This is a genomic window from Paracoccus lutimaris (assembly GCF_003337565.1).
Taxonomy (GTDB): Bacteria; Pseudomonadota; Alphaproteobacteria; order Rhodobacterales; family Rhodobacteraceae; genus Paracoccus; species Paracoccus lutimaris.
Window position 1 is genome coordinate 111,444 of sequence record NZ_QPJL01000002.1, and the last position, 111,910, is coordinate 223,353.

Here is a 111,910-nt window from a genome sequence, read left to right on the forward strand (position 1 = left end):
CAATCTCGGGTTTGCCGCTGGCGATGCGGCGCCTGATCAGGATCCTGACCTGATCCAGCAACGAGGATTGCGCCTCGATCTCGCCAAGGGATGCGGTCAGCGACGGGTCGAGGATGGCCAGCAGGTCGGGATTGTGCCCGGCAAAGGGCAGGTCCAGATCGGCAAGCCGCAGCACCAGCGCATTCCGGGTCGAGCCCGTGCGGATCGGCGCGTCGAAATAGCTGCGATGGGCCTCGGTCACCGGACCGGGCCGGGTCATTTCGACCCGCAGGGGCGTGATATGCTTTCCCGTCCCCCGCCGGCCCAGTTCAAGGATGGCGGCAAAACTCACATCCGCCGCCGCGTCCGGCTCGGGCGCGTCGGTGTAAAGCCAGCGCAGGGCAATGCGGCATTCGCTGCCGCTTTCGGTCAGGGTCAGTTCCTCGGGCGTGCAAAGACGCTTGAACCGGGCCAGCCTGTGCAGCCCGTCGCGATAGTCGCGGGCGAAAAAAGCCGACATGGTGGCCGGCGGATGGACCGAGGTATCGGTCTGGATCGTCATCCTCAGGCCGATGGCCGGGTCCTGTGACAGGCTTTCGACCGCCCGCCAAAGCGCGAAATACTGCGCCGTGGTCAGCCATGCATCCGGCGTGACATGCAGCGCCGCCGAAAGCCGCGCCTGCCGCAGCAGCGCCGGCGCGGGCAAGCCCATGGCCTCAGTTGCCTGCCAGAAGGCCTGGGGCAGCCTGCATCTGTCATTCACCCTGCTCATCGCAGCCTCTCTCATCCCGTCACATCTGGCTTTTGATAAGCCGGTCAAAGACCCGGTCGCCCAGCCATTTGCGCACCCAGATCATCATTTTGGCATATTTCCCGGCCGCATAGCGCGTCTTTGGGCGCGGGGATTTCACCGCATCGCCCACCACCTCGGCGATCACCCTGGGGTCGGTGCCCCGGCGGTGACCATAGCTGCGCTCCATCGAGGCGGCGACGCTTTGCGCCACCTTTGCATAGGGCCCGTCGCCCGAGCGTTCCTGAATACCCTGTGAGGCCGCCGCACCAAAGCCGGTCTCGATCAGCCCCGGCTCGATCACCACGACACGGATGCCAAAGGGCTCAAGTTCCAGCCGCAGGCTGTCCGACCAGCCCTCCAAAGCGTGTTTGGTGGCGTGATACCACGCGCCCAGCACGGTATAGATCTTGCCGCCCATCGAGGTGATGTTGACGATGGTGCCCCGGCCCTTGGCCCGCATCGCGGGAAGCAGCAGTTGCGTCAGGCGGGCAGCGCCGAAGACATTGACCTCGAACTGATAGCGGGCCTCGTCCAGCCCGATCTCCTCGACCGGGCCATAAAGCCCGTAGCCGGCATTGTTCACCAGCACGTCGACGCCGCCCGATCTCTCAGTGATGGCGGCGACCGCCGCGACGATCTCGGCATCCTTCGAGATATCCATCCTCAGCGCCACCGCGCCAAGCTGGACAAGATCCGCCATCTTGTCGGTGCTGCGGGCGGCCACATAGACCAGATAGCCGTCGCTGATAAGACGTCTGGCGATGGCCTTGCCCATGCCGGACGAGGCTCCGGTCACAAGGGCGGTGGGCTGGTTCTGGCTGTTCATGTTGCACCTTTGCTTTTGCATTGAACGCAACTTAGTCAGCAGGTCCCGCCATATCACTTGCACAAGGCGCCATTGATGTGGCGAAAGACGCCAAGGATGCCGAGCGAGAATGGCCGGCGGCCGGGATCAGACCCAGCCAGCCAGATTTTCCCCGATCACCGCGGTCAGCACATCGATATGATCCGGCTCGGCATTCAGGCAGGGGATATAGGTGAATTCCTTGCCCCCGGCATGGACAAAGGCCTCGCGGATCTCGCCCTGAATTTCCTCAAGCGTCTCGATGCAATCGGCCGAAAAGGCGGGCGAGATCACGGCGATCTCGGTGATGCCCTGTTTCGCCAGTTCGGCGACATGCTGGACCGTATAGGGGCGCAGCCATTCCTCGGTCCCGAAGACCGACTGGAAGGTGGTGTCGATCACCCCCTCATCCCAACCCAGCGCGTCGCGCAACAGGCGAGAGGTCTTCTGGCACTGGCAATGATAGGGGTCGCCCTCCAGCAGGTAGCGTTTGGGCATGCCGTGATAGCTGGCGACCAGTTTCCTGGGCTGGCTGTTGCCCAGAGCGCGGCGAACCGATCCGGCCAGCGCGGCGATATAGTCCGGGCGGTCGAAATAGGCCGGCACCGTGCGCGCGGCGGGCTGCCATTTCTGCGTCATCAGCGCGCGGAAGAACTGGTCATTCGCGGTCGCCGTCGTCGCCCCGGCATATTGCGGATAAAGCGGGAAAAACAGGATCTTGTCGCAGCCGGCCTTGACCATGCGATCAACCACGTCCGGGGTCGAGGGATTGCCATAGCGCATGCAGAAATCGACCATGACGCGGTCGCCCCACAGCGCCTGCGCGCGGTCCTGCAGCGCCGCCACCTGTTCCTTGGTGATGGTCATCAGCGGCGATTCATCGGCCTCGTTGTTCCAGATCAGGCGGTAATTCGCGCCCGAGGTGAAAGGCCGCTTGGTCAGGATGATGGTCTGCAGCAGCGGTTGCCATTTCCATGCCGGATAGTCGATCACCCGCTTGTCCGACAGAAACTCGTTCAGATAGCGCCGCATCGACCAGTAATCGGTCGCATCCGGCGTGCCCAGATTGGCGATCAGCACGCCGATGCGACGGGCGGGCAGAGCGGGGTGGCTGGCGGGCACGGCTTGGGTCATTCGGGTTTCCTCGTGCTGGCAAGGGCGTCGGCCAAAGGCATCCGGGCCGAGCCCGGGCGCAGCGGCTTTTGCTGGCTGTCATCCGGCGCCCAGCCGGTCAGAAAGATCAGATCGAAGGTGGCCCGGATGCGCGCCGGGTCCTGCGGATCGGGGTGGTTTTCGGCATAAAGCTGGCCTGCGCGCAACAGGACATCGCGTCGCGTCGGGCGGCGCAGACGGCCCGACAGCGCGTTCCCCTCGCCCATGGCGCGCAGGTCATTGGCCAGATGCGGCAGGCTGCGATAGCTGACATTCTGCGTCATCTGGTCGGCAACCGGCAGCGCAAGTCCGGCGCGCGGCAAAAGCGCGCCCAGATCGCGGATCTCGGCCATGGGCAAAACGCGGGGCGAGAGGCCGCCGGTGACCTCGGCCTCGGCGCGGGTCAGAACGTCGCGCAGCTCATGCAGGCTGCGCCCACCCGGACAGGCGGCGATGAACAGCCCGTCGGGGCGCAAGGCGCGCGCACATTGCACGATCTGGCCCACCGGATCCTCGGCCCAGTGCAGGGCATTGGCGTGGACGACCAGGTCATGCGCGCCGGGTTGCAGATCCAGCTCGGGCGTGTCGGCGACGACTTTCGCGCCGGGCATGGCCTCGCGCCAGTAATCGGGCATGCCGGTCACGACGGCGGGATCGGTAAACCGTCTGTTAACCTCTGCCAGCCTATCCTGAACCTCATCGGCGACGATTCGATGCAGGAAATCGACCGGGCCAAGGCGGGCGGCGCGGTTGCGGTTCCGCGTCAATGCGTTGCGGTCGGTCAGGCTTGGTACGGGGGTGGGACGGTCAGGCATCATGGGGGGTCAACATAGGGGGCTTCGGGCCCTGATGAAAGGCGCATTGCGGCTGGTTTACCCCCCGCAATGCATCTGCTGCGGCGAACCCGTGGCCGAGGAAGGCGGGCTGTGCCCGACCTGCTGGCGGGAGGCCGAGTTCATCCAGCACAGCTGCTGTTCGCGCTGCGGGGTGCCCTTGCCCGGCGACGGGCTGGACGAGGATCAGGACGAAACGTCCGGGCTGATGGTCTGCGACGAATGCCTGCATGTGCAGCGGCCATGGCTGCGCGGGCGGGCGGCGCTGACCTATCGCGGCACCGGACGCAAGCTGGCCCTGATGCTGAAACATGGCGACCGGCTGGACATCGCCCCGGCGCTTGGCGACTGGGTGGCGCGGGCGGCAACGCCGCTGGTCAGGCCCGACATGATCGTGGCCCCGGTTCCCGCCCATCTGCGACGGCGGATGTCGCGCAAGTATAATCAGGCCGAGATTCTGGCGCAGCGCGTCGCCCGCGTTCACGATCTGGTGCATGCGCCGCTGTTGCTGCGCCGGCTGCGGCACACGCCGATGCAGGATCACGGCTCGGTCGAGGATCGCTTTGCCAATCTCGAGGATGCGATCGACGTGCCGCAACGCATGGCATCGCGCGTGCAGGGCAGTGCGGTGCTGCTGGTCGATGACGTGATGGCCTCGGGGGCGACACTGGCGGCGGCGGCGCGGGCCCTGCGGGCGGCGGGCGCGGGGCCAATTTCGGTGGTGGTGCTGGCGCGCGCGGTCAAGGATACCTAAATTGGTACAAACACGCAGTTTCAGGACCGGAAAATGGCCAAAGTCGAGATCTACACCACCCCCACCTGCCCCTATTGCAAGGCCGCCAAATCGCTGCTGACCCGCAAGGGCGTCAGCTATCAGGAAACCGATGTCAGCCGCGATCCGCAGATCCGCGTGGCCATGACCCAGCGCGCGGGCGGGCGGCGGACGGTGCCGCAGATCTTCATCGATGGCCAGCATGTCGGCGGCAGCGACGATCTGCACGCGCTGGAGAATGAGGGCAAGCTGGACGGGCTTCTGGCCCGCACGGCATGACCGGCGACGGGCAGACAGATGCGGCATGGGGCGGCGGCGATCGCCCCGGCCGGATCCGCGCCGGACTGGTGCAGCTGAACGTCTCGGACGATCCGGCGCTGAACCTGCCCGTCACCCGTGACCTGATCCGAAAGGCCGCAGCCGGCGGCGCGGATTGGGTCCTGACACCCGAGGCCACAAACCTGCTGGGCGCCAGCCGCGAGATGCAGGACCGCATCCTGCATGTCGAGGCCGAGGACCCGACCCTTGCCGCGCTGCGGATCGAGGCCCGCGCGCTGGGGATCTGGCTGCTGATCGGCTCGCTGTCACTGAAAACCGGCGAGCCGGGCGAGGATCGCTTTGCCAATCGCAGCTTTCTGATCGGTCCCGATGGCGGCATCCGCGCCCGCTATGACAAGCTGCACATGTTCGACGTCACGGTGTCCGCGCGCGAATCCTATCGCGAATCCGCCGCCTTTCGTCCGGGCAGCCGCGCCGTGCTGGCCCAGGGGCCGATGCCGGTGGGGATGAGCGTCTGTTATGATCTGCGCTTTCCCTATCTTTTCCGGGCCTTGGCGCAGGCCGGGGCCGAGGTTCTGACGGTGCCCGCCGCCTTCAACGACACCACCGGCGCCGCCCATTGGGAGGTTTTGCTGCGCGCCCGCGCCATCGAGACCGGCTGCTATGTGCTGGCCCCGGCGCAATGCGGGCTGCATGCCGCGCATCTTGAGCCGGACCGCCCGCCCCGGCGCAGCCATGGCCATTCGCTGGCCGTCGATCCCTGGGGCCGGGTTCTGGCCGATGGCGGTACGGAACCGGGGGTAACTTTTGTCGAACTTGACCCCGAGGCGGTTGTCGGGGCACGGTCGCGCATTCCTTCGCTCACGCATGACCGGAACTTCGCGGGCCCATGAACGACAAAACTCGCGACAGCCTGCAGGGACATGCCGAGGCCTCGGCCGATGCGCTGGCGGCAAGCCTGTTTTCCGAGGTGTTCATCTCGGACCAGTTGGCGCGCGACTTGATCGGCAAGGCGCTGCCGAAGGGGATGCAGATTTCGCATTTCTCGGTGCTGAACCTGCTGGCGCATCTGAACGTGGAACGCAGCCCGGCTGAGTTGGCCGAGGCATTCCACGTCACCCGCGGTGCCATGACCAACACGCTGTCGCGGCTGGAGTGGTCAGGCTATATCCATATCCGCCCGGACTGGGACGATGCCCGGCGCAAATTCGTCGCGATCAGCCCGGCGGGGCGCGCGGCACGGGATGCGGCGCTGGCGGCCTTCATGCCGCGAATCGCCGACGTGGTGCGCGATATCGGCGCCGAGCGGGTGCGCGCGGCGCTGCCGGTTCTGCGCCTGCTGCGCAAGCAGCTTGAGGAATCGCTGCGTCCGGATGCGGCTGGCTCGGGCGGTAGATAGCATCCGCGCTGCCCGCTTGTGGCGCGGGCAGCATGGATATTTTCATGAAGAAGAAAGGGGCTATGCCGCGCGCAGGGCGGTCAGGGCATAGTTCACCGACAGGTCGCGATGCGAGAGTGACCAGCTCCAGCCGAGCGGGTTGAAGACCATGCCGCAGCGGTCGACGACGGTCAGTCCGCTGGCTTCGGCCATCTGCGTCAGCTCGTCGGGGGTAATGAAGCGCTGCCAGTCATGCGTGCCCTTGGGCAGCCAGCGCATCACCCATTCCGCGCCGATGATGGCGGCGGCAAAGCTTTTCGCGGTGCGGTTCAGGGTCGAGGCGATCAGCATGCCACCCGGCGCCACCAGATCGCGGCAGGTGGTGATGAATTCGGCGGGGTCGGCCACATGCTCGACGATTTCCAGCGCCATGACCACGTCAAAGCGGCGGCCCTCGGCGGCCAGCGCCTCGGCGGTGGTGGCGCGGTAGTCGATGGCGAGCCCCTGCTCGGCGGCATGCAGCGCGGCGATGGCGATATTGCCCGTCGCCGCGTCGGCGCCGGTGACGCTGGCGCCCAGCCGGGCCATGGGCTCTGACATCAGGCCGCCGCCGCAGCCGATATCGAGGATCGACAGCCCCGCGAAGGGTTGCGCCGCCGTCCGGTCGCGGTTGAATTGCGCCGCGATCTGCGACACCACATAGTCCAGCCGCGTCGGGTTCAGCATGTGCAGCGGCTTGAACTTGCCCTGCGGATCCCACCATTCCGCCGCCATGGCCTGAAACTTGGCAACCTCGGCCGGATCGATGCTGTTGGGGGCGGCTTTCTGCCGTTCTGTCGTTTCGGTCATCTGGCCGTCCTTCATGTGGCGGGCGCGCGCGAGGCGTTATATAATGGTCGCATGGACAGATTGGCAGGGCAAATCGGCGGCACGACGTCGCATGGCAGGTTGCATCCGATGGTCGAACCCTTCGACCGGCGGGTGATCGAGGTCGGCGACGGCCACCAGATCCATATCGAGCAAAGCGGCAATCCGGATGGCGTTCCGGTCATCGTGCTGCATGGCGGGCCGGGCGGCGGTTGCAGCCCCTATATGCGGCGCTTCTTTGATCCCGCGCATTACCGCGCCATCCTGTTCGACCAGCGTGGCTGCGGCCGTTCGCGCCCGCATGCCGAGGTGCAGGCCAATACCACGGCGCATCTGATCGCCGATATCGAATTGATTCGGCAGCATTTCGGCATCGGGAGGGCGATCCTGTTCGGCGGCAGCTGGGGGGCGACGCTGGCGCTGGCCTATGCCCAGACCTGTCCCGATGCGGTCGAATCGCTGATTCTGCGCGGCGTGTTCCTGGGCCGGCGATCCGAGCTGGACTGGTTCTATGGCGGCGGCGCGGCGCGGTTCTTTCCCGACCGCTGGGCCGAATTCCTTGCCCCGATCCCCGAGGCCGAGCGCGGCGACATGATCGCCGCCTATCACCGACGGCTGTTCAGCGGCGACGTGGCGCAGGAAACCCGCTTTGCCCTGCCCTGGCTGATGTGGGAAAACGCGCTGGCCGGGCTTGAGACCAGCACCACCGGCCACGCCCCGCCCGATTACGCCCGCACCTTTGCCCGGCTGGAAAACCATTATTTCGCAAATGACTGTTTCCTTGAGGACAATCAGCTTTTGCGCAACCGCCACAGGATCGAGCATATCCCCGCCGTGATCGTGCAGGGCCGCTATGACATGGTCTGCCCGCCCGACGCGGCATGGGATCTGGCACAGGGCTGGGACAAGGCCGAGCTGCGGATGGTCGCCGCCTCGGGCCATGCGCTGAGCGAGCCGCGAATCACCGCCGAACTGGTGCGGGTCATGGACGGGTTGCGCCAGCGGATCCCGGCGTGATGGCCCGGCACCGCGCCCGACCCGCGATTTGCTGGCCAGCTTTTTCTTGCATTCGGGCAAAAGCCCCCCTATATGCCCATCAACAACAGCGGCGCAGGCCTCCACAACCTGCCCACCGGTAATACGCACGGGCCGCGACGGCCCGTTTTTTGCATTTGGGATAGCGATATGACCGACCTCATCGCCAAGACCGCCATTGACCGGCGTCTGGCCGAGATCATCGGACCAGTGATCGAGGATCTGGGCTTTGAACTGGTGCGCATCCGCCTGCAAGGCGGCAAGACCGCGACCCTGCAGATCATGGCCGACCGCCCCGATGGCGGCATCAATGTCGATGACTGCGCCGATATCTCGACCGCGGTCAGCGCGGTTCTGGACGTCGAGGACCCGATCGAGGACAATTACCACCTTGAGGTCTCAAGCCCCGGCATCGACCGGCCGCTGACCCGGATGAAGGACTTCGCGACCTTTGAAGGTTACGAGGTGCGGCTGGAAACCAACCAGCCCATCGACGGCCGCAAGCGCTTCAAGGGCGTGCTGGCCGGGACCGAGGGCGACGAGGTCCTGCTGAACATCGAGGAAGCCGGTGAGACCCACACCATCGGCCTGAATTTTGACTGGCTGTCGGACGCCAAGCTGGTGCTGACCGACGAGCTGATCGCCGAAATGCTGCGGCAAAAGAAGGATGCGGGCGTGCAGATCGACCATCTGGACGAATCCGCCTTTGACGAGATCGAAACAGAATCCGGCGAACCCAACGCCGACGCGAAGGAGTGAGGAATGGCCATTACCTCTGCCAACCAGCTTGAGCTTCTGCAGACCGCCGAGGCGGTCGCGCGCGAGAAGATGATCGACCCCGATCTGGTGATCGAGGCGATGGAGGACAGTCTGGCCCGCGCCGCCAAGTCCCGCTATGGCAGCGAAATGGACATCCGCGTCCGCATCGACCGCAAGACCGGCAACGCGACCTTTACCCGTGTGCGCACCGTGGTCGAGGATGACGCCGTCGAGAATTATCAGGCGCAGCTGACCGTCCAGCAGGCACGCCCCTATCTGGATGCACCGCAGGTCGGCGACGAGATCATCGACGAGGTGCCTCCGGTCGAACTGGGCCGCATCGCCGCGCAATCGGCCAAGCAGGTCATCCTGCAACGCGTCCGCGAAGCCGAGCGTGACCGCCAGTACGAAGAATTCAAGGACCGCGCCGGCACCATCATCAACGGTGTCGTCAAGCGCGAGGAATACGGCAACATCATCGTCGATGTCGGCCGTGGCGAGGCGATCCTGCGCCGCAACGAAAAGATCGGCCGCGAAAGCTATCGCCCGAACGACCGCATCCGCGCCTATGTGAAGGACGTCCGCCGCGAGACCCGCGGCCCGCAGATCTTCCTGTCGCGCACCGACCCGCAGTTCATGGCCGAGCTGTTCAAGATGGAAGTGCCGGAAATCTATGACGGCGTCATCGAAATCAAGGCCGTGGCCCGCGATCCCGGCTCGCGCGCCAAGATCGCCGTAATTTCCTATGACAACTCGATCGACCCGGTTGGTGCCTGCGTCGGTATGCGCGGCAGCCGCGTGCAGGCCGTTGTGGGCGAATTGCAGGGCGAAAAGATCGACATCATTCCGTGGTCCGAGGATCAGGCGACGTTCCTGGTGAACGCCCTGCAACCGGCCGAGGTCGCCAAGGTCGTCTTTGACGAGGACGCGACCCGGATCGAGGTCGTGGTCCCGGATGAACAGCTGTCGCTGGCCATCGGCCGTCGCGGCCAGAACGTGCGTCTGGCCAGCCAGCTGACCGGCCTTGATATCGACATCCTGACCGAGGAAGAAGAATCCAAGCGCCGTCAGGCCGAATTCAACGCCCGCACCCAGCTGTTCATGAACGCGCTGGATCTGGACGAATTCTTCGCCCAGCTGCTGGTCGCCGAAGGCTTTACCAATCTGGAAGAGGTCGCCTATGTCGAGGTGGACGAACTTCTGTCCATCGACGGCGTGGACGAAGGCACCGCCGAGGAACTTCAGACCCGCGCCCGCGAGCATCTCGAGGCCGCCAACAAGGCCGCGCTGGAAAATGCCCGTGCCCTTGGCGCCGAGGACAGCCTGATCGAGTTTGAGGGGATCACGCCGCAGATGGCCGAAGCCCTGGCCAAGGATGACGTCAAGACGCTTGAGGATTTCGCGACGCTGGCCGATTGGGAAATCGCCGGCGGCTGGACCACCGCGAATGGCCAGCGCGTCAAGGATGACGGCATTCTGGAACCCTTCGGCATCTCGCTGGAGGATGCGCAGACCATGGTCATGACCGCCCGCGTGATGCTGGGCTGGGTCGACCCGACCGAGCTGGAAGCGGCCGAAGACGCCGACGAAGCCTCTGACGAGGAGGCCGGGGTGTAACGCCCCGGGAGATCCATGACACGCGGGGGCCGGGAAAAGGACCGCGAGACGCCCGAACGGCGCTGCATCGTGACGGGCGAAACCCAGCCGAAGGCCGGGCTAATCCGCTTTGTCGCGGGCCCCGATGCCGAGGTCGTCCCGGATCTGGCGGAGAAACTGCCCGGCCGCGGCTTCTGGGTCGTGGCCGAGCGGGCGGCACTGGACAAGGCGGCAGCCAAGGGGCTGTTTTCGCGCGGTGCAAAGGCGCAGGTCTCGGCTCCGCCCGAGCTGCTGGCGATGATTGAGACCGGGCTGGCGCGGCGTGTCACTGACACGCTGTCCCTGGCCCGCAAGGCGGGACTGGCGGTGGCTGGTTTCGAAAAGGTCAAGGACTGGCTGGCGGCCGGCAGGGCAAAGGTGCTCTTGCAGGCCAGCGACGGGTCCGACCGCGGCAAAGGCAAGCTCTGGACCCCGCCCGGCGGGCGCTGGTTCGGTTGCCTGACCGCATCAGAATTGGGTTTGTCCTTTGGGCGCGATCATGTCATACACAGCGCGCTTGCGCCGGGGGGCCTGACCGACAAATTGATCAGGGACGCGAGCAGACTGACGGGTCTGCGCGGGCATGACGGCGGTGTATCCGCCGGGAAGGAATGAAGATCGGATGAGCGATAACGACGGAAAGAAACCCCTGGGTCTTGGCGGCGGCTCTGGCCGTTCGGGCCAGGTGAAGCAAAGCTTCAGCCACGGCCGGACCCATAACGTGGTCGTCGAGACCAAGCGCAAGCGCGTCGTCGTGCCCGGCAAGGCCGGTGCAGCGGCGGGTGGCGCACGCGCCGGCTCGTCCTCGGTTGTGTCGGGCGACCCGTCCAAGCGCCCCGCCGGCATCTCGGATGCCGAGATGGAGCGGCGTCTGGCCGCGCTGAAGGCCGCCAAGGCCCGCGAGGTCGAGGAAGCCGCAGCGCGCGAGGCCGAGGAAAAGGCCCGCGAGGAAGAACGCGAACGCCGCCGCCTTGAGATCGAGGCGAAGGAGCGCGAGGAACGCGAACGCGAGGAAGCCCTGCGCCTGAAGGCCGAGGAAGACGAGCGCCGCGCCCGCGAGGCCGAGCTGCGTGAAAAGAAAAAGGCCGAGGTCCGCGCCAAGCCCGCGCCCGAGGCACGCCCCGCCTCGCCTGCCGACCGTGCCGCCGCCGAGGCCGCCGCCGCGCGCGCCGAGACCAAGGGCGTCAGCGCCGCGCCGCGCAAAACCGACCGCGACCGCGACACCCGCGGCCCCTCGACCGACGACCGCGACAGCCGCAACAAGAACCGCGACGACAACCGCCGCACCGGCAAGCTGTCCCTGTCGCAGGCACTTGACGGCGAAGGCGGACGCCAGCGCAGCCTTGCCGCGATGAAGCGCAAGCAGGAAAAGGCCCGGCAGAAAGCCATGGGCGGCGCCCAGCGTCCCGAAAAGCAGGTCCGCGAAGTGCAGCTTCCCGAAACCATCATGGTCTCGGAACTGGCGAACCGCATGGCCGAGCGCACCCCCGACGTCATCAAGTCGCTGATGCGCATGGGCATGATGGTGACCGCGAATCAGGGCATCGACGCCGACACCGCCGAACTGGTGATCGACGAATTCGGCCATCGCGCCGTCCGCGTCTCGGATTCCGATGTGGAACAGGTCATCGACCAGGTCGAGGACAAGCCCGAGGATCTGCAGCCGCGTCCGCCGGTCGTGACCATCATGGGCCATGTCGACCACGGCAAGACCTCGCTTCTGGACGCGATCCGCAAGGCGAATGTCGTTGCGGGCGAGGCCGGGGGCATCACCCAGCATATCGGCGCCTATCAGGTGCAGACCGAATCCGGTGCGCTGCTGACCTTCCTCGACACGCCCGGCCACGCCGCGTTCACGTCGATGCGGGCCCGTGGGGCGCAGGTCACCGATATCGTGGTGCTGGTCGTCGCCGCCGATGACGCGGTCATGCCGCAGACCATCGAGGCGATCAACCACGCCAAGGCCGCCAAGGTGCCGATGATCGTGGCGATCAACAAGATCGACAAGCCGGCGGCCAATCCGCAAAAGGTCCGCACGGATCTGTTGCAGCACGAGGTCGTCGTCGAGGCGATGTCGGGCGAGGTGCAGGATGTCGAGATCTCGGCCAAGACCGGCCAGGGTCTGGATCAGCTTCTGGAAGCCATCGCGCTGCAGGCGGAAATCCTTGAACTGAAAGCCAATCCCGACCGTCCCGCCCAGGGCGCGGTGATCGAGGCCCAGCTGGATGTGGGCCGTGGTCCCGTCGCCACCGTTCTGGTCCAGAACGGCACGCTCAAGCGCGGCGACATCTTTGTCGTCGGCGAGCAGTGGGGCAAGGTCCGGGCGCTGATCAACGACCAGGGTGAGCGCGTCGAAGAGGCCGGTCCCTCGGTCCCGGTCGAGGTGTTGGGTCTGAACGGCACGCCCGAGGCCGGTGACGTCCTGAACGTCGTCGAGACCGAGGCGCAGGCCCGCGAGATCGCCGATTACCGCATTCAGGCCGCCAAGGACAAACGCGCCGCCGCCGGCGCCGCGATCACGCTGGACCAGATGCTGGCCAAGGCGAAAGCCGACGAAAGCGTGGTCGAGCTGCCGGTTCTGGTCAAAGCCGACGTGCAGGGCTCGGCCGAGGCCATCGTTCAGGCGCTGGAAAAGATCGGCAACGACGAGGTGCGCGTCCGCGTGCTGCATTACGGCGTCGGCGCCATCACCGAATCGGATATCGGTCTGGCCGAGGCCTCGGGCGCGCCGGTCATCGGCTTCAACGTCCGGGCCAATGCCCCGGCGCGGAACGCCGCCAACCAGAAGGGTGTCGAGATCCGCTATTACTCGATCATCTACGATCTGGTGGATGACATCAAAGCGGCGGCCTCGGGCCTGCTCTCGGCCGAAGTGCGCGAAAACTTCATCGGCTATGCCGAGATCAAGGAAGTCTTCCGTGTCTCGGGCATCGGCAATGTCGCCGGCTGTCTGGTCACCGAGGGCGTGGCCCGTCGCTCCGCCGGCGTCCGCCTGCTGCGCGACAACGTGGTGATCCACGAAGGCACGCTGAAGACCCTCAAGCGCTTCAAGGACGAGGTCAAGGAAGTGCAGTCCGGTCAGGAATGCGGCATGGCCTTTGAAAACTACGACGACATCCGCAAGGGCGACGTCATCGAGATCTTTGAACGCGAGGAAGTGCAGCGCCAGCTGTAAGCCGCGTCAGGATCGGGACAGGGGGCGGGCCGCAAGGTCCGCCCTTTTTCGTTGCGGGGTCCATGGCCAAAATTTACGGAGTAAACGCCCGAAAAACGGCGATGCCCGGGCGCAAATCCGGGTAAAAGACGGTTATGTTGTTCGATCTTCCTGACCATGCCGCGCTTTACGCCGCCTTGCTTGCCCGCGACGCCCGCTATGACGGGCAAGCCTATGTCTGCGTGGCATCGACCGGCATCTTCTGTCGGCTGACCTGTCCCGCCCGCAAGCCAAAGCTGGAAAACTGCGCCTTCTATGCCACCATCGGCGAATGTATCGAGGCGGGATTCCGGGCCTGCAAGCGCTGCCACCCGCTTCGGGCGGCGGCACTGGCGGATCCCGCGATTGCCACATTCCTGAATGCTCTGAACGAACGCCCCGATCTGCGCTGGTCCGAGCAGCATATCGAACAGATGGGCTATGACCCCTCGACCGTCCGGCGCAGTTTCAAGCGCCAGTTCGGCATGACATTTCTGGAAATGGCGCGGCAGCGCCGCATCCGCGAAGGTTTCGCGACGCTGGCCTCGGGCGGAAAGGTCATCACCGCCCAGTATGAGGCAAGTTTCGATTCCGCCAGCGCCTTTCGCGCCGCCTTCGCGCGCCTTCTGGGTTGCGCGCCGGCGGCGCTTGTCGCGGACAGGCCGCTGCGGGCGACGTGGATACCGACACCCTTGGGCGACATGATCGCGATCAGCAGCCGCAGCCACCTGCATTTGCTGGAATTCGTCGATCGCAAGGGCCTGCCCGCCGAGCTGAAGCGGTTGCAGGCCGGATCGCGGGAGGGGCTGGGGATCGGCGCGATGCCCCCCTCGGAACAGGCTGCCTCCGAGCTTGGCGATTATTTCGCCGCCCGCTCGGCCAGGTTCACGACGCCGCTGGCGCTGACCGGCGACGCATTCACACGGCAGGTCTGGCAGGCGCTGCGTGAAATCCCTGTCGGCGAGACCCGCAGCTATGACGACATCGCACGCCGGATCGGCCGCCCCTCGGCCACGCGCGCGGTGGCGCGGGCGAATGGGGCCAACCAGATCGCGCTGATCATCCCGTGCCATCGTGTCATCGGCACGGACGGGTCCTTGATGGATTATGACGGCGGGCTGTGGCGCAAGCAGCGGCTGATCGAGATCGAAAGACAGCTTAGAACGAGTAACCGAGGAGAGACCGCATGACCTTACAGACCAAGGCCCAGACCTTCCAAAGCCTGCATGTGCCGGGCGATCCGCTTGTCCTCTACAATATCTGGGATGCCGGCAGCGCGGTCGCCGTCGCGCGGGCCGGAGCAAAGGCCATCGCGACCGGCAGTTGGTCCGTTGCCGCCGCCCAAGGCTATGCGGATGGCGAGGAAATGCCGCTGGATGACGCGCTGGCCGTCGTTGCGCGCATCCTGGCCCGCACCGACCTGCCGGTCACCATGGATTTCGAGGGGGGATATGCCTCTGGACCGACGGCGGTATCGGTGAATATACGCCGCCTTCTGGCGCTTGGCGTCGTCGGGCTGAACTTCGAGGACCAGGTGGTGAGCGGCCCCGGCCTTTACAGCATCGAGGATCAGGTGGCGCGGCTGCGCGCGGTGCGACTGACTGCCGATGAGCTGGAGCGTCAGGTCTTTATCAATGCCCGGACGGACCTGTTCCTGAAGGCAGGCCCCGAGGTCGATCACGCGTCCCTTGTCGAAGAGGCCATTGCGCGCGCGGCGGCCTATGCGGCGGCGGGGGCGGATGGGTTCTTTGTGCCGGAGCTGAAGGACAGGGCACTGATCCGGCAGATCTGCGACGCGGTCACGCTGCCCGTCAATGTGATGGTGTCGGGCGATCCGGCGCAGGTTCGGGAACTGGCCCAGCTTGGTGTCGCGCGCATCAGCCTTGGCCCTGCCCCATATATTGCCCTCAGCACCACGCTTGAGCAGAACGCGCGCGCCTTTCTCTGAGGATCAAGGCCGCCTCAGTGCCGCAAGGCAGCCGATCCCCCCGAACGTAAACGGGGCCCCCCGAGGGGCCCCGTTGAAACCGTGACAGCCCTGATTTCGTCAGGCAACCGCGACGGGCTTGCCCTCATAGGTCTTGCCGCCCACGCGGACAACGATGTTCCCGTTGGCCTGCTGACGCTCGAACACGCCTTGGACCGAAATGCAGCTGCCGATGGTAATCGTGCGAATCATGTCCAGATCTCCCCTCTTTTCACAATCTCAGATTTGCCGCAAAAATATGAAAAGTTAACTAACTTTGCTCAAAAATCAGCCTAAATGTATAGACGGCCTGACCTGTTGCGCGGTTGACACTATAGCCAGTCGCGCAGGACGGGAATCAGCGGGATATCCGCTGGCGGCATCGGATAGTCGCCAAGATCCGCCGCCCGCACCCATGCCAGCTTCTGCCCTTCATGCGGATGCGGGATGCCCTGCCAGCGGCGACAGGCGAAAAGCGGCATCAGCAGGTGGAAATCATCATAGGCGTGGCTGGCGAATGTCAGGGGCGCGAGGCACGAGGACCAGGTTTCGATCCCCAGCTCTTCGTGCAATTCGCGGATCAGCGCGGTTTCGGGCGATTCGCCCGGCTCGACCTTGCCGCCCGGAAATTCCCACAGGCCCGCGAGGGATTTCCCCTCGGGGCGCTGCGCCAGAAGGACACGGCCGTCCTTGTCGATCAGGGCGACGGCCGCGACAAGCACGATCTTCATGAGCGGTAATCGGCGTTGATGTCGATATAGCGATGGGTCAGATCGCAGGTCCAGACCGTGCGCTTGCCCTTGCCCAGCCCCAGATCGACGCCGATCACCAGCTCGGCGCGTTTCATGTAGGCGCTGGCCTTTTCCTCGTCGTAGCTGGGCGCGCGCCAGCCGTTTTCGGCCAGGACCATGTCGCCGAAACGGATGGTCAGTTTGTCGCGGTCGGCGGCGGCGCCGGATTTGCCGACGGCGGCGACGACGCGGCCCCAATTGGCGTCCTCGCCGGCGATGGCGGTCTTGACCAGCGGCGAATTGGCGATGGCCATGGCGACCTTGTGCGCGTCAGCGGTGTCGGCTGCACCCGTCACCTGCACCTCGACGAACTTGGTCGCACCCTCGCCGTCACGGACCACCTGCTGGGCCAGATCGCGCATGACCTGCGTCAGCGCCTTGCCAAAGGCCCGCGCCGGGACCGAGCGCAGATCGGTGATCGGCGCGGCCTTGGACTTGCCCGTCGCCGCAAGGATCAGCGCATCCGAGGTCGAGGTGTCGCTGTCCACGGTGATGGCGTTGAAGGTCTCATCGACCCGCGCCGACAGCATGCGCTGCAGCATGGCGGGCGCGATCTGCGCGTCGGTGAAGATATAGACCAGCATCGTCGCCATATCCGGCGCGATCATGCCCGAGCCCTTGGCGATGCCGACGATATTGATGGTGCCGCCTTCGCCCTGAAAACTGGCGGCAGAACCCTTGGCAAAGGTATCGGTGGTCATGATCGCCCGCGCCGCGCCCGGCGCACCGGCCGGGTCCAGCTTGGCCGCCAGATCGCCGATGATCGCGGTGATCCGCTGCGCGGGCAGCGGCTCTCCGATCACGCCGGTCGAGGACGAAAACACCCGCTCGCGCGGCAGACCAAGCGCCTTGGCGACGCCGCCGGTGACGCTGTCCACCGCCTCTTGCCCGCCCTTGCCGGTAAAGGCATTGGCATTGCCGGAATTCACGATGATCGCCGCACCCGCCGCCGCATCGGGCTTGCCGGCCAGCTTGGCCTGACAGTCCAGCACGCAGGCCGCCCGCGTGGACGAACGCGTGAAGGCCCCCGCGATCGCGGTCCCGGGCGCCAGCCGCACCAGCATCACGTCGGTGCGGCCCTGATACTTGATCCCCGCCGCGCCCGAGGCGAATTCGGCGCCTTCGATTACCGGCAGGTCGGGAAAGCGCGCCGGCGCCAGCGGCGAGACCAGCTTGTTCGGCTTGGCCGCCCTGATCGCGGCAACCGCGGACTCGGCCGCAGATCCGGCGCGGGTCTCAAGCCCGGCGGCCGCCTGCTTGACCGTGGCTTTCAGCTTTTTCAGCTTTTTCTTCAGCACCTTCAGCTTTTCAGCATCGGAAGGCTTGGCTTTCTTGTCGTCGGACTTTGCCATCTTGCTTACTCTCCCAGCAGCTCGGTCTTATTCAGCAGATCGGGGCTAAGCCCTTCGGTCTTTTCGACCTTCGAGGCGGCCACGCGCTTCTCGATCTCGGCCTGGACCTTGTCGCGGCGGACCTGCACGGCCAGCTCGGCCTTGATCTCGTCGAAATTCGGCGGCGTCATCTCGCGCGAGTCGATCAGCTTGATGACATGCCAGCCGAACTGCGTCTCGACCGGGGCGGAAACCTTGCCCTTTTCCAAAGCCTTCACCGCATCGGCAAAGGGGGCGACCATCTGCTCGGCCTGGAACCAGCCAAGATCGCCCTTGTTCGGGCCGGAATTGTCGGTGGATTTCTCGGCCGCAAGCTGGCCGAAATCGGCGCCCTCGGCCAGTTGCTTGGCGATGGCGTCGGCTTCGTCCTTGGTTTTCACCAGAATATGCGCGGCATTATATTCAATGACCGGAGTTGCGCTGCCAAAGGCCTGATCATAGGCGGCGCGCAGATCGGCCTCGCTCGGTTCGGTCGCGGCGACCTTTTCCAGCACCGATCCCGCCAGATACGAACGGCGCTCGATCTCCAGCGCGGCGGCGTCGCGCTGGCTCAGCTCTTTGCCGGCGCCCTGGGCCACGGCGGTCTGGCGGATCATCTGGTCCAGCATCAGGTCCCACAGCGCGGTGTCGGGCAGGTTCTGGGTCGCATCCGCCCCCAAGCCTTGGCGCATGACGATCATCTGGCCCAGCGTGATCGTCTCGCCATTGACGGTGGCCACGACCGTGTCCGCGTCCTGCGCCATGGCCGGAAGCGCGACAAGATGACCGGCAAACAGGGCCGAGGCGGCAAGAAGCGGTTTCAGCATGGTTTTCCCTTTCATGGGACGGTGCGTCCACGCAGAGGTGAACGCCCGCAAGCGTTGACAGTACGGCATGCGGGGCATACATCCGGCGCAACCGATAATGCGCGCCCGTCGCCGTTTTTCCGGCCCAACTGATAGGGCATGGCGAATGGTGGCGGCAAGTGGGCGGAACGTCCCGCGCACCCCCAGATACGCGATTTTGAAGGCAGATATGCTCGGCATCGGAACTTTGGCACGAAAGGTCTTTGGAACTCCCAACGACCGCAAGGTAAAATCGGTCCGCCCGCTGGTGGCCCAGGTCAATGCGCTGGAGGAGAAATTCCGCGCCCTGTCCGACGCGGATCTGATCGGCAAGACCCGCGAATTGCAGGGCCGCGCCCAGTCGGGCGAGGATCTGGACACGCTTCTGCCCGAAGCCTTCGCCAACTGCCGCGAAGGTGCCCGCCGCGCCCTTGGCCTGCGCGCCTTTGACACGCAGCTGATGGGCGGCATCTTCCTGCATCAGGGCAATATCGCCGAGATGAAGACCGGCGAGGGCAAGACGCTGGTCGCGACCTTCCCGGCCTATCTGAATGCGCTGGCCGGCAAGGGCGTCCATATCGTCACCGTGAACGACTATCTGGCCAAGCGCGACGCGCATTGGATGGGCAAGGTCTTTGCGCAACTGGGCATGACCACGGGCGTCGTCTATCCGTTCCAGGAGGACGCGGAAAAGCGCGCCGCCTATCAGGCCGACGTGACCTATGCGACAAACAACGAGCTGGGCTTCGACTATCTGCGCGACAACATGAAGGGCTCGATCGAGCAGATGACCCAGCGCGGTCATTTCTTCGCCATCGTCGACGAGGTGGACAGCATCCTGATCGACGAGGCGCGCACGCCGCTGATCATCTCGGGGCCAAGCCAGGACCGCAGCGAGCTTTACCGCACGCTGGACGGCTTCATGCCCGAACTGACGCCCGCGCATTACAAGCTGGACGAAAAGGCCCGCAACGCCACCTTTACCGAGGAAGGCAACGAATATCTTGAAAAGCGCCTGCAGGCGGCGGGCGTCCTGCCCGAGGGCCAGACGCTTTACGACCCCGAATCCACCACCATCGTCCATCACGCCAATCAGGCGATGCGCGCCCACAAGCTGTTCAACCGCGATCAGCAATATATCGTGCGCGACGGCGAGGTGGTGCTGATCGACGAATTCACCGGCCGGATGATGAAGGGCCGCCGCCTCTCCGACGGGTTGCATCAGGCCATCGAGGCGAAAGAGGGCGTCGATATCCAGCCCGAGAACGTGACGCTGGCCTCGGTTACCTTCCAGAATTATTTCCGCCTTTACGGCAAGCTGTCGGGCATGACCGGCACCGCCGCCACCGAGGCCGACGAATTCGCCGAGATCTACAAGCTCGGCGTGGTCGAGGTGCCGACGAACCGTCCCGTCCAGCGCATCGACGAGCATGACCGCGTCTATCGCACCGCGGCCGAGAAATACACCGCCGTGGTCGAGGCGATCCGCGAGGCCAATGCCAAGGGCCAGCCGATGCTGGTCGGCACCACCTCGATCGAGAAATCCGAGATGCTGTCGCAGATGCTGACCCAGGCCGGCATACCCCATAACGTCCTGAACGCCCGACAGCACGAGGCCGAGGCCCAGATCGTGGCCGATGCCGGCAAGCTGGGCGCGGTGACCATCGCCACCAACATGGCCGGTCGCGGCACCGACATCCAGCTGGGCGGCAATGTCGAGATGAAGGTGATGGAGGCACTTGCCGCCGATCCCGACGCCCATCCCGACGAGCTGCGCGCCCGGATCGAGGCCAGCCATACCGACGAAAAGCAGGCGGTTCTGGATGCGGGCGGTCTGTTCGTTCTGGCCACCGAACGCCACGAATCGCGGCGCATCGACAACCAGCTGCGCGGCCGCTCGGGCCGTCAGGGCGACCCCGGGCGCTCGCTCTTCTTCCTGTCGCTGGAAGACGACCTGATGCGCATCTTCGGATCGGAGCGTCTGGACAAGGTGCTGTCGACGCTGGGCATGAAGGATGGCGAGGCCATCGTTCACCCCTGGGTCAACAAGTCCTTGGAACGTGCCCAGGCCAAGGTCGAGGGGCGCAACTTCGACATCCGCAAGCAATTGCTGAAATTCGACGATGTGATGAACGACCAGCGCAAGGCGATCTTCAGCCAGCGTCTGGAAATCATGCATACCGAAGAGGTCGAGGAAATCGCCGCCGATATGCGCGAGCAGGTCATCGACGATCTGGTCGACACTCATATGCCGCCCCGCGCCTATGCCGAGCAGTGGAACACCAAGGGCCTGCATGACGCGGTGATCGAGCGGCTGAACATGGACCTGCCCATCGCCGAATGGGCGGCCGAGGACGGCGTCGATCAGGACGTGGTGCGCGAGCGCATCCAGCAGGCGACCGAGGCCTATATGGCGCAAAAGACCGAGCAGTTCGGTCCCGAGAACATGCGCCAGATCGAAAAGCAGGTCCTGCTGCAGCAGATCGACAGCAAATGGCGCGAACATCTGGTGACGCTCGAGCATCTGCGTTCGGTCGTGGGCTTTCGCGGCTATGCGCAGCGCGACCCGCTGTCGGAATACAAGACCGAAGCCTTCCAGCTCTTCGAGACCATGCTGGACGGGCTGCGTTTCGACGTGACCCAGCAACTGGGGCGCATCCGTCCGCTGACCGATGCCGAGCGCGAACAGATGCTGCGCGAATACCAGCAGCAGCAGGCCGCGACCGAGGCGCAGATGCATCCCGAACACGAAGAGGCCGAGGGCGGCGAGGTCTCGGGCCGCGTCGCGGGCTTTGACGAGACCGACCCCACCACCTGGGGCAATCCCTCGCGCAACGACCCCTGCCCCTGCGGCTCGGGCAAGAAGTTCAAGCATTGCCACGGCGCATTGACCTGAGATGACATGAGGGGGCCTTCGGGCCCCTTTCTCATGCCTTGGGATTGCGGCAGCGCCGCCATGGATATTTGAGTGAAGAAGAAAGAACAGGGGCCTTCTTCTTCATTCAAATATCCATTCGCCAAGCGGGCGGCTGGGTGGAATGCGGCAGATTTCGCGGATCAGTCGGGGACGAGCATATAGCCGGTGCCACGCACGGTCTGCAGATAGCGCGGCTCTTTCGGATCGCGCTCGATCTTGCGGCGCAGCCGGGTGATCTGCACGTCGATGGCGCGTTCCGAGTTCTCGCCGATCTCGTCGCCGGGGTTGCGGCCCAGATCCTCGATCAACTCGATGCGGCTGACCGGCTGGCGCGGCGTGTCGGCCAGACGCTTGAGCAGAGCCTGTTCGGTCCCGGTCAGGCGCAGGGGAATCTCGCCCTGCCACAGCTCACCTTTGTCGGCGTCATAACGCAGATGGCCCAGCGACAGGAATTTCGGCCCCCTGGCCTCGGCTGCCGGGACGCGGCGCAGGATCGCGGCGATGCGCAAAAGCAGCTCGCGCGGCTCGAAGGGTTTGGGCAGGTAGTCATCGGCGCCGCTTTCCAGACCCTCGATCCGGTCGCCGGTTTCGCCCTTGGCGGTCAAGAGCAGGATCGGTGTCACCATGCGCTTGCGCAGATCGCGGGTCAGGGAAAAACCGTCCTCACCCGGCATCATCACGTCCAGAACGATCAGGTCGAAATCCAGCCCCCCCAGCAGCCGCCGGGCATGGGCGGCGTCACGCGCGGCGGTGACCAGAAAACCGTTGCGCATCAGGAACCGGCGCAAGAGCGTCCGGATGCGCTCGTCATCGTCGACGACCAGAATATGGGCCGCGGGTTGCGGGTCGGGCTGGGTCATGGCGTTTCGGTCAGGTCCTTCAGCGCGCGGTACTGGCGCAATGTGTCGCGATCCATCATCGCCTCAAGCACCTGGCGGAACCCCGCCACCGCCTGCGGCCCGGCGGCACGATAGGCGGCGCGCATGCGGGCGCGCTGGGTCTCTGACAGCCGGCGCTCCAGCGCCGCGCCCTTGTCGGTCAGGTAAAGCTGACGCTCGCGCCGGTCGCGGCGGCCGATGCGGCTTTCGATCAGCCCGTCCTCGATCAGCGTGCGCAGCACCCGGTTCAGCGACTGCTTGGTCACCCCCAGCACATCCAGAAGCGCCGTCACCGTCAGTCCCGGCTCGCGATGGACGAAATGGATCGCCCGGTGATGGGCGCGGCCATAGTCCATATCGGCCAGAATCAGGTCCGGATCGGCCGTGAAAGCGCGATAGGCAAAAAACATCGCCTCGATCCCGCGGCGAAGCTGATCATCGGTCAAAAACAGCAGGTTCTCGCCCCCTGCCGCGACAACGCCTACCTTTTGTTGCATGCCATCCCCTTGTTGCATGGCTATTATTACGTCAGGCTTGTTGACTTTCCAACCATGAATGGATAGCCGTGACCCCAAGTTGCGCAACTTTCTTTGCCAGACATGGCCAGACAGCGCAACATTCCGAAACACTACCGGCCGGAGGGAAAGATGGCAGGCGCATATGACGATCGTGACGGCAAGATCTGGATGGATGGCAAGCTTGTGGACTGGCGCGAGGCGAATGTTCACATCCTGACCCACGCCCTGCATTACGCAAGTTCGGTCTTCGAGGGCGAGCGCTGCTATAGCGGCAAGATCTTCAAGGGCCATGAACATTCGCTGCGTCTGATCGAATCGGCGCGGCTGCTGGACATGACCTCGCCCTATACCGCCGAGGAAATCGACCGCGCCAAGGAAGAGGTGCTGAACGCCAATGGCTTCAAGGACGCCTATGTCCGCGCGGTGATGTGGCGCGGCTCGGGCGACGACATGGGCGTCTCGGCGCGCCGGAACCCGGTGCGCATGGCGGTCGCCGCCTGGGAATGGGGCAGCTATTACGGCGACGCCAAATGGCAGGGCGCGAAACTGGACATCGCCAAGTGGAAGCGCCCCAGCCCGGAAACCATCCCCACCGCCGCCAAGGCCGCCGGTCTTTACATGATCTGCACCATGTCCAAGCACGCCGCCGAGGCCAAGGGCTGTTCGGACGCGCTGTTCATGGACTGGGAGGGCTACGTCGCCGAGGCCACGGGCGCCAACATCTTCTTCGTCAAGGATGGCGAGGTGCATACGCCGCTGGCCGACCGTTTCCTGAACGGCATCACCCGCCAGACCGTCATCCAGATGCTGAAGGACAATGGCGTCGCCGTACACGAACGCCGCATCAAGCCCGAAGAGCTGGACGATTTCCAGGAATGCTGGCTGACCGGCACCGCCGCCGAGGTTACCCCGGTCGGGCAGATCGGTGACTGGCATTTCCAGGTCGGTCCGGTGACCCGCAAGGTGGCCGAGGATTACGAGCAGCTGGTCCGCGCCTAGTGAGCCATCGCCTTGCCCATATCGCGCTGGTCGTGCGCGATTACAACGAGGCGATCCGCTTTTACGTCGATATTATGGGCTTCCGGCTGCTGGAGGATATCCATCAGCCGGAACAGGACAAACGCTGGGTTCTGGTTCAGCCTTCGGGCGGCGGCGCCTCGATCCTGCTGGCCCGGGCATCGAATGACATTCAGCGCGCGGCCATCGGTAACCAGACCGGAGGCCGCGTTTTTCTGTTTCTGGAAACGGATGATCTTGATGCTGACCTGACGCGGCTGCGCAGTCATGACGTCAGGATCATACGCGAACCCGTCAGTGCCGATTACGGCACTGTCGCGGTTTTCAAGGATATTTACGGCAACCTGTGGGATCTGATTCAGCGTCCCGAACCGAACATAAGCTGAATAGCCGAAGCCACAGGTCGGGTGTCAGGCCCGCTGGCCGCGATCGATCCGCAGATATTCTGCGGTCTTGCGGTTGTCGCCGTCGCGGTTTTGCGGACGGCTGCGCAGCGCCTCGATGGCCGGATGCGTGCCGGATTCGCGTTCCTGCCGGGTGAATTCGCGCAGACGCAGATGGGCCTGGCTGCGGGGCTGGTCGCTGATGTGTTTGCTCATCCTTGGCCCTCCTTTGGTGGGTGAGGGACCAATATAGGGCCGAATCGGTCCGATTCAAAACCCTCAGGCCGAAACCCGTTAAGCGGCCTTGATGCCCGGCGCGGCGGCCAGCATCGCATGCAGCGCCACCGGATCCTCATTGGCGCGCAGTTTGGCGCGCAGATCCTGATCGCGCAGCGTGCGCGAGACCAGCGCCAGCGCCTTGAGGTGATCGACGCCCGAATTCTTGGGCGCCAGCAGCCCAAAGATCAGGTCCACCGGCTGGCGGTCCACGGCGTCGAAATCCAGGGGCTTTTCCAGCCGCAGGAACAGCCCCACCACTCGGTCCAGCCCGTGCAGCCGCGCATGCGGCAGCGCCACGCCATGTCCGACGCCGGTCGGGCCCAGCGTCTCACGCTCTTGCAAGGCATCCAGCGTCTGCGCGGCATCGACGCCATAGATGGCGCGCGCCTGCTCGGCGATCTCCTGAAACAGTCGTTTCTTGCTGGTGATCTGGCTCATCGTCCGCACGGCGGCCGGAGAGAGAATGTCGCTGATCTGCATATCGCCTGAAATCATCCTCGTCCCGGTTGCGGATTTCGCAGCCGGGACCTTGGTTCTACTGGACTGCCTTCTGGTCAGTCTAGCCCATGTTGCGGGGATCGATCCAGCCCACGTTGCCGTCGTCGCGGCGGTGGACCACATTCACGCCCCCGTGCTTCTCGTTACGGAAGACCAGCAGCGGCGTGCCGGCCAGCTCCATCTGCATCACCGCATCGCCCACGGACAGGGTAGGAACGCGGGTTTCCATCTCGGCGATGATCATGGGCTGCAGGCCGTCCTCCTGCGCTTCCCATTCATCCTCGTCAGCGGCCAGCACATACATGCCCGCCTGTTCGAAGGCAACCGGCTCGGCGCGGTCCTTGTGATGATCTTTCAACCGGCGCTTGTAGCGGCGCAGCTGCTTGTCCATACGCTCCTTGCACTGCTCGAATGCGGCATAGACCTCGGTCGAGGCGCCCTTGGCCTGCACATTCAGGCCGGTGGACAGATGCACGACGGCATCGCAGATGAATTCATGCGCGTTGCGGGAAAAGATGACCGTCGCGTCGGTGGGACGCTGCGAATACTTGTCGATGGTCTCGCCCAGCTCGGTCTTGACGTGAGTCGTAAGGGCCTCGCCGACATCGATCTGTTTACCGCTGATCTGGTAGCGCATGTTGCTCCGTCCTTTCCTTTGCCCGGGGCATCGGACGGCAGGACCGCCGTGCCGCGGGCTTTTTCCAGCGGGGCGTTCTTGCCCGGCCATACCCTCATTTGGTGACAGCCGATCGCTTCTGTCAACGGGCGCGCGCAAGCACGGTGAACGCGAGCTTTCCAGGCGGGTTCAACCCATGCGAAAGGATTCGCCCAGATAGACCCGGCGAACCTGCGGATCGGCGACAATTTCCTCGGTGGTGCCGGATTTCAGCACATGGCCGTCATGCAGGATATAGGCGCGGTCCACGATTTCCAGCGTTTCGCGGACGTTGTGATCGGTGATCAAGACGCCGATGCCGCGGCTTTTCAGGTCATGGACCAGGCTGCGGATCTCGCCCACGGCGATGGGATCGACGCCGGCAAAGGGCTCGTCCAGCAGCAGATACGAGGGGTTCGAGGCCAGGCAGCGCGCGATCTCGACCCGGCGGCGTTCGCCCCCCGACAGCGCCATGGCCGAGGCCCCGCGCAGATGTCCGATCGAGAAATCGCCCAGCAATTCCTCAAGCCGGTCGCGGCGGTGATGGGCGTCGCGGCAGACCAGTTCCAGCACCGCCTCGATGTTCTGTTCGACCGTCAATGTGCGGAAGATCGACATTTCTTGCGGCAGATAGCCGATGCCCATCTGGGCGCGGCGATACATCGGCAGGGTGGTCGCGTCCTCTCCGTCGATCATCACCTGACCCGAATCGGGCGCGACCAGACCGGCCACGCAATAAAAGCAGGTGGTCTTGCCCGAGCCGTTCGGGCCCAGAAGCGCCACCACCTCGCCCCGGTCCAGCGTCAGGCCGACATCGCGGATCACCGGACGGTTGCGATAGGATTTGCGTAGCCCGCTGACTTGCAGACCCTTGCCCGGCTCAGCGCTCATCAATTGCCCCCCGGCTGCAACACGCTGCGCACCCGGCCCGAGGCATTGGCGGTGCCGGTCTCAAGATTCACCGTGACCTTTTCCCCGGCCAGCACATTCCCGGTCTGGGTCAGCAAGACATCGCCGGTCAGCACGACATTGCCCGATTCGACGTCATAATCGGCGACGCGCGCCTCGGCGGCATCCTCGCCGCTGACCATGGTGACATTGCCCTCGGCATGGAGCGCGCTGATGCGGCTCTGGTCGCCCTGGGCATAGGTCACGGTCACGCGGTCGGCCGAAAGCCGCATCTGGCCCTGACCGATCAGCACCTTGCCCGAAAACGTGGCCTTGCCGGTCTTTTGATCGACGGAAAGCTGTTCGGCGGTGACTTCGACCGGCAGTTTTGTGTCCTGTGCCCGGCCAAAGCCGGTGCTTTGCGCAAGGGCCGGCGCAGCCGTCAAAGCAAGCGACAGAACGATCAGCGGCAACGCTGGCAACCGGGACATCGGAACTTTCCTTTCTGGCGCATCACGCACCCTGCGCGGCAGGCAAGCCGGCGCCGGGTCATGGCTGGTATATCAACCGGACTCCGCCGCTCAAATCAAGAACATGATCGCCGGTTCCATCGCCCAGCGGACGCAGTTCCATCTGCCCGGCGGTCAGGTTGCCGAAAGGGGCGCGGACATTCACCTCGGCATCTGCATTCACCGTGCCGGCCAGGCGCGAGGCGTGGAATTCCGGCGCCGTCACCACCCAGCCATCGGCGGTGGTCATGCGCACGCCTTCCTGCAGCACCATCAGGTCGCCATCGATGGCCGCGCGGCCGGCGCTGACATCCGAGGCCCGCCCGTCCTTGGCGCGCATGGTCATGCGCACCGAGCTGGCGCTGCCCTGCCCCTCGGAACCGCCCGGCATGGCCTGCGCGCCGGTGATATTGACCTGGGCGCCATCCGCGGTGACGCCCGCATAGGCCGGCGATGTCGCCATCTGCCGTTCCGCCACCTCGCGCGGGTCGACATCGGCATAGGGAATGGTCCCGTCCGGCTCGGGCTTGCGGCCCAGAAGAAACAGCACCGACAGCAAGGCCAGCGCCGTCAGCGGCAGGATCACGCGCAGCAGGGCCACGATGCGCGAGCGGGTCATCATTCAGACCAGACCGCTGCGCAGGAAGTCATGGATATGGATCAGGCCCAGTGGCCGGCCCTGATCCGAGACCACGAACAGGCTGGTGATGCGGCGCGACTGCATTTCGGCCAGCGCGGTCTCGGCCAGCGCGTCGGGGCCGATGCTGCGCGGATTGCGGGTCATCACCTCGGCCGCGACATGGTCCAGCAGACCCTGCATGTGTCGCCGCAAGTCGCCATCGGTGATGATGCCGGTCAGCCGGCCATCTGCATCGGTCACACCGGTCACGCCAAAGCTTTTCTGGCTGATGACCAGCAGCGCCTCGGCCATGGGGGCGGTTTCGGGGACCAGCGGAATGTCCTTGTGCATCAGGTCCGCAACCCGCGACAGCTTGGCCCCCAGCTTGCCGCCGGGATGGAAGGTGCGGAAATGTTCGGGCGTGAACTGGCGATGCTCCATCAGCGCGATGGCCAGCGCATCGCCAAGCGCGATGGTCATGGTGGTCGAGGTGGTGGGCACGATCCCCTCGCCGCAGGCCTCGGGCGCATCGGGCAGGACCAGCGCCACCTCGGCCTGCCGCAGCAGGGTCGATTGCGGCCGGCTGGCCACGCCGATCAGCGGGATCTGGAACCGGCGGGTATGGGCGATCATGTCCGCGAGCTCGGGCGTCTCGCCCGAGTTGGACAGCATCAGCACCACATCGGCTTGCGTGACCATACCCAGATCGCCATGGCTTGCCTCGGCGGGATGGACGAATTGCGCCGGCGTCCCGGTCGAGGCCAGGGTCGCCGCGATCTTGCGCCCGACATGACCCGATTTCCCCATGCCCGAGACGATCACCCGCCCCTGCGCTGACAGGATGGTGGTGACGGCGCGCTCGAACGCGTCGCCCAGCCCGTCGGCAAGGCTGGCCTCGAGACGGCGAAGCCCATCGGCCTCGGTCTGGATCACACGGCGGGCGGTATCAAGATATGCACTCATGGCCGCTATCTAATGCCGGAAGATGTCGTTTTCATCCCCCCAGCCCAACAGGTCCAGATGCGACCGGGCGGGAAGGAAATCGAAACAGGCCTGCGCAAGGCCCAGGCGCCCCTCGCGTTCCAGCCGCTTTTCCAGCGCGGCCTTGAGCTGGTGCAGGTAAAGCACGTCGGATGCCGCATATTCCAGCTGCGCGTCGGTCAGGTCGGTGGCGCCCCAGTCGCTGGTCTGCTGCTGCTTGGAAATATCGACGCCGACCAGTTCGCTCAGCAGGTATTTCAGCCCGTGGCGGTCGGTAAAGGTGCGTACCATCTTCGAGGCGATCTTGGTGCACCAAACCGGCTTGGTGACGACGCCGAACGCCGCCTCGAGGATGGCAATGTCGAACCGGCCGAAATGGAACAGTTTCAACACCTTGGGATCGGCCAGCAGGCGCGTCAGGTTCGGCGCCTTGCGCTGGCCCCTGGCGATCTGCACCAGATGCGCCGAGCCGTCGCCCGAGGAGAGCTGCACTAGACACAGCCGGTCGCGGCGCGGGTCCAGACCCATGGTCTCGGTGTCGATGGCCACGACCGGACCCAGGTCCAGATCGTCGGGCAGATCGTTCTGATAAAGGTGAATGCTCATCCCTGCCTTCTGCGTCTGCGGCTTTGGCCTGCTGTAACGCCATTCCCCCGCGCTCGCCAGTCCGAAGCGGGCCGCCGGCCGGTCTGCCCGCGCCCGGTCCTGCCGCTGTCGCGCCGCCTCGAAACGCGTCGCATGGCGGGGTGCAGCATCTTTGCAACATTTCCGACTATTTTAATCATGATTCTCCGACAAATTCCGACTATTTTTATTGTCTATTCTTGGAAAACTGGATAGCTGGCCCCGGACCCGAACCAAATCAAGGCTTTGACAATGAGACCGTGCCGCATCCTTTCGCTTGCCAGCGTATCGACGCTTGCCCTGGCAACCGCGCTTTACGCGCAGGACAGCAACCCGACGCCGGATACCAGTTCGGACACCGTCGTCCTCAACCCGATCACCCTGGTCGCCGACGGTCAGGAAAACGTCGAGGCCACCGGCGGCGTTGTCGTGTCCGAGGAAGATATCGAGGCGATGCAGCCCGCCGATGTCTCGGAACTGTTCCAGCGCGATTCGGCGGTGACGGTTTCGGGCGGCGCCGGTCCCTCGAAACGCATCCACGTCTTTGGCATGGAGCAGTCGAACCTTGCCGTCACCGTGGACGGCGTGCCGCAGGGCGTGACCAGCTGGCACCATACCGGCTCGAACGTGATCGACCCGGCCTTCCTGAAATCGGTCGAGCTTGAGGCCGGCGCGGCCGCCGCCGATGCGGGTTTTGGCGCCGCAGCCGGGGCGCTGCGCTATGAAACCGTGGGTGCCAAGGACCTGCTGACCGATGGCCGCAATCAGGGTGGCCGCGTGGCGCTGTCCTATGGCGACAATGGCCGCGGCTTCTCGGGCAGCCTTGCCGGCTATGGCGTCTATGAGGGCTTTGACTGGTTCGCCATGATCCACGGCGCCGATGGCGACAATTACGAATCGGGCGGTGGTCTGGAAATGGACGGTACCGATCCGGCGACGCGCGGCGCGCTGCTCAAGCTGGGTTACGAATTCGACACCCACCGCGTCGAGCTGGCCTATGAATACAACAAGGACGATGCCGACCGCGTCATCAAGATGAACATGGATCTCTATGGTCCGGGCATCGACCGCGAGGTTTATCCGCTGAAGGTGACGCGCAACACGCTGAGCCTGAAATACACCACCACCGCCCCCACCGACAGCTGGGACCCCGAGGCGATGATCTATGTCAGCCGCGATGAATACTGGCGGCCGAACTATATCACCGGCGACCTGATCGATCCGGTCAACGGCTCGGACTTCCCCAATGGCGACATGGATCTGGAAGCCAACAGCGTCGGCGGCGTGATGAAGAACACCTTCACGCTGGGTCAGGGCAGCATCACCGCCGGTGTGGACTGGCGCCATGACGATTACCGCGTGAACAACTATGGCGACCATTCCGCCACCCGCACGCGCGAATTCAACATCGACACCACCCAGATCGGCGCCTTCGTGCAGGGCCGTTTCGAGTTTGAAAACGGCATCGACCTGTCCACCGGCATGCGTCTGGACCACCACCGCTACACCGACTGGAACAACGAGGAATACAGCGATTCCGGCGCCAGCGTGAACGCGACCGTCTCATATGAATTCGCTGACGGCTACGAAGTCTTTGCCGGCGCCTCGCGCACCTGGCTGGGCTATGATCTGGGCGAATACGGCCTTCTGCACGCCCGCAACGACGCCTTTGCCACCGATCCCGACTTCGAGGCGGCCAAGGCCACCAACGTCAAGCTGGGCCTGAACGCCAACCAGGGCAACTGGACCGGCAACCTGACCTTCTTTGACACCCGTCTGGACGGCCTGGGCGAATATGACACCGAGGCCGGCTATCTGACCAATGCCGACGAATACCGCAGCAAGGGCTTTACCCTGCAAGGCAACTACAGCTGGGGCACGGGCCGCGTCGGTGCCAGCTTCACCAAGGCCAAGGTCACCCAGAACGGCGACGAAGTCCTGCCGGGCGGCGGCACCGTCATGCCGATCGGCAACATGGCCTCGATCTTCGTCGATCAGGAAATCCCGCAATACAACCTGAAAGTCGGCGGTACGGTCGAATGGGCTGACAAGCTCTCGAACGAGCTGATGGAGGCCGCGGGCTTTTCCGAGCACAGCTCGTACACGGTGCTGAACCTCTACGGCGAATGGCGCCCCGAGAACTATGAAAACATCGCCGTTCACCTGAACATCGATAACGTCTTTGACCGCGAATATTACGAGCGCTCCAGCTATGTGCAGCGCGTGCGCGGCTCGCGTCAGATCGACCCGCTTTACGCGCCGGGCCGCACGGTGACGCTGGGCGTCAAGATGGACTTCTGATCCAGCCCCGAAATCCCTCGGAAAAGGCCCCGCTTGCGGGGCCTTTTCTTTTTGCGCGACCGTTTTTTTTCGGGCGCGGGCCAGATCCGGCAAATACCCGTCAAGCGTGTATCCGCCGAATAATGCACGAAACAGGCGATGTTTGGCGCAAGATCCGGCCAAAATCGCGCTGCCTGACACCCCGCTGACTTTTCCGATCAGGTCGCCGTCAGGTCCTTCCATCCAATCTGGCCACTTCGCAACGCAGCGCATTTTCGCCGCACCGTAGCCAACCCGATTTTAACCAATTCAGATCAAGGATGACGTTATGCCCGATCTTCATCAACGAATCGCCAGCTTTCGCGGCAATGTCTTTCCCCGGCAGGCGGCGCTGTATCGCCGGCTGGCGCAGGACGGCCAGCAGCCACAGGCGCTGATGATCTCTTGCGCCGACAGCCGCGTGATGCCCGAGACAATCACCCAGTCCGGCCCGGGCGAGTTGTTCGTCTGCCGCAATGCCGGCAATATCGTGCCACCGTTTTCCAACATGAATGGCGGCGTGTCCTCGGCCATCGAATATGCGGTGATGGCGCTGAAGGTGCACGACATCATCGTTTGCGGCCATTCCGAATGCGGCGCGATGAAGGGGCTTTGCTGCCCGCATCTGATCGAGGAAATGCCCAACGTTCAGGCATGGTTGCGCCACAGCCACGCCGCCCGCTCGGTCGCCACCCAGCTTTATGCGAATGAGCTGGATCAGGACGACATGATCTGCGCTGTCACGCTGGAAAACGTGCTGGTGCAACTCGATCATCTGCGCACCCATCCCAGTGTTGCCGCCGGGCTTGCCGCCGGGGAAATCAACCTGCATGGCTGGTTTTTCGACATCAAGACCGGCGGGGTGCTGGTATATGATGGCGCCAAGGAGCGATTCGTCGAGCCCGAGGCCGATGCCCCCCTGCCCGTCGCCGTCACTGGCCGCAGCAGAGCGTGTATGCCTGTTGCACTGACCAGCGCCATGGCGGCGGAGTAAGACGATGCGCAGCATTCTTCCCCGCGATTTCTCGAACGACCTTGCGGCGTCGCTGGTCGTGTTCCTTGTCGCCATGCCGCTGTGCCTTGGCATCGCGCTGGCCTCGGGTGTGCCGGCCGGGATGGGCCTGATCTCGGGCATCATCGGCGGCATCATCGTCGGCGCACTCTCGGGCTCGCCCATGCAGGTGACCGGCCCGGCGGCGGGCCTTGCGGTCATCGTCTTTGGCTTTGTCCAGGAACATGGCGTGGCCGCACTGGGTCCGGTTCTGCTGCTGGCCGGGCTGATGCAGATCGTCGCCGGCTGCCTGCGTATGGGCAGCTGGTTCCGGCTGATCTCGCCCGCCGTGGTGCATGGCATGCTGACCGGGATCGGCGTCCTGATCGTGCTGGCGCAGATCCATGTGCTGATGGGCAGTACCCCCTCGGCCGGCGCGGTCCAGAACGCCACCGCCATCACCACCAGCCTTGGCCGGGTGCTGGACGACCATCTGACCCCGCAGGCGCTGACGCTGATCGTGGGTCTGGCCTCGCTGCTGGCGATGCTGGGCTGGGAACGGTTCCGCCCGCGCCAGCTGCGGCTGCTGCCCGGCGCGCTGATCGGCGTCGCCACCGGCACGCTGATCACGCTGGTCGCCGGCCTGCCGATCCCGCGGGTCGAACTGCCGGCCTCGATCCTGGGCAATATCTCGCTGCCATCAGTCGACAGCTTTGCCGGCCTCCTGCATCCCGATGCGCTGATCGCCGCGGTGATCATCGCAGTCATCGCCAGCGCCGAGACCCTACTTTCGGCCGCCGCCGTGGACAAACTGCATGACGGCCCACAAACAAAGATGAACAAGGAACTTTGGGCCCAAGGCGTCGGCAACAGCCTGTGCGGGCTTCTGGGCGGGCTGCCGATCACCGGCGTGATCGTGCGCTCCTCGGCCAATGTGCAGGCCGGCGCCCGCACCCGGGCCTCGACCATCCTGCACGGGGTCTGGATCCTTGCGCTGGTGGCACTGGCGCCGCAGGTGCTGGGCCTCGTGCCGCTAACGGCGCTGGCCGCCGTGCTGCTGGTCACCGGCTGGCGCCTGATCAACCTGCATCACGTCCGCGAACTGTTCAGCCATCACGGCGTCTTTCCGGCCGGTATCTGGGCCGCCACCGTCGTGGTGATCCTGGTCGAGGACCTCCTGATCGGCGTGGGCGTCGGCCTGGCCCTGTCCCTGATCGAGATCGCGCCGGTCCTGCGCCGCCGCTTCGGCGCCACCTCGCGCGAGGGCAAGGACGATGCGATCGACGTCAACCTGCATGGCGCCGCGACCTGCACCCGCGTGCCCAAGCTGCTCAGCACGCTCGAATCGCTGCCCGCCGGCCGCAAGGTCCGTCTGAACGCCCAGCGGCTGCGCTATATCGACCATACCAGCGCGGAAACCCTCAGCGACTGGGTCAAGCGCGAAACCCGCGCCGGCCGCGCGGTCGAGATCTCGGCCCCCAGCAGCCCTCGGGTCAGCAAGGTCCTGCACCGCATGGGTGGCGACACGACCCAACCCAATCTGGCCCAACCCGACCCGACCTGACAAAGAATGCCCCGGAAAATCCGGGGCATTTTCACATCTGGTCAGGCCTTTCTCAGCCCATGCGCTCGCTGGCATAAGACCCGGGCGAGGCCGGGAACACCACGGTCTTGTTCCCGTTCAGGAACACCCGGCGATGGATATGGGCGTGGATGGCGCGGGCCAGAACCTGGCTTTCCACATCGCGGCCCAGACTGACGTAATCCTCGGCCGATTGCGCATGGGTGACGCGAACCGTGTCCTGCTCGATGATCGGCCCCTCGTCCAGATCGGCGGTGACGTAATGGCTGGTCGCGCCGATCAGCTTCACACCCCGCTCGAATGCCTGCTTATAGGGATTCGCCCCCTTGAAGCTCGGCAGGAACGAGTGGTGGATATTGATGATCCGCCCCGACATCTTGCGGCAGAGCTCATCCGACAGAACCTGCATATAGCGCGCCAGCACCACCAGCTCGGCCCCCGAATCCTCGACCACCTGCATCAGCTGCGCCTCGGCCTGCGGCTTGTTTTCCTTGGTCACGCGGATGAAGTGAAAGGGAATGTCCTGATTGACCACCACCTTCTGGTAATCCATGTGATTGCTGATCACCGCCACGATATCGATGGGCAGCGCCCCGATCCGGCTGCGATACAGAAGATCGTTCAGGCAATGGCCGAAACGGCTGACCATGATCACGACCTTCATCTTCTCGGCCTCGTCATGGAAAACGTAATCCATGGCAAAATGCGCGACCTCGGCCGCCATGTCGCGACGCAACTCCTCCAGCCCGACATCCTCCTCGGACAGGAAGCTCACCCGCATGAAGAAACGCCCGGTCTCGATATCGTCGAATTGCGAGCTGTCGGTGATATTGCAGCCCTTCCCGGCCAGAAACCCGGCCACGGCGGCAACGATCCCCCGGGTCGAGGGGCAGGTGACCGTCAGCGTATATTTCTTCATCAGGCTCTCCACTGTCAGCCGGGGTCCACCCCCCGCTTCTTTCATGTCCAAATATCCTCGGGGGTCCGGGGGTCCGAGGACCCCCGGCTTCCCTCAGACGGTAAATCCTTCCGGCTCGGCCAGCCCGGCCGCGCGGCAGCAGGCGGTCAGCGTATTGGCCAGCAGGCAGGCAATGGTCATCGGCCCGACGCCCCCCGGCACCGGCGTGATCGCTCCGGCCACCTCGACGGCGCTGGCGAAATCCACGTCGCCGACCAGCCGGTTCCGGCCATCCTCGGCGATGCGGTTGATGCCCACATCGATCACCCTCGCGCCGGGCTTGATCCAGTCGCCGGGGATCATGCGCGGCCGGCCGACCGCCGCGACCAGAATATCGGCGCGCCGGCAGATATCGGCCAGATCGCGGGTCCGCGAATGCGCGATGGTCACCGTGCAGCTTTCGCGCAGCAAAAGCTGCGCCATCGGCTTGCCGACGATATTGCTGCGCCCTACCACGACCGCGTTCAGCCCGGACAGATCGCCCAGCCGGTCGCGCAGCATCATCAGGCAACCCAGCGGCGTGCAGGGCACCATCGCCCTTTGCCCGGTCCCCAGCAGGCCCACATTCAGGATATGAAACCCGTCCACATCCTTGGCCGGGTCGATGGCATTGATGATTGCATCGCTGTCCATATGCCGGGGCAAGGGCAGTTGCACCAGAATCCCATGCACGGCCGGATCGGCATTCAGCCGCGCGATCAACGCCAGCAGATCGGCCTGCGCGGTCTCGGCAGGCAGCTTGTGCTCATATGAGTTCATCCCCGCCTCGCGGGTCTGGATGCCCTTGTTCCTGACATAAACCTCAGAGGCAGGATCGGTGCCGACCAGAACCACCGCCAGACCGGGGGTGAGGCCGTGATCCGACTTCAGCCGGGCAACGTGCCCCGCCACATCCGCCCGGACCCGGGCCGCGAAGGCCTTGCCGTCGATGATCTCTGCGCCCATGCGCCCGTTCTCCTTCGCTTTCCGCGCCCTGATGGCGGGTGGCATCGACCAGCCGCCAGGCTCGCGGATAGCGCAGGCGCCGGCAGGTGCAAGCCCGCATCACACGGACCTGACAGTGCCGGGAACGCCTCTATCCCCGTTACGTCCCTTTTCCAACCGCAGAGCCGCGCGGTCGGGCCATTTTACGACAGACCGGAATGGATTTGCGACGAAAGCGCACCGTCCCTGCGTCAGCCGAACAGGCGGTTTGCGACAGTCGCCGCCCCCACCACCATCAGCCCCAGCGCCACCGCAAGCAGCACCCATCGCAGGACCTGCGACAGACCCGCCTGCCCCCGCAAGACGCGCCCCAGCGCATAAAGCAGGATCCACAGACCCAGCGAGACCAGAATCAGCACGCCGCCGATCCTGGCAAGTTCCGCCGACACCACCAAAGACAGCAGGATCAGCCCGATCCCTGCCAGCAGCAGCAGAAACAGAAGGCGCTCGGACAGCATCCGCCAATAGCTGCCCGGCATGGCAAAATGCGTAAAGCGCGAGACCAGCACCCCGCCGGTGCGCAACCCCGAGGCCGCCCGGGCATTGACCAGACCCAGAAAGCCCTCATTGGGCAGATCGCCGATCATGCGCGACAGGATCGCCATGCTGCGGCTGCTCCAGCCGGCGATCTCGGGTGGGCGGGGACCGGATGGTTTGACCTCGGCGTAATTGCTGCGAAACCGCGCCAGATCCAGCGCCGGCGCATCCGTGACCCCCAGCGCGCCGGCCGCCAGGTTTTCGATGGCGTCGTCGTCGATGGTGGCGTCGCGCAGTTTGGATTTCAGCAGCGCAAGCCGGCGTCCGCGCCCGGCATCGGGGCCGTATTCCTCGGCCAGAATGGCATCCTGAAGGCGGTCGATCCACAGCCTGCGATCCGCCTCGGGGCGATGCGGCATCAGGGCCGCAACGATCCGCTCGGCCCCGTCCAGCCGCCCCCACAGGATGTCATGCTCGCGCCAGTCGCGGTTCAGAAAGCCGCCAAAGGCCCCGACCGCGATCCCGGCCAGCTTGTCGGGCCGGGGGTTCAGCGCGCTGTCCGCCGGGCTGATGCGAAAGACCTGCACCTCGGCATGTTCGCGCGCCTCGGTGCCCTCAAGAAACGGATAGGTGGTCACATCATGCCAGTGAAAGCCGTCATAGACGGCCTCAAGCTCGGTCAGGTTCAGGCGCGTCAGCATGGCCCGGATGCGCGCGCTGCTTTGATCGAAGGCCGTGCGCATATCCGCGCCCAGCTGGGCCAGCGCCTTGTCGACCAAGGGCCGGATCGCCGCGTCCTGATAGACCTCGCGGGCCTTGGCATAGCGCTGGCTCAGCGTCGTCAATTGCATCGCCGCGCCATATTCCGCCGCGATCCTTGCGGTCAGGGCGCCGATCTCGTCGCGGGTCAGCAGGGTTTCGGCATCCTCGGCCCGGCGCGCGACCAGCCGGCGCATTTCGGCCAGCTCGACCTCGACCTGCCGCCGCGCATCGCGCAGGGGCAGAACCGATTCCAGCGGCGCGGCCATCTCGGGGTCGGGATCAAGCTTCGCATCGATGCGGGCACGCAGATGGCTCAGACGGCGCAGCCGGAAACCGATGTCATAGCGCGACAGGAAGGCGCTTTCCGTTTGCAGCCCCGGCTTGTGATAGGCCGAGAAATGATCGTCTCGCCATGCCCGCAGGATCTGGCGCAGATACTGCGCCTGATCGGATTCCGGCGTATAATCGGCCAGCCGCGCGACGATGGCGTTCAGGCTGTCGGTCGTGTCATAGACCCGCAGGTGATGATACAGCGGATAGCTGCGGCCATACCGCTCTTTCTTGACCTGATCGGCCAGGTCCAGCACCACAAGATTGTCGGGCTTGACCGGCTCATCCATCGGATAGCCGCGCTTGGGGATCTCGTTCAGGTCGATGGCCCAGCGGGCCTGCAGGGCGCCCAGCCTTTCCAGCCGCGCATTGATGCGGGTGATGGCGCGGATGTCGTCGCGGATCGCCTCGGTCCGCGGCAGGGTCGAGGCCGCCAGCTTGGCGTTTTGCAGGAAATCCACCGCTTGCGGGCCGGAACCTGCGGTCTTTTCCGCCGGAAAGGGGTCGACAAAGATCAGCTTGCGTTCGCCCGGCAGGGTGGTCGGGCGAAAGGGGATCAGTTCGATCGCGTGGCTGAAGGGGCGGTTGTCCAGATAGCCGCCATCGGCGAACTGCCGCTGCTGATAGTCGGGATCATGGCGAAAGAACCGCGCATATTCGGGCTTTTGCTGGGCGCGCGGCATGTCCACAAAGCGCATCGGCGGAAACGCCACCGGAAAGGACGAGGTGCAGCGCGCGGCAAAGGCCAGCATGCCGTCATATTCCGGGGCGAAATCGCCCAGCCCTGGACGGCCGCCGTCATAGGCAAAGTGAAAGACGGTCTTGTGGATCTTTTCATCCAGCCGCGCCCCGGTCAGGTGGATCGGGGTTTGAAGCCCTTGCAGATCGGTCGCGGTCACGAACAGGTCGACCATTTCCGACAGCGGCGTGCCATTGCCCTGAATGCCCTCGATCGTGCGCAGCAGCACGTCATACATGTGCCGGCCATCCAGCAGCGACTCGGTCCTGCGCCAGCCAAGGGCCGAGATATTGCGGTCGTTCAGCAACTGGCCGATATCGGCATCCTCGGTCCAGGCGCGGCGCAGCACATCCACATCGGCGCTGCCCATGACCAGCGCCTTGGCCAGCGCCACGCCGTTGATGCCCCCCGCCGACGTGCCCGAAATGATGTCGATGACAAAGCGCTTGCGCCCGCCGCGCGGTCCGGCCAGTTCGCGCGACAGATCGCGATAGATCCGCTCGCCCGCTGTCAGATCCTCGTCCGGCAGGTCCGAACTGCCGCGCACCATGCGCAACAGCTCTTGCGCGATGCCGTTCATATAGATCGCCAGCGACACGCCGCCATAAAGAACAACGGCGAAACGCACTTCGCCCGTGGCATCCTCGACCATGACTTCCCCCTATGAAATACCGGGAGGCCGCGGCAGGCAGTTCCGAACAGCCATTGAATATCAATAGGGTATCACGGCGATCAAGACTTGTCTTGGCCGTTCTTGAGACCGGCGCGGGGCCGCTTTGCCCCGGCGTCCTAACCGGCGGCGCGAAGAATCTCGCAAAGCAGCGCCGGCGCGGGCGCAAAGGGATTTCCCTTCATCGACGAGCTGGACAGCGAGGCCTCGGCCACCGCCTGATGCCGGTCCGGCTCCAACCCCTGCGCCACCAGCCCCGGCAGGCCACAGCCCCGCGCCCAATCAGCCAATGTCTGAGGGGCGTTAGCCGCGTCGCCACCCAGTTCCGCCGCGATCAGGGCGCAGACCTCGTGCAGGCGGGCGGGATCGGGTGCGTGGTCGCGGTTCATGGCGATGACCGGCCCCAGCAGCACCCCGCAGATCGCGCCATGCGCCGCCGGCGTGACACCGCCGATGACGCCGGCCAGCCCATGCACCGCCCCCAGACCGCCATTCGCCAGCGCGATCCCGCCGCACAGGCTGGTCCAGGCCATGCGGTCGCGGGCTTCAGCATCCTCGGCCTGCATCAGCCGCAGCAGTGCCCGCAGCCCCGGCGCGATCACCGGCCGGACCAGCGCATCGGTAAAGGGCGTGGCTTTGGACGAGACATAGGGCTCGATCACCTGCGCCAGCGCATCCAGCCCCGAGGCCAGCGTCACCCCGCGCGGGCAATGATCGGTCAGCGCCGGATCGACGATGGCGATGCGCGGCAGCATGCGTTCATCGCGGATCGAGACCTTGCGGCCATGTTCGGGCAGGCCGATCACCGCATTGCGCGTGGCCTCGGCCCCGGTTCCGGCGGTGGTGGGCAGCGCGACGAATGGCAGGGGCGCGGCTTTCAGGGCCAGGCCCAGCCCGACGACCTCAAGATGGTCCATGATGCCGCCGGGCGCCGGAATCAGCGCCGCCAGCGCCTTGCCCATGTCCAGCGCCGCACCGCCCCCCAGCGCCACCACCCATTGCGCGTCGAAACCGCGCAGATCGGACAGCGCGCCCTCCAGCATCGGCAGGCTGGGTTCGGCCCCGCAGGCAACTGTGCGCAGCTCGGCCCCCGCAGCGCGCAGCGCCTCAAGCAGCCAGGCAGCACGGGCGGGATCGGCGCCATGGACCAGCACGCCCCGCGTCCCAAAGGCGCGGATCAGCGCGGGCGCCTTTTGCGCCTCGTTCCGGCCAAAGACGACGCGGCCCGGCAGGGCGAATTGAAACGGGGACAGGGTCATCTTGGCTCCGGCGCGCTGGATGTGTCTAAAAGCTGCACCGGCGCGAAAACGCGGTCAAGCAGCTTTCGCTTAGCAGAAGTTTCTGATAAATGCGAAAATATACGCGTGTACAAGGAACGCTTGCGCGCAGTTCCGAATCGCATAAATTAACCTTTACCCAGCAAGGAGCAACCCTTGGCCCTGAGCATCCGCCAGAACGAGATCCTTGAGCTTGCCCGCGCCGAAGGCCGGGTTCTGGTGGACAATCTGGCGCATCGTTTCGACGTCACCTTGCAGACCATCCGCCGCGATCTGGGCGAGATGGCCGAAGCGGGCCTTCTGGACCGCGTGCATGGCGGCGCGGTGCCGCGCGCCGGCACGGTCAATCTGGGATATGAGGCACGCCGGCGCATGAATGCCGAGGCCAAGGCCGCGATCGGTGCCGCCTGCGCGGCGATGATCCCCGACAATTGCAGCCTGATCCTGAACCTTGGCACCACGACCGAAGCCGTGGCGCAGGCGCTGATCCACCATTCCAACATCACCGTGGTCACCAACAACATCAACGTCGCCAATATCATGCTGGCCAATCCGGGCTGCGAGATCATGGTGGCGGGGGGCGCGCTGCGCCGCTCGGATGGCGGGCTGGTGGGCGAGCTGACGACGCAGTTCTTTGAACAGTTCAAGGTCGATTACGCGGTGATCGGCACCTCGGCGCTGGATCATGACGGCGACCTGCTGGATTTCGATCTGGCCGAGGTGCGGGTCAGCCGCGCCATCCTGCGTCAGTCGCGCCACGCATTCCTTGTCACCGACCATTCCAAGCTGGACCGCCCGGCCCCGGCCCGCATCGCCAGCCTGTCCGAGATCGACACCATCTTCATCGACCAGCCCCTGCCCGAGAATCTGGCGCAGCGCTGCGCCGAATGGGGCACGCAGGTGCAGGTCTGCCCCTCGAGTGCCGACTGATCCGCCCGCGCGCCGTCAGCCCCGCCGCGACGGTGCCACCGGATGTCCCCCAGACCGATGACCGCAAAACTCCGCTGTCCCTTGGTCATGAAATGATCTTCCCGGGCAGCAGACAGGCAAGACGCTGAAACCGTCCGCTGGCGAAAGCTGACAAGCACGCGGCCAGAGGCTCAGTCCGGCGCTGGCCCGGTCGAGTTGCGGATGATCAGCTCATGGCGCCCGACGATCTGCAATTCACTCAGCGGGCTGCCATCCAGCAGCCCGTTCAGGCAATCGACCAGCGGCTCCCAGCTGTCGCGCAGCGGCGCCTTGGTCACGCTGAGCGCCGGGAAAAAGGCCGAGGCCCGCAGCTGCGGCAGGTGGTCGTCATGGGCAATGACCGAGACATCGCCGGGGATCGACAGGCCCAGCGCCTCGAGCGCGGAATAGACGCCCTTGGCCAGGCGCACGTCGCTGCAAACGACGGTGGTCGGGCGCAGGCCGTCGATGCGGAACATCTCGACAGTGGTGACCAGCCCGCGCGCCTCGGTCATCTCGCCATGGCGGACCAGCGCCGGGTCCACCTCCAGCCCCGCCTCGGCCAGCGCACGCTCATAGCCGCACATCCGGGCGGTGGCGAAGCCATGCCCCGGCGCGCCGTTGATAAAGGCGATGCGGCGATGGCCCAGCCCGATCAGGTGGCGGGTGATCTGGTAAAGGATGCCCTCATTGTCGATGTCGAAATAGGCGTGATCGGCATCGGGCCAGATGCGGCCATGGACGACAAAGGGAATGCCCTGTTCACGCAGGAAACTGGCGCGGGGATCGTTGTCGCGCGGGCTGAACAGCACGAAACCGTCCAGCATGCCGTTGCCGATCAGGCGCTGATAGACGTCGATGATCGGCTCATTCGGGCCGGCCACATGCAGCACGAACTGCATGCCGCGCCCCGAAAACTGCGTCGAAAGCCCGGCGACACCCTCGATGAACAGGCCGTTCTGCGGCAGATCGACCGATTGCGACACCACCAGCGCCACCATGCCCGAGCGCCCGGTGACCAGCTTCCGCGCCGAGATATTGGCCTGATAATTCATCGACCGCGCGACGGCCTTGACCCGTTTGCGCGTCATCTCGTTCACGTCGGAATGGTCGTTCAGCGCCCGGCTGGTCTGCGTGATCGAAAGACCGGCCGCGCGCGCAACATCCTTCAGCGTGGCCAAGCGTTCTTCCCCCGGAAAAGCGGCGGCCGATGCGGCCTTGCGAAAGTTTAGTGCAACCACCCGGCGCGGTCCATAGGTCCCGCCATCGCCCGTTCACAAGTGCCGCGCATGGCTGTAGGGTCGCAGCCCGAACACCCCCGAACACCCCTGTACAGACGGAGACCCCGCATGACCACCATCCTCGGCCTTTCGGGCAGCCTGCGCCGGGCGTCCTTCAATTCCGGCCTTTTGCGCGCGGCATCCGAGCTGGCGCCCTCGGGCACCACGATCCTGCAGGGCGCGATCCGCGAGGTGCCGCTTTATGATGCCGACCTCGAGGCCGCCCAAGGCATCCCGTCCGCCGTGCAGACCCTGCAGGCGCAGTTGCGCGATGCGGACGGGCTGCTGCTGGTGACGCCCGAATACAACAACGGCATTCCTGGGGTCTTCAAGAATGTCATCGACTGGATGTCGCGCGGCGAGGGTCTGGGCTTTTTCCGCGGCAAGCCGGTGGCGGTGCTGGGTGCCTCGCCGGGCGGATTTGGCACCGTGCTGGCACAGAACCACTGGCTGCCCGTCCTGCGCACGCTGGGGATGGCGCCGTGGTTTCAAGGCCGGATGCTGGTGTCGCGCGCGGGCGGGCTGTTCGACGATCAGGGCAACCTGACCGATGATCGCACCCGCGCCGCGCTGGCCGATTTCGTCACCGGATTCAGCGACGCGATCCGCGCCGGCTGATCAGGGATCCTCACCGGGCGCCGTGGTGAACAGCGGCGCCCATTCCGGGTGGCGGGCATATTGGCCGCGCACATAGGGACAGATCGGGATGATCCGAAAACCCGCGTTCCGCGCGTCCTCAAGCATGTAATCCAGAAGCGCCCGGGCCACGCCCTTGCCGCCCATGCTTTCCGGGACGCCGGTATGGTCGGCGCTGATGACGCCCGGCCCGCGACGGGTAAAGGTAATCTCGCCCTCGCCCTCGATGCCATCGATGCGGGCAACATAGCGGCCATTGCGGGGGCCAGTGTCTTCCTTGCTCAGCTGGATCTCACTCATCGGCTGCTCCTTGCGGCTGGTTTGATAAAGGATAGCCGCGATTCCCGCCCCGTCCAGAGCCCGCGCGTCTGCTCCGGCCGGACACGGCGTTCGCCCGCGCCGGACGCCTTGCGCGTTGCCCCGCAGGCCCGACGCGCCTAGGCTGAAACAAAGCAAGCCACGAATAAGCAAGGAGACCGCCATGAGCTGGAACCCCGCCCTGACCCCCGGCTGCCCCGACGAAATCGGCGTCGATGCCATCGAAACCCTGATCATTCCCCGCGCCCGCGACCTTGGCGGCTTTGAGGTCAAGCGCGCCCTGCCCGCGCCGAAACGCCAGATGGTCGGACCCTTCATCTTCTTCGATCAGGCGGGCCCGGCCGAGTTCCTGACCGGACAGGGGATCGACGTGCGCCCGCATCCCCATATCGGGCTGGGCACGGTCACCTATCTGTATCGCGGCGATTTCCACCATCGCGACAGCATCGGCACCGATCAGGTGATCCTGCCCGGCGCGGTGAACTGGATGGTCGCGGGCAAGGGCGTCACCCATTCCGAGCGCACCTCGGATCAGGGCCGCAAGGGGCCGCACAGCCTCTACGGCATCCAGACCTGGATCGCCCTGCCCGAAAACCGCGAGGACATGGCCCCGATCTTTGAGCATCACGGCAAGGAGACGCTGCCCGAACTGGCCGATGACGGCATCCAAGCCCGGCTGATCCTGGGCCATGCCTATGGCGAAAAAGCCCCGGCGACGCTTTATTCCGAGACGTTCTATCTGGACGTGACTCTGGCGCCCGGCGCGCGTTTCCCGCTGCCCGACGACCATGAGGATCGCGGGCTTTACATCACCGAGGGCTCGGTCAGCATTGCCGGTCAGGAATTCGAGGCCGGGCGGATGATGGTGTTCCGCCCCGGCGATCCGATCACGGTGGCGGCGGGCGCGCAGGGCGCGCGGCTGATGGCCCTGGGGGGCGCGACGCTGAACGGGCCGCGCTATGTGTGGTGGAATTTCGTCGCCTCGTCGCGCGAGCGGATCGAGCACGCCAAGGAAGAATGGCGCGCGGCGAACTGGGGGGCGGGGCTGTTCGACCTGCCGCGCGACGACCGCGACGAGTTCATTCCGCTGCCCTGACAGCCGCCGCGCGGTGCTGCTCTGGCCGCCCGGACAGGATGACGCAGCGTTATCCGCCGCACGACCGGCCCCGGGTCATTGCCCCGGTCCGGTCGCATCCCCACATCCTGATGTATAGAACAATACATCCCCACACATACAATCAGGAGGCTGTTATGAAAGGCAAATTCCTTGCCGGTCTGCTTGCGGCCAGCCTTGCGCTGACCAGTGCCGTTACCCCCGCCCTTGCCAATCCCGTGCATCATGGCGGAGGTCATCACCCGCATTCCCAACACCATTCCCAGCACCATTCCCAGCATCGGGGCGGTCACGATCATCACCATGGCGGCGGCCACGACCGCTTTGACCGCCACGACCACGGCTATCGCCATTTCCACCGTCACCATCACGACGACGACGATTTCGGCGATACGGCGGCCATCCTGCTGTTTGGTACCGCGCTTAACGCCGCGATCGAGCAGGGTACCACGAACAACTAGCACCGCCGCAACAGCTGCGCGTGGTGAAATGCAAAAGCCCCGGCAAATGCCGGGGTTTTTGCGTCGGCGGCGGGAAAAAGGGGACGGCTCGCCCCCTGTGGCATCATTGGTCCGGCAGGCTGCACCCACAGGACAGCGTGAAGTTCCGTCCGTCGACGCTCATCCGGTTGCTGTTGACCGTTCCGCTTTGGCCGACCCATTTCAGCGACCGCGCCTTGGCCAGCAAAGCCTCAAGCGGATAGTCAGAGGCAAAGCCGGGCTCGACATGCTGGACGAAATATCTTGCGGGTCCGGGCGGAAAGGTCATCCCGTCAATGATATCGCCGTCTTTCAGGATCAGTTCATTGTACCAGCGCTCGGCATAGCGGGGCGTCAGGGCCTCCATATCCGCGCTGCTGCCACCAAGCCAGACCGCCCGTTTCTTTGCACAATCATAGTAGACGACAATGGTTTCGCCCTCGGTACAGGCAGGACCGGACGAGATGAACTGCCTGACGATATTCGGGGCGATCCGTGCGACATCGAAAAGCCCGACATCGGCGCCGTCCCCGCCGTTATAGGCAAAGGCGCAATTCTCGCCCCGAAAGGTCTGAACGGTCGGGGAACGCGGGCCGGACCTACAGGACAAGGCGGGAAAAGGCATCAGCCCCAGCAGCACAGGCAGGGTAAGCAAACGAACGGATCGATACATCCAAATTCACCGGAATACGAAACAATGACGCGGCAGTATCAACATGTTCGGCCGGGTTCCGGACCTGACGCCGCCCGGGACGACGCGGGCAGGCACGCACGCACGCACGCACGCACGCCCCGGGCAAGCGTAAGCGATTACTTCAGCACCGTCACCGCCGCCTCAAGCAGCTTCGCCCTTGCCTCGGGCGTGTCGGCAGGCTCGCTTTCGCCAAAGACCGCCGCCATCCAGTGGCCATCGGTCGGGTTCGGGAATAACACGAAGCGGCGGCCGAATTCGGCGCGGTCCTCCTCCATCGCGGCGATGCGGGCGGGGACGTCGCCCTTGATGTAATATTTGCGCTGAAAGTCGTTCAGGTTGTCGCCCAGATAGACCACGGGCGTGTATTTGGCGGCCAGTTCCTGCTGGCGCGGCTCTTTGTTGGAACTGTCGGTCAGCACGGTCAGGTGGTCCGGGTCGGCATAGGGCAGACCCAGCGCCTTGAGGTTCCCCAGCGCGTAATCATAGGTGTTCGGCCCCTGATCGCGACTGGTGACGTAAAACACCTCGACGCCCTTTTCCTGGCAATATTCAAAGAATTCCTTGGCCCCGGGCGCGACGACCAGATCGTTTTGCGGCACCCATTCATCCCAGACCGGATCGTCGAAGAACGCATGCCCGCCCGAGATCAGCCGCGACCAATAGGGCAAGGGCAACAGCACGGTGTCGTCCATGTCGGTAAAAACGGCCAGCGGCTTGTCGCCGGGCTTTTGGGCGGCAAGCGCGGCGTCCACGCGGTCGCGGGCGATGTTATAGCCCTGATGATAAAGCGCACGATATTCGGCCGCCGTCTGCTTCCACGCCACCGCGTAAAGCAGGGCATTGGCGGCGGGGTCGGGCTTTTCCTCGGCCTGCGCGGGCAGGTTCGCAGCGCCCATCACCCCGGTCAGGGTCAGGGCCAAGGCGGCGCTGCGGCCGGGCATAAAGCGGTTCTTGAACATATCTTTCCTCCCTATCATGCTGATTTTCATGACCTTGCCCAGAATTTCCGCATTGGGAAAGCGAAATGCGCCGGCCGATGGCGCCCATGGAAAAGCCGCCGGGTGTGACCCCGGCGGCGTTTCGGTCTGGCGGTTTCTGTCAGTCCAGCGGTTTCAGCCGCGACTCGATCTGGTCGCGCTGCCGTTCAAGAAAGGGCGGCAGCGACAGGCGTTCGCCCAAGGTTTCCAGCGGCTCGTCCACGGCAAAGCCGGGGCCGTCGGTGGCCAGCTCGAACAGGTTGCCGCCCGGCTCGCGGAAGTAGAGCGAGCGGAAATAGTAACGCTCGACCTCGCCCGAGCTGGGGATGCGCAATTCGTCCAGACGCTGCGCCCATTGATGGATCGCGGGCACATCCGGCACCCGGAAGGCGACGTGATGGACCGCGCCCGCGCCCTGACGGGCCACCGGCAGGTCGGGCTGGACGGCGACATGCAGCTCCGCCGCCGGACCGCCCGCGCCCATCTCATAGACATGGACCGAGCCATGGCCATCGGGGCTGGCATAGTCGCGCACCTTGCGCATGTTCAGCACCCGGGTCAGCATCATGTCGGTCGGCGCCAGATCGGGCACCGAGATGGTGATCGGGCCAAGGCCGTGGATCTGATGGCCGGCCGGGATCGGGCTTTTTTCCCAGGCATTGGCGATGACGCCGGGGGTATCCTCGGTCAGGCGAAAGCGCTGGCCCTCGAGGTCCTGAAAATCAAGGCTGGCGCGGCCGTCCAGCGTCACGATGCCGCCGGTGCTCAGGCCACGGTCGCCAAGGCGTCCGGCCCAGAAATCCATGCTGTCGGCGCCAACACGCAACCCGGTGCGGCTGATCGAATGCGTCCCGCGCCGTTCGGGTGCCACGGGCCAGTCGAAAAAGGTCAGGTCGGTCCCGGGCGAGGCCAGCCCGTCGGCATAGAACAGGTGATAGGCGGTGGTGTCGTCCTGGTTGACGGTCTTTTTGACCAGCCGCAGACCCAGCGCATCGGTATAGAAGTCCTTGTTGGCGCGGGCATTGGCGGTGATCGCCGTCAGGTGGTGAATTCCGGTCAGCTCCATGATGGGTGCTCCTTGTTCTGTTGCAGCCAATATCGGGCAGGCGGGCGGTTTTTACCACCGAAGGGGTTGCGAACCTTGTGTTCGGTATTTGCGAACGGCGCCGGGGCGGCTATGGTCGCGCCATGCGCTATGACCTGAACGATCTGGAAACCTTTCTGACGGTGCTTGAGCTGGGCACCGTCACCGCCGCCGCCGCGCGGCTGAACCTGTCGAAATCCGTGATCAGCAAGCGGATCTCGGATCTGGAGACGGTGCTGGGGGCGGCGCTGTTTCGCCGCAATGCCGGCCGCATCACCCCCACCGAGGCCGCCGAGCGGCTGGCCGAGCGCCTGCGCCCCGCCTTGGCCGAGCTGATCGCCGCCGCCGAGGGCGCCGCCTGGGACATGGACGGGGTCGCGCCTTTGCGCGGCACGCTGAGCATCGCCGCGCCGATGAGCTTTGGCATCCTGCATCTGGGGCCGATCATCGCCCGTTTCGCGGCGCAGAACCCCGAGCTGGAAATCAACGTCGATTACGACGACCGCACCCGCGATCTGGCGCGCGAGGGTTTCGACATCGGCATCCGCATCGGCGCCATGCGCGACAATGCCCTGATGCAGCGCAAGCTGTGCGAGGATGACAGCATGGTCTGCGCAAGTTCCGCCTATCTGGACCGCACGGGCCGGCCCGAAACCCTGGCCGAGCTGCGCGAACATCAGGTCATCGGCTATAGCCACATGCCCAACAGCCAGCTTTGGCAGTTCCGCGATCAGGGGCGGTTCGTCTCGCCCAGCGTGCATGGGCGGCTCAAGCTGAACAATGGCGAGGCGATCCGCGACATGGCGATCGAGGGGCTGGGGCTGGCGATGCTGCCCGGCTTCATCGCCGGGCCGGCCATCGCGGCGGGCCGGCTGGAGCGGGTGCTGCCCGGCTTTGGTACCCGTCCCATGCCCATCGTCGCGGTCTGGCCGCCGGTCTCGCCGCTGCCTGCAAAGCTGCGCCGCTTTGTCGATCATGTGGCGGCGGAACTGAAACAGCCAAGCTGGCAGACGGGACCGAAACCGGGCCCAAAACCGGATCAGAAACCGGCGGGCTAGGTTTTTTGCCGCGCCGCCCTATATCGGCGGCAAGCAATCACATCTGTCGTGAGGTTTCACCGTGAAAAAGATCGGTTTCCTGTCCTTTGGCCATTGGTCGGACGAGCGCGGCTCATTGACCCGCAGCGCGGGCGACGTCCTGCTGCAATCCATCGACCTGGCCGTCGCCGCCGAAGAGCTGGGCGCGGATGGCGCCTATTTCCGCGTCCATCACTTTGCCCGCCAGCTTGGCTCGCCCTTTCCGCTGCTGTCGGCGGTGGGCGCGCGCACCTCGCGCATCGAGATCGGCACCGCCGTCATCGACATGCGCTATGAAAACCCGCTTTACATGGCCGAGGATGCCGGTGCGGCCGACCTGATCTCGCAGGGGCGGCTGCAACTGGGGATCAGCCGTGGCTCGCCCGAACAGGTGATCGAGGGCTGGCGGCATTTCGGCTATGCCCCCGCCGAGGGCGAAACCGACGCCGACATGGCGCGCCACCATGCCGAGGTGTTCCTCAAGGTCATTCAGGGGCAGGGTTTCGCCCAGCCCAACCCGAACCCGATGTTCCCGAACCCGCCGGGCCTGTTACGGCTTGAGCCGCATTCGCCCGGGTTGCGCGACCGCATCTGGTGGGGCGCGGCCTCGAACGCCACGGCCGAATGGGCGGGGCGCATGGGGATGCATCTGCAAAGCTCGACCCTGAAAACCGACGAAAGCGGCAAGCCTTTCCATATCCAGCAGGCCGAGCAGATCCGGCTGTTTCGGGCCGCATGGGCCGAGGCCGGGCATCCCGGCACGCCGCGCGTTTCGGTCAGCCGCTCGATCTTTGCGCTGATGAACGACACCGACCGGCGCTATTTCGGGCGCGGCGGCAAAGAGGCGGATCAGGTCGGCTTCATCGAAAGCACCCGCTCGATCTTTGGGCGCGGCTATGCGGCCGAGCCGGATCAGCTGATCCGCGAACTGGCCGAGGATGAGGGCATCGCCGAGGCGGATACGCTGCTGCTGACGGTGCCGAACATGCTGGGCGTGCCCTACAACGCCCATGTGATCGAATCGATCCTGAAGCATGTCGCGCCCGCCTTGGGCTGGCGCTGAATCCATCCGGCAATCAACAGGCATCCGGCACCCGCGCGGCGCCGGATGCTCCAGATATGGCGCCCGCTTGACCGCACCGGAAATTTTGCATTCTGGTGATAGCGTGTGACATGACCAGTAAAGCGGGACGCGGACAGGAGGAAACATGGCAGGTGAGGTAACGGCTGCGGCAGGTGCCGCGGGCGAGGCGGCGGCCCATGGCGGCGGCGGCATGGATGTGATCGGCGTGGTGGTGCTGCTGGCTGCCGCGGTGATCGCGGTGCCGGTATTCCGGCGCATCGGGCTGGGCTCGGTTCTGGGCTATCTGGCCGCCGGTCTGGCGGTCGGCCCCTTTGGCCTTGGCTTTTTTGACGACCCCGAGGCGATCATCCATGTCGCCGAACTGGGCGTCGTGCTGTTTCTGTTCGTCATCGGTCTGGAAATGCAGCCCTCGCGCCTGTGGGCGATGCGGGGCGAGATCTTCGGGCTGGGATTTGCGCAGGTGCTGGTGGCGATGGGGGTTCTGACCATCGTCGGGGTCTCGCTGGGCTTTCCGGTCTCGGCCAGCCTGATCTCGGGCACGGGCTTCGTGCTGACATCGACCGCCATCGTCATGCAGATGCTGGACGAGCGCAAGGAAATGGCCACACCCAAGGGCCGGCGGATGATCTCGATCCTGCTGTTCGAGGATCTGGCCATCGTGCCCTTGCTGGCGCTTGTGACCTTCCTTGCCCCCGGTGGCGAGGAAGTGACCATGGCCCATCGCCTGACCAGCGCCGCCATCGGCACCGGCGCCATCGTCGCGCTGATCTTTGGCGGGCTGTATCTGCTCAATCCGTTCTTCAGCCTGCTGGCACGCTATGGCGGGCGCGAGGTGATGACCGCCGCCGCCCTGCTGGTGGTGCTGGGTGCGGCGCTGATGATGCAGGCCGCCGGGCTTTCCATGGCCATGGGTGCCTTCCTTGCCGGGGTCCTGCTGTCGGAAAGCACCTTCCGCCACCAGCTTGAGGCAGACGTCGAACCCTTCCGGGGCCTGCTGCTGGGCCTGTTCTTTCTGGGCGTCGGCATGGCGCTGAACCTGACCACCATCGCCGAGAACTGGCTGCTGGTGGTGATCTGCGTGCCGGCCTACATGATCCTGAAAATGCTGGTCATCTATTGCGTGGCCCGGATCTGGAAGGCCGACCGGGCCGAGGCGCTGGAACGCGCGGTGCTGATGGCGCAGGGCGGCGAGTTTGCCTTTGTGCTTTATTCCGCCGCAGCGGCTGCCGGCGTCATCACCGGGCAGGACCGGGCGGTGCTGACCGCCATCGTCATCGTCTCGATGGTGCTGACGCCCTTGATGATCATCCTCCATGACCGGCTGGCGCCCAAGATCCAGCCCTCGCTGGACGGGGTCGAAGAGGCGCGCGACCTGCATGCCCGTGTGCTGATCATCGGCTTTGGCCGCATGGGTCAGGTGATCAGCCAGCCCCTGATCGCACGCGGCCATTCGCTGTCGATCATCGAAAAGGACCCGCAGATGATCCGCGATGCCGATGAGTTTGGCTTCAAGGTCTGGTATGGCGACGGCACGCGGCTGGACGTGCTGCATGCCGCCGGCGCCGCCGAGGCCTGCCTGATCGTCGCCGTGCCCGATGACAAGGAGGCGACGACCCGCATCGTCGAGCTGGTCAAGGCCGAATTCCCGATGGTGCCGGTGATCGCCCGCGCCTTTGACCGCGAACATGCGCTGGAACTGGTCCAGCACGATGTCGATTTCCAGATGCGCGAGACCCTGCACAGCGCCCTTGCCATGGGCCGCGAGGCGCTGGTCAAGCTGGGCGACGATCCCGAGGTCATCGACGAGGTGATGGAGGAAATCCGCAACCGCGACGCCGAACGCTTCGAGCTGGAATGCGTCGGCGGGATTTCCGCCGGGGCGGCGCTGATCCTCAGCAACCGCAATACCGAACCGGCCTAGGCGCGGCTGATCGTGGCCAGCCACAGATCCGGGGCCGGGGCGGGCGGAGACGCGGCCTCGGCCCCATCGCATAGCAGCGCATCGAACTGGCCCAGAGCCACCTCCTGCCCGGCGATCCGCACCGTCGCGGGGGCGGTGGCCAGCACCAGCAGCCAGTCGGGACGGCCCAGCGGCGCCGGGTCGGTGGCGTGGCGCAGCTGGTGGACGTAACTGCCGCGCCGGGTCATCAGGTTCAGGTCCGAGATCGGCCCGCCCAGCAGATGCGCGACGGCCGGCACATCGGCGGCAAAGGCCAGCGGCTCGGTCCCCGGCGTCAGGCGGTGGCGGTCCTGCCCCTGCACCTCCAGCTCGATGCCGGCGCCGTCAAGCACCGCCAGCGTCCGGTCGATGCCCGGAAAGATCGAGAATGCGCCATGCTCGGTCACCCCGGCCATGCTGAGACGCCAGCCGAAATCCTCAAGCCCGGCGCCCTGCGGATAGACGGCGATCTCGGTGGTTTCGCCACGGCCATTCTTCCACGGCATCCGGCGGTGCTTGGCGGCGGGCAGATGGGTCATGCTCATGGCGGGGACTCCTCGGGTTGGGCCCAGCGATAGCCCACCCCCGGTTCGGTCAGGATCAGGGCGGGTTTTGCGGGGTCGGGTTCCAGTTTCTGGCGCAGTTGGCCGATGAAGACGCGCAGATAGGGCACATCATCAACATGGGCCGGTCCCCAGACCAGTTGCAAGAGCTTGTGATGGGTCATCACCCGGCCGCCATTGGCCGCCAAGGCCGCCAGCAGATCGAATTCCTTGGGCGTCAGGCGCAGCGTCTCGCCGTCGCGGCTGACCAGATGCGCGCCCAGATCGATGACCAGCCCGCCCTGCCGGATCACCTCGGGGCGCGTGGCGCGGCGCGGGCGCAGGCTGGCGCGCAGCCGGGCCAGCAATTCGCCGATGCCAAAGGGCTTGGCGACGAAATCATTGGCGCCCAGATCCAGCGCCATGATCTTTTCCATCTCCTGATCATGCGCGGAGAGCACGATCACCGGCAGGTCCGAGCGCAGGCGCAGCCGCTCGATCACCTCCTTGCCGTTCATGTCGGGCAGGCCAAGGTCAAGGATCACCAGATCGGGTTCCTGCGCGGCGATCTGGGCCAGAGCCTCGGCGCCATTGCCGGCGGTGCAGGTGTCATAGCCCGCCGCGACCAGCGCATGGCCCAGAAACCGCTGAATCTGCGGCTCGTCATCGACGATCAGGATCAGGTCGCGGTCCCGCATCCGCCAAGTCTATTCAGAGGCCGGGGGCACCGGCAAGCGGATCGCCAGCACCGCCCCGCCCGAGGCGCTGCGCCCCGCCGTCAGCCGCCCCCCCAGCGCGCGGGCGATGCCCTTGCAGATCGGCAGGCCCAGCCCCATCCCCTGCGGGACGCCCTGTGGCGCGCCGGTCGTCTCGTCCGAGGCGATCCATTCGGCCAGGCTGGGCGGCAGGCCCTTGCCGCTGTCGATGACCTTCAGGACGACTTCGGCCCCTTCGACCGCGCCGGTCACGCGGATCGGCCCCGAGGTGTATTTCACCGCATTCTCGACCAGATTGAACAGCGCCTGTTCCAGCAGCCCGGCTTCGGCGCGGATCATCGGCAGCGGCTCGACCTCGGCCAGGATGCGGGCCTTGGGCCAGGCGCGGCGGGCGCGCTGGACCGCCGATTGCGCGGCATCACCCGCATCGACCCAGGTCATCTGCACCGCGATCCCGGCCTGCAGCCGCGTCACCTGCAGCAGTTTTTCGACATAGCGCGCCAGCCGCTGGGATTCCTCCTCGATGGCCTCAAGCAGGTCGGTCTGCGAATCCGCCGGCAGGGTCGCGCCCAGCTCGCGCAGCGTCGTCACCGCGCCAAGGATCGTCGAAAGCGGCGTGCGCAGATCATGCGAGAGCGACGCCAGCAGCGCGGCGCGGGTCTCCTCGGAGGCGGCGCGGCGGCGCTCGGCCTCGGCGCGTTCGGTCAGGGCAAGGCGTTGCAGGGCCTGTTCGGCCTGACCCAGGACCACCTCGATGGCCTGTTCGCGCCATTCGCGGTCGCTGCGATCCGGGGACAGGCGGGCATGGCCCAGAACCGGACCCCGGGCCGGACCCGGGCCCGGGCCGCGCCCGGTCTCGCCCGCAAGCGGATAGAAACTCAGCCGCGACCCGCTCCAGCCCTTGGCCGAGGCAAGCTCGGCCCGGCCCCGGCGAAAGGCGATGTCGGCGGCGTCGAGATCGCTGGCCTCGGGCACATATCCGGCCGGCAGCGCGGCCAGAGGGCGCAGGTTCCCGTCCTGCGGCATCAGCGCCAGAACCGGCCCCTGCGCCAGCCCGTGCAGGTGGCGCAGGGCGACGCGGATCGCGTCCTCGGCATTGTCGGCGCCCGCGAGTTCGGCGCTGAGCTGCGAGATGACCTCAAGCGCCGCCGCCCGGCCATTCGCGGCATCGACCTGTTCGCGCAATCGCCCGGCCAGAAAGCCGGTCAGCCCGGCAGCCAGCAGAAACAGCGCCAGCGTGATGAGGTCCTGGGGCTTGGCGACATGCAGGGTGAAATGCGGCTCAAGAAACAGCAGGTTGAAGGCGGCGATCGCCCCCAGCGCGCTGGCGATCCCGACCCAGAAGCCGAAGGCCGCCGCGCAGACCAGCACGATCATCAGAAACAGCAGGATCGAGACGTTCTCGGGCAGAAGCTCGTGCAGGTTGCGCGCCAGCAGCGTCACAGTGATCAACAGCACCGCCGCGCCCAGAATGCCCGACAGCCGCGGCGCGGTCATCCAGCGACGTTCATCGGATGGCAGGCGGGGCGGGCTTTGGCTTTTCATGCGCCGATCTGGCGTGACGCGATGCGACTTGTCCATGGTCTTTATGACTTCTTTACACGTCATGCGATAATCCATGTCGATCCTTTATGCCGCCATGCGGCATGGTGCCCCTCTGCCGGGCCGATTCCGGCGCAAGGGAATACATACATGGCCAGTCTGGACACCCAGGTTTCCGACCCCCAAGCCGCCACCGATCCCCAGCACGAGCCGCAGCCGCATCAGCGCGCGGGCCTTTTGTCGCTGTCGCTGGCGGCCATCGGCGTGGTTTACGGCGATATCGGCACCTCGCCGCTTTACGCCTTTCGCGAGGCGATGCATGCCGCCGGCGCCAGCCATGGCGGCGTCCAGCGCGAGGATGTGCTGGGCGTGCTGTCGCTGATTGTCTGGGCGCTGGTCCTGATCGTGACGGTGAAATACGTCCTGATCCTTCTGCGCGCCGATAACGAGGGCGAGGGCGGCACGCTGTCGCTGCTGGCGCTTGCACAGCGCGCCATGGGGCGGCCCGATTTCGGGGTGCTGGTTCTGGGCATGATCGGCGCCGCGCTGTTTTACGGCGATGCCGCGATCACCCCGGCGATTTCGGTCCTGTCGGCGCTCGAGGGGCTCAAGCTCGTGACCACCGGGGTCGAGCCCTATATCGTGCCCATGGCCATCGTCATCATCTTCCTGTTGTTTCTGGTGCAGAATCGCGGGACCGAGGCGGTGGCGCGGTTCTTTGGCCCGATCACGCTGGTCTGGTTTCTGGTCATGGCGGCGGGCGGCATCCACTGGATGGTGCAGGCGCCCGAGGTGCTGGCATCGCTGAACCCGGTCCATGCGCTGAATTTCGTCCTGCATAACGGCTCGCTTGGGGTGATCGTGCTGGGCTCGGTCTTTCTGGCGGTGACCGGGGCCGAGGCGCTTTACGCCGATATGGGCCATTTCGGCCGCAAGCCGATTCAGGTGGCCTGGCTGTTCGTGGCCTTCCCTTCGCTGCTTCTGACCTATTTCGGGCAGGGCGCGCTGGTGCTGAAGAACCCCGCGGCGATGGAAAACCCATTCTATCTGCTGTTCCCGGCATGGGCGACGCTGCCGGTCGTGCTGCTGGCCACCATGGCCACGATCATCGCCAGCCAGGCGGTCATCACCGGGGCCTATTCGCTGACCCAGCAGGCGGTGCAGCTGCGCATGCTGCCACGCATGAAGATCCGCCATACCTCGGACGAGCATCAGGGCCAGATCTACATGCCGGGCGTGAACCGCTGGCTGATGATCGCGGTGCTGGTCTTGGTGGTGCTGTTCGGATCGTCGTCGAAACTGGCCTCGGCCTACGGGATCAGCGTGACCGGGACCATGGTGGTCACCGCGCTTCTGGCGATGGTCGTCGCGCACAAGCACTGGAAGATGCCGATGTGGCTGGCGGTCGGGATGATGCTGCCGTTTCTGGCCATGGACCTGACCTTTCTGGGCGCGAACCTTGTCAAGATCGAGGATGGCGGCTGGGTGCCCCTGTGCATCGCCGGCGCGGTTTTCATGACCATGGCCAGCTGGATGCGCGGCACCGCCATCGTCACCATCAAGGACCGCGAGGCCGAGCTGCCGCTGGACACGCTGCTGGCGCAGATCGCCAAGTCGGAATCCATCGCGACGGTGCCGGGCACGGCGGTGTTTCTGACTTCGAACCCGGACCTGACGCCGGTGGCGATGCTGCACAGCCTCAAGCATTTCAAATCGCTGCATGAACAGAACGTCATCCTGACCATCCGCACCGCCGAGGTGCCCCGCATCCCCGAGGCCGACCGCGTCAAGATCGAGGACATCAACGACCGCTTCCGCCGCGTCGAGATGACCTATGGCTATGCCGAGGAACCGGACGTGCCGCGCGGGTTGCTGCAATGCCGCCGTCAGGGCTGGAAATTCGACATCATGGCGACTTCGTTCATCCTGTCGCGGCGGCGGATCCGCATCTCGACCCGCAGCCGGATGCCGGGATGGCAGGGGAAACTGTATATCGCGCTGTCCAGAAACGCAGCCGGAGCGTCGGATTACTTCCGCATTCCGGCCGGGCGCGTGGTCGAGATCGGAGCGCAGACGAACATCTAGCGTAACCTGTCGCGACGACCTTTCTCACGCCGCGCGACCAGCTTTTCCACCACCGGCCCCAGCAGGATGACAAGGATCATCCGCAGCAGGTGGTGGCTGACCACATAGGCCAGATCGGCCCCGGCAATGATCGCGATCACCACCATCTCGGCCTGACCGCCGGGCAGGAATGCCAGAAACGCATCCAGCGCCGGGGCCAGCCCCAGCCCGACGATCCCTTCGATGAAGATCAGGCTGATCGCGGCCAGCGCCCCGGAATAGACCAGCCCCGCCGTCACATCGACGCGCAATTCGCGCAGGGTGATGCCGGCATATTTCACCCCCACCGCGATGCCGATGAAGAATTGCGCCGCCTGGATCATCTCGGCCGGGGGGCGGTGGCTGATGATGCCCGACAAGGACAGCGCCGCCGTCACGATCATCGGCCCAAGGATCGAGGCGCCGAAGAGGCCCAGCCGCTCGGCCCCCTTCCAGCCGATGACGCCGGCGCCGACCATGATCGCGATTTCGGTCAGGTCGGTCGCGCGCATGGGCGTGCCCGGGGGCTGGGACAGATCGACACCCCAATAGGCGGTCATGATGAAGGGTGCGACAGTGACGATGACCAGCACCCGCGTCGCGTGGATCAAGGACAGCGCCCGGACATCGCCGCCCGCTTCCTCGCCAAAGACCAGCATGTCCTGCAGGCCGCCGGGCATGGCCGCATACCATGCGGTGGCGTGGTCAAAGCCGAAGACACGGCGAAACAGCGGATAGCCGACCAGCGCGATCGCCGCGATGAACAAAGGCACGAATGCCAGCGAGGCGGCGATATCGGGCAGTTCCGCCAACACGCCGGGCGTGATCGAGGCCCCGACCGCCACCCCCAGAAAGGTCCGCATGAAGATTCCAAGCTGGCCCGCGCCCGACAGTGGCGTCCCCGCCAGTGCCGCGATCAGGCAAGCCAGCATCGGCCCCAGAAGCCAGGGCAGCGGCAGGTGCAGCAGCAGGAAAACCGCGCCGCCCATGCCCGCGATGGCGAATGTCAGGGCGCGGCGTTTCATCAGGTTCATCGGCAAGATCCGGCGGGCATTCTGTCCAGCGGGCCAGCTTGGCATGGCCCGCCGGATTTTGTCAAAGCACCCTCAGTCGATGCGGGCCAAAGGCGCATCAAAGCCCAGCGTGTCGCCCTGCGCGGCGATGCGGGTCAGCTTGCCGGCGCGATGGGCCTCGACGCGGGTTTCCATCTTCATCGCCTCGATGACGGCGACGACCTGTCCGCGCTCGACCTGCGCGCCATCCTCGACCTGCCACAGCGTCAGCGTGCCAGCGACCGGGGCGGTGACGGTGGCCTCGTCGATTGCAGGCGCGTCACCAGAGGCCGAGACCGCAGCGCCGCCGCCTGCGGGCAGGGCCGCCAGCAGCGTTGCGGGCAGGCCCAGTTCATGCCGCTTGCCGTCAATCTCCACCGCGACGCGCAGCATCGGCGCGGATGCGGCCGGGCTGACGCGGCCATGGGGGGCGACCGCCGCAGCCAGAGCATCGGCGAAATCGGTCTCGATCCAGCGGGTATGGACGCGGAAATCGCCGTCGGGGGCCAGAAAGTCGCCCTGTTCCAGCACCGCCTGATCAAAGGGGATGACCGAGGCCACGCCTTCGATGCGGAATTCGCGCAGGGCGCGCGCGGCGCGGGCCAGCGCCTCGGCGCGGGTGGCGCCGGTCACGATCAGCTTGGCCATCATCGAATCGAAGCTGCCCGGCACCACCGAGCCCGAAGCCACGCCGCTATCGACCCGCACCCCCGGCCCCGAGGGCGCGTCAAAGACCCGGACCGGGCCGGGCGTGGGCAGGAAACCCCGCGCCGGGTCCTCGGCATTGATGCGGAATTCGATGGAATGGCCGCGCGGAGCGGGCACGCTGTCATCCACTAGGCGCGCACCCTGCGCCACCCGGATCATGCCGCGCACCAGATCGATGCCGGTGGTTTCCTCGGTCACCGGATGTTCGACCTGCAGCCGGGTGTTCACCTCAAGGAAAGAAATCGTGCCATTGGCGGAGAGCAGATATTCCACCGTGCCCGCGCCGCTATAGCCGGCATGGGCGCAGATTTTGCGCGCCGAATCGTGGATGCGGGCGCGCTGTTCGTCGGTCAGGAAGGGGGCCGGGGCTTCCTCGACCAGCTTCTGGTTGCGCCGTTGCAGCGAACAGTCGCGGGTGCCGATCACCTTGACGGTGCCGTGCTTGTCGGCCAGCACCTGCGCCTCGATATGGCGGGGGCGGTCAAGGAATTGCTCGATGAAGCATTCGCCGCGCCCGAAGGCGGTCAGCGCCTCGCGCGTCGCGGATTCGAACAGCTCCTCGACCTCGTCCAGACGCCAGGCGACCTTCATGCCGCGCCCGCCGCCGCCGAACGCCGCCTTGATGGCGATGGGCAGCCCGTGCGCCTTGGCGAATGCCAGCGCATCGGCGGGGGTCTCGACGGGTCCGGGGGTGCCGGCGACAAGGGGGGCGCCGACGGCCTCGGCGATGCGGCGGGCCTCGATCTTGTCGCCCAAGGCCTCGATCACCGCCGGGTCGGGGCCGACCCAGATCAGGCCCGCATCCTGCACGGCCTGCGCGAAATCGGCGCGTTCGGACAGGAAACCATAGCCGGGATGGATGGCGTCGGCGCCCGAGGCCTTGGCGATGGCGATGATCTTTGCCGCGTCCAGATAGGTGTCGGCGGGCTTGTCGCCCCCCAGCGCATGGGCCTGATCGGCCATGCGCACGAAGATCGCGTCGCGGTCGCTGTCGGCATAGATGGCGACGGACTGGATGCCTTCGTCGCGGCAGGCGCGGATGATGCGGACGGCGATCTCGCCGCGATTGGCGATCAGCAGGCGGTTCAGCGGGCGGCTGGGGCCGGTGGCGAACAGGGTCATGCGGGCCTCGTCGGATCAAGGGTTGCAAAGGGCTGGGCGGCGGTAAAGCGGATGCGGGCGCCGGGCGGGATCTGGCCGGCAAGGTCCAGTGCCTGCGGCAGCAATGTCGCGATCACCGGATAGCCGCCGGTCAGCGGGTGATCGGCCAGAAACAGCACCGGCTGGCCGGAATGGGGGATCTGGATCGCGCCGGTCTCGGTCCCCTCAGAGGGCAGCTCGCGGGCATCGGGGCGGGTCATGGGCTGATCGCCCGAAAGCCGGATGCCGACGCGGCTGCTTTGCGGGGTGACCAGCCATTCCTGTGTCAGGAAATGCCGGACCATCTCGGGCGTGAACCAGTCGGTGCGCGGGCCAAGGATGACGGGCAGTTCCACCAGTTCGCCGGGCTTGGGCAGATCGGGCTGGTCCTCGGGCGCGCCCACGGCAGTGGCGGGCAGGTTCGCGGGGGCGATGACCGCGCCGCTTTTCAGCGCCTCCGGGCCGACAAAGGCCAGCGTATCGGTGGCGGCGGAACCCAGCACCGGCGCGACCAGATAGCCGCCGCGCAGCGCCAGATAGCTGCGCATCCCGGCAGCGGGCGGGTCGATCTGGACCTCATCCCCCGCATCCAGCGCAAAGGCCGCGCCCGGCGGGACCATGTGTCCGGCGACCCGCGCCTGCGCGGCACCGCTCAGCGCCAGCACCATCGGCTGATCGGCCTGCAAGCGCACCGGCCCCAGCGTGATTTCCAGAACCGGACTGCCCGAAGGGTTGCCGACCGCACGATTGGCCCGGTGCAGCGCGCCCATGTCCAAGGCGCCCGAGGCCGAGACCCCCTGCCCGCCCTGACCGGGCCGCCCCCCGTCCTGAAAGACGACCGGGAAAGCGGCCGCAAGGATGCGCAGGCCCTGATCGGGCTGCGGCTGCGGAATGGCGGCCGAAGGGTGAACCTTGGCCCCGCCCTGCACGAAACGGCAGCGCACACCGGGGCGCAGCAGCGCGGGCGGGTCGCGGGTCAGGTCCCACATCGGCACCTCGGTCCGGCCAATCAACTGCCAGCCGCCGGGGGTTTCCTGCGGATAGACGCCGCAGAACCGCCCCGCCAGCGCGACCGAGCCCGCCGGGATCCGCGTCCGGGGCGAGGGCCGGCGCGGCAGCTCGAACCGCACATCGTCGCAGGTCATATAGGCAAAGCCGGGCGCGAAACCGCAGAAGGCCACCTGCCATGTCGTCGCCTGATGGGCGGCGATGACCTCGGGGATGGACAGGTCCATGAGGCGGGCGACATCGGCCAGATCCTCGCCGTCATAGATGACCGGCAGCTCGACCGTCTCAGTGGCGCGGGCGGCGGGGGGCGTGCCGGGGGCGGGTTGGCGGGCACTGATCTGACCGGCCAAGGCGGCATCCGCCAGAACGCCCGGCGCGGTGCGGATCATCAGCGTGCGGGCGGCTGGGATGATCTCGGCCAGGCCGGGGATGGGGTCGGCATTCAGCGCGTCAAACAGCGCCAGCGTCTCGTCCAGATCGGCCAGTTCGGCCAGCAGGGTCCGGGGTCCGATGGGCAAAAAGCGCATGTCACACCTGCCAATGGGTTTCGGGAGTATCACTGATGAACATGTAGCCCGGCGCGTGGGTGATGGCGAAAGGCGGGCGCGAGGCCATCAGCGCCGCCTGCGGGGTCACGCCGCAAGCCCAGAAGACCGGAACCTCGCCGGGGCGGATCTCGACCGGGTCGCCGAAATCGGGCTTGTCCAGATCGGCAATGCCCAGACCGGCGGGAGCGCCGATATGGACGGGGGCGCCGTGGACGGCCGGGGTGCGGCCGGAAATCATCGCCGCCTCGGCCACGCGCCCCGCCGGGATCGGGCGCATCGAGACCACCATCTTGCCATGCAGCCGGCCCGCCGGGCGGCAGTCCCGGTTGGTCAGATACATCGGCACATTGCTGCCCTGAGTGATGTGGCGGACCTCGATCCCGGCCTGTTGCAGGGGCGTCTCAAAGGTAAAGGAACAGCCGATCAGGAAGGTAACCAGATCGGGATGCTCGGCCCATGCGGCACTGGCGTCGGGGGTTTCCTCGGCCAGAACGCCATCGCGCCAGATGCGATACAGCGGGATATCGGTGCGCAGGTCGGCATCGGGCGCCATGGCGGTGCGGTGGCTGCCGGGGTCGGTCACATCCAGCACCGGGCAGGGCTTGGGGTTGCGCTGCGCGTAAAGCAGGAAATCCCAGGCCCAGTCCTTGGGCAATGAGATCATGTTGCATTGGGTGAAGCCCGGCGCCATGCCCGAGGTCGGCCGCGCAGGCCCCTGACGGCAGGCCAGCCGGGCGTCGCGCGCCGCCTGCGGATCGGGAAGCCCGCTCATGCCTGCGCACCGGCAAAGGGGCGGATGGCGACGCCGCCTGCGATCAGCGCCTCGCGGATGCGGGCCGAGATGGCGACCGCGCCGGGGCTGTCGCCATGAACGCAGATGCTGTCGGCCGAAAGATGCAGGGGGGATCCGTCCACGGCCTCGATCACGCCCTCGCGCGCAAGGCGCAGCATCCGGGCGGCGATCAGTTCGGGGTCATGCAGCACGGCCCCTGCCTCGCGGCGGGACACCAGCGTGCCGGCGGGGGTATAGGCGCGGTCGGCAAAGGCCTCGGCCACGGTGGCCAGCCCGGCCTCGCGGGCCTGGGCAAGGATCGGCGCCCCGGCCAGACCCATCATCACCAGCGTCGGGTCGATGGCCTTGATGCCCTCGATCACCGCCGCCGCCTGACGGGTATCCTGGGCGATGGTGTTATACAGCGCGCCATGTGGCTTGACATAGGTGACGCGGGTGCCAGCGGCGGTGCAAAGCCCCTGAAGCGCGCCGATCTGATAGATCACATCCGCCGTCAGCTCGGCCGAGGCCACGTCCATGGGCCGGCGGCCAAAGCCCACGCGGTCGGGATAGGCCACATGCGCGCCGATGGCGACGCCGCGCGAGGCCGCCTCGCGCAGGGTAGCAAGGATGGTCAGCGGATCGCCCGCGTGAAAGCCGCAGGCCACGTTGGCGGAACTGACGATCCCCAGCATCGCGGCGTCATCGCCCATCTTCCAGGCGCCGTAACCTTCGCCGAGGTCGCTGTTCAGGTCGATTGCACGGGTCATGTTTTCCTCCTCCCGGGTGACGGGCGGTGGCCCCGGGGGACCACCGCGGTGACGGCTCAGGCGTTCAGGAAGGCAAAGATCGTGCCCACCGATTTCCAGCCCATGTACCAGGTCAGGGCGCAGACCACGGCGCTGGCGATCAAGAGCGGGCGGTTATAGCGGTGCCCGCCCATCAGGTCGGGACGCGCGAAGCCCACATAGGTGAAGATGCTCAGGCCGATGGGCAGGATCAGACCGTTGAAGCCGCCGACAAAGACCAGAATCGCCGCCGGCGCCGTTCCCATGACGACATAGACGAGCAGCGAGAAAAAGATGAAAATCACCGTGGCGATGCCGCGCGTCCGCTCGTCCAGCGTGGTGAACACGGTCAGGAAGCTGACCGAGGTATAGGCCGCCCCGATCACCGAGGTGATCGCCGCCGCCCACAGGACCACGCCAAAGATACGCAGACCCCATTCACCCAGCGCATGGGCAAAGGCCTGGGCTGCGGGGTTCGCGGCCTGACCGGACAGGTCCAGCGTCACGCCGGATGCGACGACGCCCAGGATGGCCAGAAACAGCACGAAGCGCATGACGCCCGTGACCGCGATCCCGGTCAGCGAGGCGCGGGTGACAGCGGCCAGATTTTCCTCGCCCACAAGGCCCTTGTCCAGCAGGCGATGGGCGCCGGAATAGGTGATATAGCCGCCCACGGTGCCGCCGACGATGGTGGTGATGGTCGCGAAATCGATGACATCGGGCATGATGGTCTGACGCAGCGCCTCGCCCACCGGGGGATTGGTGGTGAAGGCCACGACCAGCGTCATGCCGATCATCAGCACGCCCAGCCCGATGATCGCGCGGTCCAGCAGCAGCCCGGCCCGGCGCGACATGAAGATGCCGATGGCCAGAAAGGCCGAGGCCGCGCCGCCGATCTTGGGGTCCAGCCCGAACATGGCGTTCAGGCCCAGCCCGGCGCCGGCGATATTGCCGACGTTGAAGGCCAGCCCGCCGATCAGCACGAGCACCGCCAGCAGATAGCCCGCGCCCGGAATCGCCGCATTGGCGGTGTCGGACGCATTGCGCCGGGTCAGCGCGGTGATGCGCCAGATGTTCAGCTGCACCACGAAATCGATCACAATCGAGGCCAGGATGGCAAAGGCAAAGGCCGAACCCAGCTTGGCGGTGAAGGTCGCGGTCTGGGTGATGAAGCCCGGCCCGATGGCCGAGGTCGCCATCAGGAAGATGGCCGCCAGAAAGCCGCCGCGTGCGGCGGCAGTGGCGGCCGAAGGGGATGAGACGGATTCGGCCATCTGTCATGCTCCTGCTGCAAGGGTGGAGTGCGTATCGGGAATGGCTTGACCATGCGGCAGGTGCGACAATCAGTCAACTATAATTTGACATTTAGTTGTAAATTGTTGAGTAATTCATAGATCAACATACGACAATATGCTTGATTAGCAGGCGTATGCGGCAGCATCTGTCCATTTATTCCGTGACACGGCATCAACCATTGCGCCGAATCACCGCGCGATCCCGCCGTCTCGGCTTGCCGTAGCGGCAGGGCTGCGCCACAATCGCGACAGAGCATCAAGGATATTTCGATGACCCAGGCCAAAGCCGAATCACCGATTGCCGAAGCCGCGCCGCTGGCTGCAACAGACCCGGCCACGCCAAAACCGGCCTCTGCCCCCGGCCTCGCCGAGGACATGGCCGGCCAGCTGCGCGCCCGCGTCACCGGCGGCGCCCTGCGTCCCGGCCAGCGCCTGTCCGAGGCCAGGCTTGCGGCCGAGCTGGACATCTCGCGCAATACGCTGCGCGAAGTGTTCCGGCTGCTGACCCGCGAGGGCATCCTGCGCCATGAACCCAATCGCGGGGTCTTCGTGGCCACGCCCTCGATGGCCTCGATTCTGGACATCTATCGTGTGCGGCGGCTGATCGAGGTGCCCGCTCTGGCGCAGGCCTGGCCCGGCCATGCCGCCGTCGCCCGCATGCGCGCCGCTGTCTCCCGCGCCGAGATCCTGCATCCCAAAGGTGACTGGCAGGGCGTCGGCAGCGCCAATATGGAGTTTCATTCGGCCATCGTGGCGCTGACCGACAGCCCGCGCCTGATCGGATTCTTCACCCAGATCATCGCCGAATTGCGGCTGGCCTTTGGCCTGCTGGACAGCCCCGAGCAGTTGCACAGCCCCTATATCAGCCGCAATGCCGAGATCCTTGCCCGGCTTGAGGGCGGCGATGCCCCCGGCGCCGCGCGGCTGCTGGAGGATTACCTGAACCAGTCCGAACGGGCCGTGCTGGAAGCCTTCGCCCGGCTGGGCTGACCCCACAAACAAACTTCAGGGATAGACCATGGCCAAAGCCATCCACAGCATGATCCGCGTTCTGGACGAGGCGCGCTCGCTGGCCTTTTACCGCGCGGCCTTCGGGCTCGAGGTCGCCGACCGGCTGGATTTCCCCGAATTCACGCTGGTCTATCTGAGCAATCCGGAGTCGGAATTCGAGCTGGAGCTGACCATCAACAAGGGCCGGACCGCGCCTTACGATCTGGGCGACGGCTATGGCCATCTGGCCTTTTCGGTCGATGATCTGGACCGCGAACATGCGCGCCTGACCGCCGCCGGGCTTGCGCCCCGCAAGCTGGTCGATTTCGCCCCCGGCGGGCAGGTGATCGCACGGTTCTTCTTTATCGCCGACCCCGACGGCTATCAGATCGAGGTCCTGCAGCGCGGCGGGCGCTATAAATAACCGGGGAAATAACCCGGTCCGGCCGCGAACGGGCTTGCAACCTCCCCGGCAGCGCGCCTAAAGCCGCGCCATCTGCCCAATTCCCGGGCACATGGAGAACGCGCCATGACATCCCCCACCCGCCCGGTGCTGCACCGCATCCTTCAGGCGCTGGGTCCGGCCATCGGTCCTGGCTCGGGCCATGAGGCGCTGCGGGCGGGGCTTGGCGCGCTGGTCGGGCTGGGCGTGGCGGGGCTGTTCCTGCTGTCGCCCTCGGCCGACCAGAGGCTGGGGCTTTACCTGATCGCGCCCTTCGGGGCGACCTCGGTGCTGGTTTTCGCGGTGCCGAACAGCCCCTTGGCGCAACCGTGGTCGGCGGTGGTAGGCAATTGCGCCGCGGCATTCGTCGGGGTGCTGGCCTGCATGCTGGTTCCCGATGCGGCGCTGCGCATCGCGCTGGCCGTGGGCCTGTCGGTGGCGCTGATGATCCCGCTGCGCGCCGTGCATCCGCCGGCGGGCGCGGTCGCCATGACCGCCGCCATGAACCCCGAGGCGACCCTGCAACTGGGTTTCGGCTTCGTGCTGGCGCCGGTTCTGGCGGGGACGCTGATCCTTGTCGCCATCGCCATGATCTATGCCCGCGCGACCGGGCGCCATTATCCGTTCCGCCAGTTCGACGACCCCGGCCCCCATGGCACCGCCGATCCCGCCCCGATCGAGCGGCTGGGCCTCACGCGCGACGAACTCAGCGACATCCTGCAACGTTACCGCCAAAGCCTGAACCTTGGGGTCGAGGATCTGGCCCGGCTGATCGGTGCCGCCGAATTGCAGGCCGCCAGCCATCGCACCGGCCCGCTGACCGCCAGCGACATCATGTCGCGCGATCTGGTCACCGTCACCCCCGACACGCGGCTGCGCGAGGTGGCGCGGATCTTTCGCCAGCAAGATTTCACCTCGTTGCCGGTGGTCGAGGCGGGCGACATCTTTCGCGGCGTGATCTTTCAGATCCACCTGATCCGCCGCGCACAAGAGGATGCCTTTCGCCATGACCACCGCCTGATCGCCGCCATGGCCCGGCTGTTCGAGGCGCGCGCGGACCAGCCCACGCGGGCCGATGAGATCATGCAGACCGACCCGCCCACCGCCGCGCCGGGCACGCCGCTGGGGGCGCTTCTGCCCATGCTCGCCTCCGGGCATTGCGACGCGGTGCCGGTGCTGGACGGGCCGCGCATCATCGGCATCGTGACCCAGACCGACCTGATCGCGGCCTTTGCCCGCGAAAGCCTGCGCGCATCACCGGCCTGACCATTTCGCCAGTTCTGCGGTGCAGCGCATTGACAGGACGCGCCCCGGCAAGGTTAGCCTGCACCAGCCCCTGATGAGGAACCCCGCATGATCCGCCCGACCCTAGGCGCCGTGGTGATCGGCCGCAACGAAGGCGACCGGCTGAAGGCCTGCCTGCGCTCGTTGGTGCCGCTTTGCGCGCGGGTGGTCTATGTCGACAGCGGCTCGGGCGATGACAGCGTGGCTTTTGCCCGCGGCCTTGGCGTCACCGTGGTCGAGCTGGACACGAGCACGCCATTCACCGCCGCCCGCGCCCGCAATGCGGGCTTTGAGGCGCTGCTGGCCGGGGGCGAGCTGGATCTGGTGCAGTTCGTCGATGGCGATTGCAAGGTGGAACCGGGCTGGCTTGAGGCCGGCGTCACCGCCTTGGCCGAGCGGCCCGATCTGGGGCTGGTGACCGGCTGGCGCTCGGAAATCCACCCGCTGGCCTCGGTCTATAACCAGATGTGTCAGGTGGAATGGCGCCGCCCCGCCGGGCCGATCAGCGCCTGCGGTGGCGACATGATGGTGCGGGTCGCGGGCTTTCGGAAGGCCGGCGGCTTTGACCCGACGGTGATCGCCGCCGAGGATGACGAATTCTGCCTGCGGCTGGCGCGGGCCGGCTGGAAGCTCGAGCGCCTGCCGGTCGAGATGACGCTTCATGACGCCGCCATGACCCGCTTTGGCCAGTGGTGGCGGCGCGCGATGCGGGCCGGCCATGGCTTTGCGCAGGTCGGGCGCATGCATCCGCCGCATTTCAAGCGCGAAAGGCTGCGGGTCTGGGCCTATGGGCTGGTGCTGCCGCTGATGTTCCTGCTGGGGCTTTTCACCTCGGGCTGGATTTCGCTGGCGGTGCTGGGGCTTTACGCGCTGTCCTTCTGGAAGACGTGGCGCGGGCTTTCTGGCCGGCCGATGGCCGTGAAACAGGCCGCTTTGCTGACCTTGGCCAAGATTCCTAACCTTTTAGGAATGTTGACTTACTATCGGCGTCGCCGCACAGGCGATGACATGCGTATTATCGAGTATAAATAGGATTTTGTCATGACTTCGGACCTTCGGGTGGCCATTCTGGGCGCCGGCTATATCGCCAGCTGGCATGCCGATGCGATCCGCGCCACGCCGGGCGCGCAACTGGTGGCGGTCTGCGACCCCGCCCGCGATGCCGCCGAGGCGCTGGCCGCCAGCTACGGCATTCAGGCCTTTGCCGATCTGGACCAGATGATCGCCGCGCAGGTCTGCGACGTCATCCACATCCTGACGCCGCCGAACCTGCACCGCGATCTGGCCGTCAAATGCCTGAATGCCGGGCTGCATGTGATGGTGGAAAAGCCGGTGGCGCTGAGCGTGGCCGAGGTCGAGGACATGGCCGTCGCCGCCGAGGCCGCCGGCCGGCAACTGGGTGCCTGCCACAATTTCCTTGGCCTGCCCTCATATGAAAAACTGCGCCGGCTGCGCGACGCGGGCGATCTGGGCGTCATCTCAAGCGCGCAGATCAACTGGTCGCTGCCTCTGGTGCCGCTGCGCTCGGGGCCCTACGGGCTGTGGCTGATGCGCCAGACCCAGAACCTGCTCTTGGAGCTGGGCCCGCATCCCTTTTCGCTGGCCACCGACCTTTTCGGCCCGCTTGAGATCGAGCATGTCAGCCTTGGCCAATGGATCACGCTCCCCGGCGGCGAGCAGCGCCCGCAAAGCTGGCGCATCATCGCCCGCGCCGGCAATGTCGATGTGACCATCGCCCTGTCGCTGGTCGAGACCTTTGACGACCGCTCGGTCAGCCTGCGCGGCTCATCGGCGATGGCGCGGCTGGATTACGCCGCCGACACGCTGGTGGTGACGCGCGACAATACCGCCGATCTGGTGATGAACCCGCTGATCAAGGAGCTGGGGAAATCCGGCGCGCATCTGCGCGAGGGCTTGCGCAATGCCGTCCGGCAGGCGGCCTCGCTGAACCAGAAAAGCCCCTATGGGCTGAGTTTTCGCAACACCGTGGCGGCGTTCTATCAGGGCATCCACAGCGGCACGCCCGATCCGCGCTTTGCCCCCAACGCGGCGCGGACGGTCATGGCCGGCATCACCGATGCGCTGGACCGCCTGCCCCGCCTGCCCGGCATTCCCGCCCGGCCCAGCGGCACACCGCAGCCGCGCGTCATGGTCATTGGCGGCACCGGCTTTATCGGGCGCAACCTGACCCGGCGGCTGGTGGAACAGGGCCATGACGTGCGGGTGCTGTCGCGCGGGCGCGGCGGCCCCTTCCCAGATCTGGCCGATCATGTCGAGACCGTCGGCGTCAGCCTGCGCGACGAGGACGGGCTGGCCGAGGTCATGACCGGCATGGATTGCGTCTATAATCTGGCGAAATCCACCGACAAAAGCTGGGAGGCGGCGCTGGAAAACGACGTCGCCACCACCGAGCGCATCGGCCGCGCCGCCTTGCGCGCCGGCGTCGGCCGGCTGGTCCATACCGGCACCATCGCCTCATATGACATGTCGGCCGCCCATGAGACCATCACCGAGGCCACCGAATTCGGCCAGATGGAGGCGCGCAATATCTATGCCCGCTCAAAGGCCGAGGGCGAGCGGCGGCTGATCGCGCTGTCAGCCCAGGGCCTGCCCTTGGTCATTGCCCGCCCCGGGATCGTTCTGGGCGATGGCGGGCCGTTGCAGCATTGGGGCATCGGGCGCTGGCACGGCGCGGGCGCGGTGCGGCTTTGGGGCAGCGGCCGCAATATCCTGCCCTTCGTTCTGGCCGATGACGTGTCGGACGGGCTGATCCTCATGATGACCCGCCCCGAGGCCTTGGGCGAAAGCTTCAACCTGATCGGCGATGCGATGTTTTCGGGCCGCGATTATTTCGACGCCATCCGCGCACGGACCGGGGCGAGACTGCGGGTTTCGGGATCGAACCTGACGGCGCTCTGGGCGGTGGATGCGCTGAAACAGGGGCTGAAACGCCACGCATTGCGCAAGAAGGGCGCCAAGGCCGCCTCGCGGGCGGATTGGAAATCGCGCGGGCACCTGTCGGCTTTTGACAACCGCAAACCCAAGGAGTTGCTGGGCTGGGCGCCCGAGGCCGACCGCGACGGCTTCTGGCGCCGCGCCATCGACGAGGCGCATCTGTTCTGGTGAGGTGCTAGAGCCCCGTGGCCGGAACGCCGGTCTCGGGGATGCGCGTCACCACCTCCCAGACGATTTCCTGCATGCGCCGCGCCAGTTCCGGCGAGGGCGCGGTGGCGGGACTGCCATCGGCGCGTTTGAGTTCATGCGGCAGACCCACCGGGCTTTTGCCGTAAAGCACCGCGTAATGGGTCAGCGCCACCAGATAGATGCCCAGATCATTGGGATGGATCGGGTCCAGCTTGCCCTCGGGCGTGGTGGCGAACAGGTCCTTGCGGGATTTGAGCTCGGCACTGCCGCCCTGCCCCTCGGCCTCGGAGACCAGACGCGCCATGACCTGCCCGACCGGGATCAGCCAGACCGGCTTTTTCGCGGCGCGGGCGGCGGGCCATAGCAATTCCGGCTTCCACATGGTTTCCAGATCTTCGGGCAGGCGGGTCAGCCAGTCCGGCTGGTCGTCCAGCGCGTGCCAGCTTTCGTAAAGGAAAATCTGCGCCTCGGGATTGGCCGCCGCCGCCTCGGTCGCCCATTTCGCCGCGTAATCGCGGCTTTGGTGGTATTTGATCGCGTCCGACAGCCGCACCATTTCCGTCATCACGAAAGCGTCGTAATCGCCGCTGGCCAGCGCCTGATGGGCATCGCGATATTTCGGCGTGGCGTTTTCCTGATCGAAACCGGCGATCTCGACCTCGGGTTCGAAATGCGCGCGCAGGGTCGTGCCCCAGCCCAGTTGCAGCGCGTAGTCATGCCCCTGCCCGGCCAGTTGCATCAGCATGGCGGGCATCTCGCGCCCGACAAGGCTGTGGCCCAGATGAAAGACCCGCAAGGGCTGCGGCGGCGGGGCGCGGCGCTGGCTGTAATAATCCTGCACGTCCTCGCCGGTTTCGCGGGCGGGCTGCGCCAGCGAAACCATCGCCAGCGCCCCGGCGATCAGCGCCCCAAGCCCCATACCCGCGCGGCGCAGCCCCCCGGTCTTGCGGGCGCGCCACAGCAGAACCAGCAGGATCAGCGCGGCAAGGGCGAAAACCGGGGCAAGCGTGGACATGAAGCCTCCTGAAACAGACCATCCCTGTTTAACCCGAAATGGGGCGGGGCGTGAAATGCAAACGGCCGCCGGTCACGGGGACAGGCGGCCGCAAAGGGTCAGTTCGGGGTGATCACGCCTCGGATTCGGCGCCACCGTTCTTGCGGTTCCAGCGGATCGAGGCCCAAAGCGAGATCCCGATCAGCGTCGCGCCGCCAAGACCCGTCACCACTTCCGGGATATGGACCAGCGGCTGCACGAACATGATCACCGACAGCGCGATGATGGCGTAAAAGGCGCCGTGCTCAAGGTAGCGATAGGCGGTCAGCGTGCCCTTTTCGACCAGCATGATGGTCATCGAGCGCACATACATCGCGCCGATGCCCAGACCGATGGCGATGACGAACAGGTTGTGGGTCAGCGCGAAAGCCCCGATCACACCGTCAAAGCTGAAGGACGCATCCAGCACCTCAAGGTAAAGGAAGGCGCCCAGACCGCCCTTGGCACCGGCTTGCAGCGCCTCTTGCGAGCTGTCCAGAAGCCCGCCCAGAACCTCGACCAGCAGGAAGGTCAAAAGACCCCAGATCGCCGAATGAAAGAAGATCTGCGATTCGGCCGGCTCAAGGAAGCGCGAGAAGATCAGCACCGTCACCAGCACCAGCGCGACCTCAATTCCGCGGATGGTGGCGTATTTCTGCATCCGGCCTTCCAGCCAGCGCACCCAGTGCACGTCCTTTTCATGGTCGAAAAAGAACGACAGGCCCACCATCATCAGGAAGGTGCCGCCAAAGGCCGCGATGGGCAGATGCGCGTCATGCATGATGCGCGAATATTCGTCGGGCTGGGTCGCAGCCATCACCATCGCCTGCCAGGGGCCGATATTGGCCGCGACGACGACGATCAGCAGCGGGAACACGATCCGCATACCAAAGACCGCGATGATGATGCCCCAGGTCAGAAAGCGATGCTGCCATTCCGGCGTCATGTCTTTCAGCTTGTTGGCGTTGACGATGGCGTTGTCAAAGCTCAGCGAGATTTCCAGCACCGCCAGCACGGCGCAGATGAAGAAGACCGAGAGCATCCCGCCCACCGTCCCCGTCGACTGCCAGCCAAGCGCGGCGCCCATGGCCAGGCCGATGATGGTGACGATAAAGGCCCATTTGAAATAGTGCATCATCGAGTTCGATGCACCACCCGAAGCACCCCCCGCGAGGGGACCGTTTCCGTGAGTCATGTGATAAAGATCCAGGCGGCTGGGTCAAAGATCAGTGCCGACATCACGAACGTGCCGCCACGTTCGCCAGAGGGGCCCGGCCACCAAACTGCGTTCACAAAGTCGCGAACGGCGCTAAAATGCCCATAATCGCCCCGTTTTGCAAGTGGTCTGATGGGATCGGCGGCGAAAATTGCCGCCCCGTCAGTTTACCGCCGGCAAAACGATCCGCGCCAGCAGGCCCCGGCCGCCCGCACCCTCGTTCAGAACCAGATGGCCGCCGAAAAGCGTGGCGATTTCCTCGACGACGGGCAGGCCAAGGCCCATGCCCGGCCCCTCGGTCTGGCCACGCGCGAATCGGCTGACAGCACTGGCACGGGCGCCGGGGGGGATGCCGGGGCCGTTATCCTCGACCTCCAGCAGGGCCTGCGCCCCCCTGATCCGCACCCGCACGGTGACCACCGCCGCCCGGCCGGCATGCAGCATGGCGTTGGAAATCAGGTTGCGCAGCGCCTCGCCCAGCAGCAGCGGCTCGGCGCGGACGGGAACAGTGCTGTCCGCGCCCTCAAAGCCCAGATCGATGCCCAGATCCAGCGCCTGCGGGATATGGTCGGCGGTCACGTCGCGCGCCAGCGCGGCAAGGTCGATGGGCGCGCGCGGCCCGCCACCGCCCGCCGCATCCACCTTGGCCAGCAGCAAAAGCTGCGCAAGGATGCGCTCGGCATGGGCGACGGCGGCGTCCCCCTTATGTGCGGCCTCCTGCGCCTCGGCCAGGGTGCCGGCGCGGACGGCCAGCGCAAGCTGGGTGCGCACCACCGCCAGCGGCGTGCGCAGCTGATGCCCGGCATTGCCGGTGAAGTTGCGCAGCCCGTCCAGCGCCGATTTCAGCCGCCGCATGAAGGAATTGACCGTGCCGACCAGCCCGCGCACCTCGCTGGGCACCGGAATCTCCAGCGGCGACAGATCATCGGGGCTGCGTTCGGCAATCGCGTCGCCCAGCCGGTATAGCGGGCGCAGCGACACGCTGACCGCGATCCAGACGATCAGCCCGGCCCCCGCGATCATCAGCGCCAGCCGCAGGGCCGAGCGCATCAGGATCGCGCGGGTCAGTTCGCGACGGGCATTGGTGGTCTCGGCCATGGTGACGACAAAGGGCACCTCGTCGATCCCGGTCGAGGCGCCGCGCGCAAGGCTGGCCACCCGCACCGGCACGCCCCGGAAGGTGCCATCGGCAAAGACCGGGTCGCCCCCCTGCTGCGCCAGGGCCATGGGCAGGTCGGCATAGCCGGTCACGACATGGCCGGGCGGGCCATCGACGCGGTAAAACACCCGGTCCTGCGCGGCGGAACTCAGCATTTCCAGCGCACCATAGGGGATGTCGATGGCGATCTGGCCCTGATCGTTCAGCGAGGCGCGCTCGGCGATGACGAGGGCCGAGCCGGCCAGCACCCGGTCGGCCAGCGCATTGGCGGTCCGCACCGCCTCGCGCCAGGTGTCGATCAGCGCCGCCGTCCCAAGCACCGCCGTCGCCACCAAAAGCCAGGCGAGCAGGCGGCGACGCAGGGAAAACGGGCGGCGGGAGAGCGGGCGCGGATTCACCGTTCAGCCCGGTCAAGGAAATAGCCGATGCCGCGCGCGGTCCTGACCGTCAGCCCGGCCGGGGCCAGCCGCTTGCGCAGCCGGCTGACATATTGCTCGATCGCGTTGGCGGACAGGTCATCCTCAAGCGAGGTCAGCGACTGCACGATCGATTCGCGCGCCACCACCTTGCCCGCGCGCATGATCAGCAGCTCGAGCAGCCCGCGTTCCCGTGCCGGCAGGTCCAGCGGCTGGCCGGCCAGCAGAAAGCTGCGCGCGGTCTGGTCCAGCACCAGATCGCCGAAACTGACGGTCGAATTTCGCAACCCCGCCTGACGGCGCAAGAGCGAGCGGATACGGGCCTCGAATTCGCCGATGTCAAAGGGCTTGATCAGATAGTCGTCAGCGCCAAGGTCAAGGCCGCGGACGCGTTCCTCGGGGGTGCCGCGCGCGGTCAGGATCATGACCGCCGCTGGGTTGCGGCGCATGCGCATGGCGCGCAGCACCTCAAGCCCGTCCATCTGCGGCAGGTTCAGGTCCAGAATCACCAGATCAAAGCTTTCCGCCAGCGCCAGCGCCTCGGCCGAGGCGCCGTCATGGACCACGTCCACCGCATAGCCCGACTGCCGCAGCAGCGTAACCAGCCCCTCGGCCAGCGACAGGTTATCCTCGACCAGCAGAATGCGCATCCCGTCCCCCCTGACATGACAGCCTAGCGGCAGGCTGCGGACTTGTGAACGGGGTCGGGCTTTGGCACTGTCACCCATCATGCAGCCGCTTTCCCGCCTTGTGCCCGTCCTTGCCGCCCTGTCGCTATGGGCGGGCGGAGCATGGGCGCAGGTCACGCAATTCGCCGCGCCTGCGGGACAGGGGCGCGAGCTGTCGATCTATTCCTCGCTGGACAACGATCTGGCAGCGCCGCTGATCGCGGCCTTTCAGCACCAGCGCCCCGACATCGCCATCCGCTATGAAAATCTGCTGACGACCCAGTTGCATGACCGCATCATGGCCGAGACCGATGCCGGCGGGCCGACCGCCGATTTCGCCTTTTCCTCGGCCATGGATCTGCAGGTCAAGCTGGCCAATGACGGCTATGCCCAAGGCGTGGTGACGCCCGATACCGCCACCTGGCCAGCCTGGGCGAACTGGCGCGACACCGCCTATGCGCTGACATTCGAGCCCGCCGTCTTTGCCTATCACAAGCCCAGCTTTGCCGGATCCGAACCGCCCGCCACCCGCGCCGACCTGATGCGCTGGATGGCCGAGAACCCTGCCCGGGCAAAGGGCCGGATCGGCACCTATGACGTCACCCGCTCGGGCGTGGGCTATCTGTTTCTGGCCCGCGATCAGGAACTTTACCCCCAGATCTGGACCGTGGTCGAGGCGATGGGCCGGGCCGGGGTCCAGCAATTCCCCACCTCGGGCGAGCTGCTGGAGCGGATCGCCGATGGCCGGCTGGCACTGGGATACAACCTGCTGGGGTCCTATGCGGCGGAATGGGCGCGCCAGCATCCCGATGTCGGGCTGATCCTGCCGCGCGATTTCACCGTCGTCGTGTCGCGTGTGGGGGTGGTGCCCTCGGCGGCGCGGTCGCCCGATCTGGGCCGGGATTTTCTAGCCTATATGATGTCGCCCGAGGGGCAAAGCCTGCTGTCAGAGACGCTGCGCCTGTCGGCCGTCAGCCTTGAGGTGGCGGGCCAGACCAGCCCGGCGGGCGGGATGCAGGATCTGGCCGGGCTGCGGCTGAAGCCGGTGCCGGTCAGTCCCGGTCTGCTAGCCTATCTGGATCAGGCCACCCGCGCCAAGCTGCTGGCGCGCTGGAACCGGGCCATTTCGGGGCAATAGCCCCCGGCATTTCCCCGCGTTCAAGTTTTTTCGCACCCATGTCAGGTCCATGACAGCTTTCTGTGGTGGAACTGTCCCCGGGGGCCGTCTGACGCGCACCCCGGAGGACCGTCCGCATTTTGGGAGAGATGCGGGCCACGACCATAAAAACGGACCAACCGGACGGGCGCGCGCCACGCGGCCCGCCGCTGCGGAGGAATACCATGAAGCAATTCGTTCTTGCCGGCCTGTTTGCGGGGGCCGTCGCGCTGCCGGCCATGGCCGATTACACCATCATCGCCCCGGCCAATCCCGGCGGCGGCTGGGACCAGACCGCGCGCACCATGCAGACGGTGATGCAGGAAGACGGCATCAGCCCCTCGGTGCAGGTCCAGAACGTCCCCGGCGCCGGCGGCACCATCGGGCTGGCGCAATTCGCCAGCCAGAACAGCGGCAACGATCAGGCGCTGATCGTCGGCGGCTTTGTCATGGTCGGCGCCATCCTGACCAACAATTCGCCCGTCTCGCTGAAAGACGTGACCCCGATCGCGCGCCTGACCGGCGAATACGAGGCCGTCGTGGTCCCCGCCGCCTCGCCCATTCAGGACATGAAGGGCCTGATCGAGGCGCTGAAGGTCGATCCCGGCGCAGTGAGCTGGGCCGGCGGCTCGGCAGGTGGCACCGACCATATCGCGGTCGGGCTGATCGCCAAGGCGGCGGGCGTCGACCCGACCAAGATCAACTACATCGCCTATTCCGGCGGCGGCGAGGCGCTGGCCGCCATTCTGGGCAATCAGGTGACGGCGGGCGTGTCCTCGCTGGGCGAGTTCGACGCACAGGTCAAGGCCGGCACGCTGCGCCTGCTGGCCGTTTCCGCGCCCGAGCGGATCGCGGGCGTCGAGGCCCCCACGCTGAAGGAATCGGGTCTGGACGTGGAATTGCAGAACTGGCGCATGGTTGCCGCCGCCCCCGGCCTGAATGACGAACAAAAGGCCAAGGTCGCCGCCGATATCGAAAAGATGGTGAAATCGGAAAACTGGCAAAAGCAGCTGGCCGACAAGGGCTGGTCCGACACCTATCTGGCTGGTGCCGATTTCGAGGCCCAGCTGGCCAAGGATGAGGCCGCCACCGCAACCGTCCTCAAGGATATCGGTCTGGTGAAATGAGCGTTACCCGCTTCGATCCGCCGCGCCGCCGTGATCCGGCGGCGCTGATCATCGCCGCCGGGCTGGCTGTGGTCGCGGGCGTGATGCTGTGGGACAGCGCACGCCTTGCCGATCTGGGCGGCTATTCGGGCGTCGGCCCGGCCAGCGTGCCCCGCGTCGTGGCCTTCGGCCTGCTGGGCCTGTCGGTCTGGACCGCCATCGAGGCCCTGCGCGGCGATTTCCCGCAGCGTCCGCGTCAAGCCCCGGCCCCGGTGCTGTGGATCGTGGCGGGTCTTTCCGCCCAGATGATGCTTCTGCACGTCGCGGGGTTCTCCATCGCGACGGGCATCCTGTTCGCCTTTACCGCGCGGGCCTTTGGCAAGACCAATCTGGCCATGACCATCCCCCTTGGGATCGGTTTCGCCTTTGTGGTCTGGACGATCTTCTCGCAACTGCTGATGCTGAACCTGCCCGCCGGGCCGCTTGAGCATCTGATCTTTCCGGGGGCCTGAGCCATGGGCGCGTTTGACTTCCTGCTGCAGGGTCTGGCCACCGCGGCCGAGCCGATGATGCTGCTTTACGCGCTGATCGGCGTGACGCTGGGCACCGCCGTGGGCGTGTTGCCCGGCATCGGCCCGGCGCTGACCGTAGCGCTCTTGCTGCCCGTCACCTACCGTCTGGACGCGGCCGGCTCGCTGATCATGTTCGCCGGCATCTATTACGGCGGCATGTATGGCGGCTCGACCACCTCGATCCTGCTCAATACTCCGGGCGAAAGCGCCTCGATCATCACCGCGCTGGAAGGCAACAAGATGGCCCGCAAGGGCCGCGGCGGCCCGGCTTTGGCCACCGCCGCCATCGGCTCGTTCATCGCCGGGCTGATCGCGACGCTGCTGCTGGCGTTTCTGGCGCCATGGATCGTCAAGGTGGCGCTGGTCTTTGGCCCGCGCGAATATTTCGCGCTGATGGTGCTGGCCTTCGTCACCGTCTCGGCCGCGTTCGGCGATTCGGCGTTGCGCGGGCTGACCTCGCTGTTTCTGGGGCTGGCGCTGGCCTGCGTCGGCATCGACCAGTTGACCGGACAGGCGCGGCTGGAATTCGGCGTGCCGGTACTTCTGGACGGGATCGAGGTCACGACCATGGCCGTCGCCATGTTTGCGGTGGGCGAGGCGCTGTTCATCGCCGGCCAGCGCATCCATATCGATGACGAGTTGACCGCCGTCAAAGGCTCGATCTGGATGAGCGCCAGCGACTGGGCGCGGTCCTGGAAGCCGTGGCTGCGCGGCACCTTCATCGGCTTTCCCATCGGCGCCATGCCGGCGGGCGGGGCCGAGATCGGCACCTTTCTCAGCTATGCGACCGAGAAGAAACTGTCGAAACACCCCGAAGAGTTTGGCCATGGCGCCATCGAGGGCGTCGCCGGCCCCGAGGCCGCCAACAACGCCTCCGCCGCCGGGACGCTGGTGCCCCTGCTGACGCTGGGCCTGCCCACCTCGGCCACGGCGGCGATCATGCTGGCGGGTTTCCAGCAATTCGGGCTGCAGCCGGGACCGTTGCTTTTTGCCACCAACCCGACGCTGGTCTGGGGGCTGATCGCCAGCCTGCTGATCGCGAACTTCATGCTGCTGGTCCTGAACCTGCCGCTGATCGGGCTATGGGTCAAACTGCTGACCGTGCCCAAGCCGTGGCTTTACGCAGGCATCCTGCTGTTCGCGACGCTGGGCACCATCGGCGCCAACCCCTCGACCTTCGAGCTGGGGATGCTTCTGGGCTTTGGCGTCCTTGGCTATGGCATGCGGCTTTTCGGCTACCCGATCGCGCCCATCGTGGTCGGCCTGATCCTTGGCCCGATGGCCGAACAACATCTGCGCCGGGCGCTGTCGATCAGTCAGGGCGACTGGGGCTATCTGGTGCAGTCGCCCATCGCCGCCGTGCTGCTGGGCATCGCCGCGCTGGCGCTGATCGTGCCGCTGATCCTGCGCGCCCGTGGCAAGGGCGAGATGCTGAGCCAACTTGCCGGCGACGAGGACTGACCCCGCCGCCACCCCGCTGTCTCCCAGGCGGAAACCCCGGTCCAAGCCTCTTGGGCCGGGGTTTTCTTATGTCTGGGCATATTTGGCGGCATGCGCTGGCCGCATGGCCGCAATGTTGAATGCCGCATTGCAGAATAAGACATATCGCCCCATTTAAGCGCCGAACACGTAACTGACCACGTAAACAGGCACTGAAGAAATGACTATCATCCGCTATATCCGTTCGGCCCTGCGCATGTTTGGCGCTGCTGTCTCGGTGGTCTCGGACCTCAGGGTGAACCACCTGCCCTCCGAGCGCGAACTGAACCGTCTGGGCATCAAGAAAGCCGATTTTCAGGCGATCCACCTGAACTGAGCCGGCTCAGGCGGGCACGGCCCTGCCCGTCCTCGGCCGTGAGAACATCACCAGATTTCCCAGCAGGGCAAGGCCAAGCCCCAATCCTGCCTGCCAATGCCAGACATAGCCCTCATAGGCTGTCGAAAGCGCCAATGCGACGATGGGAAACAGCACCGTCGCATATGCCGCCCGGGCCGAGCCGATCCGCGCGACCAGCATCAGATAGGTCGTGAAGCCGATCACCGAGCCGACCACCGCCAGATACAGCATCGCCCCCAGATAGCGCCCGTCGGGCGGCGCCACCATCGTCGTGCCGGTCACGGCGATCAGGCCGATCAGAACAGCGGCCCCGCAAGCCATGCCCCAACCATTGGCCTGCAAGGGCGAAATGCCGGCAGCGCTGTTGCGGCGCGACACCATGTTGCCCAGTGAAAACAGCATCGTCCCCAGACAGGCCAGCGCAATGCCGCGAATCGTGCCGCCGTCAAGGGTGCCGCCCGCGGCGGCCTGTTCAGGCGCCAGCAGCAGGGCCAGCCCGCTGACACCCAGCAGGCTGGCCAGCACGGCGCGGGCAGCGATCCGTTCGCCAAAGAAGATGCGGGCATTGACGGCGTTGAACAGCGTCGCCAGCGAAAAGATCACCGAAATCAGCCCCGAGGGCAGATAGGCCGCCGCCGCGTAAAAGCAGATGAAGTTCATGCTGAACAGGCATAGCGCCTGCGCCACGATCCAGGGCCAGTCCCTCCCGGCGGGAACCCGCAGCCGCCCGGCCAGCGCCAGCCCTGCCAGCAGCACCAGCGCCGCCACCGCAAAGCGGTAAAAGACCGAGACCAGCACCGGCACGGGTCCGACCTGCAGGGCAATGGCGATCCAGGTGGTGCCCCAGATCAGGACGGTGGCGGCAAAAAGCAGGGCGTTCATGCAGGTGACTCCTTGATCCCCGCCGCCATAGCATCACGGCGCTGCGGTGCCTTGCACGATCTTGCGGCAAAGCACGGCAACGCCCCTTTTCCCGCGCCGCCGCGCGGCTAGGATGGCCCCGTCAACCCATCCGGTGCCCCCGATGCCACGCCCGCCTTTGCAACCCGTCTCGGCCTATCTTGCCGCCGCGCCCCATGCCCGCATGCTGGGCCGGCTTGACCTGGGCTTTGGGCGTGCCGCCACGATCTGGCGCAACCGGGATGCGCATATCCGCTACGAGGCGCCGCTGGGGCATGTCCTCAGCTTCTACCTGCGGGGCGGCGGCGGTACGCGCCGGGTCGATCCCGGCGTGGGCCGCCAGCCCGTTCGCGGTTGGCAGGGCGCGTTCTGTCTGATGCCGCAGGGGCAAAGCTCGGAATGGGAAATCACCGAAAGTTTTGATTTCATCCACCTTTACCTGCCAGATGACGAGCTGCGCCGCAGCTTTGCCGAAACCTTTGACCGCGATGCAAGGCAGTTGCAGCTCGCCGACCTGCCCTATGCCGCGACCCCGCCGGCGCTGACTGCCCCTTTCCTCGCGCTGGCGCAGGCGATCCGCGATGGCGTTGGCCTGCTGGGCGAGACGGCGATGCTTGACCTGACGGCCGCCCTCCTTGGCCCCGGCCCATGGCGCCTGCCCGAGGGGCGCGGGGTCACGGGCGGCCTTGCGCCGCACAAGCTGCGCCTGATCGCCGACTATGCCGAGGCGCATCTGGATGGCCAGATCCGCCTGCGCGATCTGGCGGAACTGGCGGATCTCAGCGAATTTCACCTGCAGCGCAGCTTTCGCGCCAGTTGCGGCGTGTCGCCACATCGCTTTGTGCTGCATCGCCGCATCACCCGCGCAAGGGCGCTGATCGCGGCGGGCATGCCGCTGGCGCAGGTCGCCGCCGCTTGCGGCTTTGACAGCCAAAGCCACCTGACGCGCGGTTTTCGCGCCGCGACCGGCACGACGCCCGGCCAGTATCGCATTCGGCATCGCGCGGCACTTGCCCCCCTTTCACCTGTCCCCCGTTCATGACAGTCTGCGGGCACGTGAAATACAAAGTGACTTGTGAAATGACGGCCACGATCCCGGTCCGCATGGCGCGCAGCGCCCTTGTCGGCACCGCCCGCGCCCTGCTTAGCCTGCGCGCCATCGACCTGCCGCCGCCAGGGGCACATCCGCGCATCTATGTCGCCAACCATGTCAGCCATGCCGATTTCGTGGCCCTGTGGTCGGTGCTGCCCAAACCCCAGCGCCTGCGCACCCGCCCGGTGGCCGGTGCCGATTACTGGCAGGCCTCCAACCTGAAACGCTGGATCGCCGATCAGGTCTTTCGCGCCGTGCTGATCGACCGCGATCCCGCGAAACGCCAGACCGACCCGGTCGAGACCGTCGCCAATGTCCTGCGCGCCGGCGAGGACGTGATCTTTTTCCCCGAGGGCACGCGCAACCTGACCGACGCGCCCCTGCTGCCGCTGAAATCGGGCATCTTTCATCTGGCCCATGCCGCGCCCATGGCCGAGATCGTCCCGGCATGGATCCTGAACCTTGACCGCATCCTGCCCAAGGGCAGCATCCTGCCGGTGCCGCTGAACTGCGCCGTCCGCTTTGGCGCCCCGCTTCGCCCGGACAAGGATGAAAGTCGCGATGCCTTCCTGATCCGGCTGGCCGAGGCCATGCTGGCGCTTTCCGACCGAAGGATCTGAGCGATGTCGCGGTTTTATTCCCCTTCGGCCTTCGTCTTTTACGGGCTGTTCGCATTCCTGATCGTCGCCACGCTGATCGCGCGGACGCTGATCCGCCGGGGCAAGGTCGGGGGCGACACCGCCCGCAACCTGATGGACCGGATCTGGGCATGGTGGGTGATGATCGGCGTGCTGGCGCTGATCTTTACCCTTGGCGCCACGGCGATCACGGTGTTTTTCGCGCTGTGTTCGGTGGCCGCGCTGCGCGAGTTTGCCACCATCACCCATACCCGGCGTGCCGACCATGACGCGCTGGCCGTCGCCTTTTATGTCGTGCTGCCGCTGCAATATCTGCTGGTCTGGCTGCATGTGCCGATCTTTGCCACGCTGTTGATCCCGGTCTATTGCTTCCTGCTTTTGCCGGTCGTCACCGTCTTCAAGGGCGAGGTCAAAGACTTTCTGACCCGGGTGTCGGAAACCCAATGGGGGCTGATGGTCTGCGTCTATTGCGTCTCGCATATCCCGGCGATCCTGCAACTGGACATTCCCGGCTATCGCTACAGCGCCTTTACGCTGGTCGCCTGGCTGATTCTGGTCGTGCAGGCCTCGGACGTGTTGCAATATGTCTGGGGCAAAAGCCTTGGCCGGCATCTGCTGGCGCCGCGCGTCTCGCCCTCGAAAACCGTCGAGGGGCTTCTGGGCGGCATGCTCAGCGCCAGCCTGCTGGGCATGGCGCTGGCGGGGATCACGCCGTTTGCATGGTGGCAGGCGGGGCTGGTGGCGCTGGTCGTGACCACATTCGGATTCCTGGGCGGGCTGATCATGTCCGCCATCAAGCGCGACCGCGGCGTCAAGGACTGGGGCACGCTGGTGCAGGGCCATGGCGGCATTCTGGACCGGCTGGACAGCCTTGTGTTCTCCGCCCCGGTCTTCCTGCATATTCTGGCATGGGGATGGTTATGACCGAGGATTTCAGCCGCCGGCCCATCGCCAGCCGCAACACCAGATGGGCCGCCCATGTGACCCGCCGGCTGGTCGCGGCGCGCGTCTCGCCCAACCATATCTCGATGGGATCGGTGGTGGCCGCGCTGGGGGCCTGCGGGGCATTCGCGCTTTCGGGCTGTGTCGGGCCGGTCTGGACCGGGCTTTTGCTGATCGCGGGCGCGGGGCTGACGCAGTTGCGGCTGCTTTGCAACCTTTTCGACGGGCTGGTCGCGGTCGAGGGCGGCATGGGTTCCCCCGACGGCGCATTCTGGAACGAGGTGCCCGACCGGCTGTCGGACCTGCTGATCCTTGCCGGCTTCGGCATGGCGGCGGGGTCGCTGTCCATGGGCCTGCTGGCCGGGGCGCTGGCGATCTTTACCGCATACTTGCGCGAATTCGGCCGCGCGGCGGGGCTGGGCTCGGATTTTTCCGGCCCCGGCGCGAAATCGCATCGCATGGCGGTGGTCACCGCCGGCGCGCTGGCGCAGGTGCTGGCGCTGATCCTTGGGCTGGGCTGGCCGGTCGTCCTCTGGGCCTTGTGGCTGGTCACGCTGCTGACCGGGATCACCGTCATCCGCCGCAGCCAGCGCATCCTGCGCGGGCTTGGGGCGGGCCAGCCCTAGTCCAGCGGGATCACGTCCACCGCCTGCGTGCTGTCCTGTCCGCCTGCGGTGCGGATCGCGCCCTTGACCGGGGCGGCATCGGCATAGTCGCGGCCCATGGCGACGGTGATGTAATCCTCGCCCGCCCATTGCGCATTGGTGGGGTCGTATTCGACCCAGCCCTGAACCGGCCCGGCCCAGGCCATGACCCAGGCATGCATGGCATCGACCCCCTCCAGCCGGGGCTGGCCCGGTGGCGGATAGGTGCGCAGAAAGCCCGAGACATAGCCCGCCGGAATCCCCACCGCCCGCAGGCCCGCGACCATGATCTGGGTATAGTCCTGACAGACCCCGCGCCGGGCGGCAAAGGCCTCGGCCGGAGGGGTGGCGACATCGGTCGCCTCGGGGTCATAGGTCATCGTCTTGTGCAGCGCCTGCCCCACCGCTTCAATGGCGGCGCGGGCCGAGGCACCCGCAGGCAGCGCCTTGCGGGTGAATTCGGTGATCGCCGGCACCGGCGCGATGCGCGGTGAGGGCGCAAGGTAATGCTGCGGTGAGGCCGGTCCCGGATCGCAGGCCGCCGTCACCAGCCCCGGCAGATCGGTCAGCGGCGGCGACAGGTCGTCAACGGGCGCGGCGAAACGCTCGGCGCTGGCGGTCAGGCAAAAGGTGATCTGCTGCACCGGCTCGTGCCAGGCAATCGACGAGGTGGCATTGCCAAAGAAATCCCGCCCGTCGCGGCGTTCGTCCGGGGGCGGATCAATGGTCAAAAGCGCCGCCGTCACCCGCTGCGACGGCCCGTCCTGCGGCACCAGCCGCAGGATATTGCGCACATGGTCCGAAGCGGCCTGATAGCTGTAATCGATGGTCAGTAGGATATCGTAGCGCATCGGCCTATCTCAGCAGCGTGGACTGGATCAGGTCGTAAGCCCGCGCCAGCCGGTCATGCATGTCGCACAGCCGCTCGGGCGGCAGGGCATCGGGATCGGCCACGCGCAGGTCGGTATCCAGCGTCAGCAAAAGCTGTTCCAGCGGCGAGGCGCGGCCATCGGTCCCGGCATGGGGCAGCCGCCCGACATGGTGGCGCATCTGCGCGATCTGATACAGCACCGCGCGCGGGTTGCGCGCGTCCAGCGCCAGCAGGTCCAGCACCGTCCCGCGCGAGGGGCCAAAGCGATAGCGGCGCTGATGGGTCAGCACGCTGTCGCCGACCTCGATGGCAATCTCCAGCATGCCGGGCGGGGCCTCGGGGGCGGTGAACTCGGACAGCATCATCAGCGTGCCATCGGCGCGTTCCTGCGCCCGGCCCAGCAGCAGAAACCGCCAGCCGGCAAAGTGATACATGTTTTCATGCACCAGCCCGGAAAAGCCGGAAATCTTGCGCAGCAGCACCGACATGGCATGGGCGGCATCGTCGCCGGGCCGCACCCGCTGCGCCAGCCGGTCGGCGGTCTTGGCCAGATCGTTCAGCGCCGCCCAGCCATCTGGCGAAAAGCGGTCGCGCACCTTGGCCGCCGAGAACCGCGCCGAGGCGATCATCCCCAGCAGCGCCTCGGGGATAGGCTGGTCGACATCGATATCCTGCCGCGCCAGAAAATCAGCCAGCGCGGTCAGCCGGGCATCCTCGCGGTCGTCGGTTTCGGCCAGACGCAGGTGCCAGGCGCGCAGGACGCGGATCACGCCCTCGGTCCGGTCGCTGTAGCGGCCCAGCCAGTACAGGTTCTCGGCCGCGCGGGTGGGCAGGATGCCGGGCGCGGCGCGTTCGAACCCACCCTTGACGACCAGCGTGTCGGGCTGCACCGGCTGCTGCGACATCACCCAGACATCCGCGACCGAGCCGCCGGCCTGCATCGCCAGCGCCGTGGTATCGCCGCTTTTGCCAATGCGGGCATAGCCGCCGGGCATGAAGGTCCAGCCGCTGGCCGTGCGCGCGGCAAAGACGCGGATGGTCATCGGACGCGGCACCAGCCGCCCCTCGGACCAGGCGGGGGTGGTCGAAAGCGTCACCGCCTCTTGCCCGACCAGGCGGTTGCCATTGCGTTCGATCCAGTCGCCAAGGCCGCCCTGAAGCCCGTCCGCGCCGCCCAGAAACTGCCCGCCAAGCGCGGTATTGGCACCGATGGCAAAGGGCAGCGCCGGGTCCAGCGCCTCGCCGATCATCATGCGGTCGGCATGGGCGGCGACATGGGCGCGCTCGGCCGGCTGGCCGCACCACCATGTCGCGATATTGGGCAGGCGAAGGGCCTCGCCGGTCAGCCGCTCGCAGATGCGGGGCAGAAAGGCCATGAAGGCGCGGGCCTCGATGACGCCCGATCCCAGCGCGTTGATCAGCGACAGGTTGCCCTGACGCAGCGCCTCGATCAGGCCGGGAGTGCCGATCTGCGAGCCCTCGTTCAGCTCCAGCGGGTCGGCGAATTCGCTGTCGATGCGCCGCCACAAAAGGCCCAGCGGCTCGACCCCGCTGACGGTGCGCACCATCACCTGACCGTCGCGGACGATCAGATCCTCGCCCTCCAGCAGGGTCATGCCCAGATAGCGGGCGATATAGGTATGTTCGTAATAGGTGTCGTTGTTCGGCCCCGGCGTCAGGATCGCCTTGCCGCGATCCCCGGCCAGCCCCTCCATCGCCTCGCGGAAGGCGCGAAAGAACCCGGCCAGCCGGTGGACATGGGCGCGCGGAAACGGCTCGGAAAAGATCCGCATCGTCGCCATGCGGTTTTCCAGCGCGAAACCCGACCCCGAGGGCGCCTGCGCCCGGTCGCCCAGAACCAGAAACGAGCCATCGGGCGAGCGGCCGATCTCAAAGGCCAGATGATGCAGCCAATGCCCCGAGCGCGGCTGCACCCCGACCAAGGGCCGCAGCCATTGCGGATTGCCGGCCACCAGCTCGGCCGGCAGATGGCCGTCGCGGACCAGCTGGCCGGGGCCGTAAAGATCGGCCATGACCATTTCCAGCAATTCCGCCCGCTGCGTGAGCCCATCGCAGATCGCCGCCCATTCCTGTTCCGGGATCAGGACCGGCACATGGCTAAGCGGCCATTCGCGGTCCTGCGCCGGCCCGCCCGAATAAAAGCGGAAATAGACGCCCGCATCGCGCAGATATTGCTCGCCCCGGGCGAAACGGATCTCGACCTCGTCCGGGGTCAGGGCGGCAAGCTGGGCGATAAAGGCCGACCAGACCGGCCGCATCCGGCCCTGCGCGTCGAAAAGCTCGTCCGCGATGCCGGGTTGCGGCGCGTAACCCCGCAGAATCGCGGGGCTTATGGGCGGGGCATCAGAGTTCATGCCCGGGTTATATCCATGGCGCCCGCCGCAGGTCGAGGGTCATCGGAAATTCCGGGTTCGGCGCCTCGCGCGCGGGGGCGTAAGAGCCGGGGCGGTGGCCATGGGCCTGAAACCGGGCCAGACGCCGGGCTTCGGCCTCATAACCGTTGACGGGAAAGGTGTCGTAATTGCGCCCGCCGGGATGAGCGACGTGATAGACGCAGCCGCCGATCGCGCGCCCGGTCCAGTCGTCATAGATGTCAAAAGTCAGCGGCGCGTTCACCGGCAGCACCGGATGCAGCGCCGCCGCCGGTTGCCACGCCTTGAAGCGCACGCCGCCGACGCTTTCGCCGCTGGTCTCGGTCCGGGTCAGCGGCACCGGGCGGTCATTGCAGATGATGCGATAGCGGTCCTGGCTTAGCGAGGTCATGCGCACCTGTAGCCGCTCGACCGAGCTGTCGGTATAGCGCACCGTGCCGCCGATGGCGCCGGTTTCGCCAAGGACGTGCCACGGCTCCAGCGCCTGACGCAGTTCCAGATGCACGCCCTCGACCTCGACCTGACCGCAGAAGGGGAAACGGAACTCGGACTGGGCCTGATACCAGACCGGGTCCAGCCGGAAGCCATGCAGCGCCAGATCATCGAGCAGCGACAGGAAATCCTGCCAGATGAAATGCGGCAGCATGAAGCGGTCATGCAGCACGGTCCCCCAGCGGACCGGCTTGCCCCGCACCGGCGCCTTTGAGCAGCGCGCGATAATGGCGCGGATCAGCAATTGCTGGGCAAGGTTCATGCGCGGATGCGGTGGCATTTCAAAGCCGCGGAACTCGACCAGCCCCAGCCGCCCGGTCGGGCCATCGGGCGAATAAAGCTTGTCGATGCAGATTTCGGCGCGGTGGGTATTGCCGGTGACGTCGATCAGGATATTGCGCAACAGCCGGTCCACCAGCCATGGCGGCGGCAGCGGCCCGCCGTTCTGCGGATCGCCGATCTGGTCCAGCGCGATTTCCAGCTCATAAAGGCCGTCATGGCGGGCCTCGTCGATGCGCGGCGCCTGCGAGGTCGGGCCGATGAACAGCCCAGAAAACAGATAGCTCAGCGACGGGTGCCGCTGCCAGATCAGGATCAGCGATTTCAGCAGATCGGGGCGGCGCAGGAAGGGGCTGTCGGCCATGGTCGCGCCGCCGACGACGACATGGTTGCCGCCGCCGGTGCCGGTATGGCGGCCGTCGATCATGAACTTGTCGGCGCCAAGGCGGCAGTTCCGGGCCTCGTCATAGATCGCCTCGGTGGTGGCCACGCAATCGTCCCAGCTATGGGCGGGGTGGATGTTCACCTCGATCACGCCGGGATCGGGGGCGACGCGGATCACGTTCAGGCGCGGATCATGGGGCGGCGCGTAGCCCTCGATATGGATGGGCAGGCCAAGATCGGCGGCGGCCGCCTCGGCGGTGGCCAGCAGTTCCAGATATTCCTCAAGCGTTTCGCAGGGCGGCATGAACAGGCACAGCCGGCCGTCGCGCGGCTCGATGGCGATGGCGGTGCGCACGATGCCCTGCGCCGGATCGACGCCGTCCTGCGCCACCATGCGCTGGCGGTTGGATGTCTCGGGCTTGATCTCGCCGCTTTGGGCATGCCCTTCGCTGACGGCGGGGGTCATCGCGGCCTGCTCGGCCTCTTCGGCCGCCAGACGGTCGATTTCGGCCTGAACCTCGGCGCGGCGGGTGCTGAGGCCGGCATGGAAATCCGGCAAGGGTCCGACCGGGATCGAGGTATCGGCCACATAGCTATAGGGGTATTGCGCCGGCGGGATATAGGGCAGCCCGGCCAGCGGCAGGCGATAGCCTACCGGGCTGTCGCCGGGGATCAGGAACAGATGCCCGCGCCGGGGCTTCCACATTTCCGAGCGCCAGCGCGGCGCACTGGCCTTGGACTGCCAGCGTTGCAGGGGCAGCACAAAGCCCGAAGGCTCGGTCAGCCCGCGCGAAAACACCCGGGCAAAGCGCGAGCGTTCCTCGGGGTCTTTCAGCTTGGAGTTTTCCGGCGAGACATTGGGGGGCAGGTTCGCCTCTTTCAGGATCCATTCGGCGGGATCCTCATAGGCGGGCTGGGCATGCTCGGCGGTGATGCCCAGTTTCTCGGCGAATGTCGCCATGAAATCATGGGCCTGACTGGCGCCCGAGCCGTAATCTTGCGCCTCGCGCGCGACCAGATCGGGGTTTTTCCAGACCGGCAGACCGTCATGGCGCCAGTATAGCGAAAAGGTCCAGCGCGGCAGGCTTTCGCCCGGATACCACTTGCCCTGCCCGTAATGCAGGAAGCCGCCGGGCGCGAAACGGTCGCGCAACCGCCGGATCAGCTTGTCGGCCAGATCGCGTTTCATCGGACCGACGGCATCGGTATTCCATTCCGGCGCCTCGAAATCGTCGATGGACACGAAGGTCGGCTCGCCGCCCATGGTCAGGCGCACGTCGCCCTGTGCCAGTTCCTCGTCAACCTTGTGACCCAGCGCGTTCAGCTCGGCCCAGGCCTCGTCGCTGAAGGGCTTGGTGATGCGCGGATGTTCGGCCACGCGGCGCACCTGCATGTCGAAATCGAACTCGACCTCGGGCGCGCCGGCGCTGCTGAAGCCGCCCGAAATCGGCGCGGCATTGCGGTAATGCGGGGTCGCGGCCAGCGGGATATGGCTTTCCCCGGTCAAAAGGCCCGAAGTCGGATCCAGACCGATCCAGCCCGCGCCGGGGACATAGACTTCGACCCAGGCATGCAGGTCGGTGAAATCGACCTCGGTCCCCGAGGGGCCGTCGAGCGATTTCACATCCGGCGCAAGCTGGATCAGGTAGCCCGAGACGAACCGTGCCGCCAGCCCCAGATGCCGCAGCGCCTGCACCAGAAGCCAGCTTGAATCGCGGCACGAGCCGGACTTGATCCCCAGGGTTTCCTCGGGCGTCTGGACGCCGGGCTCCATGCGGATGGTGTAATTGACCGCGCCATTCACCTGCGCGTTCAGCGCCACAAGGAAATCGACGATACGGACGCGCTCACGCGGGACGCTGGCCAGAAACGCGGCCAGATGCGGGCCGGCGGGCTCGGGCGTGCGATAGATGACCAGATCGTCATGCAGGTCGGCCGGATAGTCAAAGGGCCAGTATTCGGCGCTTTCCTCGACGAAGAAATCAAAGGGGTTATAGACCGACATGTCGGCGACCAGATCGACCTCGATCTTGAATTCGGTCACCGGCTCGGGGAACACGAACCGCGCCAGCCAGTTGCCGTAAGGGTCCTGCTGGTGGTTCACGAAATGCCCGCCGGGCGAGACCTTCAGGCTGTGCGACAGCACCTTGGTGCGCGATTGCGGCGCCGGGCGCAGGCGGATGATCTGCGGCCCCAGCGTGACGGGGCGGTCATAGCGGTAATGGGTAAGGTGATGAATACTGGCATGAATCGCCATGACTGGTCCCCCGGATGATCACTATCCTGCGCGCCGGAGCCAGGACCGCACGACAAGGGCCGCAGCCCGTCCGGAATAGGGCGGTGCAATCCCTGTCGCGCGAAAGCAGCCTGCCCCCTGCCCGGTTCACTCTAGGCGGAAAATCCGCGCAAACAAGCGGCTGCGGCAAGGTGCCGGACGGCTGGCAGGAAGGGGATGGCACGCGTTACCAGCGCAGGCGTCGGGCGCCCAGCCATGCGCCCGCGATCATGGTCAGGGCGACGGCCGTGCCATACCAGGTGACATAGAACAGCGGATTGTCCTGCAGGCAGAAGAAGGAATATCCCGCCGCCGCGCCCGCGCCCGCGACCAGCCCCGCCAGCGCCCCGGTCAGCATGGGTCGCGTCGGCGCAGCCTGCGCCGCCAGCCACAGCGCCAGCCACAGCGGCAGCGCCGCGATCACCAGGATCAGCCCGACGCATTCGACGATGGCAAAGGGGGTGAACTGGGCGAAGCGCGCCGCGCCCGGCAAGGTGGCAAAGCCAAAGCCCCACAAACCCGCCGCCACCGCCAGCGGCAGGGCAAGGCGCAGCGGATGGCTGATCCGCCCCTCGGGGTAGAACAGCGCCACAAGCGCCGGCAGGGCGATCAGGCTCGTCAGCACCGGCAGCAGGGTCTTGGCGGCGATCAGCGGCTGCATCAGCAGCGCGGACAGCCCGTCGCGCGGCCCGGCGACGGCCAGAAACAGCGCCGCCGCCGCCGCCATCGCCGACAGCAGCGCCAGCACCTGTTGCCCGCTGCGCAAAGGCAGCGCGGTGGGCTGGCCGGCCAGCGTTGTGATCAGCTCGTCGGTCTTCATCCTTGATCCCCTTTCACGATCCGCATCATGCGCTGCATCGCCCGATGCAGGGCCACGCGGACCGCGCCTTCGCTCATCTCCAGGCGCTGGCCGACCTCGGCCGCGCTTTCCCCTTCCAGGTTCATCGCGCGCACGATGGCGGCCGAGCGCGCATCCAGCCGCCCCAGCAGCACCGCGCTGTCGCGCGCGGCGCTGGCGTCATGCATTGGCGCCGCAAGTTCGGCCCGCAGATCCTCGATCGGCAGGTGGATGGCCGCGCCGCGCCTGCGGAACGCATCCGCCAGCTTGTAGCGCGCGATGGCGTAAAGCCACGGCAGCAAGGGCGCATCCGCGCGCCAGGTCTGGCGCTTGAGATGGATGGCCAGCAGCACCTCTTGCACGACATCCTCATGCGAGGCGGCATCAAGCGCCCGGCCGCGCGCGCGCACCAGACCGCGCAGGACAGGCGTGATCGCATGCAGGAACAGGGCATAGGCCTGCCCATCCCCCGCATTCGCCGCCCTCAGCAGCGCCGCCCATTCGGTTTCGCGATCCGTCATCCTGCCGGTCCATTCGCATGCGCTTGCACCGACGTTACAGCGCATCGCGAAAAAAATCTGTGCGAACACGCCTGCGTGAGCGCCTGTAACCCCGGCCCGGCCCGGCGCGAATGGACCCTCCGAGGACCGCAAGACGGCCTTATCGCGACATATAGGAGAATGCGATGTCCACCTTTGACAAGAGCCTGAAACTGACCGCCGCCCTGACCACCGCGCTGTCGCTGGCCGCTGCCGCCCATGCCGATGACATGAAAAAGCCGGGCGATGTCGCGATGGAGAAATGCTACGGCGTCGCCATGGCCGGCAAGAACGACTGCGCCGCCGGGCCGGGCACGACCTGCGCCGGCACCTCGACCATGGATTATCAGGGCGACGCCTGGAAATACGTCCCCGCCGGCACCTGCACCACGATCAAGACGCCCAAGGGCATGGGCTCGCTGGAACCGGTCAAGATGTAACGTCCCGGCCGGGCCCTTCGCCGGGGTCCGGCCCTTTCCTCACAAGGAGGCATCTTCCGATGACTGTGCTACCCGCCGCGCCGGGCCTTGGCTTCAAGCCCGAGCATTTCCCCGCCATCCGCGAAACCCGCCCCGAACTGGGTTTCTTTGAAATCCATGCCGAGAATTACATGGGCGCGGGCGGTCCGCCGCACCGGCAACTGACCGCGCTGCGGCAGGATTACGCGATCTCGCTGCATGGGGTCGGGCTGTCCATCGGCGGTCCCGGCCGGCTGGATGCCGACCATCTGGCGCGGCTGCGCGCGCTGGTCGACCGCTATCAGCCCGAAAGCTTTTCCGAGCATCTGGCATGGTCAAGCCATGGCGCGGAATATCTGAACGACCTGCTTCCCCTGCCCTATACGCCCGAGACGCTGAACATCGTCTGCGACCATATCGACGAGGTGCAGGACCGGCTGGGGCGGCGGATGCTGCTGGAAAACCCCGCAACCTATGTCCTGTTTCAGCAATCCACCCTGACCGAGACCGATTTCCTGACCCAGATCGCCCGCCGCACCGGCTGCGGCCTGCTTCTGGACATCAACAATGTCTTTGTCTCGACCACCAATCACCGCACCGATGCTCGCGCCTATCTGGCGGATTTTCCGCTGGACAAGGTGGGCGAGATCCATCTGGGCGGCCATGCCGAGGAGGAGTTACCCTCGGGCCCGCTGTTGATCGACGATCATGGCAGCCCGGTCGCCGATCCCGTCTGGGTGCTTTACGCCGAAACCGTCGCCCGCACCGGCGCGCTGCCCACGCTGATCGAATGGGACAATGACGTGCCGCCCTTTGCCGAGTTACTGGCCGAGGCGCGCCGCGCCGCCGGCATCCTCGACGGCGTGAACGGAGGCTGCCTTGCCCGCGCATGCTGAGCTGACCGCGGCGTTTCGCAGCGCCCTCGCCTCGGACGCGCTGCCGCCGGGCGTCACCGCCCGCGACCCGACCGAGACCGTCCGCCGCTTTGCCGTCTATCGCAACAATGTGGCCCATAGCCTGGCCCGGGCGCTGGCCGCACGCTTTCCGGTGATCGAACGGCTGCTGGGGGCGCAGTTCTTTGCCGCATTGGCGCGGGAATTCCTGACCGCGCATCCGCCCGTCTCGCCGATGCTGTTTCGCTGGGGCGAGGCATTTCCCGGCTTTCTGCATAGTTTTCCGCCGCTGGCCGATTACCCCTATCTGCCGGATGTGGCGCGGCTGGAATGGCTGCGCGGCGAGGCTTATCACGCCCCCGACGCATCCGCCGCCGGTCCCGCGCAACTGGCGCAGGCCGCGCAGGAACCCGCCGCGCGGGGGGCGCGGCTGCACCCCTCGGTGCGGATCCTGCAGGCGGATTACGCGGCCCTCACCATCTGGCAGGCCAACCAGCCCGAGGCAGTGCCCCCGGCCGAACTGGATGCCGGCATCCCCGAAAGCGTGCTGATCCTGCGCGACGCGGCCGATCAGGTGCGGGTTCTGCCGCTGCGCACCGGTGATCCGGCCTTTCTGCAGGCGCTGATGCATGGCGCCACGCTGCTCGCCGCCGCCGAGGCCGCGCTGCGCCACCAGCCGGGCCATGATCCCGGCCCGCTGCTGCTGACGCTGGCGCAGGCCGGCGCCATCACCGCATTCCCGTATGGAAAGACACCGCAATGACACCGATCCCTTTCCTTGACCGCATCGACAGGCTGCTGGGCCACCTGCCATGGTCTGTCGCCGCGCTGGCGCTGCGGGTGTTTCCGGCCTCGGTGTTCTGGGCCTCGGGGCGCACCAAGGTCGAGGGGTTTTCCATCGCCGACAGCACATGGTTCCTGTTTGAACATGAATATGCGCTGCCGCTGATCCCCTCGGACTGGGCGGCGGTGGCGGCGACGCTGGCCGAGCATATCCTGCCCGCGCTGCTGGTGCTTGGCCTCGGCACGCGCCTTGCCGCGCTGGGGCTGCTGATGATGACGCTGGTGATCCAGATCTTTGTCTACCCTTCGGCATGGCAGACGCATGGGCTCTGGGCCGCGTGCTTTCTGGCGCTGATCGCCAAGGGACCGGGGCGCTGGTCGCTGGATCATCTGCTGGGCCGCAGCGCCTTGGCCCCCGCGCCGGGCAGGCCTGCGGGCAGCATCTGACACCGGCGCGCGCGGGCGGCGAAAAAACAGGCCCATGGGCCGACGCGACTTGACCGAGTTTTGATTTATGTCTAGGTTATCAGAGCGGGAACTGCCTTAGTTAGCATTCCCGGTTTTTGACCGGACTTACTTCGTCGATATCACAGCCCGCTCGCAGATTGCGCGATTCCTCAGGAAACACACGCAGGACGCTAGCCACAGCCATTGTTTCGAGAAATGTCTGAGCAGCGAAAGAACGAACTGACAGCCGACACGCCCCCGCCTTCGCGTGGCAGGGAGCTGCTGACCTTTGCGGTCCTTGCCTTCGGCATCTGGCCCTTCCTCGCGATCTGCTTTGTCGGCGGCTATGGCTTCCTGGTCTGGTTCTATCAGATCCTGGCCGGTCCTCCCGGACCGCTGGGGCATTGAGATGGGCCAGAACACAACCGCCGCGCGCCCCCGCGAGGGGTTCAGTCGGCGTGGCTTTCTGACCGGCCGGCCCGCGCCGGCCTTTCGGCCCTTGCCCCCCGGCATCAGCATGGAGACGCTGTCGGCCTGCACCGGCTGCGGCGATTGCGTCAGCGCCTGCCCCCAGCAGATCCTGCTGGTGGCCGATGGCCACGTCGCCGTCGATTTCAGTCTGGACGAATGCACGTTCTGCGGCGCCTGCGCCACCGCATGCCCCGAGCCGGTCTTTTCCGACAGCCCCGCCATGCAGCATGTCGCGGCGATCTCGGATGCCTGTCTGGCCCGGCGCGGCGTCACCTGCATGACCTGCCGCGATGCCTGCCCCGAAAGCGCGATCCGATTTGCCCCCCGGGCCGGCGGGCCGTTCCTGCCGGTTCTGGACGCGGGCCTTTGCACCGGCTGCGGCGCCTGCATCGCACCCTGCCCCAGCAACGCCATCGCCGCCCGCCCGCGCGAGGTCGCCCATGCCTGAGCCGGGACGCTATCACATCTCCAGCGCCGTCGTCTCGATCGTCCCCGGACGCGAGACCGAGGTGCTTTCCGTGCTGCCCAGCCTGCCCGGGGTCGAACTGCACATGACCGAAGGGTCGCGCGCCGTCGTCACCATCGAGGGCCGCAGCCTGCGTGAAATGGGCGACCGCCTGACCGACATCGCAAAGATGGACGGCGTGGTCGCCGCCAACATGGTTTTCGAGCATTCCGAAGAAGAGGAACCCCTGGCATGACACCAAATCTGACACGGCGCGATCTTCTCAAGACGCAGGCTGTGGCCGTCGCCGCCAGTGCCGCCGGCTTCAGCCTGCCTGCCGCCGCCCAACCCGTCAGCGGCGGGGTCGAGGCGCTTGAGATAAAATGGTCCAAGGCCCCCTGCCGCTTTTGCGGCACCGGCTGTGGCGTCATGGTCGGCGTCAAGGAAGGCAAGGTCGTCGCCACCCATGGCGACATGAAGGCCGAGGTCAACCGCGGCCTGAACTGCGTCAAAGGCTATTTCCTGTCCAAGATCATGTACGGAAACGACCGCCTGACCACGCCCCTGATGCGCAAGACGAATGGCGTCTTCGACAAGGAAGGCCAGTTCGAGCCGGTGACCTGGGACGAGGCCTTCGACACCATGGCCGCAAGGGTCAAGGAGGTGCTCAAGGCCAAGGGCCCGGAAGGCATTGGCATGTTCGGATCCGGCCAGTGGACGGTGATGGAGGGCTATTCGGCATCGAAGCTGATGCGCGGCGGCTTCCGCTCGAACAACCTTGACCCCAATGCGCGCCACTGCATGGCCTCAGCCGCCGTGGCCTTCATGCGCACCTTTGGCATCGACGAGCCGATGGGCTGCTATGACGATTTCGAGCATGCAGACGCCTTTGTCCTGTGGGGCTCGAACATGGCGGAAATGCACCCGATCCTGTGGACGCGGCTGGCCGACCGCCGGCTGGGCACGCCCGGCGTCAAATGCGCGGTGCTGTCGACCTTCACCCATCGCAGCATGGACCTGGCGGACATTCCGATCGTCTTCAAGCCCGGCACGGATCTGGCGATCCTGAACTATATCGCCAATCACATCATCCAGACCGGCCGCGTGAACGAGGATTTCGTCGCCAAGCACACGGTCTTCAAGAAGGGCCAGACCGATATCGGCTATGGTCTGCGCCCCGAGCATCCGCTGGAACAGGCCGCCACCGGCGCCGCCGAGGCCGGCAAGATGCACCCCTCGGATTTCGAGGCCTACAAGGCCTTCGTCGCCGATTATACGCTGGACTATGTCAGCGAGCTGTCGGGCGTCGAGCCGGGCTTCCTTGAGGAGCTGGCCGAGCTTTACGCCGACCCGACCAAGAAGGTCATGTCCTTGTGGACCATGGGCTTCAACCAGCACGTCCGTGGCGTCTGGGCCAACCAGCTTGTCTATAACATCCACCTGCTGACCGGCAAAATCTCGGAACCCGGCAACTCGCCCTTCTCGCTGACCGGCCAGCCCTCGGCCTGCGGCACCGCGCGCGAGGTGGGCACCTTTGCCCATCGCCTGCCCGCCGACATGGTGGTGACGAACCCCGAGCATGTCGCCCATACCGAGGAATTGTGGAAGCTGCCGCACGGGCTTTTGAACCCCAAGCCCGGCTATCACGCCGTGCTGCAGGACCGGATGCTGAAGGACGGCAAGCTGAATTTCTACTGGATTCAGGTCACCAACAACCTGCAGGCGGCACCGAACTCGGAAAACGAGACCTATCAGGGCTATCGCAACCCCGACAACATGATCGTGGTCTCGGACGCCTATCCGACGGTCACGGCGCTGGCGGCGGATATCATCCTGCCCGCCGCGATGTGGGTGGAAAAAGAGGGCGTCTACGGCAATGCCGAACGCCGGACGCATGCCTGGCACCAGTTGGTCAATGCGCCGGGCGAGGCGCGCTCGGACACATGGCAACTGGTCGAATTCTCGAAACGCTTCACGACCGAGGAATGCTGGCCGGCCGAACTGCTGGAGGCCAATCCCGAATACAAGGGCAAGACGCTCTATGACGTGCTGTTCGCCAATGGTCAGGTGGACAAGTTCCCGCTGTCGGAAATCCACAAGGATTACGCCAACCAGGAAGCCAATGATTTCGGCTTCTATATCCAGAAGGGCCTGTTCGAGGAATATGCCGCCTTTGGCCGTGGCCATGGCCATGACCTTGCCCCCTATGACACCTATCAAAGCGACGAGGTGCGCGGGCTGCGCTGGCCGGTCGTCGACGGCAAGGAAACGCTCTGGCGCTTCCGCGAGGGCTATGACCCCTATGTCGAGGCCGGGTCCGGGGTGCAGTTCTATGGCAACAAGGACAAGCGCGCCGTCATTCTGGCCGTCCCCTATGAGCCGCCGGCCGAAAGCCCGGATGACGAATACGATTTCTGGCTGGTGACCGGCCGGGTGCTGGAACATTGGCATTCGGGTTCGATGACCATGCGCGTGCCGGAACTTTACAAGTCCTTCCCCGGCGCGGTCCTGTTCATGAACGCAGGTGACGCCCGCGAACGCGGCTTCAACCAGGGCTCCGAGGTGCGGGTGATCTCGCGCCGGGGCGAGGTGCGGATGCGGGTCGAAACCCGTGGCCGCAACCGCATGCCGACGGGCGTGGTCTTTGTGCCATGGTTCGATGCCTCGAAGCTGATCAACAAGGTCACGCTGGACGCGACCGACCCGATCTCCAAACAGACGGATTTCAAGAAATGCGCAGTCAAGATCGTTCTCGCATGAGCCCGCTTCGTCTGATCGCAGGCGCCCTGGCGGCGGTTTTCTTCACCGGCGCCGCGCTGGCGCAGGACCCCGGGGCCGAGGAAACCCTGCGCAGCTCGGTCGAGCTGAACGGTCCGCAGCCCGCGATCGAGGTCGTCCCCGCCGACCCGATCCCGCGCTGGGTCACCGACGACAAGCGGCTGATGCGGCAATATCCCGAACAGCCGCCGCTGATCCCGCATTCGATCGAAGGCTATCAGCTGACGGTCAATGCCAACCGCTGCATGTCCTGCCACCGGCGCGAGGCGACCGAGGGTTCGGGCGCGCCGATGATCTCGGTCACGCATTACATGAACCGCGACACGCAGATGCTGGCCGATGTTTCGCCGCGCCGGTATTTCTGCACCGCCTGCCACGTCCCGCAAGCCGACGCCAAACCGCTGGTCGAGAATATCTTCACCGACATGAGCAAGATGGGCGTCAAGCCGATGGGGACCGAGTAAATGAGCTGGCTAGGTCGGCAGATCCGCCGGGTCTGGAACATCGTCTCGACGCCGGCGGGAACGCTCAGCATCGGTTTCCTGACGCTGGGCGGGTTCATCGGCGGGGTGATCTTCTGGGGTGCGTTCAACACCGCGCTGGAGGTCACCAACACCGAGAAATTCTGCACCTCGTGCCACGAGATGCGCGACAACGTCTATGAAGAGCTGTCGCATACGATCCATTTCTCGAACCGCTCGGGCGTGCGGGCCTCCTGCCCGGATTGCCATGTGCCGCATGAATGGACCCACAAGATCGCGCGCAAGATGCAGGCCAGCAAAGAGGTCTGGGGCAAGATCTTCGGCACCATCGACACGCGGCAGAAGTTCCTCGAACATCGGCTAGAACTGGCGCAGCACGAATGGGCGCGGCTGAAATCCAACGACAGTCTGGAATGCCGCAACTGCCACACGGCCGGGGCGATGGATTTCTCGCGTCAGGCACCGCGCGCGGCTGAAATGCATTCGAAATACCTGCTGACGGGTCAGGCCACCTGCATCGATTGCCACAAGGGCATCGCGCATGAGCTGCCCGACATGACCGGCGTCGATCCCGGCTGGACCATGCCGGTCGAGGACCAGCCCCCGGTTGAGCCGCAGCAGGGCGCGTCAGCGGACGATCAGGCGGCGCTGCGCCGCTATCTGGACGGCTAGTAGGGCCCCACGGGTCCGAACCCCTTGCGGCCGGGCGTCTCATCGCGCCCGGCCGTCCTGTTTTCGCGGTCTGCTCTCAAGGCGTCAGATCTTGCCCTCTTTCATCAGGGCAAAGCGCTTGGGGAAATACCATTGCAGCACCTTGCGGAACTTGTCCGAACTGTCGCGCGCCCAGTTCCGCATCAGCTCGCTGCCGAACTGGATCGCGGTGATCGGCGTCGCGCCGGCGGCCTGCATCCGTTCCAGCGCCCGGTCATGCGCCACGGGCGAGATACCGCCCACCGCGTCGGCGACCGGATAGACCTGATAGCCCTCGGCCTGCATGTCCAGTGTCGGGAATGTCAGGCAAACCTCGGTCCAAAGACCCGCCATGACGATCTTCTTGCGGCCGGTGGCCTCGATCGCCTGACGGAACTCGGCATCCTCCCAGGCATTGACGCCGCTGCGGTCGATCTCGGTCACGCCGGGCAGCTCGGCCATGATCTCGGCCGCGGTGCCGGTATTCACGCCCATGTCCACGCCCACGGTCGAGACGATCACCGGCAGGTCATAGGCCCGCGCCAGCTTGCACAGCGCGATCACGTTCAGGTCGATCTCGTCCCGGGTCGATGAGGTGATGGTGCGGTATTGTTCAGGCTGATAGTCGATCAGCACCAGCGCGCAGTTCTGCGGCGTCAGCAGGTGATCGACAGCGGGATCGCGGATCGGTTCGGGCTGGGTTTTCGGCATGGTGTTTTCCTTTCCAGATCGTTCAGAGCTATGGTCAGGGCGGGATCGAAGACAGAATCGCCATCGCCCCCGCATATTCGGCAGAAGCGATGACAGCAGAACATGGCGTTCGCTGCAACCGAACATCCGCAGCCTTGCGCCGGCCCCCGCGCACCCCACCTTTCTGGCAACGGCGGCAGAGATGGCCGCCCCTTTTGACCGGAGGTTCCCATGCGCAAGATTTTGTCCACCTCAAGCGCCCCGCGCGGGCATTGGGTCGGCGACGGCTTTCCCGTCCGCTCGCTGTTTTCGCATATGTCGGGCACGAATGAGACGACGCCCTTCCTGATGCTGGATTACGGCGGCCCCCATGAATTCGGCCCCGCCGCCCGCCCGCGCGGCGTCGATGTCCACCCCCACAAGGGTTTTGAGACCGTCACCATCGTCTATCAGGGCGAGGTCGAGCACGGCGACAGCACCGGCCGCGGCGGCGTCATCCGCGAGGGCGACGTGCAATGGATGACCGCCGGCAGCGGCATCCTGCACAAGGAATTCCACAGCCACGACTTTACCGCCAAGGGCGGCACCTTCGAGATGGTCCAGCTGTGGGTGAACCTGCCCGCCAAGGACAAGTCGGCCGAGCCGGGCTATCAGGGCATCAGCGACGCGCAGATCCCAGTGGTCGATCTGCCCGAGGGCGCCGGCCGCCTGCGGGTGATCGCGGGGGAATTCGAGGGCGCCAAGGGCCCGGCCCGGACCTTCACGCCGCTGGACGTCCTGGACCTGCGCCTGAACGCCGGCAAGACCGTGACCCTGCACCCGACAGACGGGCATAACGTCATTGTCGTGATCCTCAGCGGCGAGGTCGCGGTGAATGCCGAGGCCCGGCTGAGCGGCCCCGCCTCGGCGCGGCTTGCCCGCGAGGGCGGCGCGGTGGTGCTTGAGGCGATCGGTGATGCCAAGGTGCTGCTGCTGTCGGGTGAACCCATCGACGAGCCGGTCGCGGCTTACGGCCCCTTCGTGATGAACACCGAGGCCGAGATCCGGCAGGCCATCACCGATTTCCAGTCGGGCATGTTCGGCCGGCTGTAAGGTCCGAGCAATGACGGACCGGGGATAAGGAACGGGCGGCGGGTCATTCCCGCCGCCCGTTGCGCATCCCCAGGGTGCCGCAAGGCGGGGCCGGATGACCGGCCCATCGTTGCGGTGAATCTGCCGGATTGCGTGGCCGAGGAAATCTTGGACATGCAGCCCGCGTTGTTCTGCCTTGTCCGACGAATTCTGCACCGGGTCGGTGGCGGGCAGGGCAGCGGTTGCGCGGTCCCGATTTGCCCGCAATGACTTTGCCCGCAATGACAACGGCCGGCCCCGAAGATGGGGGCCGGCCGGCAAGCTTGATGATCGCAATGGCCGATCAGGCGGCGGGCGGCGCTTCGGGTCCAGAATCCGCTCCCTCATCCTTCTTGCCGCCGCCACGCAGGCTTTTAATCTTTTCGCGCAGGGTCTGGAAGATCACATACAGCCCCGGGATCAGGAAGATCCCGACCGCGGACGAGGCCAGCATCCCGCCAAAGACCGAGGTTCCGACCGCGCGCTGCGTGGCCGCTCCGGCGCCAGCCGCGGTGACCAGCGGCAACAGCCCGAGGATGAAGGCGAACGAGGTCATCATCACCGCGCGGAAACGCAGATTGGCGCCCTCGATCGCAGCATCGACGATGCTCTTGCCATGCGCGCGCTGCTCCATGGCGAATTCGACGATCAGGATCGCGTTCTTGGCCGCCAGGGCAATCAGGATGACGATCCCGATCTGGGCATAGACGTTGTTGTCCAGCCCGGTCAGCTTCAGCGACAGCATGGCCCCGAACAGCCCGGTCCCCACCGACAGCAGCACCGCAATTGGGATCGCCCAGCTTTCATACAGGGCAACCAGGAACAGATAGGCAAAGATCACCGCCAGAACCAGGATCGGCCCGGTCTGCCCGGCGGCCCTGATTTCCTGGAAGGCGGTTCCGGTCCATTCCAGCTTGTAGCCCGAGGGCAGGGTCTTGGCGGTCACTTCGTCCATGGCCGTGATCGACTCGCCCGAGGAATGGCCGGCGGCCGGCTCGCCATTGATCATCACCGCGCGTTCGTTGTTGTAGCGGGTAACGAAAGCCGGCGCCGTGATCAGCTTGGTTTCGGCCACGGCGGCCAGCGGGATAAGCGCGCCGCTTGCGGCCCGCACGCGGATCTGCCCGATATCCTCGATATCCATGCGGGCATCGGCATCGGCCTGCACGTTCAGCTGCCAGGTGCGGCCGAACAGGTTCACGTCATTGACATAGGCCCCGCCCAGAAGCGCCCCGGTGGTCGAGAACAGGCTGGACACGTCCACGCCCAGGGTCTGCACCCGCTCGCGGTCAAGGATGAGCTTGAGCTGCGGCGTATCGGCGCTGAAGGTGGTATAGACCCCCTGAAGCCGCGGGTCCTCATTGGCGTTGAAGACCGCGCCGCGCGTGACCTCGGCGATCTGGGCCGGCTCTGCCCCCTCCTGGCTCGCGACCAGCGCCTGGAAGCCCGATCCGGTGCCCAGACCCTGAATGGGCGGCAGGTTGAAGGCGAAGGCGACCGTATCGGGCATCGCTGCCAGATCGGCATTCACCTTGTCGATGACGGCAAAGGCGGATTGCGATTTTTCGGTCCGTTCCTCGAAGGGCTTCATGGTGACGACGAAAAAGCCGCGATTGGGCAGCACCACGCCGTCGATCAGCGAAAACCCGGCGACCACGAAAATGTCCTGCAGCGCGTCCTGTTTCTGAAGCAGCTTGAGGACCTCGTCGCCGACCTTCGCGGTGCGCTCGACCGAGGCATCCGCCGGCAGCTGGAACTCGCCCATGAAGGCGCCCTGGTCGTCGACCGGCAGGAAGCCCGTCGGCACCTGCTTGCCCACGATGCCCGTCCCGACCACGAAAGCCAGCAGCACGGCACCCGCCAGGATCGCGCGCCGGGTCAGCGGCGTGACCAGCCTGACATAGCCGCTGCGCATGCCCTCGACGCCGCGGTTGAACAGCTTGAACACGCCCTTCGGCTCGGCCTTGCGCTTGAGGATGATCGAGCAGAGCGCCGGCGACAGGCTCAGCGCGTTCATCGCCGAAATCACCATCGAGACCGACACCGCGACCGCGAATTGCTGGTAAAGCGCGCCGGTGATCCCCGGCACGAAGGCCGTCGGCACGAAGACCGAAAGCAGCACCAGCGTGATGGCGATGATCGGGGCGGTGATTTCCTTCATCGCCGCCTCGGTCGCCTCGGCCGGGGTCATCTCGGGATGGGCCTCAAGCATGTGCTCGACCGCCTCGACGACGACGATGGCGTCATCGACCACGATGCCGATGGCCAGCACCAGCGCCAGAAGCGAGATGGTGTTGAGCGAGAATCCCATCGCCAGCATGAAGGCGAAGGTCCCGACCAGCGCCACCGGCACCGCCAGAATCGGAATCAGCGTGGCGCGGAAACTGCCCAGGAAGACCAGCACGACAATGGCCACGAGGACAAAGGCCTCGATCAGCGTGTGCATCACGCTTTCCATCATCTTTTCGACGAAATAGGTCGAATCATAGGCCACCGCGATGGCGACGCCCTCGGGCAGGCGCTCCTCGAGATCGGCCAGCACCTCGCGCACCGCCTCGGCGGTGGCGACGGCATTGGCGCCGGGCGACTGGTAGATGCCGATCCCGGCCGAGGCCTTGCCGTTGAAGGTCGGGTCGGCGTCCTGCGCCCGCGCGCCCAGTTCGACCCGCGCCACGTCCTTGACCAGCACGCGCGAGCCGTCTTCCTGGGTGCGGATGACGACATTCTCGATCTGCTCGACGGTGTTCAGACGGCCATCCGCGGTCAGGTTGATCTGGAAATTCGTTCCCGGAATCGCCGGATTGGCGCCGATGCGGCCGACGGCGGCCTGCACGTTCTGCGCCTTGAGCGCCTGAACCACGTCCATCGCGGTCAGGTTGATGCTGCCCAGCCGCGCCACATCCAGCCAGACCCGCATCGAATAATCCCGCGGGCCAAAGGCGAAGGCGTCGCCCACGCCGGGCACGCGGGCCAGCGAATCCAGGAGGTTCAGCTTGGTATAGTTCGACAGGAACAGCGTATCGCGCGAATTGTCGGGCGAATAGATCGTGACCACCTGCAAGAGGCTGGTCGAGCGTTTCTTGACCGTGACCCCCAGCGCCTGCACCTCGGCGGGCAGCGCGGCGACCACCTGGTTCACCCGGTTCGACACGTTCACCGTGTTCATGTCCGGGTCCGAGCCGACCTCGAAGCTGACCGCAAGGCTGTAGGTGCCGTCCGAGCCCGAGGTGGACTGCATGTAGATCATGCTGTCCACGCCATTGATGGCGGGTTCGATGACCTGGGCGACGGATTGTTCCAGCGCGCCGGCATCGGCGCCCGGATACATGGCCGTGACCTGCACCTGCGGCGGCACGATGTCGGGAAACTGCGCCACCGGCAGCGCCTTGTAGCCCATATAGCCGGCAATGGTGATGATCAGCGAAATGACGATCGCCATTCGCGGGCGATGGATAAAGACCGAGGAGATCATGGCTCAGCCCTCCGCAGACGGAGCGGGCTGCGCATTGACGACCATGCCGTTGCGCACGCGCTGCGCGCCCTGCACGATGACCTTGTCGCCTTCGTTCAGACCCTCGCTGACCACGGCGATGCCGTCGGTCATCTGGGTCACGGTGACATATTTCGGGTAGTGGGTCAGTTTGAATTATCTTTTTTGCGGGGTTTGTAAGGGCCACGCTTTTTCGGAGCCGGTTGGGCTGCCTCCACCAGCGCAACAAGGTCTTCGATTTCCCACGGGCTGGACACGAGGCCAGCAGCCATCGCAGGCGTCATGCGCAGCGTCTTGTGGGTCCGGCAGAAGTTGTAGTGCATGAAGTGCAGGGCCACGGCGTAAGCGTGGTTCTCTGCCTTCTTGCTGAAAGCGTTGGTCAGGCGGGTGAAGCGGCGCATTCCCATGCGCATCGTCAGGTTCTGGCGCTCAACATGCGACGTTCCAACTTGCGCCATGTCGGGCTTGCCGAAGATCGCTTCCTTAATGGTGCCCGTGCATTCGGCAGGGCTATACTTGCGCTCATGACCTTTAGTGCCGGTCGGGTCGCCATAGTGCTTGATCAGCATGGCGTAATCAACGTCACCGGAGAAAGCATCAGCGACGGCCTTGAGGTAAGCGCCATGCCCGTCCGTGGTCAGCTGGATGCGGGTCGCCAGACGGTCGGCCAGATCAAACATGAACTCACGCGCGGTTGCCGCCGAGCGGTCGCCAACGGTGTAGCTGATCATCAGCTTGCTGTCCCGGTCCATCGCGGTCCAGGTCCAGATGTCGCCAGCATCTGCCGGGGCGGCTTTGGCTTCTGCGACGTTGCGCTGTTTGGCATAGCAGAACGACCAGATTTCGTCGGCTTGCACATGCGAGGCTTTAACGCCCCGAACGTGTTCGTCGTGATAGGCGGCGCAAGCCTTCCCAGCATCTTCCAAGAGCTTCGTGACGGTGTTCTTCGACACGTCCGCAATGCGCGTTGTGGCGCGGATGGAGTTGCCTTCCACCAGGAGGCGGAGGATCAGGGCGCGGGTTTTGGTGTCGAGCTTGTTCATGGCCTCACCATATTTCAAACTGACCGTTAGTCAAGCATTAAAGCGAAGAACTTAACGCCTGTCGTTAAGTAGCGTGTTGACCTGCGCGGTCTGACGAGGTAATAGGAATCGGCATGAAGGTCGAGTTCGCCAATGCTGCCCTCGCGCGCATCTGCACAGACGAAGCTCACAAGATGGGCTTGCCTGTCGCCGTCATCGTCGCGGCACGGCGTCGGCTTGTTCAGATCGAGGCGGCCCTAGACGAGCGCGACCTGCGAAACCTGAAGAGCTTGAACTACAAGAAACGCAAGGGAGGAAACGATGAAACAAGGTCAATCCGCGTGAACGATCAATATCGCATCTTCTTCACAATTAGCGAATCAGGATCGGTAACCGTCGCCACGATCACTGAGATTGGCGACCCGCACTAAGGAGGGCTTCGTATTGAGTTTGGCTTCTTGCTTTGCGGATGTTCCTCATCCGGGAGAGTTGATCAAAGAGGAAATGGAAGCTCGCGGCTGGAGCCAGCGCGATCTGGCGTTCATTCTGGGCGTTCCCGAGCAGAGCGTCAGCCCGATCATGACCGGAAAGCGGAACGTCACGCCAGAAATGGCCAAGTCGCTAGGCGCAGCGTTTGACGTCTCTGCGGACTATTTCGCCAACCTCCAGAAGGCGTACGAGATGTCGATCGCCAAAGCACCAGACCCGGCGGTTGAGCGGCGAGCGCGCCTGCAGGCAACTTATCCCATCAGGGAGATGATCAAGCGCGGCTGGTTGAAAGACACGGACATCGAGCTGCTCGAGGTGCAGGTAATGCGCTTCTTCAGGAAGAACGCCCTCGATGAGGTCCCCTGCCTTGCCCATGCGGCGAAGAAGGCGGACTATTCCGAGACGACGCCGGAACAGTGGGCTTGGCTTTATCGGGTCAATCAAATCGCCAGTGAAATGGTCGTTGCCCGCTATTCGGCCAAGAAGCTGCAGGAGGCTGTCACTGACTTTCAAAGGCTGACCTTCGACCCCGAAGAAATTCGCCATGTGCCGAGGGTGCTTGCGGAGTGCGGTGTGCGCTTCGTGATCGTGGAGTCTTTGCCGAAGGCGAAGATCGACGGGGTGTGCTTCTGGTTGGACGATGCGTCGCCGGTCATCGGGATGACCATGCGGATGGATCGGATCGACAACTTCTGGTTTGTGCTGCGCCACGAAATCGAGCACCTGCTCTGCGGTCATGGAAAGAGCCAGCCTGTCTCGCCTGAGTTTGTGGACGTTGATTTGCAGCGCGAGGAGGTCGGCTCTGAACCCCAGAGCGCCGAGGAAAAGCAGGCTAACGAGGCGGCGGCCAACTTCTGCGTTCCGTCCGAACAGTTAGAATCGTTTTTTCTGCGGAAATACCCCTACATCTCGGAGCGTGATACGCTGGCGTTTGCAAAGCGCATTCAGCGGCACCCTGGTATCGTGGTCGGTCAGCTTCAGCGGAAGATGGAACGATACGACTGGCTCACTCGCCACAAGGTCAAAGTTCGATCCTTCTTGCAGGGGAGCGCGATCATTGACGGCTGGGGCGAGCCCGTGCCGATTTCACTTTAGGAGGGACGCTTATGGCTGCCTATAAGGAACAACTGCAACGCGTGTGGCATGCCTTTACGGCAGAGAATGGAACCGTCCCCGCGACCGCTCGCGAGGCGGTCCAGTGGGGCGTTTCGAGGGGCATGATCGTCCCTCCTGAGATTGATCCGCTGGACAAGCTCGCGGAGGACATGTCGACTGCGCTTCGTGAAGAGTATGCGACCGACGATTGCGGGCGACGCTACCGGGTGAACCACGCTGTAAGGGTGTCCAAGGGTGGGGTGCAGTTGACCTTGTGGGGCGTTATGCAGGACGCATCGAGGGAGCACATGCAGAAGGCATTCATCCAGCGGCGTGAGCAGATCGTCGGTGATTGCGTTCAACTCGCCACCGATGTGGAAGCCTATAACGCCATGAAGCCGGAGCAGAAGGCCATTCAAATGATCTTTGATTTCAGAGACGACGTTGAAGAGCGCCGTTCTTGGGACAAAGACGAGGCAGCCTAACTGCCCTTCTTCCACCTGGCCTCCGCCGCTGTTCTGGCAATCTCTGCGCGCTGCTCGGGCGTGAGCGATGCAGCCCTAGCTGCGCCACCCTTCAACCCACCCTTGCGTTGGGCCGCGGACTTCTCCAGCGGTGTCTCAGCATCCGCGTCCCCAGTCGCCACGTCCACGATGAACTTGGCAAGCTGGTTGGTGTCACGAGGGCGTTTGGGTTTGTCTGTCATGCCTTCAAGATAGTGCCTGCCCGCGCTGGGCGCAAACCCTGCCTCACGCGCACAGGATTTTTCTTATTTCAAACTGACCCACTACCATATTTCGTCGCCACCTTGCTCTCGCCATCGACGGTCAGCACGAAGGTGCCGGTCTGGTCGGCGGCCAGCGCGACCTGCGGCACCACCAGAACCGGCGCATCGGCGGGCTGTTCGATAACGACGCGGATCGTCTGGCCATCGGTCAGCACCCTGTCGGGATTCTGGAACGTGGCGCGCAGGATCTGGCTGTCGGTGCTGGGATCGACGATGTTGTCCATGTAATCGATGCTGCCTTCGCCCGAATACATGCTGCCATCCGCCAGCTTCAGCCGCACGACCGGCGGATTGGCGTAATCCGCCTTCTTGTATTCCAGCACCTCGCGCTGGCTGGGTGCGAACAGCGCCCAGACGGTGTCATCCTTGACGATGGTGGTCAGCGGCCCGGATGCCGGCGAGACGATATTGCCCTCGGTGATCGCGGTACGGCCGACGCGGCCATGGATCGGCGCGCTGATGCGGGTATAGCCCAGCGTGATCCGCGACACGTCCAGCGCCGCCTTGGCGATCTCGACCTGGGCCGCGGCCTGCTCGAACTCGGCCTTGCGGGTGTCGGCATTGGCCTGCGAGCCGGTCCGCGTCACCAGCAGTTCCTGCGCGCGCTTGTTGTTGATATCCGCATTGGTGGCGGCGGCGGTGGCGCTGGCCAGCTGCGCCTCGTTGGAGTTCACCTCGGCCTGAAACGGCGCCGGCTCGATCTCGTAAAGCAGCTGGCCGGGCTCGACCGTATCGCCTTCCTTGAACTGCGGCTTGAGCAGCGTGCCGGTCACCCGGACCTGAATATCGACCCGTTCGACGGCCTGAATGCGGCCGATGAACTCGCTTGTCCGGGGAACCTCGCGCTTTTCCGCCGCCTTGACGACCACGGTGGGAGGCGGAGCGTCCGCCTCTTGGGCAAGGCTTGCCGGCGCTGTCGCAAGCAGCGCCACCGTCGCCAGAATTGCTGTTACAGAATGTCCGAAATCACGCGTTCCGAGATTCATAAATGCCCCCATGAAGCGCCTCGCAGGGTTGAGGCTTCCTGCTGAATATTGCTTATAGACTGGTCCTTTGCCCGCCAGCACACAAGGGGAATCTATCCCCGGAACGGGGCACCCACGGAAGCGACGTTGCGTAAAGGCGTCGCGCCGGATCGGAAAATTCCAAACCTAACCAACTGAAATAAATCAGTATTATTCGCACCTTGAACCAAAGCCGGGAAAATCCCCCCGGCCATGGCCGTCGGCCTCATGCCGGTCAGGCGGCGGCAATCAGCCGTGCCGCATCCGCAAGCGGCAAAAGCGGCGGCATTCCCGACGGCGTTGCCAGATAATGCGGCACCCAGTCGGGATCGAACTTGGCCTTGAAGGCGCGCAGCCCCTCAAAGTTGTAGAAGGCCCCGCCGTGACGATAAATCAGGTTCCCGAACCGGTCCCACATGCGGCGGCTGCGCTCAAAGGACAGGCCCGACAGCGGTGCCATGCCCAGCGAAAAGCGGGTGAAGCCCTGCGCCTTCAGTTGCAGCATCAGTTCGGTGAACAGGAACTCCATGGTGCCGGCGGGCGCGTCGCCGGAATGGCGCATCAGATCGATGCTGCCGACCTTGCGCTCGCCATTGGTCAGCAGATTGGCAAAGGCGACCAGCCGGCCATCGCATCGCACCAGCGCAAGCGGCCAGTGGTTGAGCCAGTCCGCATCGAAGCGGCCAACCGAAAAGCCCTTTTCGCGGGATTTCTTCGCGCTCAGCCAGATGTCGGAAATCGCCCGCAATTCCGCGAGCAGGGCCGGGCTGTGCGGGGGCAAGGCAAGCTGCAAGGTCAGGCCGTCGCGGCCGGCGCGGGCATGGGCGGTGCGCAGCTTCTTGCGCGACGGGCCTTGCAGGGAAAAGCGGGTCAGGTCGACCACCGCCTTTTCGCCCATCTTGTGCAGCGTCATGCCCAGATCCAGCATCAGCGGCACCGCCTCGGGGCCGACCTGATAAAAGACCGGACGCGCGCCCGACCGCCGCGCCGCATCGATGAAGGTAAAGGCGATCTCCTCGGCGGCCTCGGACGCGCCAACCGGACCGCCAAGCGCCAGCCAGGACGCCCCCGAGACGCCGAACATCACGAAGGCCTTGCCATCGTCGGACAGCATGACGGTCTTGTCGCCGGTCAGCACGAAGCCCGCATCCACGTCCTCGCTGGCGCGGGCGATCCGCGCCGCCGCCGTCAGGGTCGCGCGATCGGGCGGCTTCGGGCGGAAGCGCGGCGCCCGCAGCAACAGCAGCAGCGACGCCGCCCCGACCAGAAGGCTGATCAAAAGCCCCGAGCGCAGCGCCCGTGGCGCATTGGCATCAGTGGCGAACTGCCACCAAAGTTCATGCGCATAGGGCGTGCTTTTATGGGCAAAGAACAGCACGAAGCCGACGCTGAGGATCCCCGCCAGCAGCAGCGCGATCCATCCCGGCGTCATCGCCGAATGGGTCAGCATCGAGCGCAGATGGAACGCCTTGCGAAACGGCCACAGGATGGCCACGCCGATCAGCAGGGTGACGGCCTGTTCGGTCTCGGTCTGCTGCAAAAGCGTGACCACCGCACCGGCCAGCATGGTGGCGATGGTCAGCCAGAAGGCGCCAAGGCTGCGCCGCACCAGACCCAGCGACAGCACCACCAGCAAGGCGCCAAGCGCGCTGGCCAGAAGCGCCGAACCCTCGATGAAGGCCAGCGGGAAGAAGGCCTCGGCGGCCTCGGCGGCCTGGGTCACCGGCGGCAACAGCGCCGAAAGCGACATCCACATGCCCGAACCAAAGACCATGATCGCCAGAAGCAGCGGCGCCGCAGGCTCGACCGCGCGGAATGCCGGTTCGGTGGCGGCAAAAAGCCGGTCCAGACGCGCGTGGCGGGTGCTGCCGCCAAGGGCGCGCCAGGCCTCGAACAGCGACAGCAGGATCAGCGCCATCGCAAAGGGGACCAGATAATAAAGCAGCCGATACAGCAGCAGCGCCGCGGCGATCTGGTCGATGCCTGCCGTGGCCGGCAGGGCGGCAATGATGATGGTCTCGAACACGCCGACGCCGCCGGGCACATGGCTCAGCACGCCGGCCATGGTCGCCGCGGCAAAGACCGGCAGGAAGGTCATGAAATCCGGGCTGCCCGCCGGCAGCAGCAGATAAAGAGTGAGCGCCGAGAAGGCGATATCCCCAAGGCTGATCAGCCATTGCACGACCAGCATCACCGGCGAGGGCGCGTTCAGCGTGAAGCGCCCGATCCTGAGTTGGCGGCGGGTCAGCGAGGCCCAAATCAGCGGCAGCACCACGACGAGGATCGCGGCAATGGCCAGCAGCCGCACGCTGGCCGTCGACAGGGGCAGCACCGAAACCAGCGCCGCCGGATGGATCGCCAGCGCGGCCAGCCCGACCAGCGTGACCGCCACGCCGAAGGCGATGGCGGTAAAGGTCGAGACGGCGGCAATGTCATACCCGTCCAGCCCCAGCCCGGAATAAAGCCGCCATCGCACGGCCGCGCCCGACACCGCCGTCAACCCGATGGTATTGCCGAAGGCATAGGCCAGAAATCCGCCGCTGAGCACCACGGGCAGCGGCAACGGCTTGCCGATATGGTGCAGCGCCGACCAGTCATAGCCGGCAAGACACAGATACCCCGCCAGGCTGGCCAGCAGCGCCATGAAGATGACCTGCCAGGGGGTCGACTGGATCTGGGCGGCCAGCGCATGGATATCGACGGGCGCCAGCAGCCGATACAGGGCGAACATGCCGAATCCGAACAGCATCAGCGCAATCAGATAGGGCATCGTGCCGCGCAGCCGCGCCATTGCGCTGTTTGCCTGACGGGTGCTGGTATCGGTCGTCGGTGATGTCACGAATGGCCCTTCGCAGTTCAACGGCTCGAACCGCCGCAGCAGCCCGACCCTTCATGCGCATCCGTGAGCGAAACCGCGCGCCAAGGCAAGGGCGGCATCGTTAGCATTTGCCCAAAGACCGGACGGCACGAGGGGATCGGCAGGGAATTCGCGCCACCGGCATGCGGGCGGCGCGACCTGCAACGCGGTCGATCCGGCCGCTAGCGGATCCAGACCCGCGCATAGGGCGGCAGAGGGATCGCGCCATTCGCGTCGCCGACCGGGCTGTCGGACAGGATGTCATGCAGCTGGCTTGCGCCCTGCTGGACAACCCAGCTTGCCGGCAGCGTCTGCCAGGTGTCCGAGAAGTTGAAGACGCAGATCACATCCCCCGTCGGCGCGCGGCGGGCAAAGGCGAACAGCACCCGGTTGCCGGTCTGCAGGATCTCGGTGGCGTT

At 65.8% G+C, this 111,910-nt stretch carries 107 protein-coding genes (2 of these 107 only partly in view); 53 read left to right on the forward strand and 54 right to left on the reverse strand.

Annotated elements, in window-relative coordinates; genetic code table 11:
• The 4 genes from DFP89_RS03050 to DFP89_RS03065 form a co-directional block, all read right to left on the reverse strand.
• Positions 1 to 751: the 5' portion of an AraC family transcriptional regulator gene (locus DFP89_RS03050; RefSeq protein WP_220269798.1), read on the reverse strand. It extends 248 nt beyond the left edge of the window; the window shows 751 of its 999 coding nt (coding positions 1-751); the start codon lies at positions 749 to 751; its stop codon lies beyond the left edge, outside the window.
• 19 nt (positions 752 to 770) lie between these two features.
• A complete protein-coding gene (locus tag DFP89_RS03055) occupies positions 771 to 1,598 on the reverse strand; it encodes an oxidoreductase (RefSeq protein WP_114347918.1) in 828 nt (275 codons plus the stop codon).
• A gap of 126 nt (positions 1,599 to 1,724) precedes the next feature.
• Positions 1,725 to 2,750 (reverse strand): ferrochelatase, encoded by a 1,026-nt coding sequence (hemH, locus tag DFP89_RS03060; protein WP_114347919.1) that lies wholly within the window; start codon positions 2,748 to 2,750, stop codon positions 1,725 to 1,727.
• A complete protein-coding gene (locus DFP89_RS03065; protein ID WP_114347920.1) occupies positions 2,747 to 3,586 on the reverse strand; it encodes a methyltransferase domain-containing protein in 840 nt (279 codons plus the stop codon). Before DFP89_RS03065 ends, hemH begins: the two co-directional genes overlap by 4 nt.
• A 31-nt stretch (positions 3,587 to 3,617) precedes the next feature.
• Here DFP89_RS03065 and DFP89_RS03070 point away from each other — a divergent pair, with 31 nt between their 5' ends.
• Genes DFP89_RS03070 through DFP89_RS03085 form a run of 4 tightly spaced genes read left to right on the forward strand, consistent with a single transcriptional unit; the run spans position 3,618 to position 6,051 of the window.
• Positions 3,618 to 4,355, forward strand: a complete 738-nt coding sequence (locus DFP89_RS03070; RefSeq protein WP_114347921.1) for a double zinc ribbon domain-containing protein — start codon at positions 3,618 to 3,620, stop codon at positions 4,353 to 4,355.
• A gap of 33 nt (positions 4,356 to 4,388) precedes the next feature.
• Positions 4,389 to 4,652, forward strand: a complete 264-nt coding sequence (grxC, locus tag DFP89_RS03075) for a glutaredoxin 3 (protein ID WP_114347922.1) — start codon at positions 4,389 to 4,391, stop codon at positions 4,650 to 4,652.
• 53 nt (positions 4,653 to 4,705) lie between these two features.
• Positions 4,706 to 5,545 (forward strand): carbon-nitrogen hydrolase family protein, encoded by an 840-nt coding sequence (locus DFP89_RS03080; RefSeq protein ID WP_114348079.1) that lies wholly within the window; start codon positions 4,706 to 4,708, stop codon positions 5,543 to 5,545.
• The gene (locus tag DFP89_RS03085) at positions 5,542 to 6,051 is read left to right on the forward strand and encodes a MarR family winged helix-turn-helix transcriptional regulator (RefSeq protein ID WP_114347923.1); all 510 of its coding nucleotides are present in this window, start codon (positions 5,542 to 5,544) and stop codon (positions 6,049 to 6,051) included. Before DFP89_RS03080 ends, DFP89_RS03085 begins: the two co-directional genes overlap by 4 nt.
• Positions 6,052 to 6,111: 60 nt before the next feature.
• On the opposite strand, the gene ubiG is transcribed toward DFP89_RS03085, so the two are convergent.
• Positions 6,112 to 6,879 (reverse strand): bifunctional 2-polyprenyl-6-hydroxyphenol methylase/3-demethylubiquinol 3-O-methyltransferase UbiG, encoded by a 768-nt coding sequence (gene ubiG / locus DFP89_RS03090; RefSeq protein WP_114348080.1) that lies wholly within the window; start codon positions 6,877 to 6,879, stop codon positions 6,112 to 6,114.
• A 108-nt stretch (positions 6,880 to 6,987) separates the two neighbouring features.
• Between ubiG and pip the strand changes: the two genes are divergently transcribed.
• From pip to DFP89_RS03125, 7 genes are all read left to right on the forward strand, one after another.
• Positions 6,988 to 7,914, forward strand: a complete 927-nt coding sequence (gene pip / locus DFP89_RS03095; protein WP_245948578.1) for a prolyl aminopeptidase — start codon at positions 6,988 to 6,990, stop codon at positions 7,912 to 7,914.
• 168 nt (positions 7,915 to 8,082) lie between these two features.
• Positions 8,083 to 8,691, forward strand: a complete 609-nt coding sequence (gene rimP / locus DFP89_RS03100) for a ribosome maturation factor RimP (RefSeq protein WP_114347925.1) — start codon at positions 8,083 to 8,085, stop codon at positions 8,689 to 8,691.
• A 3-nt stretch (positions 8,692 to 8,694) separates the two neighbouring features.
• Complete coding sequence (gene nusA / locus DFP89_RS03105) at positions 8,695 to 10,308, forward strand: transcription termination factor NusA (RefSeq protein WP_114347926.1); 1,614 nt, start codon at positions 8,695 to 8,697, stop codon at positions 10,306 to 10,308.
• A 15-nt stretch (positions 10,309 to 10,323) separates the two neighbouring features.
• Positions 10,324 to 10,941 (forward strand): RNA-binding protein, encoded by a 618-nt coding sequence (locus tag DFP89_RS03110; RefSeq protein WP_114347927.1) that lies wholly within the window; start codon positions 10,324 to 10,326, stop codon positions 10,939 to 10,941.
• A gap of 7 nt (positions 10,942 to 10,948) precedes the next feature.
• Positions 10,949 to 13,501 carry a translation initiation factor IF-2 gene (gene infB, locus DFP89_RS03115; RefSeq protein WP_114347928.1) on the forward strand — a complete coding sequence of 851 codons (2,553 nt, stop codon included), beginning with the start codon at positions 10,949 to 10,951 and terminating at the stop codon, positions 13,499 to 13,501.
• Between the two features lie 134 nt (positions 13,502 to 13,635).
• Entirely contained in the window at positions 13,636 to 14,709 is a 1,074-nt protein-coding gene (locus DFP89_RS03120; RefSeq protein WP_114347929.1) for a bifunctional transcriptional activator/DNA repair enzyme AdaA, read from the forward strand.
• Positions 14,706 to 15,467, forward strand: coding sequence for an isocitrate lyase/PEP mutase family protein (locus tag DFP89_RS03125; RefSeq protein ID WP_114347930.1), 762 nt, complete (start codon positions 14,706 to 14,708; stop codon positions 15,465 to 15,467). Before DFP89_RS03120 ends, DFP89_RS03125 begins: the two co-directional genes overlap by 4 nt.
• 99 nt (positions 15,468 to 15,566) lie before the next feature.
• On the opposite strand, the gene DFP89_RS20975 is transcribed toward DFP89_RS03125, so the two are convergent.
• The 4 genes from DFP89_RS20975 to DFP89_RS03140 all read right to left on the reverse strand — a co-directional run bounded on the left by DFP89_RS20975 (position 15,567) and on the right by DFP89_RS03140 (position 18,473).
• Positions 15,567 to 15,698 (reverse strand): hypothetical protein, encoded by a 132-nt coding sequence (locus DFP89_RS20975; protein ID WP_281271188.1) that lies wholly within the window; start codon positions 15,696 to 15,698, stop codon positions 15,567 to 15,569.
• A gap of 119 nt (positions 15,699 to 15,817) precedes the next feature.
• On the reverse strand, positions 15,818 to 16,216 hold the full coding sequence (locus tag DFP89_RS03130; protein ID WP_114347931.1) for a (deoxy)nucleoside triphosphate pyrophosphohydrolase: 399 nt from the start codon (positions 16,214 to 16,216) through the stop codon (positions 15,818 to 15,820).
• Positions 16,213 to 17,628, reverse strand: coding sequence for a bifunctional glutamate N-acetyltransferase/amino-acid acetyltransferase ArgJ (argJ, locus tag DFP89_RS03135; protein ID WP_114347932.1), 1,416 nt, complete (start codon positions 17,626 to 17,628; stop codon positions 16,213 to 16,215). Before argJ ends, DFP89_RS03130 begins: the two co-directional genes overlap by 4 nt.
• 5 nt (positions 17,629 to 17,633) lie before the next feature.
• Positions 17,634 to 18,473, reverse strand: a complete 840-nt coding sequence (locus tag DFP89_RS03140) for a peptidylprolyl isomerase (RefSeq protein WP_114347933.1) — start codon at positions 18,471 to 18,473, stop codon at positions 17,634 to 17,636.
• A gap of 208 nt (positions 18,474 to 18,681) precedes the next feature.
• On the opposite strand from DFP89_RS03140, the gene secA reads away from it, so the two are divergent.
• Entirely contained in the window at positions 18,682 to 21,387 is a 2,706-nt protein-coding gene (secA, locus tag DFP89_RS03145; RefSeq protein ID WP_114347934.1) for a preprotein translocase subunit SecA, read from the forward strand.
• Positions 21,388 to 21,548: 161 nt separating this feature from the next.
• On the opposite strand, the gene DFP89_RS03150 is transcribed toward secA, so the two are convergent.
• Entirely contained in the window at positions 21,549 to 22,268 is a 720-nt protein-coding gene (locus DFP89_RS03150; RefSeq protein WP_114347935.1) for a response regulator, read from the reverse strand.
• Positions 22,265 to 22,783: a MarR family winged helix-turn-helix transcriptional regulator gene (locus tag DFP89_RS03155; protein WP_114347936.1), complete on the reverse strand. Its 519-nt coding sequence runs from the start codon at positions 22,781 to 22,783 to the stop codon at positions 22,265 to 22,267. The genes DFP89_RS03150 and DFP89_RS03155 overlap by 4 nt, the downstream gene beginning before the upstream one ends.
• 150 nt (positions 22,784 to 22,933) lie before the next feature.
• Between DFP89_RS03155 and DFP89_RS03160 the strand changes: the two genes are divergently transcribed.
• Both DFP89_RS03160 and DFP89_RS03165 read left to right on the forward strand, forming a co-directional pair.
• Positions 22,934 to 23,803 carry a branched-chain amino acid aminotransferase gene (locus tag DFP89_RS03160; RefSeq protein ID WP_114347937.1) on the forward strand — a complete coding sequence of 290 codons (870 nt, stop codon included), beginning with the start codon at positions 22,934 to 22,936 and terminating at the stop codon, positions 23,801 to 23,803.
• Positions 23,803 to 24,207, forward strand: coding sequence for a VOC family protein (locus DFP89_RS03165; RefSeq protein ID WP_114347938.1), 405 nt, complete (start codon positions 23,803 to 23,805; stop codon positions 24,205 to 24,207). Before DFP89_RS03160 ends, DFP89_RS03165 begins: the two co-directional genes overlap by 1 nt.
• Before the next feature lie 24 nt (positions 24,208 to 24,231).
• Here the strand turns inward: DFP89_RS03165 and DFP89_RS03170 are convergent, their stop codons facing one another.
• From DFP89_RS03170 to DFP89_RS03205, 8 genes are all read right to left on the reverse strand, one after another.
• Entirely contained in the window at positions 24,232 to 24,420 is a 189-nt protein-coding gene (locus DFP89_RS03170) for a hypothetical protein (protein WP_114347939.1), read from the reverse strand.
• A gap of 78 nt (positions 24,421 to 24,498) precedes the next feature.
• Positions 24,499 to 24,963, reverse strand: coding sequence for a PTS sugar transporter subunit IIA (locus tag DFP89_RS03175; protein ID WP_114347940.1), 465 nt, complete (start codon positions 24,961 to 24,963; stop codon positions 24,499 to 24,501).
• A gap of 79 nt (positions 24,964 to 25,042) precedes the next feature.
• Complete coding sequence (gene hpf, locus DFP89_RS03180; RefSeq protein WP_114347941.1) at positions 25,043 to 25,618, reverse strand: ribosome hibernation-promoting factor, HPF/YfiA family; 576 nt, start codon at positions 25,616 to 25,618, stop codon at positions 25,043 to 25,045.
• A 168-nt stretch (positions 25,619 to 25,786) separates the two neighbouring features.
• The gene (gene lptB, locus DFP89_RS03185) at positions 25,787 to 26,527 is read right to left on the reverse strand and encodes an LPS export ABC transporter ATP-binding protein (protein ID WP_114347942.1); all 741 of its coding nucleotides are present in this window, start codon (positions 26,525 to 26,527) and stop codon (positions 25,787 to 25,789) included.
• A complete protein-coding gene (lptA, locus tag DFP89_RS03190; RefSeq protein WP_114347943.1) occupies positions 26,527 to 27,015 on the reverse strand; it encodes a lipopolysaccharide transport periplasmic protein LptA in 489 nt (162 codons plus the stop codon). The genes lptB and lptA overlap by 1 nt, the downstream gene beginning before the upstream one ends.
• A gap of 58 nt (positions 27,016 to 27,073) precedes the next feature.
• A complete protein-coding gene (locus DFP89_RS03195; protein WP_245948579.1) occupies positions 27,074 to 27,655 on the reverse strand; it encodes a hypothetical protein in 582 nt (193 codons plus the stop codon).
• The gene (locus DFP89_RS03200) at positions 27,656 to 28,615 is read right to left on the reverse strand and encodes a KpsF/GutQ family sugar-phosphate isomerase (RefSeq protein ID WP_114347944.1); all 960 of its coding nucleotides are present in this window, start codon (positions 28,613 to 28,615) and stop codon (positions 27,656 to 27,658) included.
• Positions 28,616 to 28,624: 9 nt separating this feature from the next.
• The gene (locus DFP89_RS03205) at positions 28,625 to 29,239 is read right to left on the reverse strand and encodes a ribonuclease D (protein ID WP_114347945.1); all 615 of its coding nucleotides are present in this window, start codon (positions 29,237 to 29,239) and stop codon (positions 28,625 to 28,627) included.
• A 270-nt stretch (positions 29,240 to 29,509) separates the two neighbouring features.
• Between DFP89_RS03205 and DFP89_RS03210 the strand changes: the two genes are divergently transcribed.
• The 3 genes from DFP89_RS03210 (at position 29,510) to DFP89_RS03220 (ending at position 34,131) form a co-directional block, all read left to right on the forward strand.
• On the forward strand, positions 29,510 to 31,558 hold the full coding sequence (locus DFP89_RS03210; protein ID WP_114347946.1) for a TonB-dependent receptor domain-containing protein: 2,049 nt from the start codon (positions 29,510 to 29,512) through the stop codon (positions 31,556 to 31,558).
• A 307-nt stretch (positions 31,559 to 31,865) separates the two neighbouring features.
• A complete protein-coding gene (locus tag DFP89_RS03215; protein WP_114347947.1) occupies positions 31,866 to 32,570 on the forward strand; it encodes a carbonic anhydrase in 705 nt (234 codons plus the stop codon).
• Between the two features lie 4 nt (positions 32,571 to 32,574).
• Positions 32,575 to 34,131 (forward strand): SulP family inorganic anion transporter, encoded by a 1,557-nt coding sequence (locus DFP89_RS03220; RefSeq protein WP_114347948.1) that lies wholly within the window; start codon positions 32,575 to 32,577, stop codon positions 34,129 to 34,131.
• Between the two features lie 52 nt (positions 34,132 to 34,183).
• Here the strand turns inward: DFP89_RS03220 and purU are convergent, their stop codons facing one another.
• The 4 genes from purU to DFP89_RS03240 all read right to left on the reverse strand — a co-directional run bounded on the left by purU (position 34,184) and on the right by DFP89_RS03240 (position 40,322).
• Positions 34,184 to 35,068 carry a formyltetrahydrofolate deformylase gene (gene purU, locus DFP89_RS03225; RefSeq protein WP_114348082.1) on the reverse strand — a complete coding sequence of 295 codons (885 nt, stop codon included), beginning with the start codon at positions 35,066 to 35,068 and terminating at the stop codon, positions 34,184 to 34,186.
• Between the two features lie 93 nt (positions 35,069 to 35,161).
• Positions 35,162 to 36,052: a bifunctional methylenetetrahydrofolate dehydrogenase/methenyltetrahydrofolate cyclohydrolase FolD gene (folD, locus tag DFP89_RS03230; protein ID WP_114347949.1), complete on the reverse strand. Its 891-nt coding sequence runs from the start codon at positions 36,050 to 36,052 to the stop codon at positions 35,162 to 35,164.
• A gap of 230 nt (positions 36,053 to 36,282) precedes the next feature.
• On the reverse strand, positions 36,283 to 39,051 hold the full coding sequence (locus DFP89_RS03235) for a patatin-like protein (RefSeq protein WP_114347950.1): 2,769 nt from the start codon (positions 39,049 to 39,051) through the stop codon (positions 36,283 to 36,285).
• A gap of 137 nt (positions 39,052 to 39,188) precedes the next feature.
• Positions 39,189 to 40,322 carry an iron-containing alcohol dehydrogenase gene (locus DFP89_RS03240; RefSeq protein WP_181870237.1) on the reverse strand — a complete coding sequence of 378 codons (1,134 nt, stop codon included), beginning with the start codon at positions 40,320 to 40,322 and terminating at the stop codon, positions 39,189 to 39,191.
• Between the two features lie 180 nt (positions 40,323 to 40,502).
• On the opposite strand from DFP89_RS03240, the gene DFP89_RS03245 reads away from it, so the two are divergent.
• A complete protein-coding gene (locus tag DFP89_RS03245; protein WP_114347952.1) occupies positions 40,503 to 41,276 on the forward strand; it encodes a DeoR/GlpR family DNA-binding transcription regulator in 774 nt (257 codons plus the stop codon).
• 170 nt (positions 41,277 to 41,446) lie between these two features.
• Here the strand turns inward: DFP89_RS03245 and DFP89_RS03250 are convergent, their stop codons facing one another.
• On the reverse strand, positions 41,447 to 42,475 hold the full coding sequence (locus DFP89_RS03250; RefSeq protein ID WP_181870225.1) for a substrate-binding domain-containing protein: 1,029 nt from the start codon (positions 42,473 to 42,475) through the stop codon (positions 41,447 to 41,449).
• 168 nt (positions 42,476 to 42,643) lie between these two features.
• On the opposite strand from DFP89_RS03250, the gene DFP89_RS03255 reads away from it, so the two are divergent.
• Entirely contained in the window at positions 42,644 to 43,192 is a 549-nt protein-coding gene (locus DFP89_RS03255; RefSeq protein ID WP_114347954.1) for an NADPH-dependent FMN reductase, read from the forward strand.
• On the opposite strand, the gene DFP89_RS03260 is transcribed toward DFP89_RS03255, so the two are convergent.
• A complete protein-coding gene (locus tag DFP89_RS03260; RefSeq protein ID WP_114347955.1) occupies positions 43,193 to 43,510 on the reverse strand; it encodes a GNAT family N-acetyltransferase in 318 nt (105 codons plus the stop codon).
• Positions 43,511 to 43,691: 181 nt separating this feature from the next.
• Between DFP89_RS03260 and DFP89_RS03265 the strand changes: the two genes are divergently transcribed.
• Together DFP89_RS03265 and DFP89_RS03270 are read left to right on the forward strand one after the other, a co-directional pair.
• Complete coding sequence (locus DFP89_RS03265) at positions 43,692 to 44,624, forward strand: pirin family protein (RefSeq protein WP_114347956.1); 933 nt, start codon at positions 43,692 to 43,694, stop codon at positions 44,622 to 44,624.
• A gap of 155 nt (positions 44,625 to 44,779) precedes the next feature.
• Positions 44,780 to 45,103 carry a hypothetical protein gene (locus DFP89_RS03270; RefSeq protein WP_114347957.1) on the forward strand — a complete coding sequence of 108 codons (324 nt, stop codon included), beginning with the start codon at positions 44,780 to 44,782 and terminating at the stop codon, positions 45,101 to 45,103.
• A 103-nt stretch (positions 45,104 to 45,206) separates the two neighbouring features.
• Here the strand turns inward: DFP89_RS03270 and DFP89_RS03275 are convergent, their stop codons facing one another.
• The 3 genes from DFP89_RS03275 to DFP89_RS03285 form a co-directional block, all read right to left on the reverse strand.
• Positions 45,207 to 45,746 (reverse strand): hypothetical protein, encoded by a 540-nt coding sequence (locus DFP89_RS03275; RefSeq protein ID WP_147273260.1) that lies wholly within the window; start codon positions 45,744 to 45,746, stop codon positions 45,207 to 45,209.
• Positions 45,747 to 45,931: 185 nt separating this feature from the next.
• The gene (locus DFP89_RS03280; RefSeq protein ID WP_220269799.1) at positions 45,932 to 46,774 is read right to left on the reverse strand and encodes a 5'-nucleotidase, lipoprotein e(P4) family; all 843 of its coding nucleotides are present in this window, start codon (positions 46,772 to 46,774) and stop codon (positions 45,932 to 45,934) included.
• A gap of 139 nt (positions 46,775 to 46,913) precedes the next feature.
• Positions 46,914 to 47,858: a ring-cleaving dioxygenase gene (locus DFP89_RS03285; protein ID WP_114347959.1), complete on the reverse strand. Its 945-nt coding sequence runs from the start codon at positions 47,856 to 47,858 to the stop codon at positions 46,914 to 46,916.
• 122 nt (positions 47,859 to 47,980) lie between these two features.
• Here DFP89_RS03285 and DFP89_RS03290 point away from each other — a divergent pair, with 122 nt between their 5' ends.
• From DFP89_RS03290 to DFP89_RS03300, 3 genes are all read left to right on the forward strand, one after another.
• Entirely contained in the window at positions 47,981 to 48,934 is a 954-nt protein-coding gene (locus DFP89_RS03290) for a LysR family transcriptional regulator (protein WP_114348084.1), read from the forward strand.
• 61 nt (positions 48,935 to 48,995) lie between these two features.
• A complete protein-coding gene (locus tag DFP89_RS03295; protein WP_114347960.1) occupies positions 48,996 to 50,015 on the forward strand; it encodes an LLM class flavin-dependent oxidoreductase in 1,020 nt (339 codons plus the stop codon).
• A 145-nt stretch (positions 50,016 to 50,160) separates the two neighbouring features.
• Positions 50,161 to 51,957 (forward strand): monovalent cation:proton antiporter-2 (CPA2) family protein, encoded by a 1,797-nt coding sequence (locus tag DFP89_RS03300; RefSeq protein WP_114347961.1) that lies wholly within the window; start codon positions 50,161 to 50,163, stop codon positions 51,955 to 51,957.
• Here the strand turns inward: DFP89_RS03300 and DFP89_RS03305 are convergent.
• The 3 genes from DFP89_RS03305 to DFP89_RS03315 are packed head-to-tail and all read right to left on the reverse strand — an operon-like array spanning position 51,954 to position 54,841.
• Complete coding sequence (locus tag DFP89_RS03305; RefSeq protein ID WP_220269800.1) at positions 51,954 to 52,520, reverse strand: HutD/Ves family protein; 567 nt, start codon at positions 52,518 to 52,520, stop codon at positions 51,954 to 51,956. The genes DFP89_RS03300 and DFP89_RS03305 overlap by 4 nt on opposite strands.
• Complete coding sequence (locus tag DFP89_RS03310) at positions 52,517 to 53,215, reverse strand: response regulator (RefSeq protein WP_114347962.1); 699 nt, start codon at positions 53,213 to 53,215, stop codon at positions 52,517 to 52,519. The genes DFP89_RS03305 and DFP89_RS03310 overlap by 4 nt, the downstream gene beginning before the upstream one ends.
• Positions 53,216 to 53,224: 9 nt before the next feature.
• Positions 53,225 to 54,841 carry a DUF4118 domain-containing protein gene (locus DFP89_RS03315; protein ID WP_245948580.1) on the reverse strand — a complete coding sequence of 539 codons (1,617 nt, stop codon included), beginning with the start codon at positions 54,839 to 54,841 and terminating at the stop codon, positions 53,225 to 53,227.
• Positions 54,842 to 54,925: 84 nt separating this feature from the next.
• Between DFP89_RS03315 and DFP89_RS03320 the strand changes: the two genes are divergently transcribed.
• Positions 54,926 to 56,860, forward strand: coding sequence for a potassium transporter Kup (locus tag DFP89_RS03320; protein WP_114347964.1), 1,935 nt, complete (start codon positions 54,926 to 54,928; stop codon positions 56,858 to 56,860).
• Here DFP89_RS03320 and DFP89_RS03325 read toward each other — a convergent pair.
• From DFP89_RS03325 to DFP89_RS03350, 6 genes are all read right to left on the reverse strand, one after another.
• A complete protein-coding gene (locus DFP89_RS03325; RefSeq protein ID WP_114347965.1) occupies positions 56,857 to 57,912 on the reverse strand; it encodes an AbrB family transcriptional regulator in 1,056 nt (351 codons plus the stop codon). The genes DFP89_RS03320 and DFP89_RS03325 overlap by 4 nt on opposite strands.
• Positions 57,913 to 57,984: 72 nt before the next feature.
• Entirely contained in the window at positions 57,985 to 59,760 is a 1,776-nt protein-coding gene (locus DFP89_RS03330; RefSeq protein WP_220269801.1) for an acetyl/propionyl/methylcrotonyl-CoA carboxylase subunit alpha, read from the reverse strand.
• On the reverse strand, positions 59,757 to 61,313 hold the full coding sequence (locus DFP89_RS03335; RefSeq protein ID WP_114347966.1) for a 5-oxoprolinase subunit B/C family protein: 1,557 nt from the start codon (positions 61,311 to 61,313) through the stop codon (positions 59,757 to 59,759). The genes DFP89_RS03330 and DFP89_RS03335 overlap by 4 nt, the downstream gene beginning before the upstream one ends.
• A 1-nt stretch (position 61,314) precedes the next feature.
• A complete protein-coding gene (locus tag DFP89_RS03340; RefSeq protein WP_114347967.1) occupies positions 61,315 to 62,106 on the reverse strand; it encodes a putative hydro-lyase in 792 nt (263 codons plus the stop codon).
• Complete coding sequence (locus DFP89_RS03345) at positions 62,103 to 62,876, reverse strand: LamB/YcsF family protein (protein WP_114347968.1); 774 nt, start codon at positions 62,874 to 62,876, stop codon at positions 62,103 to 62,105. The genes DFP89_RS03340 and DFP89_RS03345 overlap by 4 nt, the downstream gene beginning before the upstream one ends.
• 56 nt (positions 62,877 to 62,932) lie before the next feature.
• Positions 62,933 to 64,168, reverse strand: a complete 1,236-nt coding sequence (locus tag DFP89_RS03350) for an NRAMP family divalent metal transporter (RefSeq protein WP_114347969.1) — start codon at positions 64,166 to 64,168, stop codon at positions 62,933 to 62,935.
• A 291-nt stretch (positions 64,169 to 64,459) separates the two neighbouring features.
• Here DFP89_RS03350 and DFP89_RS03355 point away from each other — a divergent pair, with 291 nt between their 5' ends.
• The 5 genes from DFP89_RS03355 (at position 64,460) to DFP89_RS03375 (ending at position 70,031) form a co-directional block, all read left to right on the forward strand.
• A complete protein-coding gene (locus tag DFP89_RS03355) occupies positions 64,460 to 65,179 on the forward strand; it encodes a GntR family transcriptional regulator (protein WP_114347970.1) in 720 nt (239 codons plus the stop codon).
• Between the two features lie 28 nt (positions 65,180 to 65,207).
• Positions 65,208 to 65,603: a VOC family protein gene (locus DFP89_RS03360; protein WP_114347971.1), complete on the forward strand. Its 396-nt coding sequence runs from the start codon at positions 65,208 to 65,210 to the stop codon at positions 65,601 to 65,603.
• A gap of 105 nt (positions 65,604 to 65,708) precedes the next feature.
• Complete coding sequence (locus DFP89_RS03365) at positions 65,709 to 66,887, forward strand: HPP family protein (protein ID WP_114347972.1); 1,179 nt, start codon at positions 65,709 to 65,711, stop codon at positions 66,885 to 66,887.
• An 87-nt stretch (positions 66,888 to 66,974) separates the two neighbouring features.
• Positions 66,975 to 67,937: a glycosyltransferase family 2 protein gene (locus DFP89_RS03370; protein ID WP_114347973.1), complete on the forward strand. Its 963-nt coding sequence runs from the start codon at positions 66,975 to 66,977 to the stop codon at positions 67,935 to 67,937.
• A gap of 9 nt (positions 67,938 to 67,946) precedes the next feature.
• Entirely contained in the window at positions 67,947 to 70,031 is a 2,085-nt protein-coding gene (locus DFP89_RS03375; RefSeq protein ID WP_114347974.1) for an NAD-dependent epimerase/dehydratase family protein, read from the forward strand.
• Positions 70,032 to 70,035: 4 nt separating this feature from the next.
• On the opposite strand, the gene DFP89_RS03380 is transcribed toward DFP89_RS03375, so the two are convergent.
• The 4 genes from DFP89_RS03380 to DFP89_RS03395 all read right to left on the reverse strand — a co-directional run bounded on the left by DFP89_RS03380 (position 70,036) and on the right by DFP89_RS03395 (position 74,523).
• Complete coding sequence (locus DFP89_RS03380; protein ID WP_245948581.1) at positions 70,036 to 71,064, reverse strand: hypothetical protein; 1,029 nt, start codon at positions 71,062 to 71,064, stop codon at positions 70,036 to 70,038.
• Positions 71,065 to 71,176: 112 nt separating this feature from the next.
• Positions 71,177 to 72,220, reverse strand: coding sequence for a DUF475 domain-containing protein (locus tag DFP89_RS03385; protein WP_114347975.1), 1,044 nt, complete (start codon positions 72,218 to 72,220; stop codon positions 71,177 to 71,179).
• Between the two features lie 240 nt (positions 72,221 to 72,460).
• Positions 72,461 to 73,855: a sensor histidine kinase gene (locus DFP89_RS03390; RefSeq protein WP_114347976.1), complete on the reverse strand. Its 1,395-nt coding sequence runs from the start codon at positions 73,853 to 73,855 to the stop codon at positions 72,461 to 72,463.
• Entirely contained in the window at positions 73,852 to 74,523 is a 672-nt protein-coding gene (locus DFP89_RS03395; protein ID WP_114347977.1) for a response regulator, read from the reverse strand. The genes DFP89_RS03390 and DFP89_RS03395 overlap by 4 nt, the downstream gene beginning before the upstream one ends.
• A 61-nt stretch (positions 74,524 to 74,584) precedes the next feature.
• Here DFP89_RS03395 and DFP89_RS03400 point away from each other — a divergent pair, with 61 nt between their 5' ends.
• The 5 genes from DFP89_RS03400 to DFP89_RS20240 all read left to right on the forward strand — a co-directional run bounded on the left by DFP89_RS03400 (position 74,585) and on the right by DFP89_RS20240 (position 79,191).
• Positions 74,585 to 75,679, forward strand: coding sequence for an ABC transporter substrate-binding protein (locus tag DFP89_RS03400; protein WP_114347978.1), 1,095 nt, complete (start codon positions 74,585 to 74,587; stop codon positions 75,677 to 75,679).
• A 203-nt stretch (positions 75,680 to 75,882) separates the two neighbouring features.
• A complete protein-coding gene (locus tag DFP89_RS03405; RefSeq protein ID WP_114347979.1) occupies positions 75,883 to 76,824 on the forward strand; it encodes a Bug family tripartite tricarboxylate transporter substrate binding protein in 942 nt (313 codons plus the stop codon).
• On the forward strand, positions 76,821 to 77,315 hold the full coding sequence (locus tag DFP89_RS03410; RefSeq protein ID WP_114347980.1) for a tripartite tricarboxylate transporter TctB family protein: 495 nt from the start codon (positions 76,821 to 76,823) through the stop codon (positions 77,313 to 77,315). Before DFP89_RS03405 ends, DFP89_RS03410 begins: the two co-directional genes overlap by 4 nt.
• A gap of 3 nt (positions 77,316 to 77,318) precedes the next feature.
• Complete coding sequence (locus DFP89_RS03415) at positions 77,319 to 78,836, forward strand: tripartite tricarboxylate transporter permease (protein WP_114347981.1); 1,518 nt, start codon at positions 77,319 to 77,321, stop codon at positions 78,834 to 78,836.
• Positions 78,837 to 79,035: 199 nt separating this feature from the next.
• Complete coding sequence (locus DFP89_RS20240) at positions 79,036 to 79,191, forward strand: hypothetical protein (RefSeq protein ID WP_181870228.1); 156 nt, start codon at positions 79,036 to 79,038, stop codon at positions 79,189 to 79,191.
• Positions 79,192 to 79,197: 6 nt separating this feature from the next.
• On the opposite strand, the gene DFP89_RS03420 is transcribed toward DFP89_RS20240, so the two are convergent.
• Positions 79,198 to 80,094, reverse strand: coding sequence for a DMT family transporter (locus tag DFP89_RS03420; RefSeq protein WP_114347982.1), 897 nt, complete (start codon positions 80,092 to 80,094; stop codon positions 79,198 to 79,200).
• Positions 80,095 to 80,236: 142 nt separating this feature from the next.
• On the opposite strand from DFP89_RS03420, the gene DFP89_RS03425 reads away from it, so the two are divergent.
• Genes DFP89_RS03425 through DFP89_RS03440 form a run of 4 tightly spaced genes read left to right on the forward strand, consistent with a single transcriptional unit; the run spans position 80,237 to position 83,411 of the window.
• Positions 80,237 to 81,154, forward strand: a complete 918-nt coding sequence (locus DFP89_RS03425; protein WP_114347983.1) for a helix-turn-helix transcriptional regulator — start codon at positions 80,237 to 80,239, stop codon at positions 81,152 to 81,154.
• Between the two features lie 38 nt (positions 81,155 to 81,192).
• On the forward strand, positions 81,193 to 81,825 hold the full coding sequence (locus tag DFP89_RS03430; protein WP_114347984.1) for a lysophospholipid acyltransferase family protein: 633 nt from the start codon (positions 81,193 to 81,195) through the stop codon (positions 81,823 to 81,825).
• Between the two features lie 3 nt (positions 81,826 to 81,828).
• Positions 81,829 to 82,767, forward strand: a complete 939-nt coding sequence (locus DFP89_RS03435) for a phosphatidate cytidylyltransferase (RefSeq protein ID WP_114347985.1) — start codon at positions 81,829 to 81,831, stop codon at positions 82,765 to 82,767.
• Entirely contained in the window at positions 82,764 to 83,411 is a 648-nt protein-coding gene (locus tag DFP89_RS03440) for a CDP-alcohol phosphatidyltransferase family protein (protein ID WP_114347986.1), read from the forward strand. The genes DFP89_RS03435 and DFP89_RS03440 overlap by 4 nt, the downstream gene beginning before the upstream one ends.
• On the opposite strand, the gene DFP89_RS03445 is transcribed toward DFP89_RS03440, so the two are convergent.
• The 5 genes from DFP89_RS03445 to DFP89_RS03465 form a co-directional block, all read right to left on the reverse strand.
• A complete protein-coding gene (locus DFP89_RS03445; protein ID WP_114347987.1) occupies positions 83,408 to 84,280 on the reverse strand; it encodes a transglutaminase family protein in 873 nt (290 codons plus the stop codon). The genes DFP89_RS03440 and DFP89_RS03445 overlap by 4 nt on opposite strands.
• Before the next feature lie 4 nt (positions 84,281 to 84,284).
• Positions 84,285 to 86,414: a circularly permuted type 2 ATP-grasp protein gene (locus tag DFP89_RS03450; RefSeq protein ID WP_425452627.1), complete on the reverse strand. Its 2,130-nt coding sequence runs from the start codon at positions 86,412 to 86,414 to the stop codon at positions 84,285 to 84,287.
• Positions 86,415 to 86,682: 268 nt separating this feature from the next.
• Positions 86,683 to 90,105: a transglutaminase family protein gene (locus DFP89_RS03455; protein ID WP_114347989.1), complete on the reverse strand. Its 3,423-nt coding sequence runs from the start codon at positions 90,103 to 90,105 to the stop codon at positions 86,683 to 86,685.
• A 205-nt stretch (positions 90,106 to 90,310) separates the two neighbouring features.
• On the reverse strand, positions 90,311 to 90,943 hold the full coding sequence (locus DFP89_RS03460; protein ID WP_114347990.1) for an NrsF family protein: 633 nt from the start codon (positions 90,941 to 90,943) through the stop codon (positions 90,311 to 90,313).
• Positions 90,940 to 91,482 carry a sigma-70 family RNA polymerase sigma factor gene (locus DFP89_RS03465; protein WP_114347991.1) on the reverse strand — a complete coding sequence of 181 codons (543 nt, stop codon included), beginning with the start codon at positions 91,480 to 91,482 and terminating at the stop codon, positions 90,940 to 90,942. Before DFP89_RS03465 ends, DFP89_RS03460 begins: the two co-directional genes overlap by 4 nt.
• A 164-nt stretch (positions 91,483 to 91,646) precedes the next feature.
• On the opposite strand from DFP89_RS03465, the gene DFP89_RS03470 reads away from it, so the two are divergent.
• The 10 genes from DFP89_RS03470 (at position 91,647) to DFP89_RS03515 (ending at position 98,929) form a co-directional block, all read left to right on the forward strand.
• The gene (locus DFP89_RS03470) at positions 91,647 to 91,940 is read left to right on the forward strand and encodes a BufA1 family periplasmic bufferin-type metallophore (protein WP_114347992.1); all 294 of its coding nucleotides are present in this window, start codon (positions 91,647 to 91,649) and stop codon (positions 91,938 to 91,940) included.
• A gap of 59 nt (positions 91,941 to 91,999) precedes the next feature.
• On the forward strand, positions 92,000 to 92,854 hold the full coding sequence (bufB, locus tag DFP89_RS03475) for an MNIO family bufferin maturase (RefSeq protein ID WP_114347993.1): 855 nt from the start codon (positions 92,000 to 92,002) through the stop codon (positions 92,852 to 92,854).
• On the forward strand, positions 92,838 to 93,614 hold the full coding sequence (locus tag DFP89_RS03480; protein ID WP_114347994.1) for an HvfC/BufC N-terminal domain-containing protein: 777 nt from the start codon (positions 92,838 to 92,840) through the stop codon (positions 93,612 to 93,614). The genes bufB and DFP89_RS03480 overlap by 17 nt, the downstream gene beginning before the upstream one ends.
• On the forward strand, positions 93,611 to 94,081 hold the full coding sequence (locus tag DFP89_RS03485; protein ID WP_114347995.1) for a DoxX family protein: 471 nt from the start codon (positions 93,611 to 93,613) through the stop codon (positions 94,079 to 94,081). The genes DFP89_RS03480 and DFP89_RS03485 overlap by 4 nt, the downstream gene beginning before the upstream one ends.
• 216 nt (positions 94,082 to 94,297) lie before the next feature.
• Positions 94,298 to 94,489 carry a periplasmic nitrate reductase, NapE protein gene (gene napE, locus DFP89_RS03490; RefSeq protein ID WP_114347996.1) on the forward strand — a complete coding sequence of 64 codons (192 nt, stop codon included), beginning with the start codon at positions 94,298 to 94,300 and terminating at the stop codon, positions 94,487 to 94,489.
• 1 nt (position 94,490) lies between these two features.
• Positions 94,491 to 95,000, forward strand: a complete 510-nt coding sequence (locus tag DFP89_RS03495) for a ferredoxin-type protein NapF (protein WP_114347997.1) — start codon at positions 94,491 to 94,493, stop codon at positions 94,998 to 95,000.
• Positions 94,993 to 95,253: a chaperone NapD gene (locus DFP89_RS03500; protein ID WP_114347998.1), complete on the forward strand. Its 261-nt coding sequence runs from the start codon at positions 94,993 to 94,995 to the stop codon at positions 95,251 to 95,253. The genes DFP89_RS03495 and DFP89_RS03500 overlap by 8 nt, the downstream gene beginning before the upstream one ends.
• On the forward strand, positions 95,250 to 97,757 hold the full coding sequence (napA, locus tag DFP89_RS03505; RefSeq protein ID WP_114347999.1) for a periplasmic nitrate reductase subunit alpha: 2,508 nt from the start codon (positions 95,250 to 95,252) through the stop codon (positions 97,755 to 97,757). Before DFP89_RS03500 ends, napA begins: the two co-directional genes overlap by 4 nt.
• On the forward strand, positions 97,754 to 98,239 hold the full coding sequence (locus DFP89_RS03510) for a nitrate reductase cytochrome c-type subunit (protein ID WP_245948582.1): 486 nt from the start codon (positions 97,754 to 97,756) through the stop codon (positions 98,237 to 98,239). The genes napA and DFP89_RS03510 overlap by 4 nt, the downstream gene beginning before the upstream one ends.
• Complete coding sequence (locus DFP89_RS03515) at positions 98,240 to 98,929, forward strand: cytochrome c3 family protein (protein ID WP_114348001.1); 690 nt, start codon at positions 98,240 to 98,242, stop codon at positions 98,927 to 98,929.
• A gap of 84 nt (positions 98,930 to 99,013) precedes the next feature.
• On the opposite strand, the gene DFP89_RS03520 is transcribed toward DFP89_RS03515, so the two are convergent.
• Entirely contained in the window at positions 99,014 to 99,658 is a 645-nt protein-coding gene (locus DFP89_RS03520; RefSeq protein ID WP_114348002.1) for an isochorismatase family protein, read from the reverse strand.
• Positions 99,659 to 99,868: 210 nt separating this feature from the next.
• Here DFP89_RS03520 and DFP89_RS03525 point away from each other — a divergent pair, with 210 nt between their 5' ends.
• Positions 99,869 to 100,729, forward strand: coding sequence for a pirin family protein (locus DFP89_RS03525; RefSeq protein WP_114348003.1), 861 nt, complete (start codon positions 99,869 to 99,871; stop codon positions 100,727 to 100,729).
• A gap of 322 nt (positions 100,730 to 101,051) precedes the next feature.
• Here DFP89_RS03525 and DFP89_RS03530 read toward each other — a convergent pair whose 3' ends face one another.
• From DFP89_RS03530 to DFP89_RS03535, 3 genes are read right to left on the reverse strand one after another with little or no spacing between them, the layout of a single operon-like run.
• Entirely contained in the window at positions 101,052 to 104,219 is a 3,168-nt protein-coding gene (locus DFP89_RS03530; RefSeq protein ID WP_114348004.1) for an efflux RND transporter permease subunit, read from the reverse strand.
• A gap of 3 nt (positions 104,220 to 104,222) precedes the next feature.
• Positions 104,223 to 104,360: a hypothetical protein gene (locus DFP89_RS20980; protein ID WP_484216263.1), complete on the reverse strand. Its 138-nt coding sequence runs from the start codon at positions 104,358 to 104,360 to the stop codon at positions 104,223 to 104,225.
• Positions 104,361 to 104,383: 23 nt separating this feature from the next.
• Positions 104,384 to 105,280 carry an IS1 family transposase gene (locus tag DFP89_RS03535; protein ID WP_114348088.1) on the reverse strand — a complete coding sequence of 299 codons (897 nt, stop codon included), beginning with the start codon at positions 105,278 to 105,280 and terminating at the stop codon, positions 104,384 to 104,386.
• A gap of 113 nt (positions 105,281 to 105,393) precedes the next feature.
• On the opposite strand from DFP89_RS03535, the gene DFP89_RS03540 reads away from it, so the two are divergent.
• The 3 genes from DFP89_RS03540 to DFP89_RS03550 are packed head-to-tail and all read left to right on the forward strand — an operon-like array spanning position 105,394 to position 107,328.
• Positions 105,394 to 105,690, forward strand: coding sequence for a type II toxin-antitoxin system RelE/ParE family toxin (locus tag DFP89_RS03540; protein WP_114348005.1), 297 nt, complete (start codon positions 105,394 to 105,396; stop codon positions 105,688 to 105,690).
• Between the two features lie 13 nt (positions 105,691 to 105,703).
• Positions 105,704 to 106,843, forward strand: coding sequence for a HigA family addiction module antitoxin (locus DFP89_RS03545; protein ID WP_220269802.1), 1,140 nt, complete (start codon positions 105,704 to 105,706; stop codon positions 106,841 to 106,843).
• An 11-nt stretch (positions 106,844 to 106,854) separates the two neighbouring features.
• On the forward strand, positions 106,855 to 107,328 hold the full coding sequence (locus DFP89_RS03550) for a hypothetical protein (protein WP_114348007.1): 474 nt from the start codon (positions 106,855 to 106,857) through the stop codon (positions 107,326 to 107,328).
• A 289-nt stretch (positions 107,329 to 107,617) separates the two neighbouring features.
• Here DFP89_RS03550 and DFP89_RS03560 read toward each other — a convergent pair whose 3' ends face one another.
• The 3 genes from DFP89_RS03560 to DFP89_RS03570 all read right to left on the reverse strand — a co-directional run.
• Positions 107,618 to 108,616, reverse strand: coding sequence for an efflux RND transporter periplasmic adaptor subunit (locus DFP89_RS03560; RefSeq protein ID WP_181870229.1), 999 nt, complete (start codon positions 108,614 to 108,616; stop codon positions 107,618 to 107,620).
• Positions 108,617 to 108,869: 253 nt separating this feature from the next.
• The gene (mprF, locus tag DFP89_RS03565) at positions 108,870 to 111,473 is read right to left on the reverse strand and encodes a bifunctional lysylphosphatidylglycerol flippase/synthetase MprF (RefSeq protein WP_147273261.1); all 2,604 of its coding nucleotides are present in this window, start codon (positions 111,471 to 111,473) and stop codon (positions 108,870 to 108,872) included.
• 200 nt (positions 111,474 to 111,673) lie between these two features.
• Positions 111,674 to 111,910, reverse strand: the 3' end of a protein-coding gene (locus tag DFP89_RS03570; RefSeq protein WP_114348011.1) for an amylosucrase. 1,662 nt of this gene lie beyond the right edge of the window; the window shows 237 of its 1,899 coding nt (coding positions 1,663-1,899); its start codon lies beyond the right edge, outside the window — the gene reads right to left on this strand; it ends in the stop codon at positions 111,674 to 111,676.

What these genes read in the sequence shown, in the direction of transcription:
- DFP89_RS03055 (WP_114347918.1), bottom strand. Translation starts at nt 1,598, where the DNA reads ATGAACAGCCAGAACCAGCCCACCGCCCTTGTGACCGGAGCCTCGTCC.
- hemH (WP_114347919.1), bottom strand. Translation starts at nt 2,750, where the DNA reads ATGACCCAAGCCGTGCCCGCCAGCCACCCCGCTCTGCCCGCCCGTCGC.
- DFP89_RS03065 (WP_114347920.1), bottom strand. Translation starts at nt 3,586, where the DNA reads ATGATGCCTGACCGTCCCACCCCCGTACCAAGCCTGACCGACCGCAAC.
- DFP89_RS03070 (WP_114347921.1), top strand. Translation starts at nt 3,618, where the DNA reads ATGAAAGGCGCATTGCGGCTGGTTTACCCCCCGCAATGCATCTGCTGC.
- grxC (WP_114347922.1), top strand. Translation starts at nt 4,389, where the DNA reads ATGGCCAAAGTCGAGATCTACACCACCCCCACCTGCCCCTATTGCAAG.
- DFP89_RS03085 (WP_114347923.1), top strand. Translation starts at nt 5,542, where the DNA reads ATGAACGACAAAACTCGCGACAGCCTGCAGGGACATGCCGAGGCCTCG.
- ubiG (WP_114348080.1), bottom strand. Translation starts at nt 6,879, where the DNA reads ATGACCGAAACGACAGAACGGCAGAAAGCCGCCCCCAACAGCATCGAT.
- pip (WP_245948578.1), top strand. Translation starts at nt 6,988, where the DNA reads ATGGTCGAACCCTTCGACCGGCGGGTGATCGAGGTCGGCGACGGCCAC.
- rimP (WP_114347925.1), top strand. Translation starts at nt 8,083, where the DNA reads ATGACCGACCTCATCGCCAAGACCGCCATTGACCGGCGTCTGGCCGAG.
- nusA (WP_114347926.1), top strand. Translation starts at nt 8,695, where the DNA reads ATGGCCATTACCTCTGCCAACCAGCTTGAGCTTCTGCAGACCGCCGAG.
- DFP89_RS03110 (WP_114347927.1), top strand. Translation starts at nt 10,324, where the DNA reads ATGACACGCGGGGGCCGGGAAAAGGACCGCGAGACGCCCGAACGGCGC.
- infB (WP_114347928.1), top strand. Translation starts at nt 10,949, where the DNA reads ATGAGCGATAACGACGGAAAGAAACCCCTGGGTCTTGGCGGCGGCTCT.
- DFP89_RS03120 (WP_114347929.1), top strand. Translation starts at nt 13,636, where the DNA reads ATGTTGTTCGATCTTCCTGACCATGCCGCGCTTTACGCCGCCTTGCTT.
- DFP89_RS03125 (WP_114347930.1), top strand. Translation starts at nt 14,706, where the DNA reads ATGACCTTACAGACCAAGGCCCAGACCTTCCAAAGCCTGCATGTGCCG.
- DFP89_RS20975 (WP_281271188.1), bottom strand. Translation starts at nt 15,698, where the DNA reads ATGATTCGCACGATTACCATCGGCAGCTGCATTTCGGTCCAAGGCGTG.
- DFP89_RS03130 (WP_114347931.1), bottom strand. Translation starts at nt 16,216, where the DNA reads ATGAAGATCGTGCTTGTCGCGGCCGTCGCCCTGATCGACAAGGACGGC.
- argJ (WP_114347932.1), bottom strand. Translation starts at nt 17,628, where the DNA reads ATGGCAAAGTCCGACGACAAGAAAGCCAAGCCTTCCGATGCTGAAAAG.
- DFP89_RS03140 (WP_114347933.1), bottom strand. Translation starts at nt 18,473, where the DNA reads ATGCTGAAACCGCTTCTTGCCGCCTCGGCCCTGTTTGCCGGTCATCTT.
- secA (WP_114347934.1), top strand. Translation starts at nt 18,682, where the DNA reads ATGCTCGGCATCGGAACTTTGGCACGAAAGGTCTTTGGAACTCCCAAC.
- DFP89_RS03150 (WP_114347935.1), bottom strand. Translation starts at nt 22,268, where the DNA reads ATGACCCAGCCCGACCCGCAACCCGCGGCCCATATTCTGGTCGTCGAC.
- DFP89_RS03155 (WP_114347936.1), bottom strand. Translation starts at nt 22,783, where the DNA reads ATGCAACAAAAGGTAGGCGTTGTCGCGGCAGGGGGCGAGAACCTGCTG.
- DFP89_RS03160 (WP_114347937.1), top strand. Translation starts at nt 22,934, where the DNA reads ATGGCAGGCGCATATGACGATCGTGACGGCAAGATCTGGATGGATGGC.
- DFP89_RS03170 (WP_114347939.1), bottom strand. Translation starts at nt 24,420, where the DNA reads ATGAGCAAACACATCAGCGACCAGCCCCGCAGCCAGGCCCATCTGCGT.
- DFP89_RS03175 (WP_114347940.1), bottom strand. Translation starts at nt 24,963, where the DNA reads ATGCAGATCAGCGACATTCTCTCTCCGGCCGCCGTGCGGACGATGAGC.
- hpf (WP_114347941.1), bottom strand. Translation starts at nt 25,618, where the DNA reads ATGCGCTACCAGATCAGCGGTAAACAGATCGATGTCGGCGAGGCCCTT.
- lptB (WP_114347942.1), bottom strand. Translation starts at nt 26,527, where the DNA reads ATGAGCGCTGAGCCGGGCAAGGGTCTGCAAGTCAGCGGGCTACGCAAA.
- lptA (WP_114347943.1), bottom strand. Translation starts at nt 27,015, where the DNA reads ATGTCCCGGTTGCCAGCGTTGCCGCTGATCGTTCTGTCGCTTGCTTTG.
- DFP89_RS03195 (WP_245948579.1), bottom strand. Translation starts at nt 27,655, where the DNA reads ATGATGACCCGCTCGCGCATCGTGGCCCTGCTGCGCGTGATCCTGCCG.
- DFP89_RS03200 (WP_114347944.1), bottom strand. Translation starts at nt 28,615, where the DNA reads ATGAGTGCATATCTTGATACCGCCCGCCGTGTGATCCAGACCGAGGCC.
- DFP89_RS03205 (WP_114347945.1), bottom strand. Translation starts at nt 29,239, where the DNA reads ATGAGCATTCACCTTTATCAGAACGATCTGCCCGACGATCTGGACCTG.
- DFP89_RS03210 (WP_114347946.1), top strand. Translation starts at nt 29,510, where the DNA reads ATGAGACCGTGCCGCATCCTTTCGCTTGCCAGCGTATCGACGCTTGCC.
- DFP89_RS03215 (WP_114347947.1), top strand. Translation starts at nt 31,866, where the DNA reads ATGCCCGATCTTCATCAACGAATCGCCAGCTTTCGCGGCAATGTCTTT.
- DFP89_RS03220 (WP_114347948.1), top strand. Translation starts at nt 32,575, where the DNA reads ATGCGCAGCATTCTTCCCCGCGATTTCTCGAACGACCTTGCGGCGTCG.
- purU (WP_114348082.1), bottom strand. Translation starts at nt 35,068, where the DNA reads ATGAAGAAATATACGCTGACGGTCACCTGCCCCTCGACCCGGGGGATC.
- folD (WP_114347949.1), bottom strand. Translation starts at nt 36,052, where the DNA reads ATGGGCGCAGAGATCATCGACGGCAAGGCCTTCGCGGCCCGGGTCCGG.
- DFP89_RS03235 (WP_114347950.1), bottom strand. Translation starts at nt 39,051, where the DNA reads ATGGTCGAGGATGCCACGGGCGAAGTGCGTTTCGCCGTTGTTCTTTAT.
- DFP89_RS03255 (WP_114347954.1), top strand. Translation starts at nt 42,644, where the DNA reads ATGACCACCATCCTCGGCCTTTCGGGCAGCCTGCGCCGGGCGTCCTTC.
- DFP89_RS03260 (WP_114347955.1), bottom strand. Translation starts at nt 43,510, where the DNA reads ATGAGTGAGATCCAGCTGAGCAAGGAAGACACTGGCCCCCGCAATGGC.
- DFP89_RS03265 (WP_114347956.1), top strand. Translation starts at nt 43,692, where the DNA reads ATGAGCTGGAACCCCGCCCTGACCCCCGGCTGCCCCGACGAAATCGGC.
- DFP89_RS03270 (WP_114347957.1), top strand. Translation starts at nt 44,780, where the DNA reads ATGAAAGGCAAATTCCTTGCCGGTCTGCTTGCGGCCAGCCTTGCGCTG.
- DFP89_RS03275 (WP_147273260.1), bottom strand. Translation starts at nt 45,746, where the DNA reads ATGCCTTTTCCCGCCTTGTCCTGTAGGTCCGGCCCGCGTTCCCCGACC.
- DFP89_RS03280 (WP_220269799.1), bottom strand. Translation starts at nt 46,774, where the DNA reads ATGTTCAAGAACCGCTTTATGCCCGGCCGCAGCGCCGCCTTGGCCCTG.
- DFP89_RS03285 (WP_114347959.1), bottom strand. Translation starts at nt 47,858, where the DNA reads ATGGAGCTGACCGGAATTCACCACCTGACGGCGATCACCGCCAATGCC.
- DFP89_RS03290 (WP_114348084.1), top strand. Translation starts at nt 47,981, where the DNA reads ATGCGCTATGACCTGAACGATCTGGAAACCTTTCTGACGGTGCTTGAG.
- DFP89_RS03300 (WP_114347961.1), top strand. Translation starts at nt 50,161, where the DNA reads ATGGCAGGTGAGGTAACGGCTGCGGCAGGTGCCGCGGGCGAGGCGGCG.
- DFP89_RS03305 (WP_220269800.1), bottom strand. Translation starts at nt 52,520, where the DNA reads ATGAGCATGACCCATCTGCCCGCCGCCAAGCACCGCCGGATGCCGTGG.
- DFP89_RS03310 (WP_114347962.1), bottom strand. Translation starts at nt 53,215, where the DNA reads ATGCGGGACCGCGACCTGATCCTGATCGTCGATGACGAGCCGCAGATT.
- DFP89_RS03315 (WP_245948580.1), bottom strand. Translation starts at nt 54,841, where the DNA reads ATGACGTGTAAAGAAGTCATAAAGACCATGGACAAGTCGCATCGCGTC.
- DFP89_RS03320 (WP_114347964.1), top strand. Translation starts at nt 54,926, where the DNA reads ATGGCCAGTCTGGACACCCAGGTTTCCGACCCCCAAGCCGCCACCGAT.
- DFP89_RS03325 (WP_114347965.1), bottom strand. Translation starts at nt 57,912, where the DNA reads ATGAACCTGATGAAACGCCGCGCCCTGACATTCGCCATCGCGGGCATG.
- DFP89_RS03330 (WP_220269801.1), bottom strand. Translation starts at nt 59,760, where the DNA reads ATGACCCTGTTCGCCACCGGCCCCAGCCGCCCGCTGAACCGCCTGCTG.
- DFP89_RS03335 (WP_114347966.1), bottom strand. Translation starts at nt 61,313, where the DNA reads ATGCGCTTTTTGCCCATCGGACCCCGGACCCTGCTGGCCGAACTGGCC.
- DFP89_RS03340 (WP_114347967.1), bottom strand. Translation starts at nt 62,106, where the DNA reads ATGAGCGGGCTTCCCGATCCGCAGGCGGCGCGCGACGCCCGGCTGGCC.
- DFP89_RS03345 (WP_114347968.1), bottom strand. Translation starts at nt 62,876, where the DNA reads ATGACCCGTGCAATCGACCTGAACAGCGACCTCGGCGAAGGTTACGGC.
- DFP89_RS03350 (WP_114347969.1), bottom strand. Translation starts at nt 64,168, where the DNA reads ATGGCCGAATCCGTCTCATCCCCTTCGGCCGCCACTGCCGCCGCACGC.
- DFP89_RS03355 (WP_114347970.1), top strand. Translation starts at nt 64,460, where the DNA reads ATGACCCAGGCCAAAGCCGAATCACCGATTGCCGAAGCCGCGCCGCTG.
- DFP89_RS03360 (WP_114347971.1), top strand. Translation starts at nt 65,208, where the DNA reads ATGGCCAAAGCCATCCACAGCATGATCCGCGTTCTGGACGAGGCGCGC.
- DFP89_RS03365 (WP_114347972.1), top strand. Translation starts at nt 65,709, where the DNA reads ATGACATCCCCCACCCGCCCGGTGCTGCACCGCATCCTTCAGGCGCTG.
- DFP89_RS03370 (WP_114347973.1), top strand. Translation starts at nt 66,975, where the DNA reads ATGATCCGCCCGACCCTAGGCGCCGTGGTGATCGGCCGCAACGAAGGC.
- DFP89_RS03375 (WP_114347974.1), top strand. Translation starts at nt 67,947, where the DNA reads ATGACTTCGGACCTTCGGGTGGCCATTCTGGGCGCCGGCTATATCGCC.
- DFP89_RS03380 (WP_245948581.1), bottom strand. Translation starts at nt 71,064, where the DNA reads ATGTCCACGCTTGCCCCGGTTTTCGCCCTTGCCGCGCTGATCCTGCTG.
- DFP89_RS03385 (WP_114347975.1), bottom strand. Translation starts at nt 72,220, where the DNA reads ATGATGCACTATTTCAAATGGGCCTTTATCGTCACCATCATCGGCCTG.
- DFP89_RS03395 (WP_114347977.1), bottom strand. Translation starts at nt 74,523, where the DNA reads ATGCGCATTCTGCTGGTCGAGGATAACCTGTCGCTGGCCGAGGGGCTG.
- DFP89_RS03405 (WP_114347979.1), top strand. Translation starts at nt 75,883, where the DNA reads ATGAAGCAATTCGTTCTTGCCGGCCTGTTTGCGGGGGCCGTCGCGCTG.
- DFP89_RS03410 (WP_114347980.1), top strand. Translation starts at nt 76,821, where the DNA reads ATGAGCGTTACCCGCTTCGATCCGCCGCGCCGCCGTGATCCGGCGGCG.
- DFP89_RS03415 (WP_114347981.1), top strand. Translation starts at nt 77,319, where the DNA reads ATGGGCGCGTTTGACTTCCTGCTGCAGGGTCTGGCCACCGCGGCCGAG.
- DFP89_RS20240 (WP_181870228.1), top strand. Translation starts at nt 79,036, where the DNA reads ATGACTATCATCCGCTATATCCGTTCGGCCCTGCGCATGTTTGGCGCT.
- DFP89_RS03420 (WP_114347982.1), bottom strand. Translation starts at nt 80,094, where the DNA reads ATGAACGCCCTGCTTTTTGCCGCCACCGTCCTGATCTGGGGCACCACC.
- DFP89_RS03425 (WP_114347983.1), top strand. Translation starts at nt 80,237, where the DNA reads ATGCCACGCCCGCCTTTGCAACCCGTCTCGGCCTATCTTGCCGCCGCG.
- DFP89_RS03430 (WP_114347984.1), top strand. Translation starts at nt 81,193, where the DNA reads ATGACGGCCACGATCCCGGTCCGCATGGCGCGCAGCGCCCTTGTCGGC.
- DFP89_RS03435 (WP_114347985.1), top strand. Translation starts at nt 81,829, where the DNA reads ATGTCGCGGTTTTATTCCCCTTCGGCCTTCGTCTTTTACGGGCTGTTC.
- DFP89_RS03440 (WP_114347986.1), top strand. Translation starts at nt 82,764, where the DNA reads ATGACCGAGGATTTCAGCCGCCGGCCCATCGCCAGCCGCAACACCAGA.
- DFP89_RS03445 (WP_114347987.1), bottom strand. Translation starts at nt 84,280, where the DNA reads ATGCGCTACGATATCCTACTGACCATCGATTACAGCTATCAGGCCGCT.
- DFP89_RS03455 (WP_114347989.1), bottom strand. Translation starts at nt 90,105, where the DNA reads ATGGCGATTCATGCCAGTATTCATCACCTTACCCATTACCGCTATGAC.
- DFP89_RS03460 (WP_114347990.1), bottom strand. Translation starts at nt 90,943, where the DNA reads ATGAAGACCGACGAGCTGATCACAACGCTGGCCGGCCAGCCCACCGCG.
- DFP89_RS03465 (WP_114347991.1), bottom strand. Translation starts at nt 91,482, where the DNA reads ATGACGGATCGCGAAACCGAATGGGCGGCGCTGCTGAGGGCGGCGAAT.
- DFP89_RS03470 (WP_114347992.1), top strand. Translation starts at nt 91,647, where the DNA reads ATGTCCACCTTTGACAAGAGCCTGAAACTGACCGCCGCCCTGACCACC.
- bufB (WP_114347993.1), top strand. Translation starts at nt 92,000, where the DNA reads ATGACTGTGCTACCCGCCGCGCCGGGCCTTGGCTTCAAGCCCGAGCAT.
- DFP89_RS03485 (WP_114347995.1), top strand. Translation starts at nt 93,611, where the DNA reads ATGACACCGATCCCTTTCCTTGACCGCATCGACAGGCTGCTGGGCCAC.
- napE (WP_114347996.1), top strand. Translation starts at nt 94,298, where the DNA reads ATGTCTGAGCAGCGAAAGAACGAACTGACAGCCGACACGCCCCCGCCT.
- DFP89_RS03495 (WP_114347997.1), top strand. Translation starts at nt 94,491, where the DNA reads ATGGGCCAGAACACAACCGCCGCGCGCCCCCGCGAGGGGTTCAGTCGG.
- DFP89_RS03500 (WP_114347998.1), top strand. Translation starts at nt 94,993, where the DNA reads ATGCCTGAGCCGGGACGCTATCACATCTCCAGCGCCGTCGTCTCGATC.
- napA (WP_114347999.1), top strand. Translation starts at nt 95,250, where the DNA reads ATGACACCAAATCTGACACGGCGCGATCTTCTCAAGACGCAGGCTGTG.
- DFP89_RS03510 (WP_245948582.1), top strand. Translation starts at nt 97,754, where the DNA reads ATGAGCCCGCTTCGTCTGATCGCAGGCGCCCTGGCGGCGGTTTTCTTC.
- DFP89_RS03515 (WP_114348001.1), top strand. Translation starts at nt 98,240, where the DNA reads ATGAGCTGGCTAGGTCGGCAGATCCGCCGGGTCTGGAACATCGTCTCG.
- DFP89_RS03520 (WP_114348002.1), bottom strand. Translation starts at nt 99,658, where the DNA reads ATGCCGAAAACCCAGCCCGAACCGATCCGCGATCCCGCTGTCGATCAC.
- DFP89_RS03525 (WP_114348003.1), top strand. Translation starts at nt 99,869, where the DNA reads ATGCGCAAGATTTTGTCCACCTCAAGCGCCCCGCGCGGGCATTGGGTC.
- DFP89_RS03530 (WP_114348004.1), bottom strand. Translation starts at nt 104,219, where the DNA reads ATGATCTCCTCGGTCTTTATCCATCGCCCGCGAATGGCGATCGTCATT.
- DFP89_RS03535 (WP_114348088.1), bottom strand. Translation starts at nt 105,280, where the DNA reads ATGAACAAGCTCGACACCAAAACCCGCGCCCTGATCCTCCGCCTCCTG.
- DFP89_RS03540 (WP_114348005.1), top strand. Translation starts at nt 105,394, where the DNA reads ATGAAGGTCGAGTTCGCCAATGCTGCCCTCGCGCGCATCTGCACAGAC.
- DFP89_RS03550 (WP_114348007.1), top strand. Translation starts at nt 106,855, where the DNA reads ATGGCTGCCTATAAGGAACAACTGCAACGCGTGTGGCATGCCTTTACG.
- DFP89_RS03560 (WP_181870229.1), bottom strand. Translation starts at nt 108,616, where the DNA reads ATGAATCTCGGAACGCGTGATTTCGGACATTCTGTAACAGCAATTCTG.